Annotated in this window: 100 protein-coding genes, 1 tRNA gene, 2 pseudogenes and 1 riboswitch (2 of these 104 running past the window's edge); of the genes and pseudogenes, 57 read left to right on the plus strand and 46 right to left on the minus strand. The window is 68.5% G+C overall.

Translation table 11 applies throughout. The annotated features are described in order from the left end of the window. From EV192_RS56250 to EV192_RS34725, 3 genes are all read right to left on the minus strand, one after another. Positions 1-975 carry the 5' portion of an EfeM/EfeO family lipoprotein gene (locus EV192_RS56250; protein WP_132122819.1) on the minus strand. The gene continues 183 nt to the left of window position 1, outside the view, so the window shows 975 of its 1158 coding nt (coding positions 1-975); it begins with the start codon at positions 973-975; the stop codon falls past the left edge of the window. Positions 976-1200: 225 nt separating this feature from the next. Beyond that, positions 1201-3936 carry a glycoside hydrolase family 2 TIM barrel-domain containing protein gene (locus EV192_RS34720; RefSeq protein ID WP_132122820.1) on the minus strand — a complete coding sequence of 912 codons (2736 nt, stop codon included), beginning with the start codon at positions 3934-3936 and terminating at the stop codon, positions 1201-1203. A gap of 80 nt (positions 3937-4016) precedes the next feature. Next, positions 4017-5006 carry a LacI family DNA-binding transcriptional regulator gene (locus EV192_RS34725; protein ID WP_243727259.1) on the minus strand — a complete coding sequence of 330 codons (990 nt, stop codon included), beginning with the start codon at positions 5004-5006 and terminating at the stop codon, positions 4017-4019. Positions 5007-5127: 121 nt separating this feature from the next. Here EV192_RS34725 and EV192_RS34730 point away from each other — a divergent pair, with 121 nt between their 5' ends. Genes EV192_RS34730 through EV192_RS34740 form a run of 3 tightly spaced genes read left to right on the plus strand, consistent with a single transcriptional unit; the run spans position 5128 to position 6840 of the window. Beyond that, complete coding sequence (locus EV192_RS34730) at positions 5128-5721, plus strand: hypothetical protein (protein ID WP_132122821.1); 594 nt, start codon at positions 5128-5130, stop codon at positions 5719-5721. Continuing rightward, positions 5718-6407: a fibronectin type III domain-containing protein gene (locus EV192_RS34735; RefSeq protein ID WP_243727260.1), complete on the plus strand. Its 690-nt coding sequence runs from the start codon at positions 5718-5720 to the stop codon at positions 6405-6407. The genes EV192_RS34730 and EV192_RS34735 overlap by 4 nt, the downstream gene beginning before the upstream one ends. 37 nt (positions 6408-6444) lie before the next feature. Next, positions 6445-6840 (plus strand): type III secretion system chaperone family protein, encoded by a 396-nt coding sequence (locus EV192_RS34740; protein ID WP_132122822.1) that lies wholly within the window; start codon positions 6445-6447, stop codon positions 6838-6840. Positions 6841-7203: 363 nt separating this feature from the next. On the opposite strand, the gene EV192_RS34750 is transcribed toward EV192_RS34740, so the two are convergent. Then, positions 7204-7890: an alpha/beta hydrolase gene (locus tag EV192_RS34750; protein WP_132122824.1), complete on the minus strand. Its 687-nt coding sequence runs from the start codon at positions 7888-7890 to the stop codon at positions 7204-7206. Between the two features lie 64 nt (positions 7891-7954). Here EV192_RS34750 and EV192_RS34755 point away from each other — a divergent pair, with 64 nt between their 5' ends. From EV192_RS34755 to EV192_RS34775, 5 genes are all read left to right on the plus strand, one after another. Beyond that, positions 7955-8803: an AraC family transcriptional regulator gene (locus EV192_RS34755; protein WP_132122825.1), complete on the plus strand. Its 849-nt coding sequence runs from the start codon at positions 7955-7957 to the stop codon at positions 8801-8803. 59 nt (positions 8804-8862) lie between these two features. Next, entirely contained in the window at positions 8863-9912 is a 1050-nt protein-coding gene (locus EV192_RS34760) for a tartrate dehydrogenase (RefSeq protein WP_132122826.1), read from the plus strand. A 193-nt stretch (positions 9913-10105) separates the two neighbouring features. Further along, the gene (locus tag EV192_RS34765) at positions 10106-11830 is read left to right on the plus strand and encodes a glycosyl hydrolase family 18 protein (protein WP_132122827.1); all 1725 of its coding nucleotides are present in this window, start codon (positions 10106-10108) and stop codon (positions 11828-11830) included. Positions 11831-11896: 66 nt separating this feature from the next. Then, the gene (locus EV192_RS34770) at positions 11897-12772 is read left to right on the plus strand and encodes a LysR family transcriptional regulator (protein ID WP_132122828.1); all 876 of its coding nucleotides are present in this window, start codon (positions 11897-11899) and stop codon (positions 12770-12772) included. A 114-nt stretch (positions 12773-12886) separates the two neighbouring features. Beyond that, positions 12887-13318 (plus strand): aminotransferase-like domain-containing protein, encoded by a 432-nt coding sequence (locus tag EV192_RS34775; RefSeq protein ID WP_132122829.1) that lies wholly within the window; start codon positions 12887-12889, stop codon positions 13316-13318. Here EV192_RS34775 and EV192_RS34780 read toward each other — a convergent pair. Further along, positions 13220-15370, minus strand: a complete 2151-nt coding sequence (locus EV192_RS34780; RefSeq protein WP_132122830.1) for a M64 family metallopeptidase — start codon at positions 15368-15370, stop codon at positions 13220-13222. The genes EV192_RS34775 and EV192_RS34780 overlap by 99 nt on opposite strands. A gap of 64 nt (positions 15371-15434) precedes the next feature. Between EV192_RS34780 and EV192_RS34785 the strand changes: the two genes are divergently transcribed. Beyond that, entirely contained in the window at positions 15435-16043 is a 609-nt protein-coding gene (locus EV192_RS34785; protein ID WP_165960776.1) for a TetR/AcrR family transcriptional regulator, read from the plus strand. Here EV192_RS34785 and EV192_RS34790 read toward each other — a convergent pair. The 3 genes from EV192_RS34790 to EV192_RS34800 form a co-directional block, all read right to left on the minus strand. Beyond that, positions 16040-16828, minus strand: a complete 789-nt coding sequence (locus EV192_RS34790) for an SAM-dependent methyltransferase (protein ID WP_132122832.1) — start codon at positions 16826-16828, stop codon at positions 16040-16042. The genes EV192_RS34785 and EV192_RS34790 overlap by 4 nt on opposite strands. A 43-nt stretch (positions 16829-16871) precedes the next feature. Next, positions 16872-17855 carry a LacI family DNA-binding transcriptional regulator gene (locus EV192_RS34795; protein WP_132122833.1) on the minus strand — a complete coding sequence of 328 codons (984 nt, stop codon included), beginning with the start codon at positions 17853-17855 and terminating at the stop codon, positions 16872-16874. A 164-nt stretch (positions 17856-18019) separates the two neighbouring features. Continuing rightward, positions 18020-18664 carry a winged helix-turn-helix transcriptional regulator gene (locus EV192_RS34800; protein ID WP_243727261.1) on the minus strand — a complete coding sequence of 215 codons (645 nt, stop codon included), beginning with the start codon at positions 18662-18664 and terminating at the stop codon, positions 18020-18022. A gap of 67 nt (positions 18665-18731) precedes the next feature. Between EV192_RS34800 and EV192_RS34805 the strand changes: the two genes are divergently transcribed. After that, a complete protein-coding gene (locus tag EV192_RS34805) occupies positions 18732-19421 on the plus strand; it encodes an alpha/beta hydrolase (RefSeq protein ID WP_132122835.1) in 690 nt (229 codons plus the stop codon). On the opposite strand, the gene EV192_RS34810 is transcribed toward EV192_RS34805, so the two are convergent. The 5 genes from EV192_RS34810 to EV192_RS34830 all read right to left on the minus strand — a co-directional run bounded on the left by EV192_RS34810 (position 19410) and on the right by EV192_RS34830 (position 22202). Next, complete coding sequence (locus tag EV192_RS34810; protein ID WP_132122836.1) at positions 19410-20039, minus strand: YidC/Oxa1 family membrane protein insertase; 630 nt, start codon at positions 20037-20039, stop codon at positions 19410-19412. The two genes, EV192_RS34805 and EV192_RS34810, sit on opposite strands and share 12 nt — an antisense overlap. 61 nt (positions 20040-20100) lie before the next feature. Continuing rightward, a complete protein-coding gene (locus EV192_RS34815) occupies positions 20101-20379 on the minus strand; it encodes a DUF6412 domain-containing protein (RefSeq protein ID WP_207926374.1) in 279 nt (92 codons plus the stop codon). 18 nt (positions 20380-20397) lie between these two features. Beyond that, on the minus strand, positions 20398-20964 hold the full coding sequence (locus EV192_RS34820; RefSeq protein ID WP_132122837.1) for a TetR/AcrR family transcriptional regulator: 567 nt from the start codon (positions 20962-20964) through the stop codon (positions 20398-20400). Positions 20965-21032: 68 nt separating this feature from the next. Continuing rightward, the gene (locus EV192_RS34825) at positions 21033-21488 is read right to left on the minus strand and encodes a PaaI family thioesterase (RefSeq protein WP_132122838.1); all 456 of its coding nucleotides are present in this window, start codon (positions 21486-21488) and stop codon (positions 21033-21035) included. 81 nt (positions 21489-21569) lie between these two features. After that, on the minus strand, positions 21570-22202 hold the full coding sequence (locus EV192_RS34830) for a TetR/AcrR family transcriptional regulator (protein WP_207926376.1): 633 nt from the start codon (positions 22200-22202) through the stop codon (positions 21570-21572). A gap of 106 nt (positions 22203-22308) precedes the next feature. On the opposite strand from EV192_RS34830, the gene EV192_RS34835 reads away from it, so the two are divergent. Both EV192_RS34835 and EV192_RS34840 read left to right on the plus strand, forming a co-directional pair. Next, on the plus strand, positions 22309-22947 hold the full coding sequence (locus EV192_RS34835) for a DUF998 domain-containing protein (protein WP_132122839.1): 639 nt from the start codon (positions 22309-22311) through the stop codon (positions 22945-22947). Beyond that, positions 22944-23375: a YdeI/OmpD-associated family protein gene (locus EV192_RS34840; protein ID WP_132122840.1), complete on the plus strand. Its 432-nt coding sequence runs from the start codon at positions 22944-22946 to the stop codon at positions 23373-23375. Before EV192_RS34835 ends, EV192_RS34840 begins: the two co-directional genes overlap by 4 nt. On the opposite strand, the gene EV192_RS34845 is transcribed toward EV192_RS34840, so the two are convergent. Then, a complete protein-coding gene (locus EV192_RS34845) occupies positions 23353-24012 on the minus strand; it encodes a class I SAM-dependent methyltransferase (protein ID WP_132122841.1) in 660 nt (219 codons plus the stop codon). The two genes, EV192_RS34840 and EV192_RS34845, sit on opposite strands and share 23 nt — an antisense overlap. 117 nt (positions 24013-24129) lie before the next feature. Here EV192_RS34845 and EV192_RS34850 point away from each other — a divergent pair, with 117 nt between their 5' ends. After that, positions 24130-24636, plus strand: coding sequence for a DinB family protein (locus EV192_RS34850; protein WP_132122842.1), 507 nt, complete (start codon positions 24130-24132; stop codon positions 24634-24636). Here EV192_RS34850 and EV192_RS34855 read toward each other — a convergent pair. Then, positions 24633-25268, minus strand: a complete 636-nt coding sequence (locus EV192_RS34855; protein ID WP_132122843.1) for a TetR/AcrR family transcriptional regulator — start codon at positions 25266-25268, stop codon at positions 24633-24635. The genes EV192_RS34850 and EV192_RS34855 overlap by 4 nt on opposite strands. Positions 25269-25356: 88 nt before the next feature. Here EV192_RS34855 and EV192_RS34860 point away from each other — a divergent pair, with 88 nt between their 5' ends. The 4 genes from EV192_RS34860 to gcl all read left to right on the plus strand — a co-directional run bounded on the left by EV192_RS34860 (position 25357) and on the right by gcl (position 29783). Further along, positions 25357-26250, plus strand: a complete 894-nt coding sequence (locus EV192_RS34860) for an AurF N-oxygenase family protein (protein ID WP_132122844.1) — start codon at positions 25357-25359, stop codon at positions 26248-26250. Between the two features lie 125 nt (positions 26251-26375). Further along, complete coding sequence (locus tag EV192_RS34865; protein ID WP_132122845.1) at positions 26376-27179, plus strand: hydroxypyruvate isomerase family protein; 804 nt, start codon at positions 26376-26378, stop codon at positions 27177-27179. Continuing rightward, the gene (locus EV192_RS34870) at positions 27176-28054 is read left to right on the plus strand and encodes a 2-hydroxy-3-oxopropionate reductase (protein WP_132122846.1); all 879 of its coding nucleotides are present in this window, start codon (positions 27176-27178) and stop codon (positions 28052-28054) included. The genes EV192_RS34865 and EV192_RS34870 overlap by 4 nt, the downstream gene beginning before the upstream one ends. Before the next feature lie 13 nt (positions 28055-28067). Further along, positions 28068-29783, plus strand: a complete 1716-nt coding sequence (gene gcl, locus EV192_RS34875) for a glyoxylate carboligase (protein WP_132122847.1) — start codon at positions 28068-28070, stop codon at positions 29781-29783. A gap of 52 nt (positions 29784-29835) precedes the next feature. On the opposite strand, the gene EV192_RS34880 is transcribed toward gcl, so the two are convergent. Continuing rightward, positions 29836-30633 carry a bestrophin-like domain gene (locus EV192_RS34880; protein ID WP_165960777.1) on the minus strand — a complete coding sequence of 266 codons (798 nt, stop codon included), beginning with the start codon at positions 30631-30633 and terminating at the stop codon, positions 29836-29838. 242 nt (positions 30634-30875) lie between these two features. On the opposite strand from EV192_RS34880, the gene EV192_RS34885 reads away from it, so the two are divergent. Continuing rightward, a tRNA-Ser gene (locus EV192_RS34885) sits at positions 30876-30936 on the plus strand. A 109-nt stretch (positions 30937-31045) separates the two neighbouring features. Then, a complete protein-coding gene (locus tag EV192_RS34890; protein ID WP_132122849.1) occupies positions 31046-32605 on the plus strand; it encodes a TROVE domain-containing protein in 1560 nt (519 codons plus the stop codon). Here the strand turns inward: EV192_RS34890 and EV192_RS34895 are convergent. From EV192_RS34895 to EV192_RS34925, 9 genes are all read right to left on the minus strand, one after another. Further along, positions 32602-33111 (minus strand): methyltransferase family protein, encoded by a 510-nt coding sequence (locus EV192_RS34895; protein WP_132122850.1) that lies wholly within the window; start codon positions 33109-33111, stop codon positions 32602-32604. The genes EV192_RS34890 and EV192_RS34895 overlap by 4 nt on opposite strands. Positions 33112-33180: 69 nt before the next feature. After that, positions 33181-33357 carry a hypothetical protein gene (locus EV192_RS54260; RefSeq protein ID WP_165960778.1) on the minus strand — a complete coding sequence of 59 codons (177 nt, stop codon included), beginning with the start codon at positions 33355-33357 and terminating at the stop codon, positions 33181-33183. A 61-nt stretch (positions 33358-33418) separates the two neighbouring features. Continuing rightward, positions 33419-34285, minus strand: a complete 867-nt coding sequence (locus EV192_RS34900; protein WP_132122851.1) for a DMT family transporter — start codon at positions 34283-34285, stop codon at positions 33419-33421. 474 nt (positions 34286-34759) lie between these two features. After that, entirely contained in the window at positions 34760-35086 is a 327-nt protein-coding gene (locus tag EV192_RS34905) for an nSTAND1 domain-containing NTPase (RefSeq protein WP_132122852.1), read from the minus strand. 14 nt (positions 35087-35100) lie between these two features. Then, entirely contained in the window at positions 35101-35349 is a 249-nt protein-coding gene (locus tag EV192_RS57205) for an nSTAND1 domain-containing NTPase (RefSeq protein ID WP_341770939.1), read from the minus strand. Beyond that, positions 35282-35686, minus strand: a complete 405-nt coding sequence (locus EV192_RS34910; protein ID WP_243727262.1) for a type II toxin-antitoxin system VapC family toxin — start codon at positions 35684-35686, stop codon at positions 35282-35284. Before EV192_RS34910 ends, EV192_RS57205 begins: the two co-directional genes overlap by 68 nt. A gap of 49 nt (positions 35687-35735) precedes the next feature. After that, positions 35736-35960 carry an AbrB/MazE/SpoVT family DNA-binding domain-containing protein gene (locus EV192_RS34915; protein WP_132122854.1) on the minus strand — a complete coding sequence of 75 codons (225 nt, stop codon included), beginning with the start codon at positions 35958-35960 and terminating at the stop codon, positions 35736-35738. 39 nt (positions 35961-35999) lie between these two features. After that, positions 36000-36830: a helix-turn-helix transcriptional regulator gene (locus EV192_RS34920; RefSeq protein ID WP_132122855.1), complete on the minus strand. Its 831-nt coding sequence runs from the start codon at positions 36828-36830 to the stop codon at positions 36000-36002. A 12-nt stretch (positions 36831-36842) separates the two neighbouring features. Beyond that, positions 36843-37913, minus strand: a complete 1071-nt coding sequence (locus tag EV192_RS34925) for a M20 family metallopeptidase (RefSeq protein WP_132122856.1) — start codon at positions 37911-37913, stop codon at positions 36843-36845. A gap of 30 nt (positions 37914-37943) precedes the next feature. Here EV192_RS34925 and EV192_RS34930 point away from each other — a divergent pair, with 30 nt between their 5' ends. From EV192_RS34930 to EV192_RS34945, 4 genes are all read left to right on the plus strand, one after another. Then, entirely contained in the window at positions 37944-38102 is a 159-nt protein-coding gene (locus EV192_RS34930; protein WP_132122857.1) for a ClpX C4-type zinc finger protein, read from the plus strand. A 63-nt stretch (positions 38103-38165) separates the two neighbouring features. Further along, entirely contained in the window at positions 38166-38729 is a 564-nt protein-coding gene (locus tag EV192_RS34935) for a (2Fe-2S)-binding protein (RefSeq protein WP_132122858.1), read from the plus strand. Beyond that, positions 38729-39706, plus strand: a complete 978-nt coding sequence (locus EV192_RS34940) for an FAD binding domain-containing protein (RefSeq protein WP_132122859.1) — start codon at positions 38729-38731, stop codon at positions 39704-39706. The genes EV192_RS34935 and EV192_RS34940 overlap by 1 nt, the downstream gene beginning before the upstream one ends. Continuing rightward, a complete protein-coding gene (locus EV192_RS34945) occupies positions 39703-41850 on the plus strand; it encodes a xanthine dehydrogenase family protein molybdopterin-binding subunit (RefSeq protein ID WP_132122860.1) in 2148 nt (715 codons plus the stop codon). Before EV192_RS34940 ends, EV192_RS34945 begins: the two co-directional genes overlap by 4 nt. 24 nt (positions 41851-41874) lie before the next feature. Here EV192_RS34945 and EV192_RS34950 read toward each other — a convergent pair whose 3' ends face one another. The 6 genes from EV192_RS34950 to EV192_RS56260 all read right to left on the minus strand — a co-directional run bounded on the left by EV192_RS34950 (position 41875) and on the right by EV192_RS56260 (position 50517). Beyond that, positions 41875-42495 carry a hypothetical protein gene (locus EV192_RS34950; RefSeq protein ID WP_132122861.1) on the minus strand — a complete coding sequence of 207 codons (621 nt, stop codon included), beginning with the start codon at positions 42493-42495 and terminating at the stop codon, positions 41875-41877. Positions 42496-42538: 43 nt separating this feature from the next. Beyond that, on the minus strand, positions 42539-45172 hold the full coding sequence (locus EV192_RS34955) for a glycoside hydrolase family 3 protein (protein ID WP_132122862.1): 2634 nt from the start codon (positions 45170-45172) through the stop codon (positions 42539-42541). A 121-nt stretch (positions 45173-45293) separates the two neighbouring features. Beyond that, positions 45294-46712 (minus strand): nickel/cobalt transporter, encoded by a 1419-nt coding sequence (locus tag EV192_RS56965; RefSeq protein WP_132123027.1) that lies wholly within the window; start codon positions 46710-46712, stop codon positions 45294-45296. Continuing rightward, on the minus strand, positions 46712-47878 hold the full coding sequence (locus EV192_RS34965; protein ID WP_132122863.1) for a tetratricopeptide repeat protein: 1167 nt from the start codon (positions 47876-47878) through the stop codon (positions 46712-46714). The genes EV192_RS56965 and EV192_RS34965 overlap by 1 nt, the downstream gene beginning before the upstream one ends. A 79-nt stretch (positions 47879-47957) precedes the next feature. After that, positions 47958-49535, minus strand: a complete 1578-nt coding sequence (locus tag EV192_RS34970) for a DUF4331 domain-containing protein (RefSeq protein WP_132122864.1) — start codon at positions 49533-49535, stop codon at positions 47958-47960. A gap of 73 nt (positions 49536-49608) precedes the next feature. Then, positions 49609-50517: a hypothetical protein gene (locus EV192_RS56260; protein WP_243727263.1), complete on the minus strand. Its 909-nt coding sequence runs from the start codon at positions 50515-50517 to the stop codon at positions 49609-49611. 90 nt (positions 50518-50607) lie between these two features. On the opposite strand from EV192_RS56260, the gene EV192_RS34980 reads away from it, so the two are divergent. Both EV192_RS34980 and EV192_RS34985 read left to right on the plus strand, forming a co-directional pair. Then, a complete protein-coding gene (locus tag EV192_RS34980; RefSeq protein WP_132122865.1) occupies positions 50608-51411 on the plus strand; it encodes a hypothetical protein in 804 nt (267 codons plus the stop codon). Then, entirely contained in the window at positions 51408-53102 is a 1695-nt protein-coding gene (locus EV192_RS34985) for a serine/threonine-protein kinase (RefSeq protein ID WP_132122866.1), read from the plus strand. Before EV192_RS34980 ends, EV192_RS34985 begins: the two co-directional genes overlap by 4 nt. On the opposite strand, the gene EV192_RS34990 is transcribed toward EV192_RS34985, so the two are convergent. Then, positions 53068-54147: an MAB_1171c family putative transporter gene (locus EV192_RS34990; protein ID WP_132122867.1), complete on the minus strand. Its 1080-nt coding sequence runs from the start codon at positions 54145-54147 to the stop codon at positions 53068-53070. The genes EV192_RS34985 and EV192_RS34990 overlap by 35 nt on opposite strands. A gap of 27 nt (positions 54148-54174) precedes the next feature. On the opposite strand from EV192_RS34990, the gene EV192_RS34995 reads away from it, so the two are divergent. The 3 genes from EV192_RS34995 (at position 54175) to EV192_RS35005 (ending at position 56059) form a co-directional block, all read left to right on the plus strand. After that, a complete protein-coding gene (locus EV192_RS34995) occupies positions 54175-54807 on the plus strand; it encodes a hypothetical protein (protein ID WP_132122868.1) in 633 nt (210 codons plus the stop codon). A gap of 74 nt (positions 54808-54881) precedes the next feature. Continuing rightward, positions 54882-55241: a fibronectin type III domain-containing protein gene (locus EV192_RS35000; RefSeq protein ID WP_132122869.1), complete on the plus strand. Its 360-nt coding sequence runs from the start codon at positions 54882-54884 to the stop codon at positions 55239-55241. A 224-nt stretch (positions 55242-55465) separates the two neighbouring features. Then, positions 55466-56059: a GNAT family N-acetyltransferase gene (locus EV192_RS35005; RefSeq protein WP_132122870.1), complete on the plus strand. Its 594-nt coding sequence runs from the start codon at positions 55466-55468 to the stop codon at positions 56057-56059. On the opposite strand, the gene EV192_RS35010 is transcribed toward EV192_RS35005, so the two are convergent. Then, complete coding sequence (locus EV192_RS35010; protein WP_132122871.1) at positions 56056-57027, minus strand: 2-dehydropantoate 2-reductase; 972 nt, start codon at positions 57025-57027, stop codon at positions 56056-56058. The two genes, EV192_RS35005 and EV192_RS35010, sit on opposite strands and share 4 nt — an antisense overlap. A 106-nt stretch (positions 57028-57133) precedes the next feature. On the opposite strand from EV192_RS35010, the gene EV192_RS35015 reads away from it, so the two are divergent. The 14 genes from EV192_RS35015 to EV192_RS35080 all read left to right on the plus strand — a co-directional run bounded on the left by EV192_RS35015 (position 57134) and on the right by EV192_RS35080 (position 75662). Continuing rightward, positions 57134-58807, plus strand: coding sequence for a selenocysteine-specific translation elongation factor (locus EV192_RS35015; RefSeq protein WP_243727264.1), 1674 nt, complete (start codon positions 57134-57136; stop codon positions 58805-58807). Next, complete coding sequence (locus tag EV192_RS35020; protein WP_132122873.1) at positions 58804-59049, plus strand: DUF6457 domain-containing protein; 246 nt, start codon at positions 58804-58806, stop codon at positions 59047-59049. The genes EV192_RS35015 and EV192_RS35020 overlap by 4 nt, the downstream gene beginning before the upstream one ends. 83 nt (positions 59050-59132) lie before the next feature. Further along, positions 59133-60845 (plus strand): thiamine pyrophosphate-binding protein, encoded by a 1713-nt coding sequence (locus EV192_RS35025; protein WP_132122874.1) that lies wholly within the window; start codon positions 59133-59135, stop codon positions 60843-60845. Positions 60846-60870: 25 nt separating this feature from the next. Next, positions 60871-62100 (plus strand): formyl-CoA transferase, encoded by a 1230-nt coding sequence (gene frc / locus EV192_RS35030; protein WP_132122875.1) that lies wholly within the window; start codon positions 60871-60873, stop codon positions 62098-62100. Between the two features lie 4 nt (positions 62101-62104). Next, entirely contained in the window at positions 62105-64246 is a 2142-nt protein-coding gene (locus EV192_RS35035; RefSeq protein ID WP_132122876.1) for an acetate--CoA ligase family protein, read from the plus strand. A gap of 117 nt (positions 64247-64363) precedes the next feature. After that, positions 64364-65680 (plus strand): purine-cytosine permease family protein, encoded by a 1317-nt coding sequence (locus tag EV192_RS35040; protein WP_132122877.1) that lies wholly within the window; start codon positions 64364-64366, stop codon positions 65678-65680. Positions 65681-65695: 15 nt separating this feature from the next. Continuing rightward, positions 65696-67237: a hydantoinase/oxoprolinase N-terminal domain-containing protein gene (locus EV192_RS35045; protein ID WP_132122878.1), complete on the plus strand. Its 1542-nt coding sequence runs from the start codon at positions 65696-65698 to the stop codon at positions 67235-67237. A 3-nt stretch (positions 67238-67240) separates the two neighbouring features. Beyond that, positions 67241-68302 carry a DUF917 domain-containing protein gene (locus tag EV192_RS35050; RefSeq protein ID WP_132122879.1) on the plus strand — a complete coding sequence of 354 codons (1062 nt, stop codon included), beginning with the start codon at positions 67241-67243 and terminating at the stop codon, positions 68300-68302. Continuing rightward, on the plus strand, positions 68299-69396 hold the full coding sequence (locus tag EV192_RS35055; RefSeq protein WP_132122880.1) for a DUF917 domain-containing protein: 1098 nt from the start codon (positions 68299-68301) through the stop codon (positions 69394-69396). Before EV192_RS35050 ends, EV192_RS35055 begins: the two co-directional genes overlap by 4 nt. 69 nt (positions 69397-69465) lie before the next feature. After that, a complete protein-coding gene (locus EV192_RS35060; protein ID WP_132122881.1) occupies positions 69466-70185 on the plus strand; it encodes an SDR family oxidoreductase in 720 nt (239 codons plus the stop codon). Between the two features lie 43 nt (positions 70186-70228). Next, positions 70229-71281, plus strand: coding sequence for a DUF917 domain-containing protein (locus EV192_RS35065; RefSeq protein WP_132122882.1), 1053 nt, complete (start codon positions 70229-70231; stop codon positions 71279-71281). After that, the gene (locus EV192_RS35070) at positions 71278-72774 is read left to right on the plus strand and encodes a helix-turn-helix domain-containing protein (protein WP_243727265.1); all 1497 of its coding nucleotides are present in this window, start codon (positions 71278-71280) and stop codon (positions 72772-72774) included. Before EV192_RS35065 ends, EV192_RS35070 begins: the two co-directional genes overlap by 4 nt. Positions 72775-72819: 45 nt before the next feature. Next, positions 72820-73866 (plus strand): PucR family transcriptional regulator, encoded by a 1047-nt coding sequence (locus tag EV192_RS35075; RefSeq protein ID WP_132122883.1) that lies wholly within the window; start codon positions 72820-72822, stop codon positions 73864-73866. 416 nt (positions 73867-74282) lie between these two features. Next, positions 74283-75662, plus strand: coding sequence for an OFA family MFS transporter (locus tag EV192_RS35080; RefSeq protein ID WP_132122884.1), 1380 nt, complete (start codon positions 74283-74285; stop codon positions 75660-75662). 31 nt (positions 75663-75693) lie between these two features. On the opposite strand, the gene EV192_RS35085 is transcribed toward EV192_RS35080, so the two are convergent. Both EV192_RS35085 and EV192_RS35090 read right to left on the minus strand, forming a co-directional pair. Next, a complete protein-coding gene (locus tag EV192_RS35085) occupies positions 75694-76431 on the minus strand; it encodes a GntR family transcriptional regulator (RefSeq protein WP_132122885.1) in 738 nt (245 codons plus the stop codon). Then, a complete protein-coding gene (locus EV192_RS35090) occupies positions 76428-77762 on the minus strand; it encodes an MFS transporter (RefSeq protein ID WP_132122886.1) in 1335 nt (444 codons plus the stop codon). Before EV192_RS35090 ends, EV192_RS35085 begins: the two co-directional genes overlap by 4 nt. Before the next feature lie 35 nt (positions 77763-77797). On the opposite strand from EV192_RS35090, the pseudogene sucC reads away from it, so the two are divergent. The 5 genes and pseudogenes from sucC to EV192_RS35115 all read left to right on the plus strand — a co-directional run bounded on the left by sucC (position 77798) and on the right by EV192_RS35115 (position 84882). Then, positions 77798-78993 (plus strand): annotated as a pseudogene (gene sucC, locus EV192_RS35095) (ADP-forming succinate--CoA ligase subunit beta). Position 78994: 1 nt separating this feature from the next. Then, positions 78995-79723, plus strand: coding sequence for a succinate--CoA ligase subunit alpha (locus tag EV192_RS35100; RefSeq protein WP_132122887.1), 729 nt, complete (start codon positions 78995-78997; stop codon positions 79721-79723). A gap of 8 nt (positions 79724-79731) precedes the next feature. Then, complete coding sequence (locus EV192_RS35105) at positions 79732-81264, plus strand: aldehyde dehydrogenase family protein (RefSeq protein WP_132122888.1); 1533 nt, start codon at positions 79732-79734, stop codon at positions 81262-81264. A gap of 75 nt (positions 81265-81339) precedes the next feature. Then, positions 81340-82566: a hypothetical protein gene (locus EV192_RS35110; protein WP_132122889.1), complete on the plus strand. Its 1227-nt coding sequence runs from the start codon at positions 81340-81342 to the stop codon at positions 82564-82566. A 42-nt stretch (positions 82567-82608) separates the two neighbouring features. After that, on the plus strand, positions 82609-84882 hold the full coding sequence (locus tag EV192_RS35115) for a hypothetical protein (RefSeq protein ID WP_132122890.1): 2274 nt from the start codon (positions 82609-82611) through the stop codon (positions 84880-84882). On the opposite strand, the gene EV192_RS35120 is transcribed toward EV192_RS35115, so the two are convergent. Continuing rightward, a complete protein-coding gene (locus EV192_RS35120) occupies positions 84879-85658 on the minus strand; it encodes an alpha/beta fold hydrolase (protein WP_132122891.1) in 780 nt (259 codons plus the stop codon). The two genes, EV192_RS35115 and EV192_RS35120, sit on opposite strands and share 4 nt — an antisense overlap. A gap of 84 nt (positions 85659-85742) precedes the next feature. On the opposite strand from EV192_RS35120, the gene cbiE reads away from it, so the two are divergent. Both cbiE and cobM read left to right on the plus strand, forming a co-directional pair. Continuing rightward, positions 85743-86906 (plus strand): precorrin-6y C5,15-methyltransferase (decarboxylating) subunit CbiE, encoded by a 1164-nt coding sequence (cbiE, locus tag EV192_RS35125; protein ID WP_243727266.1) that lies wholly within the window; start codon positions 85743-85745, stop codon positions 86904-86906. Then, a complete protein-coding gene (cobM, locus tag EV192_RS35130) occupies positions 86903-87655 on the plus strand; it encodes a precorrin-4 C(11)-methyltransferase (protein WP_132122893.1) in 753 nt (250 codons plus the stop codon). The genes cbiE and cobM overlap by 4 nt, the downstream gene beginning before the upstream one ends. 6 nt (positions 87656-87661) lie before the next feature. Here the strand turns inward: cobM and EV192_RS57515 are convergent, their stop codons facing one another. After that, positions 87662-87850 carry a carbonic anhydrase family protein gene (locus EV192_RS57515; RefSeq protein ID WP_132123030.1) on the minus strand — a complete coding sequence of 63 codons (189 nt, stop codon included), beginning with the start codon at positions 87848-87850 and terminating at the stop codon, positions 87662-87664. Between the two features lie 426 nt (positions 87851-88276). Here EV192_RS57515 and EV192_RS35140 point away from each other — a divergent pair, with 426 nt between their 5' ends. Then, a complete protein-coding gene (locus EV192_RS35140; protein ID WP_132122894.1) occupies positions 88277-89008 on the plus strand; it encodes a cobalt-precorrin-6A reductase in 732 nt (243 codons plus the stop codon). On the opposite strand, the gene EV192_RS35145 is transcribed toward EV192_RS35140, so the two are convergent. Genes EV192_RS35145 through EV192_RS35155 form a run of 3 tightly spaced genes read right to left on the minus strand, consistent with a single transcriptional unit; the run spans position 88980 to position 92167 of the window. Beyond that, the gene (locus EV192_RS35145) at positions 88980-90500 is read right to left on the minus strand and encodes a precorrin-2 C(20)-methyltransferase (protein WP_132122895.1); all 1521 of its coding nucleotides are present in this window, start codon (positions 90498-90500) and stop codon (positions 88980-88982) included. The genes EV192_RS35140 and EV192_RS35145 overlap by 29 nt on opposite strands. Positions 90501-90503: 3 nt before the next feature. After that, complete coding sequence (locus tag EV192_RS35150) at positions 90504-91127, minus strand: precorrin-8X methylmutase (protein ID WP_132122896.1); 624 nt, start codon at positions 91125-91127, stop codon at positions 90504-90506. Further along, positions 91124-92167, minus strand: coding sequence for a hypothetical protein (locus EV192_RS35155; protein ID WP_165960797.1), 1044 nt, complete (start codon positions 92165-92167; stop codon positions 91124-91126). The genes EV192_RS35150 and EV192_RS35155 overlap by 4 nt, the downstream gene beginning before the upstream one ends. A 72-nt stretch (positions 92168-92239) precedes the next feature. On the opposite strand from EV192_RS35155, the gene EV192_RS56270 reads away from it, so the two are divergent. The 3 genes and pseudogenes from EV192_RS56270 (at position 92240) to cobN (ending at position 97296) form a co-directional block, all read left to right on the plus strand. Beyond that, positions 92240-92509, plus strand: a complete 270-nt coding sequence (locus tag EV192_RS56270) for a hypothetical protein (RefSeq protein ID WP_243727269.1) — start codon at positions 92240-92242, stop codon at positions 92507-92509. 233 nt (positions 92510-92742) lie between these two features. Then, positions 92743-93596: pseudogene (locus EV192_RS56970) on the plus strand (RNA-guided endonuclease InsQ/TnpB family protein). Beyond that, positions 93571-93685, plus strand: a riboswitch (cobalamin riboswitch). (Overlaps the previous pseudogene by 26 nt.) A 32-nt stretch (positions 93686-93717) precedes the next feature. Next, positions 93718-97296, plus strand: coding sequence for a cobaltochelatase subunit CobN (cobN, locus tag EV192_RS35165; RefSeq protein ID WP_132122898.1), 3579 nt, complete (start codon positions 93718-93720; stop codon positions 97294-97296). Between the two features lie 255 nt (positions 97297-97551). Here cobN and EV192_RS35175 read toward each other — a convergent pair whose 3' ends face one another. Then, positions 97552-98967, minus strand: a complete 1416-nt coding sequence (locus tag EV192_RS35175) for a phenylacetate--CoA ligase family protein (RefSeq protein WP_132122899.1) — start codon at positions 98965-98967, stop codon at positions 97552-97554. Positions 98968-99063: 96 nt separating this feature from the next. On the opposite strand from EV192_RS35175, the gene EV192_RS35180 reads away from it, so the two are divergent. Next, entirely contained in the window at positions 99064-100767 is a 1704-nt protein-coding gene (locus EV192_RS35180; protein WP_165960780.1) for an Hsp70 family protein, read from the plus strand. On the opposite strand, the gene EV192_RS35185 is transcribed toward EV192_RS35180, so the two are convergent. Together EV192_RS35185 and gltB are read right to left on the minus strand one after the other, a co-directional pair. Further along, on the minus strand, positions 100768-102216 hold the full coding sequence (locus EV192_RS35185; protein ID WP_132122901.1) for a glutamate synthase subunit beta: 1449 nt from the start codon (positions 102214-102216) through the stop codon (positions 100768-100770). Next, on the minus strand, positions 102209-106693 hold the full coding sequence (gltB, locus tag EV192_RS35190; protein ID WP_132122902.1) for a glutamate synthase large subunit: 4485 nt from the start codon (positions 106691-106693) through the stop codon (positions 102209-102211). Before gltB ends, EV192_RS35185 begins: the two co-directional genes overlap by 8 nt. Positions 106694-107079: 386 nt before the next feature. Here gltB and EV192_RS35195 point away from each other — a divergent pair, with 386 nt between their 5' ends. Beyond that, positions 107080-110160: an alpha-L-rhamnosidase gene (locus tag EV192_RS35195; RefSeq protein ID WP_243727271.1), complete on the plus strand. Its 3081-nt coding sequence runs from the start codon at positions 107080-107082 to the stop codon at positions 110158-110160. An 86-nt stretch (positions 110161-110246) separates the two neighbouring features. After that, positions 110247-111155, plus strand: coding sequence for a proteasome assembly chaperone family protein (locus tag EV192_RS35200; protein ID WP_132123031.1), 909 nt, complete (start codon positions 110247-110249; stop codon positions 111153-111155). A 37-nt stretch (positions 111156-111192) separates the two neighbouring features. Here EV192_RS35200 and EV192_RS35205 read toward each other — a convergent pair whose 3' ends face one another. From EV192_RS35205 to EV192_RS35215, 3 genes are read right to left on the minus strand one after another with little or no spacing between them, the layout of a single operon-like run. Beyond that, a complete protein-coding gene (locus EV192_RS35205) occupies positions 111193-112515 on the minus strand; it encodes an ABC transporter permease (RefSeq protein ID WP_132122904.1) in 1323 nt (440 codons plus the stop codon). After that, complete coding sequence (locus tag EV192_RS35210) at positions 112512-113210, minus strand: ABC transporter ATP-binding protein (RefSeq protein ID WP_132122905.1); 699 nt, start codon at positions 113208-113210, stop codon at positions 112512-112514. The genes EV192_RS35205 and EV192_RS35210 overlap by 4 nt, the downstream gene beginning before the upstream one ends. Next, positions 113207-114214, minus strand: a complete 1008-nt coding sequence (locus EV192_RS35215) for an efflux RND transporter periplasmic adaptor subunit (RefSeq protein WP_243727272.1) — start codon at positions 114212-114214, stop codon at positions 113207-113209. The genes EV192_RS35210 and EV192_RS35215 overlap by 4 nt, the downstream gene beginning before the upstream one ends. Before the next feature lie 127 nt (positions 114215-114341). Between EV192_RS35215 and EV192_RS35220 the strand changes: the two genes are divergently transcribed. Then, a protein-coding gene (locus EV192_RS35220; protein ID WP_132122906.1) for a tetratricopeptide repeat protein crosses the window boundary here: on the plus strand, positions 114342-115343 show its start. 1056 nt of this gene lie beyond the right edge of the window; 1002 of the gene's 2058 nt are visible here — the first part of the coding sequence; it begins with the start codon at positions 114342-114344; its stop codon lies off the right edge, out of view.

Consider the following 115343-nt stretch of genomic DNA (forward strand, 5'->3'; position numbering starts at 1 on the left):
TGTGGGCAGGCCGGGGTAGCGGGGTTCCAGCAGCGGCCGCAGGACGTCCAGGACGGCCTTGGTGCCGTCCAGGTTGGCCCGCGCGGTGGCCAGGTTCGTGCCGCTGCCGTAGTCGGTGCGGGCGGTCAGTTCGAACTGCAGGGCGTTCTCGACGATCTCGTGCGCGCGTAGGCCCAGGTCGTTCGGGTCGACCTGGCTGTCGCCGAACGTGTCCTTGAGCTTCTGGACGTCGACAGCCAGCTGGTCCGCGACCGCGGCCAGAGCGCCCATGTCCTCGTCGTGCCAGAGACCGTACTCAAGGCGGTGGAACCCGGTGAAGCCGTCGTCCGCGGTGCCTTTCGGCAGGCCGTCGGTGGTTCCGTTGATCGAGCCGTTCAGGTCGCCGAAGGCGTCGTAGGCCGCGCCGAGCCGCTCGTAGCCCAGGTGCGCGGTCAGCCAGGCCGCCTTGCTCGCCGCGCGGTCGCCGCGGTGCACCACGTCTTTCAGCGCCGTCGTGTCGTTGATCAGTCCGCCAAGGGCGTCGGTGATGTGCTGGTGGTACGCCTTCAACGGCCCCAGGAGGTCGTTCTTGGTCACCGGCGCGACACCTGGCGACCGCTCCGCGCCACCTTTGACGGTCGACGTCGGACCGACGAGGGCGGACGCGTCCTCGGGCAGGCACCGAAAGGCGTAGTCGCCGTTACCGAGCGTGACTTGGAGCGGCCGGGTGGTGCCGGCGCCGAGACCCTCCACCTCGCCGTAGATCACGCCCGTCGCGGGGTCGATCAGGTCGACCTCGGCGGTCACCGACCCGTCGTTGCGCAGCCGGAACGTCTGCGGCCCCGGCTTCGGGTCGGTCCAGCCGGTGCCGCAGGTCGACCGGGAGATCGCGATCTCGGGGTCCGTCGGCCCGTCGGCACCAGGCCACAGCAGGACGACCGCGCCCGCGACGACAACCAGACCCGCAACCCCGCCAACCACCCAACGGGCACGCACCCCGCACCCACTCCTGTCGCTCGAACGGACTACCAGGGACGAATTATGCGAGCGGAAAGTGAAAAACGCTGCCCCCGGAGGTCGGAGAACAGGGAATTCACCAGGTCTTCAACCGCTCAGTTCGCGAACCGGAGAATCCGGACCGCGAACACCGGGAATTGTGCCCTGTTTGCCCAAAGAGCGCACCTGTGTCGAATTCATCCGCAGTGGTGCATTGGTCGGTGTTCACCCCGGCAGTGCTGGGGTCACCTGCCTGAACGTCAGTTCGATCGCGGTCTTCCGCGCGTGCAGCTGGTATTTCGGGAGCACGCCCGGTCCACAGGACGCCGAGCCCAGGCCGTTCTGCGCGATGTCCAGATTGAGGTGGATCCAGTGGCCGGGTTCCAGTTCGTGGGTATGTGCCGCTTTGTCCAGATCTTCGGTGGTCCAGCGGCGCGCGGTGAAGTCGAAGGCGCCTTCGATTCGCAGGCCGGTCCCGTTGTCGGTGAGCTCCAGCCAGCGGGTGTCCGCGCGGTTCCCGTTCTCCTGGGGGAAAACGTACGGGGTTTGCAGGTCGTCGACGGATTTGCGGAACCGGCCGACGCGGGCCGAGGTCCGGCTGTCGGCGTACGCCTCGTTCGGACCAAGGCCGAACCACTCCACCTGGTCGTATCCGCCCGGGAGGGCCATCCGGAGGCCCAGCCGCGGCAGCACCGGCCACTCGCCCTCGGGCTCGATCGTGACGTTGAGGTGGACGGCGGCGTCACTCGCTGTCCAGGTGTACGTGACCGCCATGCCCTGGGCCCGTGCCGGTGGGGCGACCCGGGTCCGGACGACCCGGCTCATCCCGGTGGTCTCGTCGGACACGACCCGGTGTTGGAGCCGGTGCAGGCCGGCGTCCCGCCAGGCGCGTTCGTTCTCGGGCCGGTCGTTCTCGGTCGGGGCGCGCCAGAGGTCCAGCCGGGGTTCCTCGACCGGGATGCCCAGCAGGGTGCCCGGGGTGTGGTCGAAGGGCCGCGCGGGCCGGGTGGTCGTCGCCGGTCGTGGGGTCACGTTGACCTGGCCCCACGCCACCACATGCCCTTTTGCCGCCCACGGGGTGTCTTCTCGAGTGTGGGCTCGGATGGTGAGCCAGGACTCCTTGGCCGTCGCCGGAAGTTCGGGGAAGGGGAGGTCGGTGCTCTGTCCTGGGTGGACAGTGGGCAGGTCGAGTGTGCCGGCGGCCCGCTCCTGGCCGTCCTCCTCCAGGATCCAGTCGAAGTCGAGGTGCGCCAGCGTGCGGAAGTCGTAGTGGTTCGTCACCCGCCGGCCGTCGATCCGGACCGGCTCGATGACCTTGGCGTACTCGACGAGGCCGGGTGACGGCGTTCGGTCCGGGAAGACCAGGCCGTCGATGACGAAACTGCCGTCGTGGATCAGCTCGCCGAAGTCGCCGCCGTACGCGAAGAACTCCCGGCCGTTCGCGTCCTGCTGACGGATGCCGTGGTCGATCCACTCCCAGACGAACCCGCCCTGACATCTTGGGTACTTCTCGAACAGGTCACGGTACTCCAGCAGACCGCCCGGCCCGTTGCCCATCGCGTGGGCGTATTCGCACAGGATGAACGGCATCCCTTGGGCCTGGCCGATCTCTTCGACCTCCGCGTGGGTCATGTACATCCGGCTGTAGACGTCGACGTACGCGCAGTCGTAGTCGCCTTCGTAGTGCACGGGTCGCGTGTCGTCGCGTTGCCGTGTCCACGAAGCCATCTCCGCGAGGTTGCGACCGGTGTGGGACTCGTTGCCCAACGACCAGAGGATGACACTGGGGTGGTTCTTGTCCCGTTCGACCATTCGGGACATCCGGTCCAGATACGCTGATGTCCACTGTGGATCATCGGAGGGATTGCGTTCCCAGCCGACCTCGGTGAACCCGTGGGTCTCCAGGTCGCACTCGTCGACCACCCACAGCCCGAGCTCGTCGCACAGGTCCAGGAACCGCGGATCCGGCGGGTAGTGGCTGGTCCGGACGGCGTTGATGTTGTGCCGCTTCATCAACAGCACGTCCTCACGCGCGAGGACGTACGGCACCGCGCGGCCCAGATCCGGGTGGTGTTCGTGCCGGTTGACACCCTTGAGGAGAATCCGCCTGCCGTTGACCTTGAGCAGGCCGTCCTCAATGGACACTGTGCGGAAGCCGATGCGCACAGGCACCCGTTCGGTGTCCGTGGCGAGGACGCCGTCGTAAAGTCTTGGTGTCTCAGCGGTCCACGGCTCCACCAACCCGACATCGATCGGCTGGCCCACCGGTGCGTCGATGCCCAACTCGGGGATGGACAACACCGCGTTCGCGTCGGTCTCGACTTCGACCCGGCCGGTCCCGGCGACGTGGTCGTAGGACGCGCGCAGAAAGAAGTCCGGGACACCGCCGACCGGCCGTTCCAGCACGGTGACCGACCGGAAGATCCCGGACAGCCACCACATGTCCTGGTCCTCCAGGTAACTGCCCGACGACCACTGGTGAACCCGCACCGCCAGCAGGTTCCGTGCCTTGAGCACCCCGGTCACGTCGAACTCGACCGGCAACCGGCTACCTCGCGTGACCCCCAACTCAACCCCGTTGAGCCAGACCCGGCCGCACGAGTCGATGCCCTCGAACCGCAGAACGGTCGGCCCGTCCCAGGGCACCGAGAACTCCACGCGGTAGTCCCCGGTGGGGTTGTCCGACGGAACGTACGGCGGATCGACGGGAAAGGGGTAAAGATGGTTGGTGTAGGCGGGTTGCCCGTGGCCGTGCATCTGCCAGTTCGACGGCACGGGCAAAGTCGGCCAGTCGGTCGCGTCAAAGCTGTCCAGCTCGAACCCGGCGGGGGCGTCGGCAGGGCTGGGGGACAGGTGGAACTGCCAGTCGCCGTCCAGGCACAGCGAACGCGCGTCCGAGGTGAACGCCGCCCGCGGTGGCAACGCGCCGTGTCCCGGGGACACATCGTCGAGGTAGGACATGGCCACCTTCGCTGTCGTGAACGGTCACGTGAACGGTCACGGACGAGTCTCGGACTTCGGCTTGCGGGAGTCAAGTGGTGTCAGGCCGAGCCGCGCAGCAGCAGGCTGGCGCGGATCGTCACCGGCTCGGGGTCTTCGCCGGCGAGCAGGTGTTCCACTTGGTCGATAGCTGTGGTGCCGAGTTTCTGGGTGTCGATCCAGACGCTGGAGAGGGGTGGTTCGACCATGGTGCCGATGTGCAGGCCGTCGAAGCCGATCACGGCCAGGTCCTCGGGGATTCGGCGGCCCAGGTGGCGGGCTGTGCGCATGGCGCCGATGGCGATCACGTCGTTGTAGGTGAGCAGGGCGTCCAGTTTGGGCTGTGTGTCCAGGATGGTGACCATGGCCCGTTGGCCGCCGTCGATCGACTGGCCGGCCGCGACCACCGTGCCCTTGAGGTCGTGGTTGGTCATGGCGTTCTGGAACCAGGTGCGGCGCAGGCTCGGGCCGTGGCGGTCTTCGTGGTCGAGCATGCCGATTCGGTGCCGGCCCGTTCTGGCGAAGTGGGCGACCGCCGCGTGGATGCCCTCCTCGCCGTCCACGTGGATGGCGGTGGTGTGGGCACCGCTGGTGGACCGTCCGATGTGGACGACCGGGAGGCCGGTGGTGTGCCGGTCGATCACGTCGTCGGGCAGGCTGAGGTACCCGACGATCGCGTCCACCTGGGAGCCGATCACGGCCAGGGTGCGCTGCTCCTGGGCGGGGTCGTCCGCGGTGTCGTAGACCACCACGTGCCAGTCCCGGCGGCGGGCCGCGACCAGGGCGGCCGAGGCGACCTCGGTGAAGAACGGGTTCATCAGGTCCGGGATGACCAACCCGATCGACGTGCTGTCCTGCCGGACCAGCCCACGGGCGAACCGGCTCGGCCGGTATCCGAGCTCGCGCGCGGCGTCCAGCACGCGTTGCTTGGTGGTCCCGTCGATCTCACCCTTGTCGTTGAGGGCTCGGGACACCGTCTGGTACGACACACCGGCCGACTTGGCGACGTCACGGATGGTCACCCGTTTGTTCGTTGCCGGCCGGTCTCGCACGTCAAGACGGTAGCACCGGTGCCCGTTCGCCGTTGTTTCCGGAAAACTCTTGCCCTCTTTCGAACACCCGACCTACCCTGGACGCACCGCCGCCTCTGGTAACCCGCACCGGAGGATCGCTGTGGCGAAAAGAATCCGTGTTGTCGGCGCGCTCGCTTTGGCGGGCGGCCTCCTGTTGCCGGCACTACCGGCGAACGCGCAGGTCGAGGGCGGCGGCTGGACCCCGTGGTCGCCGAGTTTCAAGGTGCAGCAGGTCGGCTGCGGCACGGTCGACGACCTCACGTTCAAGCTGAGCTGCTCGTCGGGCAGTGGCGAGCAGCGGGCGGAACGCCGGTACACCACCTATTCGACCGGCACCCACCAGTTCGAGGGCTCGTTCCGGATCACCAGCATGGGCGGCAGCCGGATCAGCCTGAAGCAGACGTTCGGCGCGAGCGGGCCGTTCTTCCTGCTCGCGGTCGAACGCGGCGGCCGGCTGTACTCGGTCGAAGGCGGCGCGACCATCGCCACCGGCGCGACCGTCGGCACCACTGTCCGGGTCAACACCGTCAACCAGGTCGGGTCGACCCACCGCACGTACATCAACGGGTCGTTGAAGAACACGACGTCCTCGCCGAACCACTCGTACTACGACAAGTTCGGGGCGTACCGGACGGCCAGCGGCGCCGGGCCGATCACGGTCGTGTGGAGCGGGATCCGGTTCTGGCAGAAGTGATCCGCGCACTGTTCGGGCTGCTCGTGGTGCTGGCCGGCTGCTCGGCCGGCACCACGGGCCCCCAACTGACGGCCACCCTGACGGCGCCGACCGACATCACCCTGACGTGGCGCCCGACCGACCCGGCGGCGGCCGGCCAGATCGTTGAGTACACCAACGAAGCCGGCTCGCCCTACACCATCCTGGCGTTCGTGCCGCCGGACCTGGCCACCTACCGCCACCCCGACCTGATCCCGCAAACACCGTTCTACTACCGGATCCGACCCTACTACGGCACCGCGTCCACCCCCGTCAACGTGACCCTGCCGCCCGGCGACGTCGATCAGTCCACATCGGACAACGGCGACTGGGCCCGACCGGCGACGATCCCGGGCGGCCCACCGGCCGTCGCCGGCGTACGTGACCCACGCTCGGCGCCGACCGCGTTGACCCCGACGATCGTGAACCCGAACGGCATCCACTTCACCTGGACCGACAACTCGACCGACGAGGAAGGTTTCTTTCTCGAAGTGCGCACACCCGGTGAGACCCTTTTCCGAGTGGCGGCCGTTCTTGACCCGAATGTGACAAGTTTCGGGCTCACCACCCTCGAATCGGAGAAACAGGCCGCATACCAGGTTCGCCCGATCCGGTACGGCCCGCCCACAAACGTCGCCCACCAGACCACAGGCGGCCAATCCGGGTAATGTTCAGCGGTGCGGGCGGAACGAGGGAGGGCCCAAGATGGCGACGTGGGAAGATTTGGTCGAGTTCATCCAGGGTGAGTACCGGGTGGTGGCCAAGACGCAGGACGAGATCCGGGTCGAGTTCGAGTGGGAGGACGAAGATCGCACCCAAGTGATGATCATCGCCCGCGAAGAGCTCGACCGGAAGTACGAATGGGTACAGATCCTCACCCCCATCGGCCTGGCCAAGGACGTGAACCTGCACCTACTCCTAGAGTCGATCGGCCACACCACGATCGCCTGCGGCGCGGCCATCATGGGAGACCACGTAGTGCTCCGCCACGCGCTGCCCCTGGAAAACCTGGACATCAACGAATTCACCGACCCACTAGCCCTGATAGCCGGCGCCGCGGACAACCTCGAAGCCGAATTCTGGGGCGGCGACAACTACTGACAAAGCAAAGCATCCACACAGGACACTGAGAGCGGCAGTCGACCACCGAGGCAAGCGACAGGCGGAGGCCAAGCGCGGAGCGCCAAGCGGGGCTAGTTGGTGAGCGAGGGCTAGTTGGGGGGCTGGTTGCTGAGCGGATGCTTGTTGGTGAGCGGGAGTTGGTTGGTGAGCGAAGGTTCGGTTTTACATGGGGCACGGTGGGTTTAAAGCTGGCTATGGCGGCAGGCCCAAAGACATCCCAGCGACAGACCGGTGGGGGACAAGACGAGGAACCCTTGGCCTGCCGGCGTAGTCGGCTTGCACCCACCGTGGGGGTCCCCATGTCAAACCGAACCGTGGTGGGCACCTAACGCCCGGCGACAATCACCCCTCGACGGCCCGCAGAGCCGATTCGATCAAATCAGCGACCGCGACCGGTTGAGACGCCAGAGAAGCGTGGCCCGACGCGACCTCGATGGTCTTCCGCGCGGCCATCCGAGCCGCCATCCGGCGCTGGTTGTCCGGGTGGATCATGCGGTCCTCGGTCGACACCTGGTACCACGACGGCTTGTGCTTCCACGCGGGTTCGGTCACCGGGGCGACGAACGCCGCGCCGAGGGGTGCTTTCTGGGTCACCGCCATGACCAGGGCCTCGTCGGCCGGGAGGTCCTGGCAGAAGCTCTCGTGGAACTTGTCCGGCGCGATCCACAGGTGGCCGTCGGAGTCCGGGGCGACGTTCGCGCCACCCGGCGCCGGGTACGCCTCGCCGATCGTGGCCAGGCTTTCGCCGGTGTCCGGCGCGAAGGCGGCGATGTACACCAGGCCGGCGACGTTGGGCAGGTTGCCGGCCTCGGTGATGACCGCGCCGCCGTAGGAGTGGCCGACCAGCAGGACCGGGCCGTCGACCTGGTTGATCATCTGCTGGGTCCGGGCCGCGTCGTCGGCGAGCGAGGTGAGTGGGTTCTCCACCGCGCGCTGCGACCGGTGGCCGCGCCTGTCCAGTTCGACGATGACCTTGGCCCAGTGGGCGGCGCCGCCCCAGAAGCCGTGAACGAACAGCACGGTTGCCATGACCGGGATCCTCCTTGGTTTGGGATACTGACCACCAAGCTACGTGGAGGATGGGGCAAAAACTATGGCCGAAACGACGCTGAACTTTGCCGTTTCACCACATGACGGGGACGCGCTGTCCGACGTTCTGCAGGCTGTCCACCTGCACGGCGGAGCCATGGAACGGGTGTTCGCCGACCACGTGAATCACCCGTCCGGTACCCGACTGCTGCATATCGTCGAGACCGGCAGCGCCCGTGTCGAGTGTCCGGGTGGCGTGGTCGTCGACCTGGGTGTCGGCGACTTGGCGCTCCTCGCGCGCGGTGACGCGCACACCATCCGCGCGGTCCCGACGGCGCAGTGGGTGACCGGCCAGTTCGTGGTGGACAACCTGGTGGCCGACCCGCTGCTCGGCGTCCTGCCGCCGGTGGTCGTGATCCGCGCGGACACAGCCTGGTTGTCGGTGTCGCTCGACCTGATCCTGGTCGAGCTGGTCACCCCGCGGCCCGGTTCGCGGGTGATGCTGTCCAGGGTCCTGGACCTGCTGTTCATCCACGCGCTACGGGCGTGGGCGGCGGACAACCGGCACGCCAGTCCCGGCTGGCTGACCGCCGCGATGGACCCGCGGCTCGGGCCGGTGCTGTCCGCGATCCACCAGGCGCCGGGACGCGACTGGTCGGTCACCGAACTCGCCCGCCTCGCCACCCTGTCCCGGTCGGCGTTCGCGACCAGGTTCGCGACGTTGCTCGGCCAGCCGCCGGCGGCCTACGTGCACCGGCAGCGGCTGGAACGGGCCGCGCACCTGCTGCTGTCCACCACCGAGCCGGTGGGGCGGGTCGCCGAGCGGGTCGGGTACGCCTCCGAAGCCGCCTTCAGCCGTGCGTTCACTCGCGCCTACGGCAAGTCGCCGCGCTCATGGCGAAGGACAGGGTGACCGTTTTACCACCCGATATGACCAACGATCTGGTCGTCCGTTACTGGTGGTATCGACCCATGGATACTCATCGTATTGCTCTCATCCCTGGCGACGGGATCGGCAACGAGGTGACTCCCGCGGCGTGCGCGGTCCTGGACGCGATCGGTCGACGGCACGGCGTTCGTTTCGAGTACGACACGTACGACTGGTCCTGCGCGCGCTACCTCACCGAAGGCGCGATGATGCCCGCCGATGGGCTGGAACGGATCCGGCACCACGACGCGATCTTCCTTGGCGCGGTGGGTGATCCGGCCGTCGCCGACCACGTGTCCCTGTGGGGCCTGCTGATCCCGATCCGCCGCGGCTTCCGGCAGTACGTCAACCTGCGGCCGATCCGGCTGTTCCCCGGCGTGCAGGGCCCGCTCAAGTCCGGGACGGTCGACCTGGTGGTGGTCCGGGAGAACGTGGAAGGCGAGTACAGCGAGATCGGCGGCCGGATGAACCGTGGCTTCCCGGAGGAGATGGCCGTGCAGGAGGCGGTGTTCACCCGGACCGGGGTCACCCGGGTGGTGGACTACGCCTTCACGTTGGCGCGGACCCGGCGCGGCCACGTGACGTCGGCGACCAAGTCGAACGGGATCGTGCACACGTTGCCGTTCTGGGACGAGCTGGTGGCCGAGTGCGCGCCCGCGTATCCGGACGTGACCTGGGACCAGGAGCACATCGACGCGTTGTGCGCGAAGCTGGTGCTCGATCCTGGGCGGTTCGACGTGATCGTCGCGTCGAACCTGTTCGGCGACATACTTTCGGACCTTGCGGCCGCGGTGGCCGGCAGCATCGGGATCGCGCCGGCCGCGAACCTCAACCCCGAGCGGGAGTTCCCGTCGATGTTCGAGCCGGTGCACGGCTCCGCGCCGGACATCGCGGGGCTGGGCGCCGCCAACCCGGTCGGCGCGATCTGGACGGCCGCGATCATGCTGAACCACCTGGGGTACGTCGAGGCGGCGGCCGACGTGGAGGACGCCATCGCGACGATCTTCGCGAAGACCTCGTTGCGCACAAGGGATCTGGGCGGCACGGCGATGACGGACGAGTTCGTCAAGGCGTTCCTGGACGTACTGGGGTGAAAAAACCGGACAGAACACCCGAGAACCGGCACTTGTCCGGATTGGTCTAGTCCAAAGTATTGACACCGGGCGGGTCGTCCGCGCACATTTCATGAACGGGTCTCGGACCCGCTCGTGACCGAATGCCGGGTACGCCCTCCTTCGCAGTGGCGCGAATCGGAGGTGGGCGGACCGCCAGCGCGAGGAGAGCACGATGCAACCCAAAGTATCCAGAAGGACAGCGATCTTCGCCGCGGCCGCCGCCGCGGCGGTCGTCGGCGGACTGGCCGTCGCAGCCCCGGCCGGTGTCGCGCCCACCGCCGCCGCCGCGACGTCCGGCGGCGTGCGAATCGCCTACTACGACCAATGGAGCATCTACCAGAACGCCTACTACCTGAAGAACGTCGACTCGATCGCCAACAACCTCGACGTCCTGCTCTACGACTTCGAGAACATCAACCCCAGCTCGCTCACCTGCTTCGAGGCCACCAAGGCGACCGATCCCGACCCCGGCGGCGAGAACAACCCCAACGCCGGTGACGGCGCGGAGGACCAGTTCGCCGACTACCAGAAGTCGTTCGGCGCGGACATCAGCGTCGACGGCACCGGCGACGTGTTCAACCAGCCGATCGCCGGCAACTTCCACCAGTTGCAGGAACTCAAGGCCCGCCACCCGAACCTCAAGGTGCTGCTCTCCCTGGGCGGCTGGACCTACTCGAAGTACTTCTCCGACGCCGCGGCCACTGACGCGTCCCGCAAGAAGTTCGTCGGCTCCTGCATCGACATGTTCATCAAGGGGAACATCCCGGCGTCCGGCGGCTTCGGCGGCCCGGGGACCGCGGCGAACATCTTCGACGGCTTCGACATCGACTGGGAGTACCCGGCCGTCAACACCGGTCACCTGGGCAACCACTTCAACGCCAATGACACGGCGAACTTCACCGCTCTGCTGGCGGAGTTCCGGACCGAGCTGGACGCGTTGGGCGGCAAGCACTACACGCTGTCCGCCGCGCTGCCGGGCGGTCAGGACAAGGTGGCGAAGATCCAGACCGACAAGATCGGCAAGATCCTGGACTTCGGCAACGTGATGACTTACGACATGCACGGCGCGTGGGACGCGACCGGGCCGACGAACTTCCAGGACCCGGTGTTCCCGTCGGCGAACGACCCGTCGAACGTGATCACCCCGGGGACCGAGAAGTACAACGCCGACTCGATCATCAAGGACTACATCAACGGCAACAGCGCGTACGGCATCACCGGCGGGTTCCCGGCGAACAAGCTGACCATGGGCATCCCGTTCTACTACCGGGGCTGGACCGGCGTCACGGCCGGCTCGAACCACGGTCTGTACTCGACGGCTTCCGGGCCGTCGGCCGGGAAGACCCTGAGCGGCAACGTGCCGGGTGTCGCGATGTACAAGGAACTGTCCGGGGTCGTGAACAACCCGGCCATGACGTTCTACGACGCGACCAGACAGTCGTCCTGGTTCTACGACGGGAACAACTTCTACACCGGCGCGTCGCCGCAGTCGATCAAGGCCCGCACGGACTACATCCACTGCACCGGCCTCGGCGGCGCGATGATGTTCTCGCTGTACGACCTCGACCCGGCGTCCACATTGTTCAACGCGGTCGTCAACGGCCTCAACTCGTCGACGCCGAACTGTTCGACGCCACCGCCGTCGAGCTCGACCACACCACCCACGAGCTCGACGACCCCGCCGACGAGTTCGACCACTCCGCCGACCAGCTCGACCACACCACCTACGAGCTCGTCGACGCCGCCTCCAGGCGTCCCCGCGTGGGCGCCCAACACCGCCTACACCACCGGGCAAAAGGTGACCTTCAACGGCAGCACCTACACCTGCCGGCAAGGCCACACCTCGATGGTGGGCTGGGAACCGCCCAACGTTCCGGCTCTCTGGCTGAAGAGCTGACACCGGGCGGTCCGAACACCGGTACCGGCGAGCCGCCGGTACCGGTGTTCTTTAGGATCACCCAGCGTGGAACTGAGGCAGCTGGCGTACTTCGTGGCCGTGGTCGACGAGGCCAACTTCACCAGGGCGGCGGCCCGGATGCACGTGGCGCAGCCCGGGGTGAGCGCGCAGATCCGGCAGCTGGAACGGGAACTCGGGCACGAGTTGCTCGACCGGGGCGGCCGGTCGGTTCAGGTGACCGAGGTGGGCGCGGCCGTGCTGCCGTTCGCACGTGCCGCGCTGGCCGCCGTCGAGGGTGCGCGGCTGGCCGTCGACGAGCTGGCCGGGTTGGTTCGCGGGCACGTGGCGCTCGGCATGATCACGTCGCACGCCTTCGACATTCCAGGGCTGCTCGCCGGGTTCCACGACGATCACCCGGCGGTGGAGATCACGTTGTCCGAGGCGAACTCCGACGTGTTGGTCCGGGACGTGCTCGCCGGGCGGCTGGACGCGGCGATCATCGGCTACGCCGGGGACGCGCCCGAGGGACTGGGCGTGCACGTCCTCGTCGACGAGCCCATCGTCGCCGCCGTCGCTCACTCGGATCCGTTGGCACGCACGGCAAGTCTCTCGATCGACGCCCTGCGGGACCGGCTCCTGATCTGCCTGCCGCTGGGCACCGGCGTCCGGTCGAGCCTGGAGAAAGCCTGTGCCCAGGCCGGTTTCCGGCCACATGTGGCGTTCGAGGCCGGCACGCCGCCGATGCTCGCCGAACTGGCGCGGCGCGGGTTGGGGATGGCGATCCTGCCCGAGTCGTTGGTCGGCAGCCGCCCCGAGCTGCACGGGATCTCCCTGGCCGGGCTGCGCGGGACGCTCGCGCTGGTGTGGCGCGGTGCCGCCCCGGGCAGCCCGGCCGGCCGAGCCCTGGTCGATCGGGCACGGCAGGTCCTGCGGGGCACGTGACGAACCACATCCCGCGGTTCGGCTGGGCACTTCCGTCCGTTCTTGTGGCGCCGTCGTGGTCAGCCCGGACGGGCACACCGTGACCGGCCGGATCATGTCCGCCGAGCAACGGCGGTGGGTCGGATCGGCCACCTGGACCGGCCGTCGCACATCATGCAACTCGCGGCGGCCCACCTGATGGCCAACGGCGGCGCGATCCGGCTGATGCACAGGCTACGCCAGTTGCGTGCCCGGAAGCGGGCCATCGTCGAACCGGCGTTCTCCACAGTGGACACAACGTTCGCGGTGCCGACCGCGGGGCCGGCCACGGACGTGGCGTCGGCACTGCTCAGGCGCGGAGTCCGTACGGAAACGCTTGCCCCGTACTACTTCGCGCCTGAGCTCGTGCCGCAGGCACTGCTGCTCGGTTACGTCCACCTACCGGACAGCTTGTTGCGCAAAGCCCTGTCAGTGCTCGGTGAAGTACTCGGCCGGATGACCTGTGAAAGCGGTGGGCCCGTTGATCTTCCCGCCGGCCACGACCAGGCTGTCCGTGGTGTCGGTTAGCGCCACCGGACCGTTGACCGTGCTGCTCAACAGTTGGACCGCGGTGGCCCGGTAGGCGCTGATCGGCCCGTTGATCTTGGCCTTCGTCGCCACGAGCGACGCGCCGGGCAGGACCGCGACCGGCCCGTTGACGTCCGCATTGGACAGACACGTCACACCGCTGAGCGCGACGATCGGTCCGTTGTGCCGGCCGGTGATCGTGGTCGTGCACGCGGGCGGCGGCCGCAGCAGCGTCACCTTGAACGTGCCGGCCGCGCTGATGTTCCCGGTCGGGTCCTTGGCCCGGTAGTCGATGGTGTGCGTGCCGAAGGCGGGTGCCGGAGTGTCCCAAGGGGACAGTCGGGGCTCGCCGAGCTTGCCGTAGACGAGATTGTCGATGTTGGTGCCGTTCGCGGTGAACTGCCACGGGCTGTTCGCGTCGGTCGGCCAGCCGAAGTAGTTGAACCAGCCGTCGCCGTCGGTCTGGAACTCGTTGATGTCGTACCCGGCGGTGTCGTCGGTCGCGCTGAGCTTCATGGTGAACGGGCTGTTGTACACGTACTCCGGCGGCTGGCCGGGCTTGACGACCTTCGAGATCGGAGTGGACAGTTCGTAGTTCGGCACCGGGTCGGTGGCGTCGATCCGCCAGGTGAGCGTGTGACCCGGCACGGACGCGGTGAGCGTGTGGGTTCCGCTGAGATGGAAGGCGTCCAGCGGCAGGTCCCGGTCGTTGCCGGGGGCGGCCACCGGCCGGCCGTCGATCGCCCACGACACCGGGACGACCTTGTCCACCGGCCGGGTCGGCTCGGCGTACACCACGTCGTGGCCGCTGACCGGGCGGTCCGTCGGGGTCGACGAGACGAAGTCGGCCGTCGTCGGCGGGCGAGGCGTCGTGATCGTCGTGTCGACGGTCCAGGTGCGTGTCCGGGTCAGCGCCGAGGAGTTGCGGACCGCGGGGTCACGGACGAAGTCCGTGGGGTCGACCACGGTCGCGGTCAACGTGTGCCGGCCGGCGGAAACCTGCAACGCGGCCAGGTCGACGCTTCGGCTGCCGTTGGTGGCGAGCACATTGCCGTCAAGTTTCCAGGTGACGTCCAGTGTGTGATTCGACGGGTGCAGCGCCTCGACCCACACCACCCGGTCGGCGCCGACCGACGCGGTGTTCGGCGTCCCGTCCTGCAGGATGGTCGTCTTGCCGGACAGCCGCTGGGTCATCCGTTCCCGGCTGATCTGGTCGAAGTAGTAACCGAGGGTCTTCATCATCGAGTGTTTGCTCGGCCGCCACACGCCGGTGCTGTCGTACATGCCGCTCTCATACCGGCCGATCGTGCCACCGGACAGGCTCGGCTCGCCCAGCCACCGCCACCACTTCTGGTGCTGGTCCTTCATCTGCTGCTCGGTCAGCACGGTGTGATGCACCGACGACGGCTCGCCGCCGGTGTACGCGCCGCCACGCACACCTCGTGTCAGGTAGTCGTACTCGTCCTGCAGGCCACCCAACGAATGGCCGAGCTCATGCGGAGTGATCAACGCTGACAGTGCGTTGCCGCCGGACGCCGTCGCGTACGTCCCGCCCGCGCCGCCGTACGTGTCGCTGTTGCCGATGGCGAGAAGTTGCCGGTTGCTTGAGTTCGTGCCCGGCACCAGGTTCGCGTACTGCGTGAGAGCGGTGTCATCGACGGTCAGTAACCGTTGCACGCTCTGCGGGTCACAGCCGCCCCAGAATCCCATGTGGAGCGGTGTGTCCCGGCGCGGTGACGTCAGGTTCGGGTCACAGCTGATCCCGGACACCGCGGACGGCACCTCGACGGCGTAGATGTTGAGGTAGCCACGGTAGGACTTGAACGGTTCCAGGCTCAGCAGGACGTTCATGTGCTTGTCGACGTGTTGCCGGAACTTGGGCATGTCGGCCGCGGTGTAGCCGTCACCCACGATCACGATGTTGAAGCGTTTGGCCGGGTCGCCGGTGATCCGGACCGGCACCACGGTCCCGGTCGCCGCCTGTGCCGGCGGAATCGCTGTCAGGAAAGGGACCACCGCCACCACGGCCGTCACCAGTGCGCGTCTCCACATGGCCGGGACGCTATGTTTCGCACGATGCCGTTGTGCAGAGCCGAAAGTAGCTTATGCTCCTGCGGTGGCGCACGTGCCGGCCGAACAACGCAGGCAGCAGCTGGTCGCTGCCGCGTTCCGCGTGGTCGCCCGGGAAGGCGTGGCTGCCGCCAGCACCAGGCGGATAGCCAACGAGGCCAAGCTCCCGGCGGCGGTGGTCCACTACTGTTTCCACTCGGTGGACGAGTTGATCGACAGTCTGATGGTGGTGGTCTTCGAGGAGGCCACCTCGGTCGCCGCGGTCGCCCTGAAGTCCAGGGGAACGCCTGAGAAGTCCATCCGGGACGCACTGCACCGGATGTGGGCCAACTACCGGGCCGAACCCGCCCGGCACAAGGTGGTCTTCGAACTGATGGCCTACGGGTTACGCCGGCCGGCGGCGGAGCGGATCGCCCGCCGGCACCAAGGCCGATTAGGACTGTTGGCGGAACGTTTCCTGGCCGAAGTGGCCGAGGCGAACGGAACCCACTGGCAGACCCCGGCCGCCGTGCTCGGCCGGGCCTTGATCTCCACAGTGGACGGCGTGTTGCTGAACTGGCTGGTGGACCGGGACGACACCCGAACCGAAGCGACACTGGACTGGCTGGCCACCAGCCTGGCCGCGAACGCCGTGACCACCATTCCCGGTCCTTAGGCGCGGGTGCCGATAACGAAGTTGCCGGTCGGGCCGTCGGTGTCCCGGCCGTAGCCGGCCGCCAGGGTGTTTCCGTTGTGGCTTTCCACTTTCCAGCCGTGCCCGGCCAGCCAGTCGAAAGTGGGGATGCCGCCTTTCCACATCGCGGTGAGCGGCGCCAGGTCCGGCGTGGCCTTGGCCATCCGGCCGGGGGAGTGCTGGCCGTCCGCGTCCCGGTGTTCACAGGCCACCTGGCTGCCCGGGGCGGACAGGTCGGTCACCGACGTCAGGAGTTTCGCGGCGTCCTCGGCGGTGAGGTAGACCAGCAGACCTTCGACCAGCCACGCGGTCGGCACAGTCGGGTCGAATCCCGCCGCACGCAGTGCACCGGGCCAGTCCTCACGCAGGTCGACGGGGACCACGGTCCGCGCGACCGAAGGTGTCGCCCCTTCGGCGGTCAGCACTTTTTCCTTGTACGCCAAGAGGGCCGGCAGGTCCAGTTCGTACAGTCGCAGGCCGGCCGGCCAGCTCAACCGGAACGCGCGGGTGTCCAGGCCGGCGGCCACCAGTACCACCTGACGACAGCCGGCCGCGGTCGCCGCGAGCAGATAGTCGTCGTAGAACCTGGTGCGGATCACGATGTGCAGCCGGAAGACCGAGGTGCCGGCGCGGTTGTCCGGCGTTCCCTCAGGCACGAACGCCGACGCGTACGGGTCGGCGAACAGGCGGTCCGGCCGGTTGGTCTCCAGCGCCCGCAGCCGGGCGACCCCCACCGCGGTCCGTGACACATCGGACAATTCCGTCACAACTGCCCCCGTGCGTCCAATGTTTAGCTTAGCTATGGATAGCTTACCCGGATTCGCGGACCACCAGTGCGGTGGGGACGATCTGCGGGTCGGGCGGGAGGGGCGTGCCGTCGAGATGAGACAGCAGCATTCGGGCCGCCGCCTCGCCCATCTCCCGCGACGGCTGACGCACAGTCGTCAGGGACGGCTGAGTGTGCGCGGCGATCGCGATGTCGTCGAAGCCCACAACCGCGACGTCGTCGGGGACGGCTCGACCCGCTTCGCGCAAGGCGTCCAGGACACCCACGGCCATCAGGTCGTTCTGGGCGAACACGGCGTCCAACGCGGCTCCCGACGAGATCAGTGGCCGAATCGCCGCCCTGCCCCCGTCTCGGGTGAAATCACCTTCCACGACAACGGATTCCATACCCGCGGCGCTGAGCACGTCGGTGAACCCGGCCGTCCGGTCCCGCGTGCACCCGAACTCCGCCGGCCCCGTCACCACGACGAAATGACGGCGGCCCGACGCGAGCAGGTGCCGCGCGCCGTCCGCGGCGCCTTCGCGGTTGCTGGTCGCGACCGACGCGAAGCCGCGGTGGTGCCCGCGGTCGTCGATCATCACGACGGGCAGACCGGACTTGTGCAGGGTGGTGATGTACTCCACCGAGTTCGGCGGTTCGATCAGCAGCAGCCCGTCGAACGCGTTGGCCGACACGTGCCGCGCGAACTGGGTCAACGAGTCGGCGCCGCGGTTCATGGTGTTCAACAGCAGGCCGTAGCCTCGGGCTTCGAGCACGTCGGCCACGCCTTGCAGCACGTCGCCCATCCACGGCCAGGTCAGACCGGGCACGAGCATGCCGACCGTCTCGGTGCGGCCCTTGGCCAGGCCGACCGCGCGGGCGCTCGGGGTGTAGCCGGTGGCGGCGATGACCTCGCGGACCCGGATCGCGGTGGACGCGTCCACGTCTCCCTTGTTGTTCAGCACCCGGGAGACGGTCGCCTTGCTCACCCGCGCCCGGCGAGCGACTTCAGCGATCGTGACGCGCATGTCCCCGCCTCGGCTCGACGATGCCGTCACAATAGCTATCCGCCGAGGTGGGCGCGGCCGAATCCCGGATGGTGCCGGTGCGAAAGGTCGGGCTCACCCCCATGAGAGCCCGACCTGGGGCTGATCACAGCAGAGCGCCCTGTCACATCGCTGACATCCGGATGTCACGACGGCCGCGGGAACACGGCCAGGAAGCGCGCGGCCGCCTCGCCGTCCCCCTCGATCCGCACGTGACCTGCGCGAATGGCGTCAGCGACCGGCCGGCCGCCGAAAACGATGGACCGCAGGACCGCGACGGTCCCCTCGATCACCACGTCCGGGTCAGCTGCCGCGCCCCGGGTGAACGCCACCCTGCCGTCCGCGATCTCGGCGTGGAAGCGGTCGTCCTCGACGCGGAGTTCGTAGTGGCCGCCGACCTCGCCGGCGAGGTCCGGGCGGAAGGTCGTCTTCAGGGCGAGGACGAACGCGAACACGCTCATCCCGGCGGTCGACACCAGCGGGGTCAGGCTGCCCCACCGGCCGAGCTCGATCAGCACCGGCTCCAGCGCCCGGCCACGGTCGGTCAGGTCGTAGACCCAGGCGTTGGCCGGCGGGCCGAGCCGGCGGCGGACCACCAGGCCGTTGTCCTCCAGTTCGCGCAGGCGCTGGGACAGCACGTTCTGGCTCGCGGTCGGCAGGCCGGCGCGCAGGTCGGTGAACCGTTTCGGCCCGTACAGCAGCTCGCGGACGACCAGCAGCGCCCAGCGCTGGCCGATCATGTCGAGCGCTCGCGCGATCCCGCACGGCTCGTCGTAACTGCGATCCGACACGGCTACTCCTAATTTCGCACTACCTGGTGTTAGTGTAGGACCATCACTGCCGAGAAGGGGACTGCCCATGGCCACGTATGTGCTCATCCCAGGCGCCGGCGGCGACGCCGGCTACTGGCGTTACGTCGAGCCGCTCCTGCGCGAACGCGGACATGACGTGGTCGCGGTCGACCTGCCGGGCAGCGACGACTCCGCCGGCCTGGCCGAGTACGTCGACGTCACGGTCGACGCGATCGGCGACCGGACGGACCTGATCCTGGTGGCCCAGTCCATGGCCGGCTTCACCGCGCCGATCGTGTGCACCCGGGTCAAGGTGGACCTGCTGGTCATGGTCGCCGCGATGACACCGAAACCCGGCGAGTCACCAGGGGACTGGTGGGTGAACACCGGATCCGCCGAAGCCCGCCAGCAGTCCGACGAGGCGCTCGGGCGGTCGGCGGACGAGCCGTTCGACTTCATGTTCACGTTCTTCCACGACGTCGACCCGAAAGTCACCGAGGAGCTGTTCACCGAACCGGAACGGCCACAGTCGGACGGGCCGTTCGGGCAGCCGTGGCCGCTGGACGCTTGGCCGGACGTGCCGACCAGGTTCCTGCTGTGCCAGGACGACCGCTTCTTCCCCGCCGAGTTCCAGCGCCGCGTGGTCAAGGAGCGGCTCGGGATCACGCCGGACGAGATGCCCGGTGGGCACCTGCCGGCGTTCGCCCGTCCACTCGACCTGGTTGAACGCCTTGAGGCGTACCGGCTATCGGCGTAGGTAGAACCGTTCGATCACGGTCCACGTCGTCGTGGTGGCCAGGTAGATCCCGGCGGCCAACGGCAGCACGCCGACCGCCAACGACGTGCCGAACGGCATGAGCCGCAAGAACCTGGGGGACTCCGCCGGCATCGCCCGCGACGAGAACCAACCGACCACGAGCAACGCGGCGAACAGCACGACGAACACGACCGACCCGGACGTCAGGAAATGACTGCCGAGCGGCGCCCCGAACAACGTCCTCGCCAGCAGGTCGTTCGGGGCGCCGTTGATGGTGGTGGCCGAGAACAGCCGGTACATGACCATGAAGAACGGCAGCTGCAGCAGCACAGGCAGACAGCCGGCGAACGCGGACGTCCCCTCCTTCTGGTACAGCGACATCAGTTCCCGTTGCAGCCGCTCAGGATTGCGCTTGTGCTTCTCGCGCAGCTTCGTCACCTGCGGCGCGAGGGCGGCGCGCGTCTTCTCGCCCCGGACAGCCATGCGCGCCAAGGGATGCAGCATCAGCCGGATGGAGATGGTGAACAGGACGATGGCCAACGTGACGCCGGTGGCGCCGGCCAGCCAGGACACAAGGTGGTACGCGCCCTGCGCGGGCACGTCAAGGAAACCGAACATGGTGGGCAGCACTCCGTCTTGATCTGGATTCGGGCAGGCGGAAGCGGCCGCGCTTGAAACGTCAGGCGGCCGCGAGCGCGGCCGACGGAGCTCTCGGCCGAGGCCGCCCCGACGCGTCCGGATCCCGAAGACGGAGGAAAGTGCTGTGCCGGGCCCGTTCCCGCAGCGCGACGGCCCGGACCAGGGCAGGCGCCCCAGTCGGCGCCGGCAGGACACAAACGGTGAGCAGGATCGCGGCGGTCAACGCGAGCGCGAGCTGCCCCGACCCGTCCAACCCGACAAAGAGAAAAAGAACAGGCAGAACAACGGCCAGCACCATCCGCAGCCGAGTGAACGCCATGCCCCTACCGTACCCGGGTCAGCGGCGGGCGAGGCCAGTCATGGCCAGGGCCAGCAGGCGGTCGACGATGGCTTTGCCGCCGGCCATCTGGTCGGCTACCAGGGCTACACCGCTGGCCATGGCGAACACCTCGGTCGCTGTGACGTCCGACCGGACCGCGCCCGCTTGTTGGGCTCGCGCCAGTAACTGGGCCGCGGACAGTCGCATGGCCTCGCAGGAGGCGTAGAGGTCCGACTTCTTGTTGTGCAGCGCGGCCGCGATCGACGCGGGCACACCGCGGTAGCTGCTGGACCGCTCGACGAACTCGTGCAGCCAGGTCAACAGGGCGCGGTCGGGGGTCTGCTCCCGGGCCAACACGTCCGCGCGTTGCCGCAACTGGTCGACGCCGGCCCGCAGCAGGGCGTCCAACAGTGCCTCCCGCGTGGGGAAATGCCGGTACAGGGTGCCGATCCCCACGCCGGCCTGGCGGGCGACCTCCCGCAGGGACGCGTCGATGCCTTCCTTGACGAACACCTCCTGGGCCGCGGTGAGCACCTGCTCGTAGTTACGACGGGCGTCTGAGCGCAGCACGGGCGTGTCGGCCATCTGTCCTCCAACGGGGAAGGGTCGCGCACGTCGCCGTGCTCGCACCCATCAGCATTGTGCTGCACCCCTCAGCCGACGGGGGACGTTCGTACGCGGTTCATCCGTTCGCCACTCTGCACCATCGCGGTCGCGATCGCGGTGGCGACCAATCGGCCCGATCCGTCCAACAGCTCACCCTTCAGGTGGCACACCTGCTTGCCGCGCCGGACCACGCTCGCGCGGCCGACCAGGGTGCCCGGCCAGGCCACCCGGAGAAACTGGACGTGCAGGTCGAGGGTGGGCGCGAACTGGCCGGGCCCGAGAGTGGCGGCGAGCGCCGGGCCCATGGTGTCGTCGAGCATCGCGGCCAGGAACCCGCCCTGAACGTGCCCGGCCGGGTTGGCGAAGGCGGCCGTCGCCTCGAACTCGACCTCGATGGTGCCCGCCTCCGCGTCCACCTCCCGCAGTTTCCAGCCGAGCGTGGCGGCTGCCGGGGGCATCGGCGTCCGGCCGGCCAGCATGTCCCAGAACAATCCCGTTCCCATGCCGTCCACTATGCCCGAGTTCACCGACAGAACGGACGCACCCGAAACGCTTGGACATCCGGCCGTCCAATCGCAACCAGGTTATGACTGCACCCCGTAGGCGGCGAGGAACACCCGGACACCGGCGTCCGCCATCCGGTCCAGTTCCGTTGCGGTGAAACCGATGTCGTCGCCGACGAACATCGCCTTGTCCAGTGGCGTGCCCAGGATCAGGAACGCGAAATGCCTGGCCGCGAGGGTCGGGTCGGGCGCGTTGAGCAGTCCCCGTTCGGTGAGCCGGGCCAGTTCGGGCGCGAGCGCGGTCAGTACGCGTTCGGGCGCCTTCTCGTAGTACGTACGGGCCAGTTCGGGAAAACGCGCGGACTCGCCGATCAGCAGCCGTCGCATCTGGAGCACCTGCGGGCGCATCACGACCTGAATGTACTGACGCCCCAACACGTGCAGATCCCCGGCGAGGTCCTGGGTGTCCCGCAGGGTGTCGCTCACCGACTGCAGGAACTCCTCGACCGTCCCGGCGATGCCCATGATGATGTCGTGGAACAGCCGTTCCTTGTCCGCGAAGTTCTTGTAGACGGTCTGTTTGGACACCGCCGCCAGCGCGGCGATCTCGTCCATGCTCGTGCCCTGGTAGCCGTTGCGCAGGAACAGCTCCGCCGCCGCCGCCATGATCGACCGGCGCTTGCGGGCCGACCTGCCCTCATCCACCACTGTCACCTGTCCGACCTCCTCACCGCGATGGTACTAGACGGACCAGTACTCAGCTGAGTACTGTACGGTCTAGTTCTCACAGACCCGTCGACCTGGTGAAAAGGTGAGTCCGATGGCTCAGGTTTTGCAACGGCCGGTGTGCGACCCGGCTACGAACGTGACCCGTTCCCTGCTCGGCTACGGCGTCCTCGCCGGCCCGTTCTACGTGCTTGTGTCCCTGCTGCAGGCACTGACCACGCAGGGGTTCGACCTGACCCGGCACGAGTGGAGCCTGCTCGCGACCGGCCCCGCCGGCTGGATCCAGATCGCGAACCTGGTGCTGAGCGGCCTGATGGTGGTCGCGGCCGCGGTCGGCATGCGCCGAACAGGCCTGAAATGGGGGCCGTTGCTGGTTGCCGGGTACGGCGTCGGCATGGTCGCCGCGGGCGTCTTCACCGCCGATCCCGCCGACGGCTTCCCGGTCGGCACACCCGCCGGACGGGCGACTTCCGTGTCGTGGCACGGAATGGCGCACCTGGTCGCCGGGAGTGTCGGCTTCCTGTGCCTGATCGCGGCGTGCTTCGTGCTGGCCCGAACGGGTCTGGCTGTGTTCTCGCGGATCACGGGTGTGGTGTTCTTCGCGGCGTTCGCGGGGATCGCGTCGGCCGCCGGGAACGTGGCGGTTAACCTTGCTTTCACCGCCGCGGTCGTGCTGGCCTCGGCGTGGCTGGCTGTCGTGTCCGTGCGGTTGTACCGGGGAGTAACGCGATGAAGTTCCGTACCACTGTCGAACTGGGCGGCAAGACCGCGACCGGCATCGCCGTGCCGGACGACATCGTCGACGGCTTCGACGCGGGCAAGCGGCCCGCCGTGAAGATCACGATCGAGGGCTTCACGTACCGGACCACGGTCGCGCGGATGGGCGGCCGGTACATGGTCCCGTTGAGCGCGGAGAACCGGACCGCGGCCGGGGTCGAGGCCGGTGCCGAAGTCGAAGTGCGGATCGAGTTGGACACCGAGCCGCGCGTGGTCACCGTGCCGGACGACTTCGCCGCAGCACTGGGCGAGGCGCGGCCGGCGTTCGACCGGATGTCGTACAGCCACCAGAAGGAGTGGGTCCGGTCAATTGAGGACGCCAAGTCGGCGGCGACCCGCGAGCGGCGGATCGCCAAGGCCGTCAGTGAGATTCGGGCGAAATAGCTTCGATGTTCGTGAACAGGGCGTGCCAGCGTCGCCACTGCGGCCGCTGCGGGTCCGGGGACGACGTGATGTCGTGCAGTTTCAGCGTCTCGTTGGCGAAGGACGTGACCTCGTCCCGGGTCAGCGGCCAGGGCGGGCCCTCGTCCAGTGGTTCCCCGTCCAGTGGTTCACTGTCGTCCCGGACGCCGGCGACGACGAACAGCGTCCCGCCGGGCGCGACGAGCTCGCCGATCCGGTCGATGGCGTCGGCCCGCAGGCGCAGTGGCAGGGACTGGACGGTCCGGATCTCCACCACCAGGTCGAACGAGCCGCGCCAGCCGTCCGGCAGGTTCAGCAGGTCGCCGGTGAGGTAGTGCACCTTCGAGTCGGGGAACTGGGCACGGGCCTGCCGGATGGCGGTCGCGGAGGAGTCGAAGGCCACGGTGTCGTAACCGAGCGAGGCGAGGAACTCCGCGTCATGGCCCAGGCCGCAGCCGACGACGATCGCGGTCCGGCCGACGCCGGGCGGAGCCCAGTGGGTCAGCAGGTCGTAGGCGGCGCCCGCATCCCACGGCACGGTCGCCTCGCCCTGCTCGGCGACCGCGTATCTGTGCTCGAACCAGCCCGTCGGGTCAGCCAGCGGATCCGGTGTGGTCATCCTTCAGCCCCCTTTGCGCGTGGTCACCGTACCCGACTTTTCATTGCGGTCGCGAAATGACCGCAATGGCCTCTATCGTTGCTCTCAACAGGGAAAACAACGAAAGGTGGCCATATTATGACCAGCACCCAGACCCTCACCGGCGAGCGGGCCGACCTGCTGCAGACGCTGCGCAAGCACCGCGGTTTCCTCCGGCAGACCGTAGCCGGGCTCACCGACGAGCAGGCCGCGACCCGCACCACGGTGAGCGAGCTGTGCCTGGGTGGACTGATCAAGCACGTCGCCGCCACCGAGCGGGGCTGGGCCGGGTTCATCGTGGCCGGCGCCGAGGGCATGTTCGCCGAGCCGGCGGACTGGGAGAACGGGTTCAAGATGCTCGAGGGCGAGACCTTGGCGGGCCTGTTGGCGTCCTACGACGAGGTCGCCCAGAAGACCGACGACCTGGTCGCCTCCCTGCCCGACCTGGACGCGTCGCACCCGTTGCCGGAAGCGCCGTGGTTCGAGCAGGGCGCACGGTGGTCTGCCCGGCGCTGCCTGCTGCACATCATCGCCGAGACCTCCCAGCACGCCGGCCACGCCGACATCCTCCGCGAGGCCATCGACGGCCAGAAGACCATGGGCTAAGGGCGCATCGCCCGGACGATCGGGACGAAGTACAGGTCCACCAGCCGCTGGCGGCCCTCCGGTGAGTCCAGCGGCAGGACCGTCTCCGGGGTCAGGACCAGGGAGAGGACGTTGCGGGCGAGGAGTTCCGCGGCGGCGTCGATGTCTTCGTCGGGCAGGGCGACCCGCCCGGCGACGACCTCGGCGCGGATGTGCCCGGCGATCCAGTTGCGGGCCGCGGCGAGGAAGTCGCCCGCCTTGACGGTCAGGTACGGCAGCAGGAACTCGGGCTCGGTGCGCAGCAGCCGGGTCAGCAGCCGGTGCCCGCGCAGGAACGTCACGCAGAAGGTCAGGCCTTCGACGAGCTTGGCCTCGGGGGTGGGCTGGGCGGCGATGACCGCGTCCGCCTTGGTCAGGAACCGCCGCAGCTCCCGCATGATCAGCGCGTTGAGCAGCTGGTCCTTCTTGGCGAAGTAGCGGTAGATGGTGACCCGGGACAGGCCGACCCGGCGGGCCACGTCGTCGATGGTGAACCGGCGCAGCCCGAAGTCCTCGGCCTGTTCCAGGGCGGCGCCCAGGATCCGGTCGGTGTTCTCGTCCGCGGGCACGTCCGTGTCCATCGCCCGTTGGAGGAAGTCCCTGCCCGCTCGCATCACCGCAGTTTACGTGCTTTACATCTTGACGGAAGTTGTTACATGCGTTTCTCTGTAGGTGGCACATCGCGAGCCCGAGGAGACGCGGATGGCGAAGACCAGCGACCGGGAGACCACGGCACAACGGCTCCTGCAGTCCAGCGCGAAGCTGTCCTACGACCCGGTGGTCGACATCGACTGGGCCGCGCCCCTCGCCGAGGACAAGATGTTCATCCCGGAGCACACCGTCTCCCTCTACGGCACCAAGCTGTGGGACGGGATGAGCCGCGAGCAGCGGATCGAACTGTCCAAACAGGAGATGGTGAACACGGTCAGCGTGGGCATCTGGTTCGAGATCATCCTGATGCAGATGCTGCTGCGGATGTCGTACCAACGCGACCCCACCACCCACCACGTGCGCTACGCGTTGACCGAGATCGCCGACGAGTGCCGGCACTCCACGATGTTCGCGATGCTGATCGACAAGGTCGGCGAGACCCCGTACCGCAACCACGCCCTGCTGCAACATCCCGCGCACGCGCTGCCGTTGATCCTGCGGGGCGCGCCGATGTGGGTGGCCACGTTGATCGGCGAGGAGATCTTCGACGCCGTGCAACGCGAGCACCTGCACGACGACTCGATCCAGCCTCTGGTGCGAGCGGTCATGCGCATCCACGTCACCGAAGAGGCCCGGCACGTCCGGTACGCGCGTGAGGATCTGCTCCGCAAACTCGACCGCTCCAGCTGGCCTACGCGGGAGTTCACCCGTCATGTCGTGGCGGTCGGCGCTTTGCTGATGTGGCAACTGCTTGCCAGGCCGGCGCAGTACGCCCGCGCCGGCCTGCCGGATCCGCGCCGGGCGGCGGCCATCGCGCGGAACAACCCGCATCGGCGCGAGGTGATGACCGAAGCCTCCGGTCGTCTCGTGCGGTTCCTGCGTGACGCCGACCTCATCGCCGGCCCCAGCCAAATGCTCTGGAAACGCGCCGGAATGCTGGCCTGATCACGTTTTCCGACTGACCCCACCTCGGCCGAGCGGTCGAGGTGGGTTGACGCATGTCCTCAGCTCGGATTATTGTTTCGTTAAGTGGAAGATAGTTTCCGCAATACGGAATAGAGGAGCTGGTGGTGGGCCGTCGCTTTCGGTACGACGTGAACCTCTCGATCCTGTTCACCGAACTGGATCTGCTGCGTCGCGCGGGCGCGGCCAAGGCCGCCGGGTTCGGCGCGGTCGAGTTCTGGTGGCCGTTCGGCGTCGCCGTGCCCAGTGAGTCCGAAGTGGACGCTTTCGTGCGTTCGGTCCGGGACGAGGGTGTTCGCCTGGTCGGGCTGAACTTCTTCGCCGGTGACATGCCCGGCGGCGAGCGCGGGGTGCTCTCGAACCCGGCCCGGGTGACCGAGTTCCGGGACAACATCGCGGTCGCGGTCGAGATCGCGGAACAGTTGGGCTGCCGTGCCTTCAACGCGCTCTACGGCCTGCGGATCGACGGCGTGGCAGCGGCCGAGCAGGACGAGGTGGCGGCCGAGAACCTGGCCATCGCGGCCAAGGCGGTGAGCCGGATCGGCGGAGTCGTCCTCCTCGAACCGCTCAGCGCCGCGCCCGCGTACCCGCTGAAGACCGCCGCCGACGCACTGGCCGTGATCGAGAAGTCCGGCACAGGGAACATCGCGCTGCTCGCCGACCTGTACCACCTGGCCGTCAACGGCGACGACCCGGACGACGTGATCGCGCGGCACACCGCGCGGATCGGGCACGTACAGATCGCCGACCACCCCGGCCGCAACGAGCCCGGCACCGGCGGCCTGGATCTCCAAGGCTACCTGAACCGCTTGGCGGACAACGGATACGACGGCTGGATCGGCCTGGAGTACAAGCCCTCCGGCGCCAGCGCCGACAGCTTCGACTGGCTACCCCGTGGGGAGAGATCATGACAACAGTGGGATTCATCGGCCTGGGCATCATGGGCGGCCCGATGGCCGGCCACCTGGTCGACGCCGGCCACGAGGTGACCGGCTACGACCTCGGCCCGGACGCGCTGGCCAGGCTCGCCGACGCGGGCGGCAAGACCGCGGGCAGCGTGGCCGAGGCGGTGACCGCAGCGGACGTCGTGATCACCATGCTGCCCAACCACCCGCACGTCGAAGAGGTCGTGCTCGGTGCCGACGGCGTGCTCGCCAACGCCCGCGAAGGCCTGCTGCTGATCGACATGAGCACGATCCGGCCGGAAAGCTCGCTCGCGATCACCGAGGCCGGCAAGGCCAAAGGCGTGCGCGTGCTGGACGCGCCCGTGTCCGGCGGCGAGGCCGGCGCCAAGCAGGCCGCACTGTCCATCATGGTCGGTGGCGAGGCGGCGGACTTCGCCGCCGCCAAGCCGTTGTTCGACCAGGTCGGCAAGACCGTCGTGCACGTCGGCCCGCACGGCGCCGGACAGGTCGTGAAGGCCGCCAACCAGCTCGTGGTCGGCGGGACGTACGCCCTGGTCGCCGAGGCGATCGTGCTGCTCGAAGCGTCCGGTGTGGACGCCAAGACCGGGCTGGACGTGCTCGCCGGCGGCCTGGCCGCCAGCCGGATCCTGGACCTCAAGCGGGCGAGCATGGTGGACCGCCAGTTCGCCCCGGGCTTCTGGATCGACCTGCACCACAAGGACATGGGCATCGCGCTGGCCGCCGCCCGGCAGGCCGACGTGAGCCTCCCGGTCACCGGGCTGGTGGCCCAGCTGGTGGCCGCCGCCCGCGCGATGGGCCACGGCGGGCTCGACCACTCGGCCCTGCTGAAAGTCACCGAAGCACTGTCCGGCCGCGGCTGAAGGGACCAGGAAGATGGCCAAGATCCCCGTCATGCAGGCGGTCGTCGAAGTGCTCAAGTCCGAGGGCGTGGACACCGCGTTCGGCTGCCCCGGCGCCGCGATCCTGCCGCTGTACAAGGCGATGGAAGTCGTCGGCGGCATCGAGCACCTGATCGTCCGGCACGAGGAGGGCGCCACCCACATGGCCGACGGGTGGGCCCGCACCAACGGCCGGGTCGGCGTCGCGATCGGCACCAGCGGCCCGGCCGGCACGAACATGATCACCGGCCTGTACACCGCGCAGGCCGACTCGATCCCGATGATCTGTATCACCGGCCAGGCCGTCTCCACGAAGCTGCACCAGGAGGCGTTCCAGGCGGTCGACATCGTCGAGATCGCCAAGCCGGTCACCAAGTGGGCGGTGCAGGTCAAGGAGGCCGCGCAGGCGCCGTGGATCTTCCGTGAGGCGTTCCGGGTGGCCCGGTCCGGACGCCCCGGCCCGGTGCTGATCGACCTGCCGTTGGACGTGCAGAAGCAGGAGATCGAGTGGGACGCCACGATCGACGTGCCGCTGCCGGTGCCACGCGTCGAGCCGCACCTGCCGCGCGTCGAACGGGCACTGGACCTGCTGCTGGCGGCCGAACGCCCGCTGCTGCTCGCGGGCGGCGGCGTGATCCTCGGCGAGGCGCACGAGGAACTCCGTGAACTGGCGGAGTACCTGCAGATCCCGGTGCAGGCCACGCTGATGGGCAAGGGCGCGCTGGACGAGGACCACCCGTTGTACGCGGGGATGACCGGAATCCAGACGTCCCAACGGTACGGCAACGCGTCCTTTTTGGAGTCGGACCTGATCCTGGCGCTCGGCGCGCGGTTCGGCGACCGGCACACCGGCGACCTGGACACGTACCGCGGCACCCGGACGTTCATCCACGTGGACGTCGAGCCGACCCAGATCGGCCGGGTGTTCGGACCCGACCTCGGGATCGTCTCGGACACGAAACTGTTCCTCCAGGCCGTCCTGCGGCTCGCGCGGTCCCGGAACGTGACCCGCCAGCCGGGCGCGTGGGTCGCCCGCGTGCGGGAGTTGAAGGCGACGCTGACCCGACGCGAGGACTTCGACAACGTGCCCGTCAAGGCGCCCAGGGTGTTCAAGGAGATCAACGAGTTCTACGGCCCGGACACGTACTTCGTGACCGCCATCGGCCTGTACCAGATCTGGTCCGGCCAACACCAACGGTCGCACAAGCCCCGGCACTACCAGGTGTGCGGCCAGGCCGGCCCGCTCGGCTGGGAGATCCCGGCCGCGATCGGCGTCAAGAAGGCGCTCAAGAACAGTGATCCGCATGCCGAAGTCGTGGGTGTGGTCGGTGACTACTCCTTCCAGTTCCTGGTCGAGGAGCTGGCCGTGGCCGCCCAGTACGACGTGCCGTTCGTGCTGGTCATGCTGAACAACGAGTACCTCGGCCTGATCCGGATGGCCGAGGACCACGGCGGCTACGACATGAACTACGAGGTCGACATCCACTACGACCTGACCGGCTCGGACAACGTGAAGATCATGGAGGCGTACGGCTGCTCCGGCCGGCGCGTGACCCAACCCGGCGAGATCGCCGACGCCCTGGCGTGGGCCCGCAAACAGGCCGAAGCCACCAGCCGCCCGGTGCTCGTGGAGATCATGATCGAGCGCGAGGCCAACACCGCCAACGGAGTGTCCATCGCGGCCATGCGGGAGTTCGAACCCCTCCCGTAAGGGAGACGGGGTCACCGGCGCGGAGAATGGGTTGCCGCGCCGGTGATCTTCGCTAGATCCGGTTCACCAGCTGGTCCCGGACGACCTCGTACGAGGTGGGTTCGATGCTGAAGTCACCGAGGAACGGGTTGTCCATCGCGGCGATCAGGAAGATGACCGAGCCGATCATCAGGGCGAGGATGCCGGTCAAGGTCAGGTGCAGGCGGAGGCTCCGCACGGCGGGCATGGCGATGAGCACGAGATTGACCAGGGCGCCGATGACGAGCATGGTCCAGAGCGAAGCCGGCAGCCCGGACCGCACGGCGGCGAGCCGTTTCCGGTGGTTCTCGATGAACTTGTTGAACTGGCTGATCGTCTCACTCTGAAGTGCCGCGGTGCCCGCGGACGGCGGCTCGTAGGCGGAGATCAGGCGGTACATGGTGGTGATGCGCTCGACCCCGCCGCCCGGGATCTCCCCGCGACGCTGCTGCGGCCACGCCTCGGTGACCACGTAGTGGATGTACTCCTTCACGCTGTTCTGGACCTGACCGCGTAACGGTTCCGGGTAGAACGAGGCGTCGCGGGCGAACCCGCCCAACGCGTTGGCCTCGTCGTCGATGATCTTCTGGGTGTCGGCGTAGGTGCTGTACGTGGCCACCGCGATCAGACCGAGCAACAGGCCGTAGAGCAGGCCGGTGCCCGCCGCCACCAACTCCACCGTGTGGTTGTGTGAGTCGTCGGCGCCGTCGCCGGACCATCGCCGCATCACCGGGCGCAACACGAACACCAACGCCCAGGACAGCCCGAGGGCGGCGACGGTGAAGATCAGGAACAGCACCCAGTCGGGCAAGTCGTAGATCCACAGGAACATGGTGCAACCTCGGCACGCGGTCGGGATCGTGCTCCCACATCGACTATAGAAGCGGGACGCCGTCAAGGAAGCCCGCTCCACCCCATCGTGTGACAGCGGATAATCGGTTGCCGCGCCGACGATCTTGAGTAGTCTTCCGTACAGCATCTCCGGTGCGAAGCCAACGGTTACTTCTTTCTGCAAAACAAGCCCGTTGGCACCTGTGATCTCGGGGGTCACAACTTCAGACGAGTGCCCGGTGCGCAGGTTACGGTTACTTCACTTTGGATGAGCGGGTCGCGGGTTCGAATCCCGCCTGCACCACTCGTGGTGCAGTAGCTCAGTCCGGCTAGAGCAGCTATGTGCCGTCACCGATTCTGATCTCGGGCCTCGTCTGGATCTGACCCCCTTTGTCGTGCAGTGGGGGACACTGATGGCCAAGTTCAACCGTGCCCGTGTGAAGGCACAAGTACGCTCCGCCGTGGTGAGTGAGGCGGTTCCGTCCGGACGTACGTACGAGGGCGGCGCCGGCTACCGGCGGGACACCAAGTCCGAGCTGTTCCTGTTAGCGGTCACCAACATGGTCGGCGAGCACACGTTCTACGAGTCCGCCGGTCAGCGGGACTTCCGGTACGCCGAGCTGGTCGGGCAGGCCACCCTGGCGGATCCGGAGTGGACCGCGCGGCTGCTGAAGTGGCTGCGGTCGAGCGCGAACATGCGGACGGCGTCGTTGGTGGGCGCCGCCGAGTTCGCTCGCGCGCGACTGTCGGCCGGGCTTGACGGGATGTCGCGTCAGGTCGTGGATTCTGTGCTGCAGCGCCCGGACGAGCCGGGGGAGATGCTCGCCTACTGGACGGCCGTGCACGGCCGCGCGATCCCGAAGCCGGTCAAGCGTGGCGTGGCGGATGCCGTGCGGCGCCTGTACGACGAGCGCGCGTTGGTGAAGTACGACAGCGATGCCAAGGGTTTCCGGTTCGGTGACGTGATCGACCTCGTGCACCCGTCGAACTCCGGTCTGGTCCAGGCGGATCTCTACAAGCACGCCCTGGACCGCCGGCACGGGCGGGACGAGCCGATCCCGGAGCGCCTGACCCTGCTGCGCAAGCGGCAGGAGCTGATGGCGTTGCCGGAGCAGGAGCGTCGGGCCGTGCTGCGGACGCCGGAGCGCCTGCGCGAGGCCGGGATGACGTGGGAGGCGTTGGCGGGCTGGCTGCAGGGACCGATGGACGCCATGGCGTGGCAGGCGATCATGCCGTCCATGGGGTTCATGGCCCAGCTGCGGAACCTGCGGAACTTCGACCAGGCACGGGTGTCGGACAAGGCGGCCAAGGCCGTCGCGGACCGGCTCGCGGACCCGGAGCAGGTGGCGCGGTCGCGGCAGCTGCCGTTGCGGTTCCTGTCCGCTTACCGGGCGGCGCCGTCCGTCCGGTGGTCGTGGCCGTTGGAGCAGGCGTTGACGCACTCGCTGGCGAACGTGCCGGTGCTCGGCGGCCGGACGCTGATCCTGGTGGACACGTCCGGGTCGATGAGCGGCCCGCTGTCGGCGCGCAGCGAACTGATGCGGTGGGACGGCGCCGCGGTCTTCGGCATCGCGTTGGGAATGCGGTGCGCGGAGGCCGATGTGGTGTCGTTCGCGTCCACCAGCAAGCCCTTCCCGATGCGGGACGGCGAGTCGCTGCTGCGGGCCGTGGAGCGGTGGCGGAAGGGCGGGTACTTCCTCAACAGCGGCACGGAAACGGCGATCGCGTTGCGAAAGCACTTCGGTAAGCACGACCGTGTGGTGATCGTGACGGACGAGCAGGCAGCCTACGGTAACGTAGGAACCGTGCTGCCACAAGAGGTTCCGCTGTACACATGGAACCTCGCGGGGTACCGGCACGGGCATGCGCCGAGCGGGTCCAGCAACCGGCACACGTTCGGGGGCCTGTCGGACAGTGCTTTCGGGATGATCCCGTTGCTGGAGGCCGGAAGGGACGCTGACTGGCCGTTCTAGGAGGACGCGCTGGGTGGTTGCCACGGACGTAACCGTGGCAACCACCCGGGCACGGCGTTCCGGTACGTGTCGTACTGGTTGCCGAAGTTGCGCCGCAACGATGGTTCCTCGTGCCAGTGCACCATCGAGTAGAAGGCCGCGGACACCGCGAGCGCGTACGCCAGGACCCAGGGCTGGCCGAAGACCAGCGCCTGGCCGACGATCGCACCCAGCACACAGAGGTACATCGGGTTGCGCACGTACCGGTAGAAGCCGCCGACCACGAGTTTCTCCGGCGGTGCGACCGGCGCGGGCGTGCCGAATCCCTCGACCACGAACCGGACGAACGCCGAGACGAGCACGGCGACCGACGGCACGAGGACCACCCAGCCGAGCACCCGCAGCGGCGGCCAGATCGGCTCCACCTGCCACCTGGTGATCAGCCAGGGCAGCAGGCCGGCGACGATTCCCGGGGCCAGTACGAAGAACACAGCCGAACCCGCGGCGGCGACGACTCTGTTACGCACGCACCTATTGTCATACTTTGATGAGTTCTACGGATCTGTAGTCACTCGGATGGCCCTGGGGTTGTCCCACTATCGGGCTACCTGGGCGTCGTCGAACGGTGCCATCGCGGCCCACCGGGCGGCCTCCTCCGATGAGGACACCTCCACCAGCCACGTGCCGCCGTGCGCCTCCAGCAGGACGCCCGCCCTGGCCAGCTGCTCGGTGAACCGGGTGATCGCCGGCTGGGCGCTGATCACGAACCGCATGCCGTGCTCCTCTCGCACTCTCCCTGCCGGGACGTCGAACGAGAGGAGCTGAGATCGACGCTCAGACCCGGACGAGTTTCCGCACCGGGTCGATCTCGGCCGGCTGGACGTGGTGGTGCGGCCGCAGCCGGGCGAGGATGACCACACCCGCGATGGTGACCGCGCCCGCGGCCAGCACGCCGAGGTTGGCGAACAGTGAACTGGGCAGCTGCTCGTTGAGCACGAGCACGCCGATCAGCGACCCGGTGATCGGGTCGACCACCAGCAGCGTCGCGTAGCTCATCGCGAACCGGCCGGTGCGGTACGCGTTCTGCTGGAACAGCAGGCCCAGCACGCAGAACAGCACAGCGAGCCCGGCGACCCAGAAAACCGTGCCGCTGACCTCGCGCAACGCCGTGCTGCCGCTGACCCGGACCATGGCCGCGAACGTGCCGTACGCCAATCCCGAGCCGATCGCGAGGAACAGCGCGTTGACCGCGCCCCTGTGCCGCCTCGCCATCACAGCCGACCCGCCGAGGAGCGCGAACACGCAACCGGACAACACCACCGCGGACGACCCGTTCAGCGTGGGCGGCGTCGACTCGTGCGGCAGGAGCATGAGGAGGCTCACCAGGCCGATGCTGACCGCGATGGCGCCCAGCACCTCCAAGCGCTTCACCCGCCTGCGGTCGATGGCCGCGGCGATCAGCACAGCGAACGGCAACCCGCTCATGCCCAACGGCTGAACCAGGGTCAACGGGCCGTTCGAGAGGGCCATGATGTGCATCGCGGACCCACCGAGCGTGGTGAGCGCGCCGAGCAACCACTTGGGCTGGCGAACCAGGTGCGGCAGCAACCGCAGGAAGCTGTGGCTCTGGCAGTGCCCAGCCGCGTTCTGCTGGAGGGCGGCGCCCAGGGCGACGAGCGGCGCGCCTGCCACGGCGGCCACCAACCACAGCGTCACCGTGCGGTGTCCAACGTCATGCACATGACACGCGGGGCGAGTGGTGATCGGTTCGAGATCGAATCGAAATGCACCCGCGCACCCTAATGGGCGACCCCTAAGGGGCGTGTGAGGTGGTGCCTCATCGGACAGGCTCGCTGACCTGCTGTCAAACGAATTTCCGGCGCCTGGGCGGTGCCGATCTCAGGGTGATGTGAGCCATGTCACATGACAGGGTGATCGTCGAATCGGCGCGGCGACCACCCCGTACTCCCAGTTCAGCGCACTCGTCGTGCCTCCTCAGCGTCGGTCGGCGCGAGTTCGGCGGTCCAGAGGTTTCCCTTCTCCCCCCAGCAAGGTCAACGGTGGGAAACGGTCATTTGCAGGGCGGTTCATACGGTGTGTCGCCGGTCGCCATGCCCCGGCTGCGGGCGGCGACCAGGGCACTGACCTTGCCCGGTCCCGCGAAGGTGGGTCGTGTCAGAGGTAGAACGTGCCCGACGTGTTGCCGGCCGCGGGCGTCCGGCCGTCGGTGTCGAAGGCCACGCTGAGCACCCGGTTGAGCAGCCTCGCCCGCACGAACTCGCCGAGCACCCGGTTGACCTGTGGGTCCGGCACCTGCCGCCGCAGTTGGTCCACGATGGCCCGGCGGCGGGTCTGACCGGTGTCCGCGGCCGCGTGCACCAGGCGCAGCAGCACCGGCCGGGCGACGTCCTGCCCGGCCGGGCGAAGGTCCGCTCGGCCGTGGTGGCGACCGCGCCGTGGATGCCGCCGGTGAGTTCGTGTCCGGCGACGGTCAGCATCCACCCATCGCCTTGTCGTCATTTTGCCAACAAGGCCTGCGACAACAGCGGCAACGCGCCCGGGCCGTCGCCGACGTCCAGCATCAGCAGTTCCACCAGGCCCGGCTCCATGTCCAGCCCGGCGACCGCGGCGGGCCGGCTGATCGCGGCCGCAACTCGGCGTCGCTCATCGGCCTCAGGGCGAGCTGTCCGTCCCTTGTCACACAGCTGAGGTGTCAGGCGCGATGAGTCGGAGGTTTGAGAAGTACGTGCGGTAGCGCGCGACATCACGGGTGAGCAACTGGTATCGGCTCACAGCGGCGTGTGCACCGATGTAGAAGTCGGGCAGAGGTGACCGCCGTTCACCGCCGCGCTTCCGGTAGGCGACGAATGCCCGTGATGCCAGGAAACCTGCTTCGTAGGGAAGCTGTTCTCGCTTGAAGTCCGTGGCGGGCAGTGCGTCGTCGAGATCCTCGATCGTGTCGAACCCCGCGGAGACCTCGGCGTAGACGATCGGGTTGATCACCAGGTCGCCCGAGTCACGAGCATCCGCGACAGCCTGCTCTGACCAATCGGCCCACTTCGGATCGTCGGTGAAGATGTCGAGCAGGACGCAAGTGTCCACGAGAGTCACAACATGCTCAGGATCAGGGTCCACCAGTCGCAGTCGACTATCACTCGCCACGTAGCAGATCCATCAACTCGTCGGTGCTCATTCTCGTCGTCGCCTTTCCACGCATGCCACGTGCCAGGCGCTGGCCATGGGTGTCGCCCTCGACGCGGAGGATGCGAAGCACGTTCCCGTCCTCGATCACCTCGACCTCGTCGCCTTCATTGAGGTGGTGCTTCTTCCGGAGCCAGGCAGGAATGGTGACCTGCCCTTTGCTGTTTAACCGCATCGCCTGCCTCCGTGTAGTATGTAGTACGCGTAGGAAGTATTACACAGCCCTATGTGACCCCACTAGGTGCGCTGCGGCGTAGGCGCCGGGAGTGAGGCCGTAGTAGCGGCGGAACCAGCGGGTGAGGTGGCTTTGGTCGGCGAAGCCGACTTCGGTGGCGGTCTCGGCGGGTGGTTTTCCGGCGGTGAGGTGTTTGCGGGCGGCGCGGAGGCGGAGTTGGCGTTGGTAGTCGCTCGGTGGCATGCCGTAGGTCGTGGTGAAGGCACGGTGCAGGGCGAACCGGCTGCAGCCGGCGACTTCGGCCAGGTCGGTGGCTGAGATGTCCGTCGCGTAGGCGCTGTGCAGGAGGTCGCGGGCGCGGCGGACGCCCGCCGGGACAGAGCGCGCCTGCTGTGGCGCGACCGGTTGGTCGGCGCCGCGGCGGACCATGGCGTGGACGGTGGCGGTGAGGGCTTCGTCCTGGGCAAGGAGGGTGCCGGCGCTGAGGGCGCGGTGCAGGCGGCGCAGCGCGTCGGCGAGCACTTCGTCGTCCAGGACCGGGGCGGTGAACAGGGGGAGGCCGGTGGGGCGGTCGGTCACGTCGGACAGCACGCCGGTGACCAGGGCGGTGCCGATGTGGACGATCTTGTACGTGAAGCCGAGGTCCGTGGTGGCGCGGCCGTCGTGCGGCTCGTCCGGGTTGAACGCCATCACCATGCCGGCGGCGCTGACCCGGGCGGCGCCGCGGCAGGTGAAGGACTGGGCACCCAGTTCCGTGACGCCGAACGAGTACGTCTCGTGGCTGTGCCGGTGGTAGACGTGCTCTTCGAAGTGGGCGTGCATGGCCTCTAGATCACGGCCGGGCGCCCGCCAGTACTGTGCCCAGTCCATCAGTCCATTGTGCTAGATCGTGCTAACGAATTCCGTGAGTGCCCGGTAGTAGGGCTCGATCGTGGTGATGTCGACGTACTCCGCCGGGCCGTGCAGGCCGTCGCCGCCGATGCCGAAGATCACCGCGTCGACACCCCGCTGGTAGTAGAAACGGCCGTCCGCGGCGCCGTGTTTGCGGAGGAAGTCGCCGCTGAAGCCCTGGTTCCGTGCGGCTCGTTGCAGCGCGAGGACCTGGGGGCTGTCGTCGGCCGCGTGGTGCGGCGGATCCAGGCGTTCGATGGTCACGGTGACGTCGGGTGCGCAGAGTGACTCCAGGTAGGCGGCGATCTCCTCAAGCGAGTGGCCGGTGAAGTCGGTGTCCTGGGGTGGGTACCGGATGTCCAGCCACGCGGTCGCGTCGGCCGGGACCTGGTTGAGGGCGGTGTTGGACGTGCCGATCCGGGCGACGTTCACCGTGGTGCGCCAGGCCTCGGCGGTGGGGACCGGGTACTTGTCGATCACGTTCTGGATGCTCGTGGTCAGCTTGAGCAGGGCGCTGTCCGCGTTCCACGGGTACGCCGAGTGTCCACTTCGGCCGGTCGCGCGCAGGACCGCGGTGAAGATGCCCTTGGACTCGTTCACCAGACGCAGGCCGCTCTGCTCGCCGATCACCACGAAGTCGGCTGTCACACCGTTTTCCAGCTGGTGGAGCGTGCCGTTGCGGCCGCCCACCTCCTCGTCGGTCACCAGCTGTAAGGCGACCGGGGTGGTCGCCTCCTGGAAGACGAGGGCCTCCACCAGAGCGGCCACCTTCATGTCGTGCGCGCCGCGGGCGTACAGGCGGGAGCCTTCGACGCGGGGCCGGAACTGTTCGTCGCCGGCCGGGACAACATCGAGATGCGCGTTGAGGATCAGCGGGAAGTGCCGGCGGGACGGCCCGGCGTACACCAGGGCGCTCGGCTTGCCGTTCGACGAGAACCGCTCGACCGTGTGCCCGGTCCCGACGAAGTCGAGTACGTACTCCAGCGCCCGGTGCAGTTCGTCGGGCCGGTCGGCGGTGGAGGGGATCGCCAGGAGTTCCTGAGCCTGCGACAACAGTTCCATTGGTCCAACGCTAGGACTAACGTGGCCGGTATGACCACAAGAACCGCCTTGGCGTGCAGCTTCTGCGGCAAGACCGAGAAGGAAGTCGCGAAGCTGGTGGCCGGTCCAGGCGTCTACATCTGCGACGGCTGCGTCCGACTCGCCCACGAGGTCATCCAGGAAGCCGAAGACCAGGAAGCCGACCACTGACCGGATAGACTGGCCGTCCCGCCGCCGCCCGTTCCGCCGCAGGAACATGTGGAGGTCTCTGTGATGGCCAACGACGGCCTGTCCAGAAGGGGTTTCTTCGCCAACGCGGCCGCGATCTCGGCCGGTGTCGCCCTCGCCGCCCCGGCGGCGGGCGAGGCAGCCGCCGACCCGGGCGCGGTGGAGTTCGTCCTCAACGGCAAACCCGTGTCCCTGACCGTCGACCCGAGGGTCACGTTGCTCGACGCGTTGCGGGAACGCCTGCGTCTCACCGGCACCAAGAAAGGCTGCGACCGAGGCCAGTGCGGGGCCTGCACGGTCCATGTCGACGGTAGGCGCGTGGTGTCCTGCCTGACGCTCGCGGCGACCTTGCGCGGCAAACACGTGACCACGATCGAAAGTTTGGCGGACGGCGACCAGTTACATCCCGTACAACAGGCGTTCGTCGACTGTGACGGCCTGCAATGCGGGTTCTGCACACCCGGGCAGATCATGTCCGCGACCGCCGTCATCGCTGAAGGGCACGCGCACACGGACGCCGAGATCCAGGAGGCGATGTCCGGCAACATCTGCCGCTGCGGGGCGTACCCGAACATCGTCGCCGCGATCCGCCAGGCCGGGGGTGCGTGATGCACGGCTTCGACTTCGCCGCCCCGACCACCACCGACCAGGCGTTGGCGCTGGCCGCGGACCGGTCGGCGTTCCTGGCCGGCGGCACCACCCTGGTCGACCTGATGAAACTGGACGTGCTGACCCCGGACCGGGTCATCGACATCAACGACCTGCCTATCCGCGGCATCGTCCGGGACCGCGGCGGGTTGGCGATCGGCGCGTTGGAGCGGATGAGCGATGTCGCCGTCCACCGGGACGTGCGGACGATGTTCCCGGTGATCGCGCAGGCGCTGCTGGCGAGCGCGTCCGGGCAGCTGCGCAACATGGCCAGCATGGGCGGGAACCTGTTGCAGCGCACCAGATGCGACTACTTCCGGGACGTCCACTCGCCGTGCAACAAACGGCAGTCCGGCACTGGCTGTCCCGCGCTGGGCGGCGACAACCGGGGCCACGCGGTTCTCGGTACGAGTGACGCGTGCGTGGCGACGCACGCCTCAGATCTCGCTGTCGCGCTCGTCGCGTTGGACGCACATGTTGTGCTGCAATCGAAGCAGGGCCAACGGGTTGTTCCGCTCATCGAGTTCTACACGTTGCCCGGGGCGACGCCGAGCGTGGAGAACGTCCTCACGCCGGGGGAGTTGGTCACCCGGATCCTGGTGCCGCGGCTGGTGTGGGCGGACAACTCGGCGTACGTGAAAGTCCGGGACCGGCAGTCGTACGAGTTCGCGCTCGCTTCGGCCGCGGTGGCGGCGGACATCGTCGGCGGGACCGTTCAGGAGGCACGGGTCGCGGTCGGCGGCGTGGGCACCAAGCCATGGCGACTCCCTCAGGTCGAGGCGGCGTTACGCGGCAAGCCCGCCAACGAACAAAGCTTCACCGAGGCGGCGAAGCTCGCCGTGCAGGGCGCACGGCCGTTGGCGCACAACGGTTTCAAGGTCATCCTTGTGCAGCGGACCATTGTCCGCGCGTTGATGGGCCTGCGGGGTGTCCGATGATCGGGCAGCCCGCGGACCGCGTCGACGGTCGACTGAAGGTCATCGGCAGCGCTTTGTATGCTGCAGACAATCAGCTGGATCGCCTCGCGTACGGCTACGTCGTCACGAGTACCGTCGCGCGCGGCACGGTCACGAGCATGCAGGTCCCGGACTCACCGGGCGTGCTCGCTGTGTATAGTGTATACAATACGCTGAAGTTGTTTGCATACACTCAGGCGCAGAACGACGAAACGCGGCCACCACTGCAGGACACCACGGTCCGTTACTACGGCCAGATGATCGGGCTGGTGGTGGCGGAGACGTTCGAGCAGGCGCGGGACGCGGCCGCGCTGATCCGCGTCACGTACCAGGAACAGCCGCCGGCCACGTCGTTCCCGAACGGGACACCGGTCAACCCGCCGAGCGGCTCGCCCACGCAGGACGTGCTCGCGCCGGGCGTCCCGTCGATCGACGCGGCGCTGGCGGCCAGCGAGGTGACTGTCCAGGGCGCGTACACCACGTCCGTCAACAACCACAACGCGATGGAACCGCACGCCACTCTCGCCAACTGGATCGGCGACCACCTGGTGATCTACACCGTCAGCCAAGGTGTCCGGCTGGTCACCGCGCGGCTGGCGACCACGCTCGGTGTCGAGCAGGCCAAGATCCACGTGGTGAATCCGTATGTCGGCGGCGGCTTCGGCAACAAGTGGGGCAACTGGGCGCACACCCCGGTCACCGCCGCCGCGGCCCGCGCGCTCGGCCGTCCGGTCAAGACGATCCTGACCAGGGAGCAGACGTTCACGGTCGTCGGCCACCGGCCCGCGTCGCGTCAGTCGGTCTCGTTGGGCGCCAGGAAGGACGGCACGCTCACCGCGATCAAGAACGACGGCGTCTCGGAGATGTCCGTGGCGAGCAACTTCTTCGAGCCGGTGGCGAACCTGTCGGCGACGCTGTACGCCAGCCCGAACATCCACGTCTCCCGTCAGGTCGTCCCGCTGGACGCGCCGCCGACGACGATCATGCGCGCACCCCAGGAGGCCAACGGTTCGTTCGCCCTGGAAAGCGCGATGGACGAACTCGCGCTGAAACTCGGCCTGGATCCATTGGAGCTGCGGAGAAAGAACGACACGGCGGTGAATCCGGGGAACGGCAAGCCCTGGTCGAGCAAGCATCTGGCCGAGTGTTACGACAGGGGCGCTGCGAAGTTCGGCTGGGCCGCGCGAAATCCGCTGCCCGGGTCCGTTGTGGACGGTGACTGGCTGGTGGGGATGGGTATGGCCACCGCGACCTACCCCGCCGGACGCGGTGACGCGTCGATGAAGGTGCGTTTCCATGCCGACGGCACGGTCGTGGTCGCCGGGACAGCGGCCGACCTCGGCACCGGACAGTCCACAGTATTCAGTATCCTCGCTGCGGACCGGCTCGGGATCCCCGTCGACCGGGTCATTCCGCAACTGGGCGACTCGTCGTCGCCAACGGCGGCCAACGCGGGCGGCTCGTCGTCCACGTCCACGAACGGCCCGGCCGTCCAGGTCGCGGCCGACGCGGCGGTGAAAGCACTCGTGCGGTTCGCCGCGCAGTCACCGTTCTTCCGGGCCGCACCGAGCTATTCGGACGGTTCGCTGACGGATGGGACGACGTCGATGACCTTCGGTGCCTTGCTAACGGCCATGGACGTGCCCGCCGTTGAGGCGACCGCGTCCTCGCCGAAGATCAGCGACCCGGTGCACGTCTTCCGGTCGTTCGGGGCGACGTTCTGCGAGGTCCGCGTGAACCGGTGGACCGCTGAGCCACGGGTGACCCGGATGGTGTGCGTGGTGGACGCGGGTCGGGTCGTGAACCCGAAGACCGCGCGCAGTCAGATCGTCGGCGGCCTGATCATGGGCATTGGGCAGGCATTGCTCGAAGAGACCCGGATGGAGGCCGACGGCCGGTTCGCCAACGCCAACCTGGCCGCCTACCTCGTGCCGGTGAACGCCGACACGCCCGTTTTCGACGTCGAGTTCCTGGACTACCCGGACACCCTGCTGAGCCCGTTGGGCGCCAGGGGGATCGGCGAGTTCGGCATAGTCGGCGCGGCTGCGGCGGTCGCCAACGCCGTGTACAACGCGACCGGCAGGCGCATCCGCGACCTGCCGATCACATTGGACAAGTTGCTGTAGCAGGGAATCCGCGCCCGAGGAGGGTTAGTCCTCGTGGTCCTCGGCATAGTCGTCTTCGTCCGCGAGATCGTCGCGCCATGTTCGTGGTGGGACGCGCCCGGCCTGGATCGCCGCGATGATGTCGCGAACCTCCCGTGCGCTGTGCACCTGGACGAGTGTCGGCCAAGGGGCGACGGTGCGTCGACCGAGAAAGCCCTCGCGCCGCGCGGCAATGATCTCGCTGACGAACGTCGAGTCACCGAACTTGATCGTGCCAACCGGTCCGCGTTCGGCCGAGATCATCGGCGGTGGGAGGTCCTTGAGGTAGACGGACCGGACGCGCCGCCTACCCAGGACGATGGTGCTGACCGTCACGCGTCGATCGGTCACCAGGTAGTCGGAACCCAACAAGAACAGGTATCGCGCGATCAGGCGGCCGACCACGAGGTACAGCCCGGCCAGGACGAAGAACCCACCAAAGAGCAGGAAGAACGGTGGGGCACCGGTCCGCGCCGCGGTCGTCTCCCAGAATATGGCGAAGCCACACCACACGATGCTGAACGGCACCAGGAAGATGTCGCCACGGTTGAAGATCGGATAGCGCGAGGGTGAGCCGGTCCAGAGAACCCGCTCACCCTCGTACAAGTCTCCCCCGACGTACGTCACAGCTGGAAACGGTAGCCGACTACGACGGTTGATCGCTATGCCATCACTGGTCCACGAGATCCGAACACTTCTGGGCGTCCGGGTCGTTCGCGCCTTTCGGGACCCAGCGGATGTTCGCGAAGGAGGCTGTGAACGCCCCTTCGGTGTACACCAGGAACGGGGTGTTCACGGCGGTGATGTCCAGGCCTTTGTCCACGAAGCACTGGATGGGGATCTTCACGGTCGTCTTCTGGCCAACCGGCAGGTTCTGCAACAGCTTGGTCGCCACCGTTTCGCCCTGGCACGGGTATGTGCAGTGGGTGCTGATCACGGTTCTGGCCGCGTTCGGCTGGTTGACGATCACGTCGAACTCCAGCGCCGACTGGGCGTTGAGGTATCCGCTGAGGTCTGTGCCGCCGTTGGGGTTCTGCACGTACACCTGGCCGGGGCCGCTGCCGGTCCAAGTGGTCTTCCGACCGTCGCCCTGGACGTTCACGTCCGTCGGGGCCACGGTGATGTTGGTGTGCGCGGCCGTGCCAGTCGGACCGATCTCGGTGCCGCCCCAGTTCTGTGGCGACCCGATGTAGGTCTTCCACGGCGCGATGTCCGCGCGGTTGAACAGTTCCAGGTCGTCGGTGGCGGTGCCACCGCCGCCCGGGGTGCAGCTCGCCGGGGACGTCTCGTCGAGCGGGCCGACGTTGCCGGTCTGCCGGCTGGTCAGCCCGTAGCCCAACGGGAACAGCGGGTCGTAGCCGGGCATCCCGGCGTTCAGCGGGGTCTGGCAGGCGGCGCGCGGCCACGAGTACGACAGCTTGCCGGTGAAGTCGTGCCAGTCGCGGCCGCGTACCAGCATGTCCGCCACGCCTTCGCCTTCGGTGCCGGGCAGGAACCCGGCGACGAACGCGTCGGACCGGTTGATCTCCTTGTTTGTATACAGTAGACGCCCGCTCAGGTATACCGTGACGACCGGGGCGCCCTTGCCGTGCACCTTGTCCAGCACAGTGAAGTCGCCGGGATACAGCTTGGCGGCTTCGAGCGAGCGCTTGCCGATGTCGCCGACACCCTCGGCGTACGGGGTTTCGCCGATGACCGCGATCACGGCGTCGAACTTGGCCGGGTCGACGCCGTCGCCGTTCGCGCTGTAGGTGACGTTCGCGTCACCAAGCGCTTGCTTGAGGCCAGTGAGAACGGTTGTGCCGTGCGGGAAGTCGGTGTTGGTGTTGCCGGTGCCCTGCCAGGTGAGTGTCCAGCCGCCGGTCTGATCGGACATGCTGTCCGCGCTCTTGCCGACCACCAGCACCTTTGACTTCGGGGACAACGGCAGCACCTTGTTGGTGTTCTTCAACAGAACCTGCGACTCGCGCACGGCCTTGCGGGCGACCTGTTTGGCCTGCAACGCGTCCGCCTGCCCGGCGTGCACCCGATCCGACGGCTTCTCGCCGTCCAGGACGCCCGCGCGCAGCTTCACGCGGAGGATCCTCGTGACGGCGTCGTCGATCCGGGACACCGCGATCTGTCCACTCTGGACCTGGGCGACTGTGTTGGCGATGAACGCCTGCCACTCGTTGGGGACCATCACCATGTCGACGCCGGCGTTGATCGCCTGCGGGCAGCTGGCGTTGGTGCAGCCGGTGACCTGGCCGATGGCGTTCCAGTCGGACACCACCAGGCCGTCGAAGCCGATCTTCTGCTTGAGGATGTCGGTGACCACCTTCCGGCTGCCGGTCACCTTGCCCTCGGTGATGCCGAGGTCCGGGTTGGTCCAGCTGTTGAAGGAGATCATCACGGCCTGGGCGCCCGCGGCGAGCGCGCCGTAGTAGCCCTGGCCGTGCAGGTTGATCATGTCGGCCTCGGCATAGGCGTTCACGCCCTGGTCCTTGCCGCCGGTCGTGCCGCCGTCGCCGATGAAGTGCTTGGCGGTCGCGATCACGCCGTCGTCCCGTAGCCGGAAGACGTTGCTGTCCTGCAGGCCGTGCACGGCTTCGTAGCCGTACGCGCGCGTGATCCGTGGGTCCTCGGAGTAGCCCTCGTACGTGCGGCCCCAACGGTCGTCCTGCGGCACGGCCACGGTCGGCCCGAACGCCCAGTCCTGGCCGGTCGCCCGGACCTGCGTCGCGGTCGCCCGGCCGATGTCCCGGATCAGGCACGGGTCGTGCGCCGCGCCGAGACCGATGTTGTGCGGGAAGACCGTGGCGTCGAAGACATTGTTGTTGCCGTGCACGGCGTCGATGCCCCAGATCGCCGGGATGCCGGTGCTGGACTGGGTGGACGCCGTCCAGTAGGCGTCGGCCAGGGTCAGCCAGTCCCGCGGGGTGGCGTGCTTGTCACCGCCCGGCCACGAGCCGCCGCCATTGAGCACGGAACCGATGTTGTACTGCTTGACCTGGTCCGGGGTGATCGCGCTGATCTCCGGCTGGGTCATCTGGCCGATCTTCTCCGGCAGCGTCATGTGGGCGACCATCTGCCGGATCCGCCACTCGTCCCACGGCGTCTTGACCACCTTGCTGCGGACCTGGGGCCAGTCGGCGAGGGTGGGCAACCGGTGTTCGATCTCGGCGCACCCGTGGTCGAAGTCCGGCTGGCCGATCACCGGCTGCCGGCTTGCCGTCCCCGGGTGGGCGGACGCGGACGCCCCGGTCAGCGACAACGCCCCAAGGAGCGCGACCACCGCGCCCTTGGACATGGCTCTCAGATTCATCAGGCGGTCCCGTCTCCGGCAACATCGGCGGCCCGATCCTCACCCCTCGCGGAGACGACGTCAAGAGCCGGATGGAAGCGCTCTCGCCATGGTGTGCGGCTTTCCTTACGCTTGAAAAAATCTACCCGACGACCGCCCGCACGGCCAGCCCGGTGCCGACCAGGAACACCATCGCGCTGGTCACGACCGGCATCACCCTGGTATACCGGCGGATGCGCGGCTCGAACCTGTCCCGTACCTTCACCAACAGCAGACCGGCAACGGTGAGCATGGCCGCCATCCCCAGGCCATAGCCGAGCACAAGCAGAACACCGAACCACGTGCGCCCGAGCGCGATCGCGCCGAGCAGAACGACCAGGGCGGACGGGCTGGGCACCAAGCCACCGGCAATGCCCATCCCGACCAGGCTCACCCGACTGAACCCGCGCCCAGAACGGTGGTCATCGGGATGGCCCTGCTGAGGCTCGTCGCCATGGCCGGGGTCGACGAGATGGCCATGTCCGTGCCGTCGCCAAAGGCTGCGCCGATGCCCGTGCCCGTGCCCGTGCCCGTGGCCGTGGCCGTGGCCGTGCCCATGCCCGTGGCCGTGCCCGTGTCCGTGGGCGGCCTTTCCTTTCAGCGCGGAGCGGACCAGGGCCACGCCGATCCCGGCGATCAACACCCCGCTGGCGATCCCCAGCCAGCGGAGCACGGACTCACCGGCCAGCGCACTGGACACGCTGACCAGCAGGCCGAGGACCAGCACCCCAACCGTGTGGGTGAGGGTGACGGTCGCGCCGACCAGGATCGCGTCCTTCGGTGTTCCCTTGCGGCCGACCAGGTACGCGGCGATCACCGTCTTGCCGTGTCCGGGCAGGGCCGCGTGGGAGGCGCCGAGCACCAGCGACAGCAGGACTGCGAGCACCCCGAGCCACGGTGTGAGGTCGTGCCGGCCGACCAGGTTGTTGAACCACTCGGCGAGCCCGAATCCGCTGCTGACCCCCGGACTCTGGGTCGTTGCCGCGGTACCGGGGCCGGGTTCGGCCCGCATCCGCACCTCCCGGACGTCGAGTGGGGAGGTGAGGAGGTCGTCCGGGTATCGGCGGAGTTCGTCGCTCACGGAGTGGGTGGGCACCGAGGAGTCCAGGGTGACGCCATCTCCGAGAGCAGTGATCTCGTGCCAGCCGACGCGGTCGGCGCGGTAGGTGTCGGCGAAGGTGACCGTCACCGGTCCGCGGATCTCGGCAGGCGCGGTCAGTGTGCAGGTCAGTCGGGTCGTCGGCAGGTCGGCCTGGCCCTTGGGGTGCTCCACTGTCGAGGTGGTCACCGTGAAGGTCAGTGAGCGGGTGTCCACGGTCGCGTGCAGTGATCTGGCCAGCGTTCCGCATTCCTGCGTCGCGTCCAGTGACTTCTCCTGCAGGGTGGGGATTTCCGCAAGGTCCACAACGGACTTCACCGCGACCTGGGATGGGTGCAGCGTGAGGCCGTCGTAGTGGTTGACGCTGAAGTTGCCCAGTGGATGCGCCAGGTAGATCCCGGCCACCAGGGCGGGCAGGAGCATCATCGCGCACCGGCCAGGATGGCCGCCCGGTGGCGGACCACGGTCGGGTTGTGCCAGCCGAGCGAGACCGCTTTGTCCGCGTACGGCAGTGCCTCGGCGTCACGGCCGTTCACGTGCAGTGCCCATGCCATCGCGTCGGCGACGAAAACGCTTTGCCTGCGGGACCATTCGGCCTGGGCTCGGCGCAGGGCCTCGGCTTTGTCGCCATGGTCCGCGGCGATCAACGAGGCGCTGAGGTCGTCGGTCGCGCCTTGCGCCTCCAGCAGGCGTTGCTGCTGGGCGATCAGGGCGAACTGTTGGTCGGCCTCGGCGTCCTTCCCGGCTTTCCGCAGCAGTTCGGCGTATTCGAGAAGGTACTGGGGGAGTGGCGCGCGGGCGACGACCTCGCGGTAGCCGTCCAGGGCCGCGTCGATCTGGCCGTGGGCCGCCGCGACCTTGGCTTTGCCCTGGTGCAGGGCGGGATCCTGCGGGCTCGCCGTCAGGCCCTGGTCGTACTCGTCCGCCGCCGAGTCCACGTTGCCCGCGTTGAACGCGAGTTCGCCGAGGTAGTACCGGCAGAACGCGATCTCGTCCGGCGAAGTCGCCGAGCGCAGGGCGAGTTCCATCGTGTCCTTCGCCCCGGCGTCCTGGCCGTGCAGCTCGAAGTGGTACGACGCACGGGTGAACGCGGCCACGTTCGGTCGAAGGTCCAGCATCCGCTGCACGGCGTCGGCCGCGCCGGCGTCGTCGCCGAGTTGGGTCAACGCGTCCGCGAGGACCCCGTAGACCTCGGCGGTGCTCGGCAGGACGGCCTTGGCCTTGAGCGCCCAGTCCTTGGCGGTGGTGAAGTCGTGCCGGGCGTTGGCCAACGCGCCCATGCCGATCATGGCCGGCCCGTTGCCGTCCGGCTTGACGCTGAGCGACCTTTCCAGGGCGCCCTGGGCTTTTCCGTAGTATGTACTGTCCGCGGTGACCCTGGCAAGCTCCACATAGGACGCCCCGAGCTGGGCCCAGCCGGCCGAGTCGCCCGGCACCCGACGCAGTCGGTCCTGTAACGCGGAAACATTGTCCTGCAGCCGGTTCGGGCGGGCGGCCGGCGTCGCCGCCTGCGGCGTGGGGGTTTGGGTCAGAACCACCGCGACGACGACGATCGCTGCCCCGGCCAGCAGGGTCAGGAAGATCTTCATGGTGACACCTCCGGTTTTTCGCGCGCGGGAGGCTGGAGGCGCGGATCGGGCCGCGCCTCCAGGCTTGGTGGTGCGGTGATTACGAGACTGCGCTGTGCCGCGGCCGGGACTGGCGCCTACGCCACATCCACGCGCCGCCGCCGATCAGGCCGAGGGCACCAGCCGCGCCGGCGATCGCCGGACCGAAGGAGCTGTCACCCGTCACGTTCGCGCTGGGCGCGACGTTGGCCGACGTGGTCTGCGAGTTCACGGCTGAGTCGTGCGGCAGTGCCACGTAAGGGAACTTCGTGTCGAACGGAACGTCATTGGCGTCCACTTTGTCCCCGGCGGCGAGCGCGTCGACGATCTTCCCGGTCTGCGCGGCGCCTTCCAGCGCCTGCAGTTCGATGTCCACCACGTCGTCGGTGAGCCTGCGGCCGTTCGGGAAGCCCTGCAGGTCACCGTCGAGCACGCCGAGCCGTTTCGGTTGTGCGGCCGGCGCGATGGACATGTTGAGCCGCAACATCTCCGACGGGACGAACCGCTTCGCCTGGACGTCCGCGTTGTTCAGCTGCGAGTTGAGGTCCGCCTTGATCGGTCCGCCGGCCTTGGTGGTGATGCCGGTCAGGAAGATCTCCACCAGGTCGTTGCGCGGAGTGGCGGGCGCCTTGACGCCGTAGATCGACTCGATCAGCCTGGGCACCTCCGGGTTGGTCACCCGGTCCAGCAACGGTTTGACGGTGCCGTCCTTGTCCGGGGTCAGCCCGTTGAACGCGTCCTTCAGGTCGTTCGACGAGACCACCTCGTTGACCAGCGGGTTGCCCAACCGGGACACCTGCACGTACGGACCCTCGGGCTTGGCCTGGCCGGGGGACAGGCGCAGGGACCGGCGTTCGGTGTCGCTCCAGACCCCGACCACCGGGTTGCGGTTGGCGTCGCCCTTCAGTGCCAGTTCCTTCTTGGGCACCTGCAGGACGATCGTGTTCACGTTGTAGCCGCGCAACGTGTCCTGGCCGACCTCCTGCAGCTTTCCGCCGTACAGGAAGTCGAACACCCGCAGTTCGAGGAAGAACGGGTCGTCGGCCGGTCCGACGTAGCTCAGGCCGCCGCCGGGGAACTTGGTGATCGCCTGGTCGCGCAGCGTGCGGAAGTCCGGCATGCTGGCCGGGCCCACATCGGACGGTGCCACCCTGCCCTTGCGCACCACGGTCTTGTTGCGGCCTTCGTAGTCCCAGACCTCCAGTTTGTAGTTCTGCCGGAACAACAGGTTCGGGTCGTCGAGCGAGGTGACGGGACCGTTGTTGTACAGGAAGGTCTTGCCGTCCCGCCGGTCGTCCGTCTCGAACGTCCACCGGTAGGTGAGGTCCGGTTTGGCGTCGCCGTCGTTGTCGAAGTTGATGTCGAAGTGCGCGTCGGTGGGCCATGGGTAGAAGTTGGGGCCGCCATTCGGCTCCTGCAGGCCGAACCAGTTGGCCACCACCGTGACCGTGTCCGGGTTGTCCGGGCTGACGAACGCGTACACGTCGGTGTTGTCCGCGCCGGGATCAGCCGCGATCAGTGGCGCCTCACGGTGGCTGGACGCGCTCGCCGAACCCGGAACGAGGCCGGTCAGTGCCGTGCCCAGCACCAGCGCGCCAGTCACCACCAGTGGCTTTGCTCTGCCACGTAAGGAATGCATGGTTTCCTCCCCGCGCCCGCGTCGCTGGCGGGCGCACCAGATGTTCGGCGCGCCCGGTGGGGAGGATTGGCGGCTATCTGAACCTGATGACCGCGACCCCGGCCAACACGAAGAACACCAACACGATCATCGTGCCGCTGTTGGATCCGGTCGAGCTGGTCACGACCTGGTCGACCAACCCGGTCAGCACGATGCCGCAACTCGCGGTGACCAGGTGCCGGCCCGCTTCGATCCGGGTGAACTGCACGGGCGCGGAGAACGTGCCGTCGGTCTGCGCGACCGCCCGGCCCACCTGATCCCGGCCGGACGTCAGGGTGACCGACGATCCCGGTACGCATCCTTTGCCGGAGGCGGAAAGTGGATCACCTGGGCCGATGCTCGGATGGTCGAGCACCAGGTCGCCGCCGGATCCGGTGGACACCGGGGTGTCCACGATGGACGAACTCGGGTCGCCGGTGGGCGGTGGCGTGTCCGTGGTGGGCGGGGTGGAGCTGGTGACCGGGGGTTTGCTCGTGGACGGCCGGCCCGTGACGGGCGGGTTCGTGACCGGTGGCTGGGACACCGACGTGGTGACTGGCGGGTCGCTGGTGACCGGTGTGGTCGGGTTGCCGGGTACCGTGAATGTCGCGCTGGCGGTTAGTTTCGTGCAGTTTCCAATAGGGACGCTCGCGGTGATCGTGTACGTGCCCGGCTTGGCCGACGCGGGCACGGTCGTGGTGACCGATCCAGTTGGCTCCGGGCCACCGGGTGACCGCGCCAGGAACGTGCCGGCCCAGGTGAAGTCGATGTACCGGCAGGCGGGCCGGAAGTCCGACCAGCCGATGGTGAACACGCTGCCCGCGGGCCCGGTGTTGGGCTTGAGGAAGATGGCGGGATGGGGCGGCTGGGCACTGGTCGTCTGGGCCGGCGCGGCGGGTGCCGCGGCCAACGCGACGGCCGCACCCGCGGCCAGGCCGGCGAGCACCCGCGACACCGTTCTCATGGTTACCTCAATCGCCGTGTTACGGGAGACCCTAACTCGCACGTTGTAGCATCCCCTACCAGTCATCTCACTCGACCACACGGGATACCCATGAGACGCGTGATTGCGGCGATGGTTGCGCTCGCGGCTTGTGCCGTGATGTCCGTCGGTTCGCCGGCGGCGGCCAGCGACATGTTGCAGATCTCGGTGAGCCTCAACGGCACCAGCGCCGACGGAAACACCGTCACGATCGACCCGGGGAAGCCGGCCGAGCTGACCGTGGTCGCGACCAACGACTCCAGTGGCGTCGTCCGGGTGCGCAGCGTGCGGGTGACTGGTGTGGCGTTGGCGCTCACCTTCTTCTCCTATGACACGACAATGCCGTTCGACGTGCCCGCGCACAGCAAGGTGACCCGGACCCTCGTGCTGGACTTCGGCGACCTCGGCGGGCAGGCGATCGGCCTGCTGCCGACCACGGTCGAAGTCGTCGGCGGGCAACGGGACGTGCTCGCCAGCACGGATACGGTCAGCGATGTACGCGGTACATTGTGGTCTGTATACGGTATGTTCGGCCTGGCGCTGCTCGTCCTCACAGTTCTCGCGTGGCTCACGGCGTTCATCGCCATGGCCCGGCATCGGCTGTCACCGAACCGGTGGCGACGGGCGCTGCGCTTCCTGTCGGCCGGTGTCGGGACCGGACTCGTCGCGGTCATCACGTTGTCCGTGCTGCGGCTCGTGCCGCCCGCGCCTGCCATCGAGATCCCGGTCGTGCTCGGCGCCGCGGCCATCGGCCTGCTGCTCGGCTACCTGACACCGCATCCCGCGCCGCCGCCACCGCCGTCCACAAGGGATGATGATCCCACGATTGCCATGCACACCCAGCGGTTCGACCACACCACCCAGGAATTCGCGTGACCGCGCCGCTGAGCATGGTCAACGCCCTGCCGCAGTACGCGATCGGGGACAAGATCGGCGAAGGCGGCATGGGCGTGGTGTTCGCGGGAGTTCACCGCTCGTTGGGCCGGCACGTTGCTATCAAACAGTTGCCGCATGAGGTCTCGGACCGGGCTGAAGCGAGCAGCAAGTTCGACCGCGAGGCACGGGTGCTGGCGAGCTTGGACCACCCGCACATCGTGCCGGTCTACGACTATGTGCAGAACCTGCTGGTGATGGAGAAGCTTGACGGCGGGACCGTGTCCGACAGGTTTCATGCCGGCCGGATCAATCCCGAACAGGCGTGCGCGATCACCCTCGCGATGCTCGCCGGCCTGCACGCCGCCCATCTCGCCGGCGTGCTCCATCTGGACGTCAAACCGAAAAACCTGCTGTTCAACAGCAACGGCGTGGTGAAAGTTGCGGACTTCGGCATCGCGCGCGTGATAAGTGAAGGCGCCACCCTGGTCACGCACAGCGGCGAAGTGGTTGGCACACCGGCGTATATCGCGCCCGAGCAGGCGTCGGGCTCGGCGCTGGGCCCGGCCGCCGACGTCTACTCGGCCGGTACGGTCCTTTACGAACTGCTGAGCGGGGAGATCCCGTTCGACCGGACCCGCGGCGGGCTGGCGTTGATGCGGCAGCACATGTTCGCCGACCCCAAGCCGATCCAGCGGGTGCCCGAGCTGCTCGCGTCGGTGGTGATGCGCGGTGTGGCCCGCGAGCAGCACGACCGGTATCGCGAGGCGGAGTCGTTCGCGGTCGACCTCGCCACGGCCGCGACGACCGTGTTCGGGCAGGGATGGCTGGAACGATCCGGAATCCCGGTGCTGCACCTGACTCCTCGCGTGCTGTCCGCGTTGAGCGGGACGACCGCGCCCGGCACGTACCGCGACGGCGCCACCGTGGTCACGCCGAAGCCGCCGGCCGCCGACCCGACGTTGGTCGGCCGGCCCCGGCCGGTCACGGTTCGGCGACGCCCGCTGATCCCCGGGCTGGTCGCGGGGGTGGCGTTGGTTGCCGTGTTCGTGGTCGCCTTCCTGTCGCCGGCCGTGCTGCCGCATTCGTTCGTGACTCCGGTGTCTGTCGCGGGAGCGCCGGCCACCGGCCCGGCCACCGTCGATCTCAGCAAACCGCTGGAGGTCACTGGCAGAGGCTCAGTGGAGGGGCCGGTCGAAGTGAGCCTGGCGGGCGCGTCGGTGCCGTTGAGTTCCGCCACCCGCGCCGCGAATCCGGGTGGAGGTGGGAGTTTCAGCGCGCAGGTGGAGATGCCGGCCATCACGCGGTGGATCGTCGGCGGGGCCGTCACCGGGTCGGTCAGCTGGACCGAGGTGGACGGTTCGCGGGTGGTGCAGGACTTCACGTTGGTGACACAGCAGCACCCACTGGCGAGCGCGATGGGCACAGGGAGCCTGTTGCTGGCGTTGTTCGCGTTGGCGTACTTGGAATCCACCATGCGAACGTTGCGTCGGGGCTACCGGCGGCCGGCGGCGCGGTACACCTCGTCGATCCTCGGCGCGCTGTTCGGGCTGGCGGCGTGGCTGTTCGTCTCGGTGATGGCCGTACACGAGCCGTCGCTCTGGTACGGGATCGGATGTGCTGTGGCCGGGGCGGTCGGCGCGTCGTTCGCGATCGCCGCTACCGAGCGACGCGCAGCGCTTCGGACAGACTGATCAGCTGCTCCACGTCGGCGTCCAGACCGTCCCGCTCGGGAATCGCCACCGGGACCGCCTGCTGGGAGGCCTGTTCGTGGTCCGTCCTCAGCGCGGTCTTCAGCGCCACCGCGAGTTCCTCGTCACCGTCGAGATACGGGCTGATCCGCACGAGACCGTCCCGGCATTCAATCACCCGCCGGTAGTAGCGGCGGTGTACACCGCCCACGCCGGGAACGCGATGCAGTGCGTCCTCAGGGAATCTGGCGTTCAAGTGTGTCCACAGTGGACCAAGCCGCTGGTAGGACCGGAGGTGGTGCCGCCAGACGCGGAACGCGGCCAGTTGGGTCATCGCGGCCGGGAACGTCACCCCGATCAGGCACAGCACGATGCCGGGCAGCAGGAACAACACCGCGCCGTAGAAGCCCAGTGTGGTCTCGGCGGACCCGTCCAGGGACGGCGCGGCGTCGCCGCCGTTCCACCGGATGACGATCGCCGGGACGAAGAAACAGTCCGCGATCACGATGCCGGCCAGGCCGACCGACGCGATCCGCAGGCCGAGAGCGAGGCGGCGATGCGCCGTGCGGGCGAACCGCAGGGCCCAGATGCCGGTGGCGGCGAACCCGAACGCCATATAGACGTCGGCTGTTATCCAGAATGCGGCGACGCTCGTGACGGTGTATTCCTTGGTGCGCACGCCGTCCGGGATCAACGTCGTCGTGACGGTCAGGATCGTGACCGCGACCGCGAGCGGGACCAGGAACAGCCATGTCCGCCGCCACGCCTGTTTTGCCGGCAATGCGGAGAACAGGAAGAAGGAGATCAGGCAGTTCACCCCGAGCAGCAACACTCCATACTGGACCAGACGGGAAACCGCCGGCGGTATACCAAGAATCACGGTGTTGTGGTCCGCGGCGAGTCCCAACGGGAACGCCAGCGCCCAGCACCCCACCAAGCCGGTCATCGCCCACAGGGGCAGGTTGTCGGGCGTTTGTCGTAACCGGGCGGCCATCCACAGCAGCACAAGCAAAGATCCGATTCCATATGCCACCAGCAGCGGGGTCACGGTTGCACCGTACAGCACAATAGGACCATGAACGGGCGGGCGTTTCTGGAGAAGGTGGCCAAGGAGCAGCTTGCCGGCGGGAAGGGAATGGTCAACCGCTGGGAGATCCAGGGCATCGCCCGCGGCCTGGTCGCCGCCGGCGTGCTCGACCAGCAGGACGCCGACCAGGTGATGACCTGGCTGCGGACCAAGATGACCGAGGCCGGCATGCTCAAGGTCGTCACGCTCGGTGGCCAGGGCACGGTCTCCACGAGCATGCCCGTCGCCCGGGTCCCGGCCGGCGCGGTCGCCGAACGTCCGCCGCTGCCGGTGCTGAAGCGGGTGGTGTCGCTGGCCGGCAGGTCGTTCACGATCGCCGACAAGACACTGCACCTGGTGAGCCTGGAGGTCTGGTCCACCATGCTCGTCGTGCGCACCGCCCGCACCTACGACGAGGACGACCAGCCGAAGTACCTGGACGCCCGGCTGCGCTGGCGCGGCTGGGACGACCAGGGCACCGAGTACCGCAGCAACAGCAGCACCGGATCGCTGTGGCCGCAGCTCATCGTCGACAACCGGATGTACGAGCCCGGTCCGCCGGACGACGCCCGGATCTTCACCGTGGTGGCCGAACATCCGACCGCGCAGGCGGTCGTCGAACTTCCTCTCACATCCGACTGAACCGCCCGGAGAGGGGGCGCGTAGTAGTACGCGTTCGCATTTCTCCGCATTGAGGGGCGGGTTCAATGGTGATAATGCGACTCGGCCTTGTCGTCGGCGCGGGACTTTTGCTGTTCTCGCCGAATGTTCTCGCCGCGACGGACACCACTCCGCCGTCGGCACCGCAGAACTTTCGGCAGATCGGTTCTTTCGCCGGAAGACAGGTACTCGGATGGGACGCGTCCACCGACAACTCGGGCAGTATCAACCACTACTCGGTCCTGGTGAACGGATCCCAAGCGTACCGGCCGCGAACGACGTCGGTGAACGTCGACGATCTGGTGCGGTACTGCCACGCCTTACCTGGCCGTACCTACACCATCGCGGTTCAGGCCGTTGACCCGTCTGGGAACCATTCGGCGTCGAGTGCGCCGTTGCAGGTGATGGTGTCCTAGGGGCGGTGAGCGCTGCCGTCGTGCCTCTCAGGAAGAGCCCAGCGGTCGTGGTGGCCGGGCTCTGCAGGGTGGGTGGCCGGCGGCAGCGCTCTCGTCAAATCCCACGTCGGGCGCTTCTGTTTGAACCGACGAAAAGAACTGTGCCAGGCGGTGCCACGACTCAAGTCGGAAGAAATTTCGCAGATCGTGGAAACTGTCGGATTCATGTCAACTAAGTTGGGCACGTGAGCGAGATCAGAGTGGCCCGGCCGGATGACACCGACGCACTGTACAAGGTCTGTCTCGAGACGGCTGACGACGGCGGCGACGGCACTGAACTGTTCGACGATCCGCAGCTCGTCGGCCATATTTTCGCGGCGCCTTACCCGATTTTCGAGCCGTCCCTCGCGTTCGTCGCAGAAGATGGGGCCGGGGTCGGCGGCTACATCATCGGCGCCCTGGACACCCTGGCTTTCGGCGAGACGCTGGAACGTGAGTGGTGGCCGAAGTTGCGCGCCCGGTACCCGCTGGACGGCGAGTACGGCGAGCACGACCGGCGGATGGTTGACCTCATCCACAACCCGCCGCCACCGCCGGACGTGGCGTACCCGGGCCACCCGTCCCACCTGCACATCGACATCGTCGCCCGGATGCAGGGCGAAGGACTCGGCGTCCGGTTCATGGACACGATGTTCGCCGCGCTGCGGGCCCATGGCTCGCCAGGCGTGCACCTGGGGGTCTGGGCCCGCAACACCCGGGCGATCGGCTTCTACCGCCATCTCGGCCTGACCGAACTGACCGCGACGGACGACTTCATCATCTTCGGCGCGCGGTTCTAGCCCCTGCGCGTCTCGTTGAGGAGATCGGCCACGGCGGCGATCGCGCGCAGGGTGGGCACGTCGGCGCCGGTCAGGTCGGCCAGTTCGACCACCGCGTTGGTGATCACGTCCAGTTCCAGCGGCTTGCCCTTCTCCAGGTCCTGCAGGGTGGACGTCCTGTGGTCGCCGATCCGTTCCGCGCCGGCCAGCCTGCGCTCGATCGAGATCTCCGGGCGGGACCCCACCCGGGCGGCGACCTCCAGGGTCTCGCGCATCATCCGCGTCACCAACTGGCGGGCGGCGTGGTGTTCGCAGATCGCGGCCATGGTGGCCCGGGACAGCGCGCTGATCGGGTTGAACGCGATGTTGCCCATCAGCTTGATCCAGATGTCGTCGCGCAGGTCCGGCTCGACCGGGCACTTGAGGCCGCCGGCCACCATGGCGTCGGCGAACTCCCGGCACCGCGCCGACACGGACCGGTCCGGTTCGCCGATGGAGAAGCGGGTGCCCTCCAGGTGCCGGATCACTCCGGGCTGTTCGATCTCGGTCGCCGCGTAGACCACGCAGCCGACGGCACGTTCGACGGGCAGCGCCCGGCTGACCGCGCCGTCCGGGTCCACGCTCTCGATCCGGTGGTCCGCCCACGGTCCGGGCAGGCCGTGGAAGTACCAGTACGGGATGCCGTTCTGGGCCGTGATGAGCGTGGTCGTCTCGTGCAGCAACGGCTGGACCATCGGTCCGGCCGTGGCGTACTGGTTGGCTTTGAGTCCGAGGAAGACGTGGTCGACCGGGCCCACTTCCTCCGGGTCGTCGGTTGCGTACGGGCGCACCTCGAAGTCCCCGCGGGGACTGAGCACCCTGAGTCCCGACGCCTTGATCGCCCGCAGATGGGGTCCGCGGGCGATCAGGGAGACCTCGACTCCAGCTCGGTGGAGCCCGGCTCCGACATACGCGCCGATGGCACCGGCGCCAAGAACAGCGACTCTCACAGGCGGCTCCGTTCTTGCGTCGATAGTGTATTCAGTATACTGTTTACGTATCTTCGGTCAACGGCGTCGAGGAGTGCCCGGTGGGTAGGCGAGAGCGATGTGGGTGATGGCCACAGCCGGCCACGCCGAGAGCGGCAAGTCCACACTGGTGCACCGCCTCACCGGGATGCCGCCGGTCGCCGGCTCGGCGTGGACCGCCCTGCCGTCCGGACGCATGGTCGAACTCGTCGACATGCCGGCCGACTCGACCATCACCGGGTTGTGCCCGGTGTCCGCGGTGCTGTTCGTGGTCGCCGCCGACGCGGGCTGGCTGCCCCAGTCCGGCGAGCACCTGGCCGCTCTCCAGGCGCTCGCCATCCGGCACGGCCTGCTGGTGATCACCCGCAGCGACCTGGCCGACCCGCTGCCCGCGTTACGCCGGGCCCGTGCCGAACTGGCCGGCACCAGCCTCGCCGAGGCCGAGCCGGTCATCGTCAGTTCCCTTACCGGCCAAGGTATCGACGACTTACGCCAAGCCGTGGACCGGCTCGCCGACCGGATGCCGCCGCCCGACCCGGACGCGGTCGTCCGGCTCTGGGTGGACGAGGCCACCGGCACGTCCGTCACCGGCACGCTGCCCGCCGGCACATTGCATACCGGCGACGAACTCGTGGTGGCGCCGACCGGGCGACGGGTCAAGGTCGAGTCGCTCGAATGGCTCGGCCGGTCCACCTCCGAGGTGCCCGCCGCCGGCCGGGTCGCGGTCAGTTTGGGCGGCGGCGACCGCCGCCGGGTCCGTCCCGGCCAGGCGCTGGTGAGTGTCGGCCGGTGGCGGTTCGTGTCCGTGATCGACGTGCGGCTGAGCACGCTCGACCGGTCCGGCATGCCCGCGCGGGAACTGGTCCTGCACGTCGGGTCGGCGGCGGTCGCAGCGCGGGTCCGTCATCTCGGGCCGGCGGTCGCCCGGTTGACGCTCGAGTCCGCTTTGCCGTTGCGGATCGGGGATTCCGGCCTGCTGCGCGACCCCGCGAGGCACCGCGTGATCGCGGGGGTGACCGTGCTGGACATCCTGCCTCCGGTCCTACGGACGGACGCGGTCGTCGACCGTGCCGTCGAACTGTCCAAACGCGACATCACCACGGACGGTCTGGCGGAGTTACGGCGGCGCGGCATGGTCCGCAAGAGTGACCTGGTGGCCATGGGCTGTACCGTCCCGCGCGCGCCTTCAGTGGGGGATTGGCTGTTCGACCCCGACCGGTTCCAGAAGTTACGCGGCGCGCTGCTGGCCGCCGTGCAGGACTACGCCGGCACCCATCCGGACGACCCGGCCATGCCGAAACCCCTTGCGGCGCAAGCGCTTGGCCTGCCTGACCGGCGACTGGTCGAGCCGTTGGCGCGGGCCTCGCGCGGCCTCGGTGTCCGGATGCTCGCCGGTCGGTTGGTCATCGGGCCACGGGACGCGCTGGAGACTGTATGCGATGCGCTCGCGCTTGACCCGTTCGCCGCGCCCGAACGACCCAGGCTGAACGAGTTGGGGCTCACCGCGAGACGGCTCGACTCGGCGGTGGCCCGGGGGATCCTGATCTGCCTCGCCGACGGCGTGTACCTCCGGCCGGAGGCCGTCGACCTGGCCGCGGCCGCCCTGCGCGACCTGCCCGAACGGTTCACCGTGGCCGAGGTCCGCACTGTGTTGCGCACCAGCCGGCGGGTGGCCGTGCCACTGCTTGAACTGCTCGACGTCCAGGGGGTGACCGAGCGGCTCGACACCAGCCAACGGCGGCTGAAGGGATGGCGGGAATGAACGTGATCACCGAGTGGACCGACCTCGCCGCCGCCGAACTGGGTGTGCCGGCCATGGAGTTGGACACGGCGAAGGTCCTCACGTTGTCGAGATATGTGGCGCGGGACGTCTGCGGGGCCGCCGCGCCACTCACGTTCTACCTGGTCGGGATCGCGGTCGGCCGCGGTATGTCGCTGGTCGAGGCGGTTACGCGGGTGTCCGCCCTGGTGGAGCGCTGGCGCGGGGTCGACTGGCGGGACTGAGGCTCTGGACAGCGGACGGGAACGCATGCACTATGACGTCCATACGGTATGCAGTATCCAGAAGATCGAGGAGATGACCACAGATGGCACAACCGGCCCAAGTCGTGCCCGACAGCGAGGCCGCTGAGCCCGAGATGATCTCCGGTGGTCACCTCGTGGCGAAGGCGCTGAGGGCGGAGGGCGTCGACGTCATCTTCACCCTGTGCGGCGGCCACATCATCGACATCTACGACGGCTGCGTCGACGAGGGCATCGAGGTCGTCGACGTACGGCACGAGCAGGTGGCGGCGCACGCGGCCGACGGCTACGCGCGGATCACCGGCAAGCCCGGCTGCGCGGTCGTCACCGCCGGCCCAGGCACGACCGACGCGGTCACCGGCGTCGCGAACGCCCTGCGCGCGGAGAGCCCGATGCTGCTGATCGGCGGCCAGGGTGCGTTGAGCCAGCACAAGATGGGCTCACTGCAGGACCTGCCGCACGTCGACATGATGGCCCCGATCACCAAGTTCGCCGCGACCGTCCCGCACACCGAACGCGTCGCGGACCTGGTGTCCATGGCGTTCCGCGAGTGCTTCAACGGCGCCCCTGGGCCGTCGTTCCTGGAGATCCCGCGCGACATCCTCGACGGACGCGTCCCGCTGGCCAAGGCCCGTGTCCCCGAGACGGGCCGCTACCGCGCCTCCACCCGGTCGGTCGGCGACCCCGCGGACATCGAGCGCCTGGCCGACCTGATCGCACACTCCGAGAAGCCGTGCGTGCTGCTGGGCAGCCAGGTCTGGACGACGCGCGGCAGTGACGACGCCATCGACTTCGTTCGCACCCTGAACATCCCGGCGTTCATGAACGGCTCCGGCCGGGGCACCCTGCCGCCCGGCGACCCGCACCACCTGCAGCTGGCGCGCCGGTACGCGTTCCAGAACGCCGACCTGATCATCATCGTCGGCACCCCGTTCGACTTCCGGATGGGTTACGGCAAAAGGCTTTCGGCGTCGGCCACGGTCGTGCAGATCGACCTGGACTACCGTACGGTCGGCAAGAACCGGGACGTCGACCTCGGCATCGTCGGCGACGCCGGCGCGGTGCTCGCCGCGGTCACCCAGGCTACGTCCGGCCGGACCAGCACGGGCGCGGCGAACCGCAAGGCATGGCTGGAGGAGCTGCGGGGCGTTGAGGACGCGGCGTACCAGAAACGCCTGCCGCGCCAGCTGTCCGACGCCAGCCCGATCGACCCGTACCGGCTGGTGCACGAGATCAACGAGTTCCTCACCGAGGACTCCATCTACATCGGCGACGGCGGCGACATCGTCACGTTCTCCGGCCAGGTCGTGCAGCCCAAGTCGCCCGGCCACTGGATGGACCCCGGTCCACTGGGGACACTGGGGGTCGGCGTCCCCTTTGTGATGGCCGCCAAGTACGCCCGGCCGGACAAGGAGGTCGTCGCGCTGTTCGGCGACGGCGCGTTCTCGTTGACAGGCTGGGACTTCGAGACACTCGTCCGGTTCAACCTGCCGTTCGTGGGCGTCGTCGGGAACAACTCGTCGATGAACCAGATCCGGTACGGCCAGATCGCCAAGTACGGCGAGGGCCGCGGCCGGGTCGGCAACACGCTCGGCGACGTCCGTTACAGCGAGTTCGCCAAGATGCTCGGCGGTTACGGCGAGGAAGTGCGCGATCCCCAGGACATCGGTCCCGCGCTGCGCCGGGCCCGGGAGTCCGGCAAACCGTCCCTGATCAACGTCTGGGTCGACCCGGAGGTCTACGCCCCGGGCACGATGAACCAGACAATGTACAAATAGGACCACGGACACATAGGAGAGCGAGATGGGCAAGGCACTCGACGGCATCCGCGTGCTGGACTTCACACACGTGCAGTCCGGGCCCTCGGCCACCCAGATCCTGGCCTGGCTCGGTGCGGACGTGGTCAAGGTGGAGGCGCCGACCGGGGACATCACCCGTGGGCAGCTGCGCGATCTGCCCAATGTGGACAGTCTGTACTTCACCATGCTCAACTGCAACAAGCGCAGTATCACGCTGAACATGAAGAGCGAGCGCGGCAAGCAGCTGTTCGTCGACATGATCGGCAAGTTCGACGTGATGGTGGAGAACTTCGGCCCCGGCGCGGTCGACCGGATGGGCTTCCCCTGGGAGAAGCTGCGGGAACTGAACCCGCGCCTCGTCTACGCGTCCATCAAGGGGTTCGGCGAAGGCCCGTACACGCACTACAAGGCGTACGAGGTCGTCGCGCAGGCCATGGGCGGCTCGATGAGCACCACCGGTTTCGACGACGGCCCGCCGCTCGCGACCGGCGCCCAGATCGGCGACTCCGGCACCGGAATGCACGTCGTGGCCGGCATTCTGGCCGCGTTGTTCCAACGTGAACAGACCGGGCGCGGCCAGCGGGTGACCGTGGCGATGCAGCACGCGGTGCTGAACCTGTGCCGGGTCAAGCTGCGCGACCAGCAGCGGCTGGCGCACGGTCCGTTGAAGGAGTACCCGAACAAGGAGTTCGGCGACACGGTTCCACGGTCCGGCAACGCCTCCGGCGGCGGCCAGCCCGGCTGGGCGGTCAAGTGCGCGCCCGGCGGCCCGAACGACTACGTGTACGTGATCGTCCAGCCGATCGGGTGGGGGCCGATCACCCAGCTGATCGGCCGGCCGGAACTGGCCGAGGACCCCGAGTGGGCCACCCCGGCGGCCCGGCTGGACAAGCTGGACAAGCTGTTCCAGCTGATCGAGGACTGGTCGAGCAACCACGGCAAGTGGGATGTGCTTGCCGCGCTGAACAGTCACAACATCCCCTGTGGACCGATTCTGTCCACTCAGGAGATAGTGGCCGATGAGTCGTTGCGCGCCAACGAGATGGTCGTTCAGGTGCCGCATCCGGAGCGCGGCGAGTTCACCACGGTCGGCATGCCGATCAAGCTGTCCGACTCGCCCGCCGAAGTCGACCGTTCGCCGCTGCTGGGCGAGCACAACAAGGACATCTACGTCCACGAGCTGGGTGTCGCCGAAGCGGAGCTGGCTGAGCTCGCCGCGAACGGAGTGATCTGATCTCATGACTTACGACGCCGAGACCGTCCGGGAGATCTTGGGCAAGGCGCGGGCTGAGGGCCGGGAGGCGCTGACCGCGCCTGAGGGCAAGCGCGTGTGCGACGCATACAGTATTCCGACACCCGGCGAGGGGTTGGCGACCACTGCGGACGAGGCTCTCGTGTTGGCCGAGGAGATCGGCCTCCCGGTCGTGTTGAAGATCGTCTCACCGGACATCCTGCACAAAACCGAGGCCGGCGGTGTCCTCGTCGGAGTGTCTTCTGTAGAAGACATTCGATCCGGATTCGATACGATCGTCGCGAATGCCAAGAAGTACAACAGTGACGCCGTGATCAATGGCGTACAGGTGCAGCAGATGGTCGGCGGCGGCTATGAGGTCATCATCGGCGCCACCACCGACCCGACATTCGGCAAGGTCGTCGCGTTCGGTCTCGGTGGCGTGCTGGTGGAGGTGCTCAAGGACATCACGTTCCGGTTAGCCCCGCTGGACCAGGCGGAAGCGTTGTCCATGGTGGACGGAATCGCCGCGGCCGAGGTGCTCAAGGGCGCGCGCGGTGCCGAACCGGTGGACGCCGACGTCCTCGCGAACGTGATCCGCCGGGTGTCCGAGCTGGTGTCGGACTTCCCGGAGATCGCCGAGTTCGACCTGAACCCGGTGTTTGCCAGCGCGTCCGGCGCGGTTGCCGCGGACGTGCGGATCATCCTGTCCACCGGTCCTGTGCAGGAGCGCAGGCGCATCGCACCGGACGAGATCCTGCGCGTGATGACGCGGCTGATGAACCCGAAGTCGGTGGCCGTGATCGGTGCGTCCGCCGAGACCGGCAAGATCGGCAACTCGGTGATGAAGAACCTGATCAACGGCGGCTTCGCGGGCGAGATCCACCCGATCAACCCGAAGGCCGACGAGATCCTCGGCAAGAAGGCGTATCCGTCGATCACGGCCGTGCCGGGTGACGTCGACGTGGCCGTGTTCGCGATCCCGGCCAAGTTCGTGCCCGCCGCGCTGGAGGAGTGCGGCGACAAGAACGTGCCGGCGGCGGTGCTGATCCCGTCCGGCTTCGGCGAGACCGGGAACCACGAACTGCAGGAGCGGATCGTGGAGATCGGGCAGCGGCGCGGCATCCGGATGCTCGGCCCGAACATCTACGGCTACTACTACACCCCGCAGAACCTGTGTGCGACATTCTGTACACCGTATGACGTCAAGGGCGGCGTGGCGCTGTCGTCGCAGAGCGGCGGCATCGGCATGGCCATCCTCGGGTTCGCCCGGTCCACCAAGATGGGTGTGTCCGCGATCGTCGGCCTGGGCAACAAGGCGGACGTGGACGAGGACGACCTGATCACGTACTTCGAGCAGGACGACAACACCAACGTCGTCGCCATGCACCTGGAAGACCTCAAGGACGGCCGCGCGTTCGTCGAAGCCGCTCAGCGCACGATCAGGAAGAAGCCGATCATCGTCCTCAAGGCCGGCCGCACGGCCATGGGCGCGCGGGCGGCCAGCTCGCACACCGGCGCCCTGGCCGGCGACGACAAGGTTTACGACGACATCCTCAAGCAGGCCGGCGTCATCCGCGCGCCTGGTCTCAACGACATGCTGGAGTACGCCCGTGGCGTGCCCCTGCTGCCCACCCCACAAGGCGAGAACGTCGTGATCATCACCGGCGCCGGCGGCTCGGGCGTGCTGCTGTCCGACGCCGTGGTCACCGAAGGACTGTCCTTGATGGACATCCCGCCGGACCTGGACGAGGCGTTCCGCAAGTTCATCCCGCCGTTCGGCGCGGCCGGCAACCCGATCGACATCACCGGCGGCGAACCACCGTCCACGTACGAGGCGACCATCCGACTGGGTCTGGAAGACCCGCGGATCCACGCGTTGATCCTCGGCTACTGGCACACCATCGTCACCCCGCCGATGGTGTTCGCCGAGGTGACGGCCCGGGTCGTGGCGGCGGCCCGGGCCAAGGGGATCGACAAGCCGGTGGTCGCCTCGCTGGCCGGTGACGTCGAGGTGGAACGCGCCTCCGAGTACCTCTACGAGCGACGGATCGTGGCGTACCCGTACACCACTGAGAAGCCCGTCGCCGTGCTCGGCGCCAAGTACCGCTGGGCTCGCGCGGCGGGCCTGCTGAAACTCCCGAGGTGATAGCTGGGCATTGTGCACAGTCGGCGGCCGTTGACTGGGCGCTTTGCACACTGACGAGCCGGTGACCGGCGCATACGGTAGCCCTTATACAGGGGCCAGCTGTAGCGGGAGGTCACCATGGCGTCGTCCGTCGGCGTTGACGACTTTGCCACGACAAGAGTTCCCTTAGGCGCGCGGTATTCGTGGTGGTCGGTCGCGGTACAGCGGTTCGGTCAGATCTCCGCGCTCAGCCAGTTCCTGCTCGGCGCCACGCTCGGCTTCGGCATGAAGTTCTGGGACGCCTTCCTCGCGCTCACCCTGGGCGCGGTCATTCTTGAGGTCGTCGCGATCTTCGTCGGGATCATGGGGGTCCGGGAGGGACTGTCCACGTCGATGCTCGCCCGGTGGACCGGGTTCGGGCGGGCCGGGTCGGCGCTGATCGGGCTGGCCATCGGGATCAGCCTGATCGGGTGGTTCGGCATACAGTCGGCAGTATCCGCGCAAGGGCTGGCGTTGCTGGTGGGCGGGCTGCCGGCGTGGGCGTGGTCACTGGTGTTCGGCCTGCTGGTCACCGCGATCGTGCTGCGTGGGTTCCACTCCATGACGTGGACCGCATACGTCACTGTGCCCGCGTTCCTGATCCTGGTCGGCTGGTCGATCATCACCGAGCTGTCCCGGCACGACCTCGGTGGCCTGGTCGCGTCCGCGCCGGCCGGGCCGCAACTGACCCTGTTGCAGGGCACCACGCTGGTCGCGGGCGGGTTCATCGTGGGTGCCGTGATCACGCCGGACATGACCCGGTTCAACCGGTCCGCGGCGGACGTCGTCAAGCAGACACTGCTGGGGATCACGCTCGGCGAGTACGCCATCGGCCTGGCCGGTGTGCTGCTCGCGCACGCGGTGCGGTCGCCGGACATCACCACCATCGTCACGTCGTCGGTGGGCTGGGTGGGCATCCTGGTGGTCGTCGCCGGCACGGTCAAGATCAACGACTGGAACCTGTACTCGTCCGGGCTTGGCCTGGTGACGTTCGTCGGCACGGTGTTCGGCAGGCGCGTGAACCGTGGTGTCGCCACGGCCGTGGTCGGCGTCGTGGGCAGCGTGCTTGCCGCGGCCGGGATCCTGGACCAGTTCATCGAGTTCCTGACCGTGCTCGGGGTGGCGTTCCCGCCGATCGCCGGGATCATGGTCGCCGAGTACTTCGTGGTCCGGCGCTGGCGGGGCGACCTGGAGACGTCCCGCGCGACGGGGACCGTACCGCCGACCGCGCCCACATGGGTGCCCGCCACGCTCGTCATCTGGCTGGCCGCCGCGTTGTTCGGCAAGTTCGTCGAAGTGGGACTCGGCAGCATCAACTCGCTCGTGCTGGCGTTCGTGCTGTATGTGATCGCCGGACGGCTCGGCCTCGTGCGCGGAGTCGGTGTGAGTCGTACAGCAGAGCCTGTTTCGGTCTGAAACAAAGGAGACAGAGTGCGTATCGGCATCGACGTGGGCGGTACGAACACCGACGCCGTGCTGCTGGACGACCGCGCGGTGCTCGCCGCGGTGAAGACCAGCACGACTGAAGACGTCACCAGCGGCATTGTGGCTGCTGTAGACGGTCTACAACGGCAGCGGCCGTTCGTCCCCGCCGACGTGCGCGCGGTGATGATCGGCACCACCCACTTCATCAACGCCCTGGTGGAGGCCCGGCGGCTGGCGCCGACCGCGGCCGTCCGCCTCAGCCTGCCCGCGGGTGCGTCACTGCCGCCGATGGTGGACTGGCCGCAGCGGCTGGTCGACGCGATCTCGGGCCGTGGCTACCTGTGTCATGGCGGGCATGAGTTCGACGGCAGGCACATCGCCGAACTCGACGAGGCCGAGCTGCGCAAGGCCGCCGACGAGATGGGTCGCGCGGGCGTCCGCAGCGTCGCCATCACGTCGGTGTTCTCGCCGGTGAACGCGGAGTTCGAGACGCGGGCGGCCGAGATCATCGCGGCCGAGCTGCCGGCCGTGGCCATCTCGCTGTCCCACGAGATCGGCCGGATCGGGCTGCTGGAACGGGAGAACGCCACGGTCATCAACGCCGCCCTGCGGGAGTTGGCCGCGGGCATCGTGGACGGCCTGGCCGGCGCGATCGCCGGGGCGGGCATCACCGCGCCGCTGTACCTGAGCCAGAACGACGGCACGTTGATGGACGTCGACTTCGCCCGCCGCTACCCGGTCGCCACGTTCGCCTCCGGGCCGACGAACTCGATGCGCGGCGCCGCCGTACTGTCCGGTTTGGACACATGCGCGGTGGTCGACGTCGGCGGCACCACCACCGATGTCGGCGTGCTGCGGCAGGGGTTCCCGCGTGAGGCGACCACGGACGTGGACGTCGCCGGGATCCGGACCAACTTCCGGATGCCGGACGTGCTGTCGATCGGCCTCGGCGGCGGCAGCCGGATCCACGACGGTGACACCGTGGGCCCGGACTCGGTCGGCTTCGAGCTGACGTCGAAAGCCCTGGTCTTCGGTGGGAACACGCTCACCGCCACGGATATCGCGGTGGCCGCCGGCCGGGCCGACATCGGCGACCGCAGCCTGGTCGCGCACCTGGACCCCTCGCTTGTCCGTACCGCGTTGGACCGGATCGCGTCGGATGTGTCTGACGCGGTAGAACGGATGCGTACGTCGGCCGAGCCGTTGCCGGTGGTCGCGGTCGGCGGCGGATCCGCGTTGCTGCCGGACGAACTCACCGGCGCGGGCCAGGTGCACCGGCCGGAGAACTACGCCGTGGCCAACGCGATCGGCGCTGCGATCGCACAGATCGGCGGTGAGGTGGACCGGGTGTATGCGGTCGAACCGGGCCGCCGGGAGACTGTAGTCGACGAGGCCAAACAGGAGGCGGTGGACCGGGCGGTGGCCGCCGGCGCCAGCCCGGCCAGTGTGTCCATTGTGGACTTCGACGAGGTGCCGATTCCGTACCTGCCGGGCAACGCCACCCGGATCCGGGTGAAGGCCGTCGGCGAACTGCGACTGGGGAGCTGAACCGTGCGGGAGATCACGCTGTCCGATGTGGACGACATCGCGACGGGTGCGGCTGTCCTGGGCACCGGTGGCGGCGGGGACCCGCACATCGGCCGCCTGCTCGCCGGGGCCGCGCTGCGCGCGTACGGCACGGTTTCGATGGTGCCGTTGGACGAAGTCCCACCGGACGCCACGGTGATGCCTGTGGCGATGATGGGCGCGCCGACCGTGATGGTGGAGAAGGTGCCGTCCGTCGAACAGGCCGCGCAGGCGGCCGTCGCGCTGGCCAAGTACCTGGGCCGCGAGCTGACGCACATCGCGTGCGCCGAGGCAGGCGGGGTGAACTCGTTGATTCCCGTGGTCGCCGCCGCGCAGCTCGGCCTGCCGTTGGTGGACGCGGACGGTATGGGTCGGGCGTTCCCCGAGATCCAGATGGTGTTGCCGACCCTGTACGGGATCCGGGCCACACCGATGTCCATCGCGGACGAGAAAGGCAACCACGGGATACTGGATACAGTCGACAATAGGTGGGCCGAACGGCTGGCAAGGACCGCGACCGTGGAGATGGGCTGTTCGGCGATGATCAGCACGTACGCGATGACGGGCACGCAGGCGCGTGACTCGCTCGTGCCCGGCACGTTGAGCCTATGTGGCGAGCTCGGCGCGCTGGTGCGCGAGGCTCGTGCCGAGCACAGCGACCCGGTGGACGCCATCGTGACCCGGTTGGGCGGACGTCGGCTGTTCTCGGGCAAGGTGGTCGACGTCAGCCGCCGTACGTCGACCGGTTTCGCCGTCGGCACGGCCGAGCTGGCCGGTATGGACGGGTACGTGGGGAACCTGTTGCTGCGCTTCCAGAACGAACACCTGGTGGCCGAAGTGGACGGTACTGTGGTGGCGTCGGTGCCGGACCTGATCTGCGTGCTCGACCGTGAGACTGGCAAGGCCATCACGACCGAGGCGTTGCGGTTCGGGCAGCGGGTCGCCGTGATCTCGGCGCCCTCCGACCCGCGTTGGCACACCCCGGCCGGGCTCGAACTGGCGGGGCCGCGTTACTTCGGTTACGACCACGAGCCGGTGCGCGGATGAGCTGGTTGCTGACCGAGGACCATCTCGCCGACCTGGCCAGAGGCGCCGCCGTGCTGGGCACCGGTGGTGGCGGCGACCCGTACGTCGGCCGTCTGCTGGTGCGAGCCGCGATCAGGGAACACGGTCCGGTCACCGTGCTGGACCCGTCTGAAGTGGACGACGACAGTCTGGTCATCCCGACCGCGCAGATGGGCGCGCCCACTGTCGTGTTCGAGAAGATCCCGGCGGGCACCGAGGCCGTCACCGCGCTGCGGGCGCTGGAGGCCCGGCTGGGCAGGCGGGCCGCGGCGACCATGCCGATCGAGTGCGGCGGGATCAACTCGATGATCCCGCTGGTGGTCGGCGCCCGCACGGGCCTGCCCGTGGTGGACGCGGACGGCATGGGCCGCGCCTTCCCGGAACTGCACATGGAGACGTTCGGGGTGTACGGCGTCCCTGGGTCGCCAATGGCCATCGCGGGCGAACGCGGTGAGACAACGGTGATCGACACCGGCACTGACAACCGGCGAATGGAATGGCTGGCCCGCGGTGTGACGATCCGGCTCGGCGGGGTCGCGCACATCGCCGAGTACGCGATGTCCGGCTCGGAGGTCAAGCGTACGGCCATTCCACGCACGCTCACCCTCGCCCATACGGTCGGCAAAGCGATCCGCGAAGCCCGCTCGAACCACGAAGACCCGATAGCGCACCTCGGGTCCGTGTTGGGCGACACGCTGTACGGGCACATGCGCGTGTTGTTCCGCGGCAAGATCTCGGACGTCGAACGGCGTACCGAGGCCGGGTTCGCGCGCGGCCGGGCGGGTGCGGTGTCCTTCGACGGCGGGCACAAGCTGGAAGTGTTGTTCCAGAACGAGAATCTGGTGGCACTGGTGGATGACGAGGTCCGGTGCGTGGTGCCGGACCTCGTCTGTGTGCTGGACTCCGAACGGGCCGAGCCGATCACCACCGAGACCCTGCGGTACGGCCAACGGGTGACCGTGATCGGCATCTCCACCCCTGACCTGATGCGCACACCCGAAGCGTTGGCTACATTCGGCCCAGCCGCGTTCGGGCTGCCGTACGAGTTCCGGCCGGTGGAGGAGATCAATGCGTGACCAGACGGACACGTATCGGGACGCTCAGGAACTCGGCGTCGAGTTCCTGAGCGTTCGCGAGAATGGAAGGTGCGCGGCGCTGCGGATCGCACCCTGGTGATCATCGGCGGCGGGTCCGGGATCGGCCTGGCAGTGGCTCGCCAAGCGGTGGCCGCCGGCGCCCGGGTCGTGCTGGGCGGCAGGTCGGTGGCGACGCTCACCAAAGCGGCGGAGGAACTGGGCCCCGCGGCGACCTGGCGGGCCGTCGACAGCACCCAGCAGGCGTCCCTGGCCGGGTTCTTCGCCGGCATCGACCGGGTGGACCACCTGTTCACGCCGGGCGCGTCCTACCGGGTCGGGCCCATGCGCGAACTGTCCGACGAGGACGCGGCCAGCCCGTTCGTGTCGAAGTTCTGGGGCCAGTACCACGCCGTCAAGCACGCCGCCGCGAAGCTGTCCGCGGACGCGTCGATCGTGCTCATGTCCGGCGCGGCGAGTGTCCGGCCGCCTGGTCCGGCGCCCGCGTACGTGGCGTGCAACGCCGCGATCGAGGGGCTCGGCCGTGGCTTGGCGGTGGAGCTCGCGCCGGTCCGGGTGAACGTGGTCGCGCCGGGCACCATCGACGGCAACCTGTGGTCGACCCGGCCGGCGGCGCAGCGGGAGGCCGCGTTCGACCAGTACCGGCGGGCCACCTTGCTGCACCGGCTCGGCCGCGAGTCCGAAGTGGCCGATGCCGTGCTGTACCTGCTCACCAACGGGTACACCACCGGCTCCACGTTGTATCCGGACGGTGGTTACACGTTTCGGTGAGTCGGGCCGGGCTGTGCCGGCGGTTTTCGGGCACGCTGTCGGCATGCGCATCGACACGCACGACGTCGCCGCACTGGAGCGGGGCGTCTCCCTGTTGGGGTCGGGCGGTGGCGGTTACGGCGGACTGGGGGCGTTGCTCCTGCGCCAACGGCTCGCGGCCGGCCGCGATGTCGTCGTCCTCGACCTTGCCGAACTGCCGGCCGAGGCCAGGGTCGTTCCGGTCGGTGTCGTCGGTGCCACCGCCGTGTTCTCGGAGAAACTGCCCAGTGGGGCCGAGTTCGGTGCCGCGGTCGCCGCCGTGGAGCGGTGGACCGGAACCACGGCCGACAGTGTGGTGTCGATCGAGATCGGCGGGATGAACGGGGTGATCCCGCTGGTCGTCGGCTGCGACCTCGGGTTGCCCGTGGTCGACGCGGACCTCGCCGGCCGCGGCCTGCCCCGGCTGGACCAGCTGTCGCTCGCCGCCGCCGGCCGCGATGTCACCCCGGCGGCGCTCGCCGAACCGAGCGGGCAGGTGCTCGTGCTGGCGCAGGGCTCCGCGTCGGACGTGGAACGCACCGCTCGCGCGTTCCTCACCAGCGCCGGCGGGTGGGCGGCGTTCGCGTTGCCCCCGATTCCCGTGCGTGACCTGCCTGGCTGTTCGATGCCGAATACAGTCACCCACGCGATCGACCTCGGTCGCCGAGCGTTGGCGCACCCGACGGCGTTCGTGACCGAGGTGGGCGGGCGGGTGCTCGCCGAAGGCCGGGTCATGGAGGTGTCGCGTCGACCGGGCGTGGGTCGGCACGGCCAGCCGACGTTCGGCCGGGGGAGCGTGGTCGTGGCCGACCACGGCACACAAGCGTTGCTGCGACTGGAAATGGAGAACGAATACCTCCTGGCGATCCGGGACGGCGCGGTGACCGCGTCCACACCGGACATTCTGACCGTGGTCGACCGCCGGACGGGCGTGCCGATCTCGTGCGACCTGATCCGGGCAGGCACCGAGGTGGCTGTGCTGCACCTGCCAACCGCCGAGTTCTGGACCGACCCACGGCACCTGCCGGCTGTGGCTCCCCGGGCCTATGACATCGACTGCGATCCGGTGCTGCTGTGACAGTGGACGTGCGGCGAATCCTGACCCTGCCGGAATGGGCCGACTCAGTCCGGGTGCTGGGCGGCGCGACAGGCACCGCACGCCCGGTGCGGTCCGTGCGGCCGATGCTAACCCCCGGCGACGACCGCCCGGTCGCCGCCGGTGAACTCGCCGTGGTGACCGAACCTGTGGCGCCCACTGACTGGCGGATCGACACCCTGCTCCGTCGAATCGCCGACGCCGACGGCGCGGGTGTCTTGATCTCAGCGCCGGGGGAGCCGTTGCGGAGCACGCTCTTGTTGGCCGATCGGCTGGGTGTTCCCCTGCTTGTGACCACCGCTGTCCCGCTCGACCTGGTGATCGCCGCGCGGCTGCTGCTGGCCAGCCCGGACCTGGACCGGGCGACTTTGGTACTCGCCGTCCACGGACGGCTCAGTGGCCGGCTACGGCCGCCGGACGTCGTTGTCAGCACGCTTCGAGCGCTGTTGCGGGCGCCGGTCGCGTTGCTCGACGACCGGGGCGAACCGTTGGCGGGGGAGGTCTCCGACACTACCGGCCTGCGACTGGAACGTGTTGTCCCGCAACGAGTTCCGCTCGACGACGGGGTGTTGTTGGCGCATCCGGCCGGGCGCCCGGCGCTGTGGTTGGCGACCGAATTGCGCGGCGACGCGGCGGCTCGTGCGGACGTTGTGCCGCCGGCACTCGCGGTCGGGTCGGACGCGGTCGAGCGGTGGTTGCTGACCAACCGGATCGACCGGGAACGGGACGCGCGGGCCCGGTCAGCGCTGCTCGGCGACCTGCTGCGGCTGGACGGCGAACCCTCGGCCGACCTGCGGGCGCGGGTCGCGAACGAGGGGTGGCGGCTGGGCGGATGGCACGTGGGCATCCGGATCGGCGCCCGGCCCGGCGTGGACGTGCTGACGCGCGAACCCGATGTGGGCCGGGCGTTGCGGGCCGAGGGGATCGACGCGGCCGTCGTCGAGCACGGTGATGGTTGGACCGCGTGGAGCACGTTCAACCAGGAACCCACGGCCGCGCAGGTACATGATGTGGCCGCGCGCCTGCGCGCCGCGCAACGCAGGCTGCGTGACACCGTGAGCGCGTACATGGGTGTGGGGCGACCGCATCCACGGCCGGAGGGGTTGGCGAGCACGGTCGCCGAGGCCACGGACGCCGCGAAACTGGCCGCGACCCGGCCGGAGAGCGGCCACTTCCTGCACGTCGACCAGCTCGGCATGGCACAGCTGCTGCTGGAGTGGACGCGGACCGACACCTTCGAACCCGCCGCCCGCGCCCTGCTCGCGCCATTGCGCGGACAGCCTGGCGACCTTGTCCGGACCTTGGCGGTGTACCTGGACGCGGAATCGTCGATCACGGAGACCGCGGCCGCACTGGGTGTCCACCGAAACACCGTTTCGGCACGGATCGAACGCGTTGAAGGCCTGCTCGGTGTCGACCTGACCCAACGCGACGAACGCCTGGCTCTGCACCTGGCCTGCCGCGTGGCCGGGTGACTCCGGTGCCCTGATCACGCACCGACCCGCGCGTATCCTCCGGTCATGGAGGCACTGGCGGAACGGTTGTCGCAGCTGGACTCGCAGGTCGAAGGCGCGATCCGGGTCGTCATGTTCTACGACACGCTGATCCGCCGGCGGGTGGATCTCCCGGCGCTCGCCCGCGCCTCGGCGGGCCTGGCCGAGTGCGTGGTCGGGATTCGGCTGCACGGCACCGGCCGGACGATCCGCTTCTCGTCCGACGGCAAGGAAACGTCCGCCCCGCAGCAACCCGCGTCCACCACGGTGCCGGTGACCCTCGACGACGAGGAGATCGGCGCCGCGTGGCTGGAACGCCCCGCGTCCCCCAGCCCGCTCGACGAGATGCTGCTGGACCGGCTCGTCATCGCCGTCGCGGCGGTCGTCGAGCGGTACGGCCCGGCCCGCACCACCATGGCCGACCCCGCGCTGGTCGAGCTGGTGATCAGCGCCGGCAGCGACGACGCCGCCAGGGACCGGGCGCTGCGGCTGCTGGGTTTCGCCGCCGACGTGCCGGTCCGGGTCGCCGCCGTCCGGTCGCGGCTCCCGCTCGACCAGATCGGCGGCCTGGTCTGCCCGGCCCGTCCGGTGAAGGCGGCGCCCGTCGCCGACGTTGGCGTCATCCTGGCCACCACGTTGGACCCGGCCGGGTTTCCGGACGGCGTGCGTGCGGGCATCGGCGCCGCCGGACGCCCCGACAGGTCCTGGCGGGAAGCCCGTACCGCGCTGCGCTTCACCACCGCACGCCAGTCGGTCGTCCACTACGACAGTCTGGGGGCGCTGGCGTTGCTCGCCCAGGTGCCTCCAGAAGTCGCGCGGGACAACGCGGACGTGGCCGCGATCGCCCGACTGGCCGGTAGCGCCGATGATCTGGCGACCCTGGACGTCTACTGCGCGGCCGGTTCCCTGCGCCGCGCCGCCGACCTGTTGCACCTGCACCACAGCAGCGTCGCCCGCCGGCTCGACCAGATCGGCAAGGCCCTGGGCATCGAGCTCACCGAGCCGACCGGACTCGTGCGGGCCAGGCTCGCCCTGACCGCGTGGCGACTGCTCGACGACGGCCGAGACGACTGAATGCGCGCGATGTCGCGACCGGTTTGCGTGAACGATGAAGGCGACTTCACTGGGTAGTCAGAATGGTGTATACGTTCGACAGTGAGCGACGCCAGAGGTGACTCTGCGTCCGTTTTCGGCGGTTTCCGTAACTATCCGGAACTATCCGGAATTCCTGTGGTGTCCATCTGGACATCTCAGGGTGATGAGGGCCACTATCGAGCGAGGCCCCATTCAGTATGCAGTCTACAAGCTGGACATGAGGCCGGGTCGCGGTGCCGCGCCAGCTCGGGTGACACCGCGCTTGGCGTTGGCGGACAAGCGATACCGGTCCGCTTCGCCGGCCTGCGGTCGTGGGCAGGCCGGGAGCGGCGCGTGCCGTTCCCGGTCCGAGAACTGACCAATCCGATTCGGGTAGTCGGTCTGGAGAGGCTTGCATGACGACCAGTGTCCAAGAGTTGACGGATTCGAACGGCCGGGTGTACCGGGTGGGCGAGAGCCCGCGGGACATCATGGGCCGCTCCAGGGCGTGGATGGTGTTCCTGCCCTGGATCGCGATGATGGCGGTGAGTGTTTTCGAATACGGGTGGGGCGCCGCCGTATCGACCATCGAGAAGGTGCACGGCTGGTCGCAGGGCGACGCGTTCTGGCTGGCCAGCATCTGGGTGGTGTTCCAGGCCGGTGTCGCGTTCCCGGCCGGCCGGCTGCGTGAGAAGGGCCTGATCTCGGCGCGGACGGCCATGCTGGCCGGCGCGGTGTGCGCGGGGATCGGCTACTTCACCGTCGCGCACAGCGGGAACCTTGTCCTGGCGTTCATCGGCTACGCGGTGCTCGGCGGCACCGGCGCCGGCCTGGTGTACGCGACCTGCATCAACATGGTCGGCAAGTGGTACCCGGAGAAGCGGGGCGCCCGGACCGGCTTCGTGAACGGCGGGTTCGCCTACGGCACGATCCCGTTCATCTTCGTGTTCAGCTACTGGTTCCACCCGTCGAACTTCTCGCTCGTGTTCGACCTGATCGGCCTGTACATGCTGCTGGTCGTGGGGATCTGCGGGTTCCTGTTCAAGGATCCGCCGAAGAACTGGTGGCCGGCCGCGGTCGACCCGCTGACCTGGAACGGCGCCGGCAAGCGCAAGGCGGGCGCGTTGTCGAAGAACCCGCCCGCGGTGAAGCAGTTCACGCCGAAGGAAGCGTTCCGGACCGGGATGCTGCCGCTGATGTGGGTCTGCCTGGTGATCATCGGCGGCGTGTCCCTGTTCGGCATCAACTTCCAGGTGCCGTTCGCGAAAGCCAGCGGGTTTGGACCGTTCGTGGCGGCGTCGTCGGCCGGTGTGCTGGCCGCGGTCAACGGGGTCGGCCGGGGCCTGGTCGGCTGGCTGTCGGACAAGATCGGCCGCCGCCAGACGCTCACCCTGGTGCTGCTGATCGCCGCGCTGGCCCAGTTCGGCGTGCTGTACGGGGGCAAGTCCGGCAACCTGTGGCTGTTCATGGTGTTCGCGTTCATCAACGGCTTCGGCGGCGGCGCGTTCTACCCGCTGTTCGCCGCGCTGGTGCCGGACTACTTCGGTGAGAACTACAACGCCTCCAACTACGGCGCCGTGTACAGCGCGAAGCTGGTCGGCGGCGTCGGTGGCGGTGGTGTCGCGTCCGCGGTGGTCACGGCGTGGGGCTACACCGGTGCGTACATCCTCGCCGGGTGTATCGCGTTACTGTCGGCCGGCCTGACGTTGTTCCTGAAACAGCCGGGCCGGCCCAAGGAAGTCGACCAACCCGCCGAGGCACCTGCCGCCGCGGGCGGGATGGCCGTCGCTCCCTGAGAAAACCCTCGTGAGTGGTCCGCCGGACCACTCACGAGGACTCGGCGGCCCGCTGGTCGTGGTAGGCCTGCCGGGTGCGTTCGGTGTGCCGGTTCATGATCATGCTGGCCAAGTCGGCGTCGTGCTGGCCGATCGCCCTGATCAGTTCGGCGTGTTCGGCCCACGCGTCGCGGCCGCGGGGGCGGGCGATCGGCCGGTAGTACCACCGGACTCGCCGGTCGACCAACGCGACGTGCTCGGCCAGCACCTCGTTGCGGGACATCCGGGTGATGAACGTGTGCAACGCGGCGTTCGCGGCGACCATGCCCTCGGCGTCGTCGGCGAGCATCGCCTGGACACCGTTGTCGTGCAGTTGCTGCAGATGCTCCATGTCCGCCTCGGTGGCGTGTTCGGCGGCCAGTCTGGCGGAGTATGTCTCCAGCACCGAGCGGACCGACAGCAACTGGTCGGCCTCCTCCTCGGTCGGCGTGTGCACGAACGCTCCCTGCGCCGGACGCAGGTCCACCCAGCCCTCGGTTTGCAGCCGCTGCAACGCTTCCCGCACCGGCTGCCGGCTGACCCCGAGGTACTGCGCCAGTTCCAGTTCGACCAGGTGCTGGCCGGGCTGCAGGGTGCCGTTGATGATCAGCTCGATCAGTGCGGTGTGGACGGCTTCGCGCAGCGGGGCGGGCCGCTCGACCCGTTGGCTGGCGGTACCGCTCAACGCGCCACGGCCGCTCCGTCGCCCGCCTGAGACCGGCTCAGGAAGCGGCGCCGCGGGCTCGCTCATGGTGCTCCTCCCGAACCCTGAAGTGTTGTTGTGTCTACAACATACATTATAGGCAACGTGGCCACGTGCCCTGGGCGTCGCAGCCGGGTGGCCAGTATCGCCGACGTGAGAGCGATTGTCGCGGCGACGAGAAAGACTCCTGGAAAACCCCATGACGGTACCGCGAACGCCGCCAGTCCAACACCAACGACACCCCCGACGGCCTTGGCGCTGTACACCACGGCGTGGGTCCTGGCGACGTCCCGTTCGCCGAAGTACTCGCGGGCCAGGGCGGCGAACAGCGGGTAGCAGGCCCCGCCACCGACACCCGCCAGAATCGCGGCGAACAGCAACAAAACTGTGGAATGCGCGGACGCGGCTCCGGCCAGGCACACCTGACCCGCGGCCTGCGCGGCCAGGACCGCGCCGATCGCGCGCCGCCGGCCGACGCGCTCGGCCAGTTGGATCGCCATCGAGCGACCAAGCCCGTTGGCGCCCAACAAGATCGCGGTGCCCACCGCGACCACCGCCACGCCCATGCTCAAGCCGAGTGTCGCGAAGAACGTGACGGTGAACAGCGACACCGCGCTCGCCGCCAGCAGAACCACATACATCACCGGAAGGACCCCGGTCCGGAGCGCCTCCGTGAACGAGAACTGCCGTACCGGCCTGGGCCTGCGGTCCGTCGCCCACGCCCGCGGGTCGACGTCCGGTGGCCACCAGTTCGGCGGCGGGTCACGGAAGGACAGGCCGGCGCCGGCCACGACGATCCCGACCACGGCCGCGGTCACGTCCAACGCCAGCGGCACGGGTGTGAACAGGAACGCGACCGCGAACGGCACCGCGCCATAGGCGAACGCGCCGGTCACGAAACTGCCCCGGGCGGCCATCCGGTCCGGGTGCCAGTTGGCCACTGTGGACGTACTCGTGGCGTAGACGAGGCCGGCGCCGGTACCGCCGAGTACCGAGTACCCCACCAGGGCGAACGGCAGCGACGTGAAGTGCGCCAACGACACCAGCCCGACCACCTGCAGCGCGGCGCCGAGCACCATCACCGTGCGCGGTCCCAGCAAACTGTGTCCTCGCGTGCGGCGGTCTCGCAGGTACGCGGTGGGGAAGCCGGCGCAGGCCTGGAACACCGTCCAGACCGCCAGGAGCCACAACGTCCCGGTCGCCGACCAGCCTCGCTCGGTCAGCCGGGGGACCAGGGAACCGAAGGCGTACTGCGACACCCCGGTGACGGCCATCGCGGCCCACGGGAGCCAGGCCATCGACTCCCGTGACCGCCCCAAGAGCGCCGCCGGCGCCGGGCCGACCTGGTATTCACGTCCGAAGCAGTCGCGCAGGGCCATTGTCTTCTCCCTCCATACTGAATACAGTCTACAATATGGACCTGTATGAGTATCAAGTCAAAGAACTCTTCGCCAGACACGGTGTTCCGACAGGCCCGCAACGGGTCGTCACCTCGCCGACGGACGCCGTCGTCGCCGCGCGGATCCTCGGCCTGCCCGTGGTGATCAGGCGCAGGTGAAAGTAGGCGGGCGCGGCAAGGCGGGTGGGGTGAAAGTCGCCGCCACCACCGAAGCGGTGGCCGCGACCGCCAAGGCCGTTCTCGGCCTGGACATCAAGGGTCACCTGGTACGCAAGGTGATGGTTACCCCGGCCGCCGAGATCGAGCGGGAGTTCTCCTTCGCCTTCCTGCTGGACCGGGCCAGTCGGACGTTCCTCGCCCTCGCGTCGGCGTCCGGTGGCGTGGACATCGAGGAGACCCCGGACTCGGCGGAACGGATCCCGGTCGACCCGATCGCGGGAGTAGGCCTGGCCAAGGCGCGCGAGATCTGTGCGTCCGCCGGGCTCCCCGACCGTGCGGCGCCGGTGATCGTCCAGCTGTAGACAGTATTCACTGCCGAGGAGGCCACGGTGGTCGAAATGAACCCGCTGATTCAGGACTCGCGCGGCGAGATCATGGCGCTGGACGCCAAGGTCACCATGGACGACAACGCGACGTTCCGGCACCCCAGGCGCGCGGACCTCGTGGACGTCGAGGACTCCCTTGAAGCCGCGGCCAGGGCGAAGGACCTCAACTACGTCAAACTGGCCGGGCAGGTCGGGATCATCGGCAACGGCGCCGGGCTCGTGATGTCCACTTTGGACGTGATGGCGCTGGTGGGCGAGCGGCACGGCGGCGTCCGGCCTGCCAACTTCCTCGACATCGGCGGCGGCGCGTCGGCCGACGTGATGGCGAACGGGCTGCGGATCGTACTGTCCGACCCGGACGTCCGCAGTGTGTTCGTGAACGTGTTCGGCGGTATCACAGCGTGTGACGCCGTCGCCAATGGGATTGTGACGGCTGTGCGGTCTGTTGGCAGAGTGGACAAGCCTTCCGAAGATCCGCTTGCGGGGTCGAGCATCAATATTGTGGTGCGGTTGGACGGTAACAACGGGGCGGAAGGTCGTCGTATCCTCGCGGAGGCCGCGCTGCCGACCGTCCGCTTGGTGGACACCATGGACGAGGCTGCCGACCGGGCGGCCGAACTAGCCGAAGACCTGCTTGCCGGGTCGAGCATCTGCACAGAGGTGTGACGTGGCGATCTTCATCAACGCCGACAGCCGCGTCATCGTGCAGGGCATGACTGGCTCCGAAGGACGCGGGCACACCGCACGCATGCTCGCCGCCGGCACCAACGTGACCGGCGGTGTCACCCCCGGCAAGGGCGGTCAGACCGTCCACATCGGAGGGACAGACCTGCCGGTGTACGACAGTGTGGCCAAGGCGATGGCGGACACGGGCGCCGACACGACCGTGATCTTCGTTCCGCCGAAGTTCGCCAGGGCGGCCGCGATCGACGCCGAGATCGGCCTCGCGGTCGTGATCACCGAAGGCATCCCGGTCCACGACTCAGTGTACTTCTGGGCGCACGCCGTCGCCGCCGGCAACCGGACGCGGAGGGACATCGGCTTCTCGACCGCGGCGGGCATCGGCGGCGACTCGGTCATCGGCACCACGCACATCGACGCGTTCAAGGCGTTCCAAGACGACCCGGACACCGAGCTGATCGTGCTGATCGGCGAGATCGGCGGGGACGCCGAGGAACGCGCGGCCGCGTTCGTCAAGGACAATGTGACCAAGCCGGTTGTCGGCTATGTCGCCGGCTTTACCGCTCCAGAAGGCAAAACCATGGGCCACACGGGTGCTATCGTCGCAGGCTCGGCCGGTACCGCGGTGGCCAAAAAGGATGCTCTAGAAGCCGCCGGGGTGTGGGTCAGCAGGACCCCGAGCGAGACCGCGACCCTTGCCCGACAACTGCTTTAGGGGACGGAATGGCGATCCTCAAGCCAGGCACCAGCTGGGCGGACACGTTCGCCCGGTGCATCGAGGCGGCGCCGGAGGCCTTCGCGGCCGACCGCGTGGCCAACTACTGGGGTGGAAGCTGGCGGCACGACGGCCAGCCCGGATCGGCGACCTCACCGGTCGACGGCTCCGCCATCCAAGGCCCGCCGCGGCTCGACGCGCAGACCGCCGAGTCAGCCGTCCGGTCGGCCGTCGACGCGCACCGAGCCTGGCGCGAGGTCGCCCTGCCGGAACGAAAATCCCGGGTGAACGCGGTGCTGGACGCCTGGACCGAGCATCGCGAGCTGCTCGGCATGCTGCTGGTGTGGGAGATCGGCAAGCCGTGGCGGCTGGCCATGGCCGACGTGGACCGCTGCATCGACGGGGTCCGGTGGTATGTCGACGAAATCGACCGGATGCTCGCCGGCCGCACCCCGCTCGCCGGCCCGGTCAGCAACATCGCCAGCTGGAACTACCCGATGAGCGTCCTGGCGCACGCCATGCTCGTGCAGGTCCTGGCTGGCAACGGCGCGATCGCCAAGACACCCACCGACGGCGGGCTGTGCTGCCTCACCCTGGCGACCGCGCTGGCCGCCCGCGAGGGACTGCCGGTGACGCTGGTCAGCGGCAGCGGCGGCGAGCTGTCCGCGGTGCTCGTCCGGGACCCCGGCATCGGCTGTGTGTCCTTTGTGGGCGGACGGGACGTCGGCGGGCAGATCGCCGGGTCCCTGGCCGACCTCGGCAAGCGGCACATTCTCGAGCAGGAGGGCCTGAACTGCTGGGGCGTGTGGGAGTACGGCGACTGGGACACGCTGTCCGGCCAGATCCGCAAGACGTTCGACTACGCCAAACAGCGCTGCACCGCGTACCCGCGGTTCATCGTGCAGCGGGGCCTGTTCGACCAGTTCCTTGCCGCGTACCTGCCGGCCGTTCGGTCGATCCAGTTCGGCCACCCGCTCGCGGTCGCCGCGCCCGACGACCCGTTGCCGTCGCTGGACTTCGGTCCGGTGATCAACGCGGCCAAGGCGAAGGAACTGGCCGACCAGGTCGCCGAGGCCGTCCACCGCGGCGCCGTCCCGCTGTACCACGGTACGTTGACGGACGGACATTTCCTGCCCGGCCAGGACACCAGTGCATACAGTCCACCGGTGGCGTTGTTCAACCCGCCGCGGTCGTCGCCGTTGTTCCACGCCGAGCCGTTCGGTCCGGTCGACACGATCGTCGTCGTGGACACCGAGGCCGAGTTGCTCGCGGCCATGAACGCCAGCAATGGTGCTTTGGTGGCAACGATCTCGTGCGACGAGGAGCGGACGGCCAAGCGGTTGGCGGACGAGGTGCGCGCGTTCAAGGTCGGCGTGAACGTACCGCGGTCGCGCGGTGACCGGGACGAACTGTTCGGCGGGTTCGGTGCTTCCTGGCGGGGCGCGTACGTGGGTGGTGAGTTGTTGGTCCGGGCCGTCACCGAGGGGCCCGCTGACGAACGGCTGCCCGGCAACTTCCCGAACTACACACTTCACCCCTGACCGCCGCCCTTTCGGGCACGATATTGCAATCCGTTGTGTGATAAGGACTTTCGGCGTGGATCTACGATGCCGCCTATGCCGGAGTTCGACACCGTCCAGGACAGCGGGCCCGCGCTCGACGTGGCTCCCCGCCGTTCGCCGGAGAACGCGCTTGCGCCATCCACGGGTGGCTTGGCCAGGGGGCATTCGCCCCTGGCTGGTGATCTCCTTTCGTTACAGGGATTCGCGGGGAACCGGGCGGTCACGTCGGCGCTGATGGTCCAGCGCGACGGGCCGCCCGGTTCCGCGGGCGGGGCCCTTGACGCCGCCGTCGGCGGGACCACGGCCGGGCAGTCGCTGACCGCGTCGGCCACGATCGCCGGCGGCCAGACCCTGTCCAGCAGCGGCGGGAAGATCATCCACACCAACAGCGACACCACCGTGCGGGTCTCGGTGACCACGACCGGACTGTCCATCGACTTCAGCCCGTCACTGACGATCACCAAGGAAGACGCGATCGGCTGGATCGACGTGGACATCGACCTGACCCGGCTGAGCTGGAACTTCACCACCCAGATGCTGCACGCCGAGTGGACGGCGGCGAACGCGGTCAACTGGTTCGGCGGTGTCGGCGACGAACTCTTCTCGGCCTTCAACAGCGCGCTGAACCAGCTGCCGGCCCGGACCAACACGCCTGGTTACAACCCGTTCACCGATCCCGACCTGGCGACCGACCTGACCGCGTTGGTCGGCCGGCTGTCGGCCGCGGGCGGCGGCGCCATGCCACGGACCTCCAACGCCCAGATCGAGGGCTCCTTCGCGGTCAGCGGCGAGATCACCCGGGACGTCGGGCACGGCGTGACCCTGGTCATCCCGTCCGGCATGCGGCTGACGGCGACCGCGTCCCTGGCGGGCGGCGTGCCGTCGAGCGCGGGCGGTATCCGGATCTCGTCGGTGGTGTTGAGCGCCTCCGGCGGCGGACCGAACGTCAACCTGCGGGCACTGGGGCAGGACTGGCCGGTCGTGCGCGTGTCGTCGGTGACGTTGACCTCGGGCGCGCACGTGTCCGCCTCGTATACGATCATCCACGAGGACATCGGCACGTTGTTCCTGCAGTTGCTGGCGACGGCGGTCGTGCAGGAGAACCCGTTGGCGGCGGGCGAGATCCGCGACGACCTGAGCGTGCACGACCAGGCGGCGCACCGGTTGGTCGACCAGATGGTGCGGGACAACGCGGAGCCGGCGCTGCGGGACGCCATTCGGGCGAACGCTCGCTCGGTGCCGGGACTGAACCTGGCTGACGTGTTCGGCGTTACGCCGTAACACTCCGAGACAGCATGAGGTTCCACTACTATTCGCCGGGACATGAGCCAACCAGGATTCACGCCCGACGACTCGGGGCGGAAAGCCGCTCGCCACGCGCTTGACCTGGTTCTGACCGAAGCCCTGTCCCGCCGTGACATCCTGGACGCGTTGGCCGCCAGGCGGATCCCGGTCGACGCGGCGCGTCTCGCGGTGGCGGAGAACAGGACCGTGCAGGCCCGGTTCCGGGAGGAACAGGAACGCCTGGACACCCTGCGGTTGTCACCGGACGACGTCTATGTCGAAGTCGACGCGGGCTCGCCGATGACACCGGGGGAGATCCTGTGGCTCGGTGCCATCTTCATGTTCGGCGTGGGCTACCTGTCGTTGGTTCGTTGGGCCTGGTCGGCGATGCCGTTCGTGTTACAGGCGTTCGTGGTTGTCGGTTTCCTGCCCGTGCTGGGGTTGTCGGTGCTGTGGGCGGTCGACGGTATGCCGTCGGTGCGGGCGTGGCTCGGATTGGATCCAGAGCGGGCCTCGCCTGGGTCGCAGCGGCAGTACATGCTGGCCGTGGTCGTCTTGCCGGAGCTGTGGCAGTTCATCAACGACCACCGCGAACCGTTGTACTCCACCACGTTGACCGCCAGCCCGGGACCGGCGTTGTACGCGGAGCAGGACGACGCGGAGATCATCGTCACCGGTGCGGGCCGGCACCTGCAACGGATCCTGTCCCGGTCCGAGTCGGGCGCGGTGGCGTTGGCCGGCCACCGCGGCTCGGGTAAGACGACCGCGATCCGGTCGGTGTCCCGCGGCCTGCTCAGCGACCCGGCCACCGGGCGTCCGCCGCTGGCGATCCAGTCGTCCGCGCCGGCCCGGTACGACGCCCGTGACTTCGTCCTGCACCTGCATGCCCTGCTCTGCAACGCGATCCTGGCCCGGATCAACCCGCGCTACGCCGACAATGTGCCCGACGGCCGGGAACGTCAGACACTGGCTCGTCGCCGCGCGTCATGGCGCTGGATCCGTCGAGTCCTGATCCTGTGCGTGCTGCTGGCCGGCATCGTCGCGGCCGGCAGCTTGGTGTGGCACATCGGGCCGTTGTCGTTCTTCGCCAGGTTACGGCTGCTTGTCGAGTCGGTCGTCACCGGATTTCCCGTGTGGAGCTTGCCATTGTCCGAGGTGGGGCTGCTACTGGGTTGCGTGGCCACGGTGGGCTACGCGGTCGTGGTCGCCGTCGACGTGGTGCTCGTGGCCCTCGGCGGCCTGTTCCGACTGGTCCGTCGGCTCGTGCCGCCGCGAGAGGATCTCGTGCTGCTCACCGGCTTGGCCGAACGACAACTGGACCGGATCCGGTTCCTGCAGACCTTCACCACGGGGTGGTCGGGCAAGGTCAGCACACCGCTCAGCGGCGAGGCGGCACGCACGTGGTCGACACAGCGGGCCGAGCAACGCCCGACCTACCCGGAGGTGGTCGAGGAGTTCCGCAGGTTCGCCGCCCATACGGCCACGCAGTTGAAGTCCCTCGGGCTCAACGACCGCCTAGTGATCGCCATCGACGAAGTGGACAAGATCGGTGAACCCGAGAAAGCCCACGAGTTCGTCAACGACATCAAAGGGATCTTCGGCGTCCCAGGCTGTCTGTTCCTCGTGTCGGTGTCCGACGACGCGCTCAGCACGTTCGAGCGCCGCGGAATCGCCGTGCGCGACGCCTTCGACAGCGCGTTCTCCGAAATGGTCCACGTCGAGTACTTCACCCTCGACGAAAGCCGAACCTGGATCAACCGCCGAGTCCGGAACGTGCCCGAGCAGTTCAGCCACCTCTGCCACTGCCTGTCCGGCGGCCTGCCAAGAGACCTGCGTAGACACACCATTGAGATGCTCGACATCACCACGGACGTCTATCACCCAAACCTGGCAACCGTGACAAAGTTGTTGGTGCGTCGCGAGTTGGACCGCAAAGCCCACGCCTTCGCCGGCACCGCCCGAACCCTGGACGACACCCCGGAACTCTCCGACCTGATGGCCGAACTGGTCAGTGTCCGACAAACGGCCGAACCACCAGAACTCGTCCAACTAGCCACCCGCCTCACCAACATCCAAAAGAACAACGAAACCCACCCCATCAACCCCCTCCGCCGCCAAAGCGGATGCTTCATCCTGTTCTGCGCCACCATCCTCGAAACCTTCGACGACAACCTCACCGAACCCGACATGCCCGGCACCGAAGTACTGGCCCAAGCCCGGCAACAAATGGCCATCGACTCCCAGCTCGCCTGGCGCTTGTTGACGAAGTTCCGTGCCGGCGCGGGTCTTTCACAACCCACCCCGGCGGACTAGTCCCCGGTGGCTGTGTGGAAGTCGACGAGTTCAGGGACCACGACCGCGGGCACGATGTCGTGGTTCTGGCCGGTGAGTTGCCGGTATTCGCCCACGTCTGGCACGGCCGCCGCGATCGCACGGCCGCCTGCCTGCATCCAAATGGGACTGTTGTCGCCCACCAGTACCAGAGTGGGGATCTTCACGCCGTCAGCGAGACCGGCGGCGTCTGTGGCCGCACGGGTGAGGGTTGTGTCGTACACGAGGGTGTGGGCCATTGCTTCGAGGGACGGGCGGAAGGGTGCGTGCCGGGTTTGGGCGACCAGTTCGGTGGGCATGCCGATCACTCTTGTCTGGAACAGTTCCACCGCGTCACCTCGGGCTCCGGCGTCGATCAGACGTTGGAGCTGTTCAGGGGTGTCGGTTGGCGGATTCGGGTGTCCGGCGGGTGGTTCGTAGAGCGCGAGTTTCGCGATGTGCACACCTGCGGCGGCGGCGCGCAACGCCAGCACCGCGCCTGAGGAGTAGCCGACGACGAACGCGGCCTTGCCGGCGTCGTCGATCAGTGCTTCCAGGTCTTCGATCTCGCGCTCGACCGCGTAGGGCTTTGTGTCGGTGCTCGCGCCGCGTCCTCTTCGGTCGTAGTTGTAGACGGTGAAGTTCGAGGAGAGTGCCGCGGCGAACGCTGTGTGGGTGGATCGGTCGTTGAAGGCTCCCAGGACGAGGATGAGTGGGTCGCCGCTGCCTGCGCGATCGTATGCGATCTTCGTTCCGTCGGCGGAGACAATATTCGGCATGGCCGGGTCCTTCCGGTGGTCGGTGAGTGGTTTGCCCCACCGACGAACAGTGGACGCCGAAAAGGACAGGTTAGGGTCTCCTGTGTGGGCGTGACGGTTGTCGGGATCGGGGCGGACGGGTGGGACGGGCTGACATCCGAGGCCCAGTCCGCGGTGCTGTCCTGTGATGTGTTGATGGGCAGCCGGCGGCAGCTGGAGTTGGTGCCGACGCATGTCCAGGCTGTCCGGGTCGCGTGGCCGTCGCCGATGATGCCCGCTGTCCCCGCCCTGCTGGCCGAGCATCGTGACCAGGCGGTGTGCGTGCTGGCCAGCGGCGACCCGATGTTCTACGGCGTCGGGTCCAAGATCGGCCCGGCCCGGGTCGTCCCGCACGTGTCCTCGGTGTCGTTGGCATGTGCCCGGCTGGGGTGGCCGGTGGAGGACGTGCACGTGATCAGGCACGTGACCGAACTGGGGGCGGTCGTGCACCCCGGTCGACGGCTGCTCGTGCTGAGCGCCGACGCCGACTCGCCGGCCGCCGTCGCCGATCACCTGGTGTCCCGGGGCTACGGGGCCAGTGAGCTGACCGTTTTGTCCAATCTGGGAGGGAATGAAGGCACGGTGTCCTGCCGTGCTGAAGAGTTCGATGGGCCGGTCGACCCGTTGAACGTGGTCGCGGTGGAATGCCGAGGGAGTTCGCTGCTGCCCAACGTCCCCGGCCTGCCCGACGAGACCTTCGAACATGACGGCCAGCTCACGAAACGCGAAGTCCGGGCGATCACCCTGTCCCGACTGGTACCCGTTCCCGGCCAGTTGCTGTGGGACGTGGGCGCGGGCGCGGGCAGCATCGCGATCGAATGGTGCCGGACGCATCCGTCCTGCCGGGCCATCGCGATCGAGCAGTCCGCTGAGCGTGCTGAGCGGATCTTGCGCAATGCTGCGGCGTTGGGCGTGCCCAAGGTGTCAGTTGTCGTCGGGTCCGCGCCGGACGCCCTTGACCTGGAGGCGCCGGACGCCGTGTTCGTCGGCGGGGGAGTGACCGGGCCGGGGATGGTCGAACGGTGTTGGGACGCGTTACGGCCGGGTGGGCGGCTCGTGGTGAACGCGGTCACTGTCCAGGCCGAGGCGGTCGTGGCACGATGGCACGCCGAACTCGGTGGTGACCTGGTCCGGATCGCGATCAGCCGGGGCTCGCCGGTGGGCGGCTTCACCGGCTGGCGGCCGATGATGCCCGTCACTGTGTGGACAGTATCCAAGGAGGAAAGATGACCGTGCATTTCATCGGCGCCGGCCCGGGGGCCGCCGACCTGATCACTGTGCGCGGCCAACAGCTGATCGCCTCCTCGCCCGTGTGCCTGTACGCCGGCGCTCTCGTTCCGGTCGAGCTGCTGGAACACTGTCCGCCCGGCGCCCGCCTGGTGGACACCGCGAACCTCGACCTGGACCAGATCACCACCGAACTCCAGGACGCCCACACGAACGGTCTCGACGTGGCCCGCCTGCACTCCGGCGACCCGTCGATCTACAGCGCGATGGCCGAACAGATGCGCCGCCTCGACGCCGCCGGGATCCTGTATACCGTAACCCCCGGCGTCCCGGCTTTCGCCGCCGCCGCGGCTTCGCTCCGCCGCGAACTCACGGTTCCCGGTGTCGGCCAGACCGTGATCCTGACCCGCACCTCGGCCCGCGCCACCCCGATGCCGCCCGGCGAAGATCTGGCGACCCTCGGCGGCAGCCGCGCCACCATGGTGCTTCACCTTGCCGTGCAACGGATCGACGCGGTGGTCGCCGACCTGCTCCCCAACTACGGTCCGGACTGCCCGGTCGCGGTCGTCGCGTACGCCAGCCGAGCTGACGAAGTGATCCTGCGTGGGACCTTGGCGGACATCCCCGCCAAGGTCCACGACGCGGGAATCAAACGAACCGCGGTCATCATCGTCGGCCAATCGTTGACCGCCACCGAATTCGTCGACAGTCATCTGTATGCAGTCGGTCGGGTACGCGAAACCACTCCCTGAGCGATGTCAGAAGTCGCGGCGGACCGTGGTGCCGCCCTGGATCCGCTGTTCCTCCCGGGTGTTCGGCGGGACCCGGTTCTGGAATGCGTTGACACTGTCGGAGCTGGAGCTGACCGAGTTCCGCAGAAGGATCCACTGGACATTGCCGCTGTACGGACTCGTGGTCAGCGACCCGGTGTACCGGTAGGACGACAGGTTTGATGCAAGAAGCGACGGTTTTGTCCGGGAACGCCTTGATGTTGGTCTCGGCGGAGCTGTCGCCCTGCTCCCATTTCAGGGTGTAGGTGGTGGAGTTCGTCATGTCCCTCAGCCAGGAGAGGCCGGGCAGACTGGAGTTGTACACGGCACTGTTGGCGTCGATGTAGATCGGGCTTTGCTGGGCGGACGCGGGTGGCGGCGAGCGCTGTGCCGCCGAGCATGGCCAGCGACAGGGCCATGGTTACGGCCGGGGCGCGAAGGCGGGACGTCATAAGGCTGCGCATCTTGGACTCTCCCGGGAGACCGGGATTGGTAACGGTTGGTAGTGTCTTGCCCTGCCCAGACAACACGAGGTTTTCCGCGCGGCGCCAACAAAGCGGCTGAATCTCCCGCATTTCTGGGAGAGTCTCCCTTGTTTGGAGGATGTCGGTGAGAACAGTGCTCCTGTTGGGCGGCACGAGTGAGGCCCGGCGGCTGGCGGAGAGCTTGGCCGGTCGGCTCAGGGTCGTATCGTCCTTGGCGGGCCGGGTGCGTGATCCGAGGCTGCCGCCTGGCGAGGTGCGGGTCGGCGGATTTGGTGGTGTGGAAGGATTTCGCGCGTGGCTGCTGGCGAACCCGGTCGACGCCGTTGTCGACGCCACGCACCCGTTCGCCGCGACGATGACGGCGACAGCCGCTCAAGTGACCGCGGAACTGGGAATCCCGTTCGTCGTCCTGCGGCGTCCCGGCTGGGTTCAGCAGCCGGGAGACGACTGGCGATGGGTGGACAGCGTCAGCGAGGCAGCCCGAAGCCTGCCGGGGGAGCGGGTGTTCCTGACGATCGGCCGGGAGGAACTCAAGGAGTTCGCGCACCTGCCACAGTGGTTCCTCGTCCGGAGCGTCGACCCGCCCGTGGGACCGGTGCCAGATCGGACACACGTGCTACTGGACCGTGGACCGTTCACTGTGGACGGTGAGATCGCCTTGATGCGCGCCCACGATGTCGACGTCCTGGTCGCCAAGGACAGTGGGGGAGAGATGACCGCCGCCAAGCTCACCGCGGCCAGGGAACTCGCCCTGCCCGTGGTGATCGTGCGGCGGCCACCGTTGCCCGATGTGCCGACCGTCGACTCTGTGGCCGGTGTGCTCAGGTGGCTGGGTACTGACGTGGCGTGAACACCTTGCCGTTGGACAGTTGAGTCCTCGACGAGCCGATCAGCAGCAGGCACCGCATGTCCACAGCGGCCGGATCCAGGTCCGCGAGACGCACCACGGTGACGGTCTCGGTGGCGCCGCCGACGTCCCGGCCGATCACCACCGGGGTGCCTGGGGAACGGTGTTCCAGCAACAGATCCCGGGCGGCCGCGACCTGCCAGGTGCGGCTGCGGGACGCCGGGTTGTAGATCGCGATCACCAGGTCCGCCTTGGCCGCCAACGACAACCGGGACGCGATCACGTCCCACGGCTTCAACCGGTCGGACAGCGACAGCACGCAGTAGTCGTGTCCGAGAGGCGCGCCGACCCGGCTGGCCACGGCGTTCGCCGCGGTGACCCCGGGCAGGACGTGGACGGGCACGTCCGGGTAGTCCGTGGCCGCCTCCATGACCGCGCTCGCCATCGCGAACACACCGGGGTCGCCGGACGAGACGACCGCGACCCGCGACCCGCCCCGCGCCAGATCCAGGGCGTAGGTGGCGCGTTCGATCTCGACCTGGTTGTCCGACGCGTGCCGCCGTTGACGTGGATTCGGTGGCACTCGGTTGACGTACGTCTTGTATCCCACCAGATCCGTCGCCGTGGCCAGCGCCTCCTGAGCCTCTGGCGTGAGCCATTCCCGCCCGGCCGGCCCGAGCCCCACCACCGTGACCGAGCCCGCCGACGCGACCCGAATCGTTGGCTCGCGGGGCAACACGGCACGGCTCGCGAGAATGGCCAACGAGAAGTACGGAACCGTCGTCGGATCCACCGAAGCCAACGGTTCGGTCCGCTGTTTGTCCGTGGTGGCACGTTCCACGTACCAGGCGTCGGCCAGCCGGCCGGCGGACTCCAAAGCGGACCGAACGCCGGAGAAGTTGCGGCCCAGCTTGAGAATCGCGGCCGAGTCGGTGTCCCGCAGCCGGTCGGCGAGGGCGGCGGGCGGCAGCGTGCCGGGCAGGACCGTGAGCACCTCGTCCCGTTCCACCAACGGCCGCCCCAACTCGGCTGACGCGGCGCTCACCGACGTCACACCCGGCACCACCTGGGTGGAGTACCGGTGGGCGAGGCGCTTGTGCAGGTGCATGTAGGAGCCGTAGAAGAACGGATCGCCCTCGGCCAGCACCACGACGTCCCGGCCGGCGTCCAGGTGCGCGGCGAGCCGCCCGGCGCAGGCCTCATAGAAGTCGTCCAAGGCGCCCTGGTAACCGCCGGGGTGGTCGGTGGTCTCCGTGGTGACCGGGTACATCAGCGGCTCTTCGACCTGGCCCGGCCGCATGTAGGACCCGGCGATCGACCGGGCGATGCTGCGGCCGTGCCTGGCCATGTGGAACGCGATCACGTCGGCGGCGCCGATCAGCCGCGCGGCTTTCACGGTCACCAGTTCCGGATCGCCAGGGCCGAGCCCGACACCCCATAACCGACCGTCTGGGGCGGCGGGGGTGGGAGCCCCCGCAGGGGGCTGGTCAGACACAGTTCACTCCACCTCACTCGCGATCGCGTTCACTGCCGCCGCGGTGATGGCGCTCCCGCCGCGCCGGCCGCGCACGACCAGGTACTCCAGGCCGAACTCGTTCGCCACCAACGCTTCCTTGGACTCCGCGGCGCCCACGAACCCCACCGGGATGCCCAGTACGGCCGCCGGCCGAGGCGCTCCCGCCGCGATCATTTCCAGCAAGTGGAACAATGCCGTCGGTGCGTTCCCAATGGCCACAACGGAATCGCCCAACCGGTCGCGTAGCAGCTCCAACCCGGCCGCGCTGCGCGTGTTGCCCATCTCCGCAGCCAGTGGAGCAACGCGTGCGTCGCCGAGCAGGCACACTACCTCGTTGGAAACTGGCAGACGCTGTCGCGTGACACCCGATGCCACCATTTGCGTGTCACACAGAACGGGCGCCCCCGCCCGCAACGCGGTCCTCGCCTTGGATACAACGTTCGGTGAATACAGTATGTCGCGTACCAGATCCACCATTCCGCAACTGTGGATCATCCGGACCGCGACCTGGGCGACGTCCGCCGGCAGGTCGGCCAGGTCCGCCTCCGCGCGGATGGTGGCGAAGGACTGGCGGTAGATCTCCGCGCCGTCCTTGACATACGTCATTCACTCCTCCGATACCCGTCGGCGGTGGCCACCATGTCCACGGCGCCCGCCGGCCGCCCACACCGCCGCGCACAACCCGACCAGTGCACGGGCCCGGACGATGTCCTCGTCGCCACCCACTCGGCGGCGTCCGCGCGTACGTCCGTCAACGACTTCGCGCACCCGGGCAGCCCTGTGCACGCGGTCACGTCGTGCCACGGTGAGTCGGGGTCGGTGACCAAGCCCGACCCGCTGAGATCCGGCTGTCCCGGAACCACAACGCTGCGCCACGGCGTGAGCCGGACCCACGCGCTGTCCAACGCCTGTGCTTGTTGCCGGGTGAGCCGACCCAGCGGGGCCCCGACCACCGTGACGTCCCCGACCGGCCCCGGCGGCAACGCCACTGGCGGTCGCACAGTCAGCCGCTCCGCGCCCGGGGTTCCCAGGAGGGAAACGATTCGGGGAACTCCGTCTGGTATCTCGGACATCCGCCACGCCGAGCCCCGGATCGCCTGAAACTCCTCAGCTGCTCGTACGACCGCGGCGACCGGATCCGACACGCGCAGTCCCGTGTCCTGCCCGGCCAGCAGCAGCGCGTCTTCCTGCAGCCCGATGTCACCGCCGAGCCCACTCACGTCACCCGCGCCCGAATCGACCGTGACCAGGAACCGTCCCGGCAGGTCCGCGAGCGCTGGCATCGCGCATATCGCCTGGTCCAGCTCGTTCACAAGGTGCTGATCATCACCCAACGGCGACGCGATGACGTTGCGCACACGCTCGTGCGTGAACGACGGCAGCAGTCCCGCCCGCCACAGCCGGTCCGCCAGCTCGACCTGGGCTCCCGGCGCCAGCCCGCGGATCTGGACGTTCGCCCGGGAGGTGAGTTCCAGCCCGCCGTCGCCGAGGTCCGCCGAAGCCGCCCGGATGGCCGCGAACTGGGCGTTCGTCAAGGTCCCGCCGGGTACGCGAATCCGCGCCAGGCCACCGTCCGCCGCCTGGTGCAGGACGATCGCGCCGGGGCACGCGTCCGGGCGCGTCCGGGTCGGTTCGTCGGCGGGCATGAGCTGGATGCTACGTCGTGACCCAACCACTGCAGGAAGCGGCGAAGTACGAGGGGACCATAGGTGGTCGCCGTGGGTGCCCACGGTATCGCTGCCGCAGAAGGCGCGCAGATACACCTCGGCGCAAGCCTTGTCGAATACCTCGCACAGGACGTCATGGTGTTCTCTGGTGAGCACGTCACGTCGATAATTTGTCACGACGACCAAATGAACGTGCATTCCGAAAACACACTGTCGGCCAGTCCTTGGTCCTGTGCTGTCGTCATGGGCCAACAGGTTATATTGATCTTCGTGCAGGCCAGGTATCGCTACCGGATCGAGCCCAGGTACAGCGGCGGGTGATCACCCAGGCCAAGACCACCGAGCAGCGTGGCTGGCTGTCCGATGTCGCATCAGTAGCGCTGGTCCAATCCGTTCGCGACGCGCATCAGGCGTTTTTCGAACTTTTTCGACTCGGCGACTGGCCGCCGCCAGGGCCGGAAGGTCGGTCGGCCGCGGTTCAAGTCCCGCAAGGACAACCGGCAGTCGTTCCGCCTCACCCGTAACGGTTTCAGTCTCCGCTCAGACGGTCGGGTATGTCTGGCGAAGATCGGGACGTGCGGGTGAGATGGTCCCGCGACCTGCCGTCAGAACCGTCGTCGATCACGATCATCCGCGATCCGGACGGCCACTACTACGCCTCATTCGTGGTCGAGATCGAACCGTCACCGGTGGAGCAAGAAGCCGGGGTCGATCTCGGTCTGGCTCGGCTCGCGACTATCGCCGATACGACCGGTCGGCGGACGGATGTGCAGAACCCGAAGTACCTCGCCCGGAAGCAGCGCAAGCTCGCCCGCTTGGAGCGGGAGAAGACCCGCCGTGCCAGGGCGGCAAGAATCGGGCCAGGACGCGTCGCAAGATCGCGATCCAGCACGGCAAGGTGTCTCGCGCGAGGCGGGACTATCACCACAAGCAAGCTCTCAACCTGGTCCGCGACAACCAAGCGGTCTACGTGGAGGACCTGTACATCGTGGGGATGGTCCGCAACCGTCGATTGGCACGAGTGATCTACGACGCCGGATGGGCGCAGTTCCTCCGGCTGATCGAGGAAAAAGCCGAACGCTACGGCCGCACCCAGCACAAGGTGTCCCGCTGGCTGCCCAGCTCGAAGACCTGCTCAGCGTGCGGGCACGTCATGGACACCATGCCGTTGAAGGTCCGCGACTGGGTGTGTGCTGTCCGCGGCGTCGCGCACGATCGGGACCACAACGCTGCGATCAACATCCTCGCCGCAGGGCGTGTGGAGAGGCAAAACGCCTGGGGAGCCTCGGTAAGACCTCCTTCCGGGGAGGCACAGGGCGATGAACCAGGAAGCATCAGACGCGACATGACCGCGTGGGAATCCCCGGCCTTGTGGCGGGGAGCACGTCAACAGGTATGGTCGTCCTGAACGGCGGTTAAGGGAGGAAGCGGGTGCAAGTCCCGCGCGGTCCCGCCACTGTCACAGCCAGATACTCCGGCCGCCGTCGCTCGAGTTCTGAGGCGAGGACCTCAGGGGAGTGGAGTGCCGCGTGATCGTCCTGCTGTCGACCTCCGACACCGACCTGCTGTCGGCCCGTGCCAGCGGCGCCGACTACCGTCTCGGCAACCCCGCCCGACTGGCCGTCGACGACCTCCCCGACCTGGTGGACGGCGCCGACCTGGTGGTCGTCCGGATCCTTGGCGGCCGGCGCGCGTGGGAGGAAGGCCTGGACAGTTTGCTGGCCGGGCCACGGCCGGTCGTGGTGCTCGGCGGCGAGCAGGCGCCGGACGCGGAGCTGATGGAGCTGTCCACCGTCCCGGGCGGCGTTTGCGCGGAGGCACACGCGTATCTCGCCCATGGCGGTCCGGCGAACCTGGCGGAGTTGTTCGCGTTCCTCTCCGACACGGTCCTGCTGACCGGTTTCGGGTTCGCGTCGCCCGCGCCCACGCCGACCTGGGGAATCCTGGAGTACGAGAGCAAGAACCAGGGTCCGGTGGTCGCGGTTCTGTACTACCGGGCGCATCACATGGCCGGCAACACCGCGTTTGTGTATACATTATGCGACGCGATCGAGGCGGCCGGCGGCCAGGCTTTGCCGGTGTACTGCTCTTCGTTGCGTACCGCGGAACCGGAACTGCTCGACACCTTGGGCAAAGCGGACGCCCTCGTCGTGACCGTCCTGGCCGCGGGCGGGACGAAGCCGGCCGCGGTGAGTGCCGGTGGCGACGACGAAATGTGGGACGTCGGCGCGTTGGCGGCGCTGGATGTGCCGATCCTGCAAGGACTTTGCCTCACTACGAGCCGGGCGAGCTGGGACGAGAACGATGACGGCCTGTCTCCGCTCGACACCGCCACCCAGGTCGCGATCCCCGAGTTCGACGGCCGGATCATCACGGTTCCCTTCTCGTTCAAGGAGATCGACCCGGACGGGTTGACCGTCTACGTGGCCGACCCGGAACGAGCCGCCCGGGTCGCGGGCATCGCGGTCCGGCACGCGGTGCTCAGGCACATCCCGCCCGCGGACCGGCGGATCGTGGTGATGCTGTCGGCGTATCCCACCAAGCATTCCCGCATCGGCAACGCCGTCGGCCTGGACACGCCCGCGAGCGTCGTGCGGCTGCTGACGACCATGAAGGAACGCGGTTACACGGTCGGTGAACTGCCCGGTGTGGCGGCCCTGGACGGGGACGCCTTGATCCACGCGCTGATCGCCGCGGGCGGGCAGGACACGGACTGGCTCACCGAGGACCAGATCATCGGCAACCCGGTCCGGATCGCCGCGGCGCGATACCGGGCGTGGTTCTCGACGCTCCCGGCGGACACCCGGGCGGAGATCGAACGGCACTGGGGCGCGGCGCCGGGCGACCTGTTCGTGGACCGGTCGCGCGATCCGGACGGTGAGATCGTGCTGGCCGCGTTGCGCGCCGACAACCTCGTGGTGATGGTCCAGCCGCCGCGCGGGTTCGGCGAGAACCCGATCGCCATCTACCACGACCCGGACCTGCCGCCGAGCCACCACTACCTGGCCGCGTACCGGTGGCTGGCCGACGAGTTCGGCGCGCACGCCATGGTGCACGTCGGCAAGCACGGCAACCTGGAATGGCTGCCGGGCAAGACAGTGGGCATGTCCGCCGGCTGCGGCCCGGACGCGGCCCTCGGTGACATGCCGTTGGTCTACCCGTTCCTGGTGAACGACCCGGGCGAGGGCACCCAGGCGAAACGCCGCGCGCACGCCACCTTGGTCGACCACCTCGTGCCGCCGATGGCCCGTGCCGACAGCTACGGCGACATCGCCCGGCTGGAGCAGTTGCTGGACGAGCACGCCACCATCGCGGCGATGGACCCGGCCAAACTGCCGGCGATCCGGGCGCAGATCTGGACGTTGATCCAGGCCGCCAAGCTCGACCACGACCTGGGCCTGGACGACCGGCCGCACGATGCCGAGTTCGACGAGTTCATCCTGCACGTCGACGGCTGGCTGTGCGAGATCAAGGACGTCCAGATCCGCGACGGCCTGCACGTCCTCGGCGTCGCGCCGACAGGCGAGGCCCGGGTGAACCTGGTGCTGGCGATGTTGCAGGCCCGGCAGATGTGGGGTGGTCAGGTGGCGGCCCTGCCCGGCCTGCGCGAGGCGCTCGGTCTGTCCGAAACGGACTCCGACAGGGCGGCGACGGACGCGGTCGAGGCCCAGGCACGCGCCTTGGTATACGGTATGGAGACAGCAGAATGGTCTGTGGATGCCATTCTGGATGTGGTGTCCTCGGCATTGGGACGGGCCGATTCCGTTGTGTCGGACATTTTGTCCTTCGCGGCGACCGAAGTCGTGCCAAGGTTGGCCCGTACCACCGACGAACTGGACAATGTGCTGCACGCCTTGGACGGCGGCTACATCCCGGCCGGGCCGTCCGGGTCGCCGTTGCGCGGCCTGATCAACGTGCTGCCGACCGGCCGCAACTTCTACTCCGTCGACCCGAAGGCCATCCCCAGCCGCCTGGCGTGGGAAACCGGCCAGGCCATGGCCGACTCCTTGCTGGCCCGCTACCGGGCCGACACCGGAGAGTGGCCGCCGTCGGTCGGACTGTCGGTGTGGGGCACCAGCGCGATGCGGACCGCCGGCGACGACATCGCCGAAGTCCTCGCGCTGCTCGGGGTCCGGCCGGTGTGGGACGAGCAGTCCCGCCGGGTCACCGGCCTTGAGGTGATCCCCCTGGACGAGTTGGGCCGGCCGCGGATCGACGTGACGGTCCGGATCTCCGGCTTCTTCCGGGACGCCTTCCCGCACGTGGTGGCGTTGCTGGACGACGCGGTCCAAACCGTCGCCGCCCTCGACGAACCCTCGGCGCAGAACTTCATCCGCGCGCACGCCCAGGCCGACCAACAGGCACACGGTGACGCGCGCCGGGCGACCATGCGGATCTTCGGCTCCAAACCGGGAGCCTACGGCGCCGGGCTGCTGCCCCTGATCGACTCCCGCAACTGGCGGGACGACGCCGACCTGGCCGAGGTCTACGCCGTCTGGGGCGGGTACGCCTACGGCCGTGACCTGGACGGAGTCCAGGCGCGACCGGACATGGAAACCGCGTACCGTCGAATTGCCGTGGCCGCCAAGAACATCGACACCCGCGAACACGACATCGCCGACTCCGACGACTATTTCCAGTACCACGGCGGAATGGTCGCGACCGTCCGAGCCCTCACCGGCAAAACCCCCGCGGCCTACGTCGGCGACAGCACCCGCCCGGACGCCGTCCGAACCCGAACCCTGAACGAAGAGACAACACGCATTTTCCGCGCCCGGGTGGTCAACCCCCGCTGGCTGGCGGCAATGCGCAAGCACGGCTACAAAGGCGCGTTCGAACTAGCGGCCACAGTGGACTACCTGTTCGGCTACGACGCCACCACCGGAGTTGTCGCCGACTGGATGTACGAGCAACTCGCGGCCAGCTACGTACTGGACCCGGAGAACCAGAAGTTCCTGGCCGAAGCCAACCCCTGGGCCCTGCACGGAATCTCGGAACGTCTGCTCGAAGCGGCCGATCGAGGAATGTGGCAGCACCCAGAACAGTCCACACTGGACGCCCTGCGGACCGTGTACCTGAACACCGAGGGCGACCTCGAAGGGCGCTAGTCCCCGTTGGTTCACAGACTGCGCTCGCCGCGCCGCTAGGCTCAGCGCGTGCCCGCGCAACAGACAGGACGCGGCCCTTCCCCTGTCTCCTGGTCGATCAGCCCGCCCGGCGAGGGCATTGTTTTCAGCCCGCGCATCCCGCATCCCAGGACGAACAGCATGTCCGGCCCGGGGCGATCATCGCGATGATCGTGGTCAGCGTGAACGCCAGGAGTAAGTGCTGGTCGACGGGCATGCCGCCAGCATCGCACAAGCTCAGCCCCGGGTGTAACGGTGTTTCACGCCGGCCGGGAAGTACTCGGGGTCACCGGCCGGCCGCAGGACGACTTCCGGGAGTTGCCGCCCGGCCGGCACGTAGTTGGCGAACTCGCTGTTCAGCCGCAGTAGTTGGCTGTGGATCGAGGCCGCGATGACGTACGGGTCGGCGGCGTCGGAGGCCTGCTCGACGGTGACCCGCAGCCGTCGGTCGCGGTCGCTGTCCTCATAGGTCTCCAGGACGAACCTGCCGGTCACCCAGTCGCTGATGCCGGGCTGTTCCAGGCCGACCGTCACGTTCTCCGGGTAGATGTTCGCGCCGAAGAACGACACCGTGAACAGCGACCGGCCGAACACGAACACGAACGGTGACGACGGCCCGGGGACCGGTGTGAAACCGTTGCGGGAACAGAAGTCCATCAGGTCGGGGTGCGACACCAGGCCGCCTTCGTCGGCGATGTGGTACCTGACCAACGGAACGCCGTTGTCGCCGGAGAACAGCAGGGTCCCGTCGACGCACTCGAAGTACCGGCTGGCGGGGTCGTACTGGGCCAGGGTGGGCAGTCGCGAGTCGCCGAACAGTTCCCGGGCCAGGTCCGGGCGGCCGGCCAGGAACCGTCGGATGGACACCGACTGTGGGGTCTCGTTGCCGAGGACACCCGCGTCGGCCGTTCCGTACAGCGAAGCCATGTGCCGCACGGGATCCGTGACTCCGGCTCGCTGGGCGACGAGGTCACGCCACTCCTCGCTGAACACCTCGCCCGCGAACACCATCCGGATCGGCCAGCTCCACGTGCCGGAATCGATCACGTCCTTGATGAACGGCGGGTACCCGAGCAGCACGACCTGGTCGAAGTGCGGGGCGAGCTCGGGGACGACCCGCAGGATCTCGGCCTTGTTGTTGCCGGGCGCGGCGACCGTGATCCGGTATCCCTTCGCGGCGAGGTGCCGGACGCAGGCCGTGGTGAACAGGCCACCGACCCACGTGCCCAACGGAAAGCAGACCACGGCCAGCGTGCTCACGTCCGCCGCGTCGAAACCGTCCCGGAAGACCTGCTCGAACCGGTCGGCGATGTGCAGCTCGTCGCCGAGGTCGCGCGGCCAGATCGTGGGGGTGCCCGAGGAGCCCGACGAAAGGGCGATCATGTCGCACCCGTCCAGCCGGCCGTCCCGGCACAGCTGGGGCAGTGGATAGCGGCGCTGGTAGGTGTCCTTGGTGGTGAACGGCAGCCGCTGGAAGTCCGCCATGGTCCGGACAGCGGCCGGGTCGACCCCAGCGGCGGCGAGGAACCGCTGGTAGGCGGGCACAGTCGCGGCGACCGACTGGAACAGGCCGAGTATGTCCGGCTCCCGCGGCTCGGAAGCGAAGAACGACGTGTACGCGTTGATCACCTTGGCCGGGCGAGTGGTGTCCATGCGAGCCATTGTCGGGGATCGTCCGCGGCGGGCTCGCGCACTGGTTACGCTTCCGCGGTGCGGACGCTAGCGGTTGACCTTGGCACCTCGAATACGGTGGCAGCGTTACGAATCGGCACGGCCGAACCCCGGTTGCTCGGGGAGTCGCTGCCGTCCGCGGTGTGGCTGGACCCGAGCGGCCAACTCGTCGTCGGCCGCGACGCCGAACGGCAGGCGCGGCTGGACGCGTCCCGGTTCGAGCCGACGCCGAAGCTGCGCGTCAGCGAGGGACAGGTGCTGCTGGGCGACACGACCGTGCCCGTGGTGGACCTCTTGGCCGCGCTGCTCCGGCACGTGCTCACCGAAGCGCGTCGTGAGTTGGGCGGCGACCCCGACCAGCTCATCCTCACCCACCCGGCTGCCTGGGGACCGAGCCGCCGCGACGCCTTGATGACGGCGACGCGCGTCGCTGGCGTCAGGTGCCGTACCCATCTCGTACCCGAGCCAGTTGCGGCCGCAGCGCGGTTCGTGACGTTGCCGAACGTGTCGCTCGCGCCCGGCCAGTCGCTCACGGTCCTGGACGTCGGCGGCGGGACCACGGACGTGGCCGTCGTGCTCGCCGGACCGCAGGGTTGGCAGGTGCTCGCCGACGGCGGCGCCGACATCGGTGGCCGGGACCTGGACTTCGAGCTGCTCCAGCACGTGCGCACGAACGATCCGGTGTGGACGGAACTGGGCCGCCCGACCACCCCGGCGGCCCGGCGCGTGGCCAGGACGCTGGCCGAGGACGTCCGCGCGGCCAAGGAGGCGCTGTCCCGGTACCCGCACACGGACATCCCGATGCCGCCCCCGTTACCGGACGCGCACATGACCCGCGGCGAATTCGAGGCGCTGATCCGGCCGTTGCTCGCCAAGATGGTCGACGTCCTGGTGGAGGTGGTCGCCCGCGCCCGTCCCCAGCACATGGCCGGCGTCTTCCTCGTCGGCGGCTCCACCCGGGTGCCGCTGCTGGCGTCGTTGGTCCGGGAACGCACGGGTATGCAACCGGTCGTTCTCGAATCCCCGGAGAATACAGTCGCGCTGGGCGCGCTCGCGGACGTGCGAAAGCCGGCGGTTTCAGCACCGGTGCTCGCGGCCCCTGTGTCAGCACCGATGGTCGCCGCCCCGCCGCCGCCCCCTCCGCCGGGGCCGACCGTTGTGGTCCAGCCCGGCTGGGCACCGCCGCCGCGGCGGAAGTCCCGCTTGATTCCGGTGTCGGCGGCGATCGTCGCCATCGCGCTCGTGGTGGTCACGATCGTGCTGCTGGCGTCGAACTCGGGCCCAGGAGCCGAGCAGCCGCTGGCCGCCGCTCCCGACGACTCCGCCGACCTGAGACGCCAGGTGTTCGGCGACGACCAGGAACTCCTCCGGCTGGCCGTGCCCGCGGTGGACAACGCCACCCAGTGCGCCAGTTCCAAGGGCGCCGCCACCGACAAGTTCAACTCGAGGACCCAGGTCCGGTGCCTGATGCAGACCCCAGCGGGCTACGAGCTGGCCATCGAGTTCATGTCCGCGGCCGGCAAGTCCGCGTGCGACGGCGTGGTCAGCGGTCTCGGGTTCAACGCCGGGCGCAGCGGCACCTGGTCCGGCAACAGCCGGAAGGGAACCTGGCAGGACGTCACCTTCGCCCCGCTCGACAACGCCAACGAGTCGGTGACCGGCGTCTTCTACCGGACAGACGCCGGCACCACGTGCGCGGTTCTCAACAACACGGTCAACTCGAAAGGCGTGACGGGCAACGCCATCCACCAGTTCTGGGTGGACAAGGTCCAACCCCGCTAGTTACCCGATCGGCCGGTCTGTCGGCGCGATCGGCGCGGGTAGCACCGACCGGCCGGTGAGGTACGCGTCCACCCCGGCCGCGGCCGACCGGCCCTCGGCGATGGCCCAGACGATCAGGGACTGGCCGCGGCCCATGTCGCCCGCGACGAAGACGCCATCGACGTTGGTGGCGAAGTTCTCGTCGCGGGCGACATTGCCCCTGGGGTCGTAGTCGACCCCGAGCTCGGTCAACAGGCCTTCCTGTTGTGGGCCGAGGAAACCCATGGCGAGGGTGACCAGCTGCGCCGGGATCTCCCGGTCCGTCCCGGCCACCGGCTCGAACCGCCCGTTGTCCATTCGCACGTCCACGAGCCGCAACGCGCGCAGGTCGCCGGCGTCGCCGAGGAACTCCACTGTGGACACCGAGTAGACCCGGTCGCCGCCCTCCTCGTGCGCGGACGAGACCCGGTAGATCATCGGGTACGTCGGCCACGGATGCTGAGCCGACCTGATCTCCGGCGGCCGCGGCATGATCTCCAGCTGCGTCACGGAGGCCGCGCCTTGCCGATGCGCCGTGCCCACGCAGTCCGCACCCGTGTCGCCGCCGCCGATGACCACGACGTGCTTGCCGGCAGCACTGATGGGGGACGAGTCGATGTCGCCCCGCGCCACCCGGTTGGCCGGCGGAAGGTATTCCATAGCCTGGTATACCCCATTCAAAGACCGCCCCGGGACCGGCAGGTCACGCCACGCGGTCGCGCCGCCGGCCAGGACCACCGCGTCGAACGACGACCGCAGTTCGGCCACTGTGACGTCCACGCCGACGTTCACGTTGGTACGGAACGTGGTCCCCTCGGCCCGCATCTGGTCCAGCCGCCGGTCCAGTCGCCACTTCTCCATCTTGAACTCGGGGATCCCGTACCGCAGCAGCCCGCCGGCCGCGTCGGCCCGCTCGAACACGGTCACGTCGTGCCCGGCTCGGGTCAGCTGCTGGGCGGCGGCCAACCCAGCCGGGCCGGAGCCCACCACGGCCACGCTCCGGCCCGACCGGCTGACCGGGACCTGCGGGGTCACCCAACCCTCGTCCCACGCCCGGTCGACGATGGCGATCTCGACCCGTTTGATGGCCACCGGATCGCCGTTGATCCCCACGACACAAGCCGTCTCGCACGGCGCCGGGCACAACGTCCCGGTGAACTCGGGGAAGTTGTTGGTGGCGTGCAGGCGTTCCGCGGCCAGTTGCCAGTCCTGGCGCCACACCAGGTTGTTCCACTCCGGGATGAGGTTCCCGAGCGGGCAGCCCTGGTGGCAGAACGGGATGCCGCAGTCCATGCAGCGGCCGGCCTGGCGCTGGGTCCGGTCGCCGGCGAAGTCCTCGTAGACCTCACGCCAGTCCCGCAGCCGCAGGAACACCGGGCGGGTCGACGCGTTCTCCCGGGGTGTGGTGAGAAATCCCTTGGGGTCAGCCATGTGCCGCCTCCATGATCGCCTCGTTCACGTCCCGTCCGTCCCGCTCGGCGCTGGCCCGCGCGGCCAGCACCCGCTTGAAGTCCTTCGGCATCACCTTCGTGAAGCGGCCAGTGTCCCAATCCAGCAAAAGTTCGCGTGCGATGACGGAATCCGTCTCAGCGAGGTGGCGTTCGACGGTTTCCTTCAAAAACGCGCGATCCGTGTCGTCCAGTGGATCGAGGTCGACCATCTCCCGGTTGACCCGCCGCGCCGCCAGATCCAGGACGTACGCGACCCCACCGGACATCCCGGCGGCGAAGTTGCGGCCGGTGGAACCCAGCACCACGACCCGACCGCCGGTCATGTACTCGCAGCCGTGGTCGCCGACCCCTTCCACCACCGCCAGCGCGCCGGAGTTGCGGACACAGAACCGTTCCCCGACCTTGCCGCGGATGAAGATCTCGCCCGAGGTGGCGCCGTAGCAGATCACGTTGCCGGCGATGATGTTCTCCTCGGCCGCGAACGGCGCCGACGGGTCCGGCCGCAGCGTGATCCGCCCGCCGGACAGTCCTTTCGCGACATAGTCGTTGGCGTCCCCGACCAGCCGCAACGTCACACCAGACGGAATGAACGCGCCGAACGACTGGCCGGCCGTGCCGGTGAACGTGATGTCGATGGTGTCGTCGGGCAGTCCGGCGCCGCCCCAGATCCGGGTCACCTCGGACCCGAGCATGGTGCCGACGGTCCGGTTCACGTTCCTTACCGGCAACTCCAGCCGAACCCTGTCACCAGAGGCCAACGCGCCCTCGGCCAGTTGGATGAGCGTGTTGTCCAGCGCTTTGTGCAGGCCGTGGTCCTGGGCCGTGCTCTGGTGCCGGGACGCCCGCGGCGGCAGGTCCGGCACGTGGAAGATCGGCGTCAGGTCCAAACCGGCGGCCTTCCAGTGCGAGACGGCCGCGCGGGTGTCCAGCAGCTCGGCGTGCCCGACCGCCTCGGCGAGCGACCGGAAACCCAGCTGCGCCAGGTACTCCCGGACCTCCTGCGCGACGAACTCGAAGAAGTTCACCACGTACTCGGCCTTGCCGCTGAACTTCTCCCGCAGCACCGGGTTCTGGGTGGCGACACCGACCGGGCACGTGTCCAGGTGGCAGACGCGCATCATGATGCAGCCCGAGACGACGAGCGGCGCGGTCGCGAAGCCGAACTCCTCCGCGCCCAGCAGGGCCGCGATGAGCACGTCCCGCCCGGTCTTGAGCTGGCCGTCGGTCTGCACCACGATCCGGTCCCGCAACCGGTTGCGCAGCAACGTCTGCTGCGTCTCGGCGAGGCCGAGCTCCCACGGGCCGCCGGCGTGTTTGATGGACGACAGGGGAGAGGCGCCCGTGCCGCCGTCATGCCCGGAGATGAGCACCACGTCGGCGTGCGCCTTGGAGACGCCGGCCGCGACTGTGCCGACCCCGACCTCGGACACCAGCTTGACGTGGATCCGCGCCTTCGGGTTGGCGTTCTTCAGGTCGTGGATGAGCTGCGCGAGGTCCTCGATCGAGTAGATGTCGTGGTGCGGCGGGGGCGAGATGAGCCCGACACCGGGGGTGGAGTGCCGGGTGCGGGCGATCCACGGGTACACCTTCGTGCCCGGCAGCTGCCCGCCCTCGCCGGGCTTCGCGCCCTGGGCCATCTTGATCTGGATGTCGTCGGCGTTGACGAGGTACTCGCTCGTCACCCCGAACCGGCCGCTCGCCACCTGCTTGATCGCCGACCGGCGCAGGTCGCCATTCTCGTCGACTGTATACCGGTCCGGGTCCTCGCCGCCTTCGCCGGTGTTGGACTTGCCGCCGATCCGGTTCATCGCGATCGCCAGGACCTCGTGCATCTCCTTGGAGATCGAGCCGTACGAGATCGCGCCGGTGGCGAACCGCTTCACGATGTCGACGACCGGCTCGACTTCTTCCAGAGGCACGGGTGTGCGGTCCTTGAAGGAGAACAGGCCGCGCAACGTCATCATCCGCGCGGACTGCTCGTCGACTGCCTGGGTGTATTCCTTGAAGACCTCATACCGGCCGGACCGCGTGGAATGCTGTAGTTTGAATACTGTATGCGGATTGAACAGGTGCGCCTCGCCCTCGCGACGCCACTGATAGTCCCCGCCGGTGTCCAGCTCGCGGTGGCTGGCGTGGATCCCGTCCGGCGGGAACGCCTTAAGGTGCCGTTGGGCGACTTCCTCGGCCAGCACGTCGAAGCCGACGCCGCCGAGCCGGGACGTCGTTCCGGTGAAACAGGAGTCGACCACCTCCGGGCCGAGACCGATCGCCTCGAAGATCTGCGCGCCGGTGTAGGAGGCCACTGTGGACACTCCCATCTTGGACATGGTCTTGCGCACACCCTTGCCCAGCGCCTTGATCAGGTTCCGGGTCGCGTGCTCGGGATCCAGCGCGGTCTCCTCCACGCTGGCCATGGCCAGGTACGGGTTGACGGCCGCGGCGCCGTACCCGATCAGCAACGCGACGTGGTGCACCTCGCGGGCGTCGCCGGCCTCGACGATCAGCCCGACCTGGGTGCGTTTCTTCGCCCGGATCAGGTGGTGGTGCACGGCCCCGGTGAGCAGCAGCGACGGGATCGGCGCGTGCTCGGTGTTCACGCCGCGATCGGACAGCACGAGCAGGCGCGCACCCTCGGCGATCGCCGCGGACACCTCCGCGCGGATCTCGTCGAGACGGCGCCGCAAGGCGTCACCGCCGCCGTGTACGTCATACGTGCCACGGACGGTGAACGTCCGGAAGCCCGGCAGGTCGCCGTCGTCGTTGATGTGCACGATCTTGGCCAGCTCGTCGTTGTCCAGCACCGGGAACGACAGCGTGATCCGCCGGCACGCGCCCGGGATCGACGACAGCAGGTTCGGCGACGACCCGATCGACGTGTGCAGCGACGTGACCAGCTCCTCCCGGATCGAGTCCAGGGGCGGGTTCGTCACCTGCGCGAACAGCTGCGTGAAGTAGTCGAACAGCTGCCTTGGCCGGTGCGACAGCGACGCCAGCGGCGAGTCGTTGCCCATCGACCCGATCGGCTCGGCGCCGGTCGCGGCCATCGGGCGCAGCAGGACGTTCAACTCTTCCTCGGTGTACCCGAAGGCCTGCTGCCGCCGTACGAGCGACGCGTGCGTCGGCACCTCACGCGCCCGCGCCGGCAGCTCGGCCAGGTCGATCAGGCCGGCGTGCAGCCAGTCGGTGTACGGATGCTCGGCCGCCAGCTCGCTCTTGACCTCGTCGTCGTCGATGATCCGGCCGGACGCGGTGTCCACCAAGAACATTCGGCCCGGTTCGAGCCGGCCCTTGCGGACCACCGTGGCCGGGTCCAGCTCCAGCACCCCGGCCTCGCTGCCCAGCACGACCAGCCCGTCCTCGGTGACCCAGTACCGGGCCGGCCGAAGGCCGTTGCGGTCGAGCACGGCGCCGATGAGCGTGCCGTCGGTGAACGCGACCAACGCCGGCCCGTCCCACGGCTCCATCAGCGTCGAGTGGTACTCGTAGAACGCCCGGCGGGCCGAGTCCATCTCCTCGTGGTTCTCCCACGCCTCCGGGATCATCATCAGCACGGCGTGCGGCAGGCTCCGGCCGCCGAGGTGGAGCAGCTCCAGCACCTCGTCGAACGACGCCGAGTCACTGGCACCGCGCGTGATGATCGGCAGTACGCGGGACAAGTCCCCTGGTATGACGTCACTTGCGAGCGTCGACTCGCGGGTGTCCATCCAGTTCACGTTGCCACGCAACGTGTTGATCTCGCCGTTGTGGGCGACGTACCGGTACGGGTGCGCCAGCGGCCACGACGGGAACGTGTTGGTGGAGAACCGGGAGTGCACCAGGCCGATCGAGCTGGTCACCCGCGGGTCCGTCAGGTCGGGGAAGAACCGGTCGACCTGGGTCTCGGTGAGCATGCCCTTGTATACGATCGTCCGCGCGGACAGCGACGCGAAATACACGTCGTTTGTATGCTCCGCGCGTTTGCGGACGCAGAACGCCAGGCGCTCCAACACGAGCCCGGAACACCCGTCCGCGGCCAGGAACAGCTGGCCGAGATACGGACGCACGCTCGCCGCGGTCGGGCCGACGTGCTCGGGGTCGACGGGCAGCTCACGCCACCCCAGCACCCGCGCGCCCTCCTCGGCGACGATGGCCTCGATTCCGGCCACCACCTGGGCTCTCGTGGTGACGTCCATCGGCAGGAACGCCGTGCCGACCACATACTCGCCGGCCGGCGGCAGCTCGAAGGCCACCACTTCGGTGAAGAAGTCGTGCGGGATCTGGATCAGCAGTCCGGCGCCGTCACCGGTGTCCGGTTCCGCGCCTCGGGCACCGCGATGTTCCAGGTTTCGCAGGGCGGTCAACGCCTGGGCGACGATGTGGTGGTTCCGGCGGCCAGCGAGGTCGGCGACGAACGAGACGCCACAGGCGTCGTGCTCGAACTGCGCGTCGTAGAGGCCCTCGGTCTTGTGGCGGGTCACTGAAGCGGCCCTCCCCGGGGAAAGAATGGGAACTGGTGCCGCACTCCGTTGTGCGCGAACGCCTGGCCCTGCGAGCTCCCGGATGGCGGGACGGCAGAGCGAGCGAGGGCCCGGAGGTCATCCGGGGGTTCTCGTGACAGTAATGTGAACACACGGTTATGCCTGATGTCACGTGGGAAATCCCACCCAACAGTTGACAGTTCCGCCGGTGGGGTGCAGGGGCATCGGCTGGTTTCACGATGTGGACACCCAGCCTACCGGAGGCGGTTGTGCCCGGAGTGTGACCCCGGTTATTCTTGAAACGTTTCAAGTTTCATCGCGACCCAACGGAGGGCACAGTGATGGGCGAGAACGTGAGCCGCCGGCTTTTCCTACAGGGGGCAGCAGTGACCACCGGGATGATGGCCCTGCCACCGGGGCCGGCCGACGCGGCGGGCGGCGGCGCCCTGTCCGTCGGCCGGACGACAGTCGAGTACGCCGACGCCCCGCTGGGCACGGACGCGCTCAACCCGCGACTGTCGTGGGTGCTAGGCGCGAGCGAGAACGGCCAGCACCAGACGGCGTACCAGGTCCGGGTGAACGGCGTCTGGGACTCCGGCAAGGTCACGTCCGACCGTTCGGTCGCCGTGCCGTACGCGGGCCCACCGCTGCGGCCGCGGACCCGTTACTCGTGGCAGGTCCGGGTGTGGGACGCGCAGGACCAGCCGTCGGACTGGAGCGCGGTCCGCTGGTGGGAGACCGGATTCCTCGGCGGTGCGTGGCAGGCCCGCTGGATCGGCGCGCCCGCGGCCACCGCACCGCCCACTGTGGACGGAGCATCGTGGATCTGGTCGCTGGACGGCACGGTTGACTCGGCTCCCGTCGGCCCGCGCTGGTTCCGGGCCGCGGTCGACGTGCCTGGTCAGGTGACCAGCGCGAAGATCGTGGCCACAGCGGACGACGACTTCACGCTTTACGTTGGCGGACAACAGGTCCTGTTCGCGCCCGAGGCCACCGACAGTTGGCGGACCGGGTTGGTCGCGGACGTCACGCACCTGGTCTCCGGCCGGGTGGTTGTCGCCGCGGTGGCGACCAACCGCGGCACGGCCCATCCAGGCAATCCCGCCGGGCTGCTGGTCCGCTTGGTCGTCAACGGACAGACGACACTCGTCACGGGCGACGGCTGGCGAGTCACGGCCACCGAGCAAACCGGTTGGCAGCAGCCAGGATTCGACGACAGCCGATGGGACCGCGCGGCCGTGCTCGCGCCCTACGGCGGCGGCCTGTGGGGCGCGAACGTGTCCGTGCCGACCCCAGAGGCCCCCGCTCCCTTGCTGCGCAAGGACTTCACGCTCACCCGGCCGGTCGTCACAGCGCGGCTGTACATCAGTGGCCTCGCCTACTACGACGTCGTGGTCAACGGAACCCGCGTCGGCAGCCAGGTGCTCGACCCCGGGTTCACCGACTACGACAAGACCGTCCTGTACGCCACCCACGACCTGTCGAGGCTGCTCAAGCCGGGCGGCAACCGGATCGACGTCACACTCGGCCGGGGTTTCTACGGCCTGACCACGCCGAACGTCTGGAACTGGCAGAACGCCAGCTGGCACGGCGAGCCGAGACTGCTGGCCCAGGTTGAGGTGGACCACACCGACCGGTCCCACACGACCGTCGCCACCGGCCCGGACTGGCTGCTGGCCGACAGCCCGACCGTCACCAACTCCATCTACGCCGGCGAGACGTACGACGCCCGCGTCACCCCGACCTGGCGCCCGGCCCAGGTCGTCGACCCTCCACAAGGGACACTCAGAGGCCAGCAGCACGAGCCGATCGAGGTGGTCGAGGACGTCACACCGGCCGTCACCGAGCTCAGCCCCGGGGTGTGGGTGGCCGACATGGGCCGGACCATGGCCGGCTGGTCGAAAGTGACCGTCCGCGCGCCCGCCGGGACGGTGATCCGGTTACAGCACGGCGAGAAGCTCAAGGCCGACGGCAGCGTGCAGTGGGAAGGCAGTCACGTTTCCGGCAGGTACCAGACCGACGAGTACATCTGCGCGGGCACCGGCGCCGAAACGTGGGAACCGCGCTTCTCCTACAAGGGTTTCCGGTACGTGCAGGTGACCGGCGCGCGGCCGGAGGCCCTGGTGGGCCGGGTGGTGCACACCAACGTCCCGCAGACAGGCACGTTCCGGTGTTCGGAACCGTTCTACGAACAACTGGACCGGGCCATGCGCCGCACGATCCTGAACAACCTGCACGGCATCCCGACCGACACGCCGATGTACGAGAAGAACGGCTGGACCGGCGACGCGCAGCTCGGCCTGCCCACGATGATGTTCGCCTACGGCGTGCCCAGGTTCGTGACGAAGTGGCTGAACGACATCCGGGATTGTCAGACCTCGGCCGGACAACTGCCGGTGATCGTGCCCAGCGGTGGTTGGGGATACAACGAACTGGGCCCGTCGCCGGAGTGGACCACGGTGTATCCGTTCGCCCTGCGCGAAATGTACCGGATCTACGGCGACGACAAGCTGGCCGCCGAACACTGGGACACGGTCGTGCGTTACCTGGACTGGGAGATCGCCCGGTTGCGGGACGGCCTGGCGCTCACCGAACTCGGCGACTACCTGTCACCCGGCACGGGCGGCAACCCGCCGGAGGACACACGCCTGACCGCGACGGCGTACCTGCACCGAGCCCTCACGGCCATCGCCGAGCTGGGCGACGTGTTGGGACACAACGAAGTCTCCGCACGTTATCGAGCGGTCGCCGACCGGTGCCGGGACCGTCTCAATGTGGCCTTCCTCAAGGACGGCCACTACCAGACCGCGAAGGACCCGGGCTACCGCCAGACGTCGAACGCGGTCCCGCTGGCGTTCGGCCTCGTCCCACCGGGTTCGGTCGCCTCGGTGGTGGACAGCCTGCTGGCGGACATCAGCGCGCGCGGCAACCACCTCAACACCGGTTGTCTGGGAACGAGTGTACTGCTGCCGGTGCTGACCGCGAACGGTCACGCCGACGTCGCCCACGCGATCGCGACCCAACGGACATTTCCCAGCTGGGGCTTCTGGTTCGACAACGGCGCCGACACGATGTGGGAGATGTGGCCGACCGACTCACGGTCCCGTGACCACTACTTCGAGGGCACGGTCGTGCAGTGGCTCTACGAGAACGTGGCCGGGTTGCGCCCAGGTGACGCCGGTTATCAGCGGTTCACCGTGCGTCCGGACGCGCGAGTAGGGGTCAGTTGGGCACAGGCGGCCATATCCACCGTGCGCGGGGCGGCTTCGGTAGCCTGGAACATGGTTGGCTCCACAATGCACCTCACTGTCGGGGTGCCAGTTGGTTGCGCAGCCGAGGTTTTCGTACCGGGGTCGTCGGTGACGGCGCCGCCGGGGGTGCGGTTCGTCCGTGCCGAAGCCGGGTTCCAGGTCCACCTGGCCCCGGCCGGCCAGTGGACGTTCACCGGTGATCTCGATCACCCCTAGCGGCTTGGCGTTTCCGGCGGGCGCGGAATGGAACGGGGTGAACTCCGCGTTGTAGTCGTCGACGTGGAGTGACTGTTTGGGAGGCCGTGGTGCTGGACCCGGAGAACCTGTATGAGGTCGACTCGGATGTGCCGGATCTGACCGGCGCGGTGCTGTTGCACCACCTTGACGGCTTCATGGACGCCGGTTCCGCCGGTGGTGCGCTGGTGGAGCAGTTGCTGAGCGGCTATGAGCACCGCGTGGTCGCGCGGTTCGACATCGACGGGCTGTTGGACTACCGCTCCCGCCGCCCGATGATGACGTTCGTGACCGACCACTGGGAGGACTACCAGGCCCCTGAGCTGGTGGTCCGCCTGCTGCACGACAGCGCCGGCACGCCGTTCCTGCTGATGACCGGCCCGGAGCCGGACTTCCGCTGGGAGGCGTTCGTGGACTCGGTGCGCCACCTCGTCGAGCGGTGGGGAGTCCGGCTCTCGGTCGGGTTCCACGGCATCCCGATGGGCGTGCCGCACACGCGTCCGCTCGGCGTGACCGTGCACGGCACGCGACCTGAGCTGACCGCCGGCCACGACACCTTCTTCAACCGTGTCCAAGTGCCGGGGAACGTGTCGGGCCTGTTGGAGTTGCGTCTCGGCGAGGCGGGTCTCGACGCGGTCGGCTTCGCCGCGCACGTGCCGCACTACCTGACGCAGTCGACGTATCCCGCGGCGGCCCTGGTCCTGCTCGACACGATCGTGCAGGCCACCGACCTGGTGCTCCCGGTCGCGGCGTTGGCCGAGAGCTCCCGCCGGGCGGACGCGGAGATCCAGCGCCAGGTCGCCGAATCCGACCAGGTGGCCGAAGTGGTGGCGGCCCTGGAACGCCAGTACGACGCCTTCGTCGACGCCAACGACAAGCAGAACCTGCTGGTCGACCCGGAGAACATCCCCAGCGCCGACGAACTGGGCGCCGAACTGGAACGCTTCCTGGCCGAACAGCAGCGCAAACCCGAATAGCCCCCTGAGAAGGCCGCGGCGAAGCCGCGGCCTTCTTTCATGCCCGCATGACTGTGGCGATCGGGATTCGGGCGGCTCGGATGGCGGGGATCAGGCCGCCGAGGAGGCCGGCGGCCAGGCCGGCGATGACTCCGGCGACCCCCGCCTGCCAGGGGAATTCGATTCCGCTGAGGGAGGGGAAGCGGGATCTGAACAGCGACGCGGCGAACCGGAGGCCGAGCGCGCCCGTGCCGATCGCGAGCATGGCCGTCATCAGCCCGGTCAGCAGGGTTTCCGCCAGGACGATCCCGGCCAGCAGCACACGAGGTGTGCCGACGGCCCGGCGCAACGCGAACTCCTCCACCCGTTCGCCGACCGTGGCCAGGCCGACGTTGAGGATGCCGGCCGTGCCGATCAGCAGCACCAGCGCGGCCATGGCCAGGAACACCAGCCGCATCAGCCGCAGTTGGGACTCGACGCGTTCCCGGGAGTTCACCACCTGGGTGTAGATCTGGTCCTTCACCCCGGCGCCTTCGAGCTTGGACCGCAGGATCCGTTCCAGGTCGCTGCCTGCCGGGTCCATCAGGATGCTCACGCCGCTCCCGTAGTAGTTCTGTGAGCTGGTCTGGTCGGCCGGCAGCCAGTTGAGCAGCTCGTCGGCGCGGACGTAGGCCGTTGCCTGGTAGCCGTTGCCGTCCTCGATGACGCCGATGATCTGCGGTGTGGTGTCCGCGGTGGCGCCTTGGACGTGCATCTGCGCGGGTACGCGGTAACGGCTGAAGCCTTTCGCGGCCTCCTTGTTGAGCACGATCCGCGGCGCCAGGCCCGGGGTCCCGGCGAAGTCCAGCCACTGGCCGGACTCGGTGCGGAACGGCCGGAACTGCCGGATGTCCCCGGTCAGCGCGACCAGGTTCACCTCGATCGCCGCGCCGGTGGGCGGGGCGTCACCTTGTGGGCCGACCGTGCAGTCGCCCTTCGCGCTGCAGCGCATGATCATCGGCCCGCCACCGGGCCCACCGCCGGGCCGGTCGAACGGCATGCCGCCGGGGTTCACCGGCGTCAGGTTCGGCTCGCCGATGGTGGCCTGCATGCTGAACGAGCCGACCGCGTCCGGCCGGCCGCGCAACGACTCCAGCGCGATCGGACCGGTTTTGGCGTTGTGCGGCAGGTACATCTGCAGGGTGCCGTCCTTGGCCATGCTCAGTTCGGCGTCGGTCAGCAGCTCCTTCTGGGCGAACTCCGACCCGGTCTGGACCGCGACGACGGCCAGCACACCGAGGAACAGGCTCAGCATGGACAGCAACGTGCGCAGCTTGCGGGCCCGGATGCCCTGTCCGCCGATGATGAGCGCGGACCGCAGCCGCCCGGACAGCCCGATCACACGACCACCTGCTCGTTCGCCGGGGCCAGCCGTCCGTCGACCAGGCGCAGCACCCGGCCCATCCGGTTGGCGTGGTCGTGGTCGTGGGTGACCAGGATCAGCCCGCAGCCGTACTGGGTGGCCGAATGCAGCGCGTCCACCACCAGGTTTCCGGTCTCGGTGTCGAGCGCGCCGGTCGGCTCGTCGGCCAGCAGCACCTGGGGCCGGCGGACCAGGGCCCGCGCGATCGCGACCCGCTGCTGCTCCCCGCCGGACAGCCGCGGCGGCTTCTGTTTGGCCAGGTGCGCGATGCCGACCTGCTCCAACGCCGCCATCACCTGCGCCCTGCGTTTGCGTCGCGGCTGCCAGCCCTGGCCGTTCACCAGCGCCATGGCCACGTTCTGGGCCGCGGTCAGGTTCTTGAGCAGGAAGAACCGTTGGAACACGAAGCCGAACTGGGCGCTGCGCAGCGCCGCGGCCTTGCGTTCCGGGACCCGGGTGATGTCGGCGTCGCCGAGCAGGTACTGGCCGCCGTCGGCCCGGTCGAACAGGCCGATCAACGACAGCAGCGTGGACTTGCCCGAGCCGGACCGGCCGAGCACGGCCACGCTCTCTCCACTGTGGACGGTCAGGTCCACGCCGGCCAGGATGGTCCGTGGCCGCTGCTGCCCGGTCAGGGTCTTGGTGAGACCGGTCAGCTGGATCAGCCGGGTCACTTGCTCGGACCTCCCAGCATGCCGCCCTTCCCGCCGCCGCCGTTGTCCGGTCCCGGCGGCAGGTTCGGGCCGGGCACGGCCAGGGTCTCGTCCCCGGTCAGGCCGGACTTGACCTGGACGACCTTGCCGTCGGTCAGCCCCAGTTCGACGTCCTTGGTCTGCCGGGTGCCGGCCGACGCCAGCACGTCGACCTTGCCCTTGCCCTGCGCGCCGGCCACCGCCTCGACCGGCACCACCAGCACGTTCGCGGCCGTCTCGGTGACGACCTCCACGGTCGCTTCGGCGCCGTTGATCAGCTTCACGTCCGCAGCCGGCGTGCACACCAGCCGCATGCCGGTGGCGGTCGACGGCTGCTGGCCGGGTTTCCTGTCCTGGCCGGCCGGCGGCTGGGGCGGTCCAGGTGGCTGCGGCAGGTTCGCGCCTGGTTGCTGCTGTGGTTGCTGGTTCGGGTCGACGGGCGGATCCGGGATGGTTCCGGCAGGCAACGCGGCGATGGTGCCCAGAGCCGTGCACGGGAACGGCCCCGGTCCGTTCTTGATCTGCGCCTGCACCGACGACAGCGCGTCGGACAGCTTGTACGCCTGATCGCCGGTGATCTCCGCGACGATGCCGTAGCCAACATGCTTGGCCGACACGATGGGCATGCCGGCGGTGACGGTCGCCTTGTCGTCCACGAGCCGCCCGGAGAAGATGGCACCGGCCGGCACCTCGATCGACGTCTTGCCGATGGTGGCGACCTTGGTCGGCTTGGTCGGCGTCTTCTCCGGCGCCTTGACGTCCAGGTATCTGATCTGCCCGGCGACCGGGGCCACGATCCCGAAGACCGGGTCGATGGCGACCTTGCCGGTCAGGCTGACCCGGTTGGTCAGGTCCTGCCGGGTCGGTTTGGCCGTGGTCATCGTCGTGCCGCGCGGGGCCATCCCCGGATTCGGCTTCTCGGGCGTTGACGTACTGCACCCGGCTAAGACGAGCGCGACCGTGAGCAGCACGGGGAGCGTGCGCACCAGATTCAACCCCCAGGTCCGTTTTCGGTGATTCGTTAACCTGCTTGACGTCTGGCGAAGGATCAAGGTTGCGTCGATACTTGATGGGCTGTCGGGTTCCTGGTCTTCACCGCAGTTAAGGACGCCGATGAACCCCCAGAGCGAGATGGACCATGTGGTGCGCGCCCGGTCGGTCGGCAACGTTCTTCAGGCCCAGTCGGTCGGCACGGTCAATTTCAGCCTGCCCGACCCGGTCAAGCGGGCACCGTCACAGTTGCCGCCCGCGGCCCGGTCGTTCGTGAACAGGCACCGTGAGCTGGCCGCGTTGTCCAAACTGGCCGAGCGGGCCAGGACCGACCACGGACCGGCGGTGGCCGTGATCACCGGGCTGGCCGGGGTCGGCAAGACGGCCACCTGTGTGTGGTGGGGACACCAGCACCGGGACGAGTTCGACGGCGGCCAGCTGTACGCGGACCTCGCCGACTACCGCAGCCGGGGCGCCGTGGACGTGGCCGACGTCCTCGGCGCGTTCCTCCGCGCGCTCGGCGTGCACGACCACTACATCCCGATCGGCCTGTCGGAACGGGCCGCGCTCTTCCGAACCCGGACCACCGCGCACCGGATGCTGATCATGCTGGACAACGTGCAGCAGCCGGCGCAGGTCCGGCCGTTGCTGCCCGGCGCGGGCGCGAGCGTGGTGCTGGTGGCCAGCCGCAGGCAGCTCAGCGGCCTACTCGTGGACGGCGCCTCGCTGGTGAACCTGAAGCCGCTCGGCCCGTCCGACGGGTCGCTCGTGGTGTCCGGCCTGCTGGGGCGGGAGGGTGTGGACGCCGGGACACTGGCCGAACTGGTCGGCCTCTGCGGCGGGTTGCCCATCGCGCTGCGGGTCGCGGCGGCTCGGTTGATGTCGCGGAGCCGATGGTCGTTGCCGGAACTGGTTCGCTATCTGACCGACGAACAATGCCGGCTGCGTCGGCTCGCGCACGGCGATCACGCGGTACAAACCGTTTTCGACGTGGCCTACGAGGATCTGCCGAAGCGGGCGAAGGACGTCTACCACATTGTCGGGATACTTCCCGGCGTCGATTTCGATCCGGATGTGATCGCGACGGCCATGAATGTCGACCACGACACGGCAAACGACCTGCTT

The organism is Actinocrispum wychmicini (assembly GCF_004345645.1).
Lineage (GTDB): Bacteria > Actinomycetota > Actinomycetes > Mycobacteriales > Pseudonocardiaceae > Kibdelosporangium > Kibdelosporangium wychmicini.

Bases quoted from the DNA above. Each gene is read 5' to 3' on its own strand.
- EV192_RS34720 (WP_132122820.1), bottom strand. From the start codon at position 3,936: ATGTCCTACCTCGACGATGTGTCCCCGGGACACGGCGCGTTGCCACCG.
- EV192_RS34740 (WP_132122822.1), top strand. From the start codon at position 6,445: ATGGCGACGTGGGAAGATTTGGTCGAGTTCATCCAGGGTGAGTACCGG.
- EV192_RS34750 (WP_132122824.1), bottom strand. From the start codon at position 7,890: ATGGCAACCGTGCTGTTCGTTCACGGCTTCTGGGGCGGCGCCGCCCAC.
- EV192_RS34755 (WP_132122825.1), top strand. From the start codon at position 7,955: ATGGCCGAAACGACGCTGAACTTTGCCGTTTCACCACATGACGGGGAC.
- EV192_RS34760 (WP_132122826.1), top strand. From the start codon at position 8,863: ATGGATACTCATCGTATTGCTCTCATCCCTGGCGACGGGATCGGCAAC.
- EV192_RS34765 (WP_132122827.1), top strand. From the start codon at position 10,106: ATGCAACCCAAAGTATCCAGAAGGACAGCGATCTTCGCCGCGGCCGCC.
- EV192_RS34780 (WP_132122830.1), bottom strand. From the start codon at position 15,370: ATGTGGAGACGCGCACTGGTGACGGCCGTGGTGGCGGTGGTCCCTTTC.
- EV192_RS34795 (WP_132122833.1), bottom strand. From the start codon at position 17,855: ATGCGCGTCACGATCGCTGAAGTCGCTCGCCGGGCGCGGGTGAGCAAG.
- EV192_RS34805 (WP_132122835.1), top strand. From the start codon at position 18,732: ATGGCCACGTATGTGCTCATCCCAGGCGCCGGCGGCGACGCCGGCTAC.
- EV192_RS34810 (WP_132122836.1), bottom strand. From the start codon at position 20,039: ATGTTCGGTTTCCTTGACGTGCCCGCGCAGGGCGCGTACCACCTTGTG.
- EV192_RS34815 (WP_207926374.1), bottom strand. From the start codon at position 20,379: ATGGCGTTCACTCGGCTGCGGATGGTGCTGGCCGTTGTTCTGCCTGTT.
- EV192_RS34820 (WP_132122837.1), bottom strand. From the start codon at position 20,964: ATGGCCGACACGCCCGTGCTGCGCTCAGACGCCCGTCGTAACTACGAG.
- EV192_RS34825 (WP_132122838.1), bottom strand. From the start codon at position 21,488: ATGGGAACGGGATTGTTCTGGGACATGCTGGCCGGCCGGACGCCGATG.
- EV192_RS34835 (WP_132122839.1), top strand. From the start codon at position 22,309: ATGGCTCAGGTTTTGCAACGGCCGGTGTGCGACCCGGCTACGAACGTG.
- EV192_RS34840 (WP_132122840.1), top strand. From the start codon at position 22,944: ATGAAGTTCCGTACCACTGTCGAACTGGGCGGCAAGACCGCGACCGGC.
- EV192_RS34845 (WP_132122841.1), bottom strand. From the start codon at position 24,012: ATGACCACACCGGATCCGCTGGCTGACCCGACGGGCTGGTTCGAGCAC.
- EV192_RS34850 (WP_132122842.1), top strand. From the start codon at position 24,130: ATGACCAGCACCCAGACCCTCACCGGCGAGCGGGCCGACCTGCTGCAG.
- EV192_RS34855 (WP_132122843.1), bottom strand. From the start codon at position 25,268: ATGCGAGCGGGCAGGGACTTCCTCCAACGGGCGATGGACACGGACGTG.
- EV192_RS34860 (WP_132122844.1), top strand. From the start codon at position 25,357: ATGGCGAAGACCAGCGACCGGGAGACCACGGCACAACGGCTCCTGCAG.
- EV192_RS34870 (WP_132122846.1), top strand. From the start codon at position 27,176: ATGACAACAGTGGGATTCATCGGCCTGGGCATCATGGGCGGCCCGATG.
- gcl (WP_132122847.1), top strand. From the start codon at position 28,068: ATGGCCAAGATCCCCGTCATGCAGGCGGTCGTCGAAGTGCTCAAGTCC.
- EV192_RS34880 (WP_165960777.1), bottom strand. From the start codon at position 30,633: ATGTTCCTGTGGATCTACGACTTGCCCGACTGGGTGCTGTTCCTGATC.
- EV192_RS34890 (WP_132122849.1), top strand. From the start codon at position 31,046: ATGGCCAAGTTCAACCGTGCCCGTGTGAAGGCACAAGTACGCTCCGCC.
- EV192_RS54260 (WP_165960778.1), bottom strand. From the start codon at position 33,357: ATGCGGTTCGTGATCAGCGCCCAGCCGGCGATCACCCGGTTCACCGAG.
- EV192_RS57205 (WP_341770939.1), bottom strand. From the start codon at position 35,349: ATGTCGCGCGCTACCGCACGTACTTCTCAAACCTCCGACTCATCGCGC.
- EV192_RS34915 (WP_132122854.1), bottom strand. From the start codon at position 35,960: ATGCGGTTAAACAGCAAAGGGCAGGTCACCATTCCTGCCTGGCTCCGG.
- EV192_RS34920 (WP_132122855.1), bottom strand. From the start codon at position 36,830: ATGGACTGGGCACAGTACTGGCGGGCGCCCGGCCGTGATCTAGAGGCC.
- EV192_RS34925 (WP_132122856.1), bottom strand. From the start codon at position 37,913: ATGGAACTGTTGTCGCAGGCTCAGGAACTCCTGGCGATCCCCTCCACC.
- EV192_RS34930 (WP_132122857.1), top strand. From the start codon at position 37,944: ATGACCACAAGAACCGCCTTGGCGTGCAGCTTCTGCGGCAAGACCGAG.
- EV192_RS34935 (WP_132122858.1), top strand. From the start codon at position 38,166: ATGGCCAACGACGGCCTGTCCAGAAGGGGTTTCTTCGCCAACGCGGCC.
- EV192_RS34940 (WP_132122859.1), top strand. From the start codon at position 38,729: ATGCACGGCTTCGACTTCGCCGCCCCGACCACCACCGACCAGGCGTTG.
- EV192_RS34945 (WP_132122860.1), top strand. From the start codon at position 39,703: ATGATCGGGCAGCCCGCGGACCGCGTCGACGGTCGACTGAAGGTCATC.
- EV192_RS34955 (WP_132122862.1), bottom strand. From the start codon at position 45,172: ATGAATCTGAGAGCCATGTCCAAGGGCGCGGTGGTCGCGCTCCTTGGG.
- EV192_RS56965 (WP_132123027.1), bottom strand. From the start codon at position 46,712: ATGCTCCTGCCCGCCCTGGTGGCCGGGATCTACCTGGCGCATCCACTG.
- EV192_RS34965 (WP_132122863.1), bottom strand. From the start codon at position 47,878: ATGAAGATCTTCCTGACCCTGCTGGCCGGGGCAGCGATCGTCGTCGTC.
- EV192_RS34970 (WP_132122864.1), bottom strand. From the start codon at position 49,535: ATGCATTCCTTACGTGGCAGAGCAAAGCCACTGGTGGTGACTGGCGCG.
- EV192_RS56260 (WP_243727263.1), bottom strand. From the start codon at position 50,517: ATGAGAACGGTGTCGCGGGTGCTCGCCGGCCTGGCCGCGGGTGCGGCC.
- EV192_RS34980 (WP_132122865.1), top strand. From the start codon at position 50,608: ATGAGACGCGTGATTGCGGCGATGGTTGCGCTCGCGGCTTGTGCCGTG.
- EV192_RS34995 (WP_132122868.1), top strand. From the start codon at position 54,175: ATGAACGGGCGGGCGTTTCTGGAGAAGGTGGCCAAGGAGCAGCTTGCC.
- EV192_RS35000 (WP_132122869.1), top strand. From the start codon at position 54,882: ATGCGACTCGGCCTTGTCGTCGGCGCGGGACTTTTGCTGTTCTCGCCG.
- EV192_RS35015 (WP_243727264.1), top strand. From the start codon at position 57,134: ATGGCCACAGCCGGCCACGCCGAGAGCGGCAAGTCCACACTGGTGCAC.
- EV192_RS35020 (WP_132122873.1), top strand. From the start codon at position 58,804: ATGAACGTGATCACCGAGTGGACCGACCTCGCCGCCGCCGAACTGGGT.
- EV192_RS35025 (WP_132122874.1), top strand. From the start codon at position 59,133: ATGGCACAACCGGCCCAAGTCGTGCCCGACAGCGAGGCCGCTGAGCCC.
- frc (WP_132122875.1), top strand. From the start codon at position 60,871: ATGGGCAAGGCACTCGACGGCATCCGCGTGCTGGACTTCACACACGTG.
- EV192_RS35035 (WP_132122876.1), top strand. From the start codon at position 62,105: ATGACTTACGACGCCGAGACCGTCCGGGAGATCTTGGGCAAGGCGCGG.
- EV192_RS35040 (WP_132122877.1), top strand. From the start codon at position 64,364: ATGGCGTCGTCCGTCGGCGTTGACGACTTTGCCACGACAAGAGTTCCC.
- EV192_RS35055 (WP_132122880.1), top strand. From the start codon at position 68,299: ATGAGCTGGTTGCTGACCGAGGACCATCTCGCCGACCTGGCCAGAGGC.
- EV192_RS35065 (WP_132122882.1), top strand. From the start codon at position 70,229: ATGCGCATCGACACGCACGACGTCGCCGCACTGGAGCGGGGCGTCTCC.
- EV192_RS35075 (WP_132122883.1), top strand. From the start codon at position 72,820: ATGGAGGCACTGGCGGAACGGTTGTCGCAGCTGGACTCGCAGGTCGAA.
- EV192_RS35080 (WP_132122884.1), top strand. From the start codon at position 74,283: ATGACGACCAGTGTCCAAGAGTTGACGGATTCGAACGGCCGGGTGTAC.
- EV192_RS35085 (WP_132122885.1), bottom strand. From the start codon at position 76,431: ATGAGCGAGCCCGCGGCGCCGCTTCCTGAGCCGGTCTCAGGCGGGCGA.
- EV192_RS35090 (WP_132122886.1), bottom strand. From the start codon at position 77,762: ATGGCCCTGCGCGACTGCTTCGGACGTGAATACCAGGTCGGCCCGGCG.
- EV192_RS35105 (WP_132122888.1), top strand. From the start codon at position 79,732: ATGGCGATCCTCAAGCCAGGCACCAGCTGGGCGGACACGTTCGCCCGG.
- EV192_RS35110 (WP_132122889.1), top strand. From the start codon at position 81,340: ATGCCGGAGTTCGACACCGTCCAGGACAGCGGGCCCGCGCTCGACGTG.
- EV192_RS35115 (WP_132122890.1), top strand. From the start codon at position 82,609: ATGAGCCAACCAGGATTCACGCCCGACGACTCGGGGCGGAAAGCCGCT.
- EV192_RS35120 (WP_132122891.1), bottom strand. From the start codon at position 85,658: ATGCCGAATATTGTCTCCGCCGACGGAACGAAGATCGCATACGATCGC.
- cobM (WP_132122893.1), top strand. From the start codon at position 86,903: ATGACCGTGCATTTCATCGGCGCCGGCCCGGGGGCCGCCGACCTGATC.
- EV192_RS35140 (WP_132122894.1), top strand. From the start codon at position 88,277: ATGTCGGTGAGAACAGTGCTCCTGTTGGGCGGCACGAGTGAGGCCCGG.
- EV192_RS35150 (WP_132122896.1), bottom strand. From the start codon at position 91,127: ATGACGTATGTCAAGGACGGCGCGGAGATCTACCGCCAGTCCTTCGCC.
- EV192_RS35155 (WP_165960797.1), bottom strand. From the start codon at position 92,167: ATGCCCGCCGACGAACCGACCCGGACGCGCCCGGACGCGTGCCCCGGC.
- EV192_RS35175 (WP_132122899.1), bottom strand. From the start codon at position 98,967: ATGGACACCACTCGCCCGGCCAAGGTGATCAACGCGTACACGTCGTTC.
- EV192_RS35185 (WP_132122901.1), bottom strand. From the start codon at position 102,216: ATGGCTGACCCCAAGGGATTTCTCACCACACCCCGGGAGAACGCGTCG.